The organism is Actinomycetospora chibensis, from assembly GCF_028737215.1.
GTDB classification, from domain to species: Bacteria; Actinomycetota; Actinomycetes; order Mycobacteriales; family Pseudonocardiaceae; genus Actinomycetospora; species Actinomycetospora chibensis.
Genome location: NZ_JAQZAM010000006.1, coordinates 1 through 114,482 on the forward strand (window position 1 = coordinate 1; position 114,482 = coordinate 114,482).

The 114,482-nt window shown below is 73.9% G+C and carries 109 protein-coding genes and 1 tRNA gene (1 of these 110 running past the window's edge); 52 read left to right on the forward strand and 58 right to left on the reverse strand.

Translation table 11 applies throughout. The annotated features are described in order from the left end of the window. The first annotated feature begins 426 nt into the window (after positions 1-426). Positions 427-1,218, forward strand: a complete 792-nt coding sequence (locus PH189_RS10430) for a nuclear transport factor 2 family protein (protein ID WP_274188722.1) — start codon at positions 427-429, stop codon at positions 1,216-1,218. 1,766 nt (positions 1,219-2,984) lie between these two features. Here PH189_RS10430 and PH189_RS30465 read toward each other — a convergent pair. The 4 genes from PH189_RS30465 to PH189_RS10445 all read right to left on the reverse strand — a co-directional run bounded on the left by PH189_RS30465 (position 2,985) and on the right by PH189_RS10445 (position 5,383). Next, on the reverse strand, positions 2,985-3,200 hold the full coding sequence (locus PH189_RS30465) for an Lsr2 dimerization domain-containing protein (RefSeq protein ID WP_420791492.1): 216 nt from the start codon (positions 3,198-3,200) through the stop codon (positions 2,985-2,987). A 490-nt stretch (positions 3,201-3,690) separates the two neighbouring features. After that, positions 3,691-3,885 (reverse strand): hypothetical protein, encoded by a 195-nt coding sequence (locus PH189_RS10435; protein WP_274188723.1) that lies wholly within the window; start codon positions 3,883-3,885, stop codon positions 3,691-3,693. A 441-nt stretch (positions 3,886-4,326) separates the two neighbouring features. After that, positions 4,327-4,611 (reverse strand): ScoMcrA-related endonuclease, encoded by a 285-nt coding sequence (locus tag PH189_RS10440; protein ID WP_274188724.1) that lies wholly within the window; start codon positions 4,609-4,611, stop codon positions 4,327-4,329. Positions 4,612-5,182: 571 nt separating this feature from the next. Beyond that, positions 5,183-5,383: a hypothetical protein gene (locus PH189_RS10445; RefSeq protein WP_274188725.1), complete on the reverse strand. Its 201-nt coding sequence runs from the start codon at positions 5,381-5,383 to the stop codon at positions 5,183-5,185. 500 nt (positions 5,384-5,883) lie between these two features. Here PH189_RS10445 and PH189_RS10450 point away from each other — a divergent pair, with 500 nt between their 5' ends. The 11 genes from PH189_RS10450 (at position 5,884) to PH189_RS10500 (ending at position 14,735) form a co-directional block, all read left to right on the forward strand. Then, positions 5,884-6,504 (forward strand): hypothetical protein, encoded by a 621-nt coding sequence (locus PH189_RS10450; RefSeq protein WP_274188726.1) that lies wholly within the window; start codon positions 5,884-5,886, stop codon positions 6,502-6,504. A 177-nt stretch (positions 6,505-6,681) separates the two neighbouring features. Beyond that, positions 6,682-7,512, forward strand: coding sequence for a hypothetical protein (locus tag PH189_RS10455; RefSeq protein WP_274188727.1), 831 nt, complete (start codon positions 6,682-6,684; stop codon positions 7,510-7,512). A gap of 46 nt (positions 7,513-7,558) precedes the next feature. Then, complete coding sequence (locus PH189_RS10460) at positions 7,559-8,761, forward strand: helix-turn-helix domain-containing protein (RefSeq protein WP_274188728.1); 1,203 nt, start codon at positions 7,559-7,561, stop codon at positions 8,759-8,761. Positions 8,762-8,765: 4 nt separating this feature from the next. Beyond that, positions 8,766-9,323: a flavoprotein gene (locus PH189_RS10465; protein WP_274188729.1), complete on the forward strand. Its 558-nt coding sequence runs from the start codon at positions 8,766-8,768 to the stop codon at positions 9,321-9,323. Between the two features lie 134 nt (positions 9,324-9,457). Next, positions 9,458-9,793: a hypothetical protein gene (locus tag PH189_RS10470; RefSeq protein ID WP_274188730.1), complete on the forward strand. Its 336-nt coding sequence runs from the start codon at positions 9,458-9,460 to the stop codon at positions 9,791-9,793. After that, on the forward strand, positions 9,790-10,041 hold the full coding sequence (locus tag PH189_RS10475) for a hypothetical protein (protein WP_274188731.1): 252 nt from the start codon (positions 9,790-9,792) through the stop codon (positions 10,039-10,041). The genes PH189_RS10470 and PH189_RS10475 overlap by 4 nt, the downstream gene beginning before the upstream one ends. A gap of 236 nt (positions 10,042-10,277) precedes the next feature. Further along, on the forward strand, positions 10,278-10,982 hold the full coding sequence (locus PH189_RS10480) for a hypothetical protein (protein WP_274188732.1): 705 nt from the start codon (positions 10,278-10,280) through the stop codon (positions 10,980-10,982). Further along, the gene (locus PH189_RS10485) at positions 10,975-11,856 is read left to right on the forward strand and encodes an FtsK/SpoIIIE domain-containing protein (protein ID WP_274188733.1); all 882 of its coding nucleotides are present in this window, start codon (positions 10,975-10,977) and stop codon (positions 11,854-11,856) included. The genes PH189_RS10480 and PH189_RS10485 overlap by 8 nt, the downstream gene beginning before the upstream one ends. After that, positions 11,853-13,358 (forward strand): replication initiator, encoded by a 1,506-nt coding sequence (locus PH189_RS10490; protein ID WP_274188734.1) that lies wholly within the window; start codon positions 11,853-11,855, stop codon positions 13,356-13,358. Before PH189_RS10485 ends, PH189_RS10490 begins: the two co-directional genes overlap by 4 nt. Before the next feature lie 16 nt (positions 13,359-13,374). Next, on the forward strand, positions 13,375-13,563 hold the full coding sequence (locus PH189_RS10495; protein WP_133828470.1) for a helix-turn-helix transcriptional regulator: 189 nt from the start codon (positions 13,375-13,377) through the stop codon (positions 13,561-13,563). Between the two features lie 2 nt (positions 13,564-13,565). Next, positions 13,566-14,735 carry a tyrosine-type recombinase/integrase gene (locus PH189_RS10500; protein ID WP_274188735.1) on the forward strand — a complete coding sequence of 390 codons (1,170 nt, stop codon included), beginning with the start codon at positions 13,566-13,568 and terminating at the stop codon, positions 14,733-14,735. Between the two features lie 56 nt (positions 14,736-14,791). Here PH189_RS10500 and PH189_RS10505 read toward each other — a convergent pair. Beyond that, positions 14,792-14,864: transfer RNA gene (locus tag PH189_RS10505), tRNA-Lys, on the reverse strand. 543 nt (positions 14,865-15,407) lie between these two features. Between PH189_RS10505 and PH189_RS10510 the strand changes: the two genes are divergently transcribed. Together PH189_RS10510 and PH189_RS10515 are read left to right on the forward strand one after the other, a co-directional pair. Further along, on the forward strand, positions 15,408-15,938 hold the full coding sequence (locus PH189_RS10510) for a hypothetical protein (protein ID WP_274188736.1): 531 nt from the start codon (positions 15,408-15,410) through the stop codon (positions 15,936-15,938). A gap of 379 nt (positions 15,939-16,317) precedes the next feature. Continuing rightward, entirely contained in the window at positions 16,318-17,118 is an 801-nt protein-coding gene (locus PH189_RS10515; RefSeq protein WP_274188737.1) for an ArsR/SmtB family transcription factor, read from the forward strand. Positions 17,119-17,166: 48 nt separating this feature from the next. On the opposite strand, the gene PH189_RS10520 is transcribed toward PH189_RS10515, so the two are convergent. Continuing rightward, positions 17,167-18,201 (reverse strand): PHP domain-containing protein, encoded by a 1,035-nt coding sequence (locus PH189_RS10520; protein WP_274188738.1) that lies wholly within the window; start codon positions 18,199-18,201, stop codon positions 17,167-17,169. Between the two features lie 88 nt (positions 18,202-18,289). Here PH189_RS10520 and PH189_RS10525 point away from each other — a divergent pair, with 88 nt between their 5' ends. The 5 genes from PH189_RS10525 (at position 18,290) to phoU (ending at position 25,491) form a co-directional block, all read left to right on the forward strand. Further along, entirely contained in the window at positions 18,290-19,888 is a 1,599-nt protein-coding gene (locus PH189_RS10525; RefSeq protein ID WP_274188739.1) for a Rieske 2Fe-2S domain-containing protein, read from the forward strand. Between the two features lie 4 nt (positions 19,889-19,892). Continuing rightward, positions 19,893-21,011 (forward strand): tRNA dihydrouridine synthase DusB, encoded by a 1,119-nt coding sequence (gene dusB / locus PH189_RS10530; RefSeq protein WP_274188740.1) that lies wholly within the window; start codon positions 19,893-19,895, stop codon positions 21,009-21,011. Between the two features lie 284 nt (positions 21,012-21,295). Next, a complete protein-coding gene (locus tag PH189_RS10535) occupies positions 21,296-22,234 on the forward strand; it encodes a GGDEF domain-containing protein (protein WP_274188741.1) in 939 nt (312 codons plus the stop codon). 261 nt (positions 22,235-22,495) lie between these two features. Next, on the forward strand, positions 22,496-24,763 hold the full coding sequence (locus PH189_RS10540) for an LCP family protein (protein WP_274188742.1): 2,268 nt from the start codon (positions 22,496-22,498) through the stop codon (positions 24,761-24,763). A gap of 71 nt (positions 24,764-24,834) precedes the next feature. After that, the gene (gene phoU / locus PH189_RS10545) at positions 24,835-25,491 is read left to right on the forward strand and encodes a phosphate signaling complex protein PhoU (protein ID WP_274188743.1); all 657 of its coding nucleotides are present in this window, start codon (positions 24,835-24,837) and stop codon (positions 25,489-25,491) included. Between the two features lie 86 nt (positions 25,492-25,577). Here phoU and pstB read toward each other — a convergent pair whose 3' ends face one another. The 6 genes from pstB to PH189_RS10575 form a co-directional block, all read right to left on the reverse strand. Next, positions 25,578-26,354, reverse strand: a complete 777-nt coding sequence (gene pstB, locus PH189_RS10550; protein WP_274188744.1) for a phosphate ABC transporter ATP-binding protein PstB — start codon at positions 26,352-26,354, stop codon at positions 25,578-25,580. Positions 26,355-26,363: 9 nt separating this feature from the next. Beyond that, positions 26,364-27,278 carry a phosphate ABC transporter permease PstA gene (gene pstA, locus PH189_RS10555; RefSeq protein WP_274188745.1) on the reverse strand — a complete coding sequence of 305 codons (915 nt, stop codon included), beginning with the start codon at positions 27,276-27,278 and terminating at the stop codon, positions 26,364-26,366. Next, positions 27,278-28,243 carry a phosphate ABC transporter permease subunit PstC gene (gene pstC / locus PH189_RS10560; RefSeq protein ID WP_274188746.1) on the reverse strand — a complete coding sequence of 322 codons (966 nt, stop codon included), beginning with the start codon at positions 28,241-28,243 and terminating at the stop codon, positions 27,278-27,280. Before pstC ends, pstA begins: the two co-directional genes overlap by 1 nt. Positions 28,244-28,380: 137 nt before the next feature. Further along, positions 28,381-29,490, reverse strand: coding sequence for a phosphate ABC transporter substrate-binding protein PstS (pstS, locus tag PH189_RS10565; RefSeq protein WP_274188747.1), 1,110 nt, complete (start codon positions 29,488-29,490; stop codon positions 28,381-28,383). Between the two features lie 188 nt (positions 29,491-29,678). Beyond that, positions 29,679-30,599, reverse strand: a complete 921-nt coding sequence (mshD, locus tag PH189_RS10570) for a mycothiol synthase (protein ID WP_274188748.1) — start codon at positions 30,597-30,599, stop codon at positions 29,679-29,681. Between the two features lie 25 nt (positions 30,600-30,624). Then, positions 30,625-31,467 carry a winged helix-turn-helix transcriptional regulator gene (locus tag PH189_RS10575; RefSeq protein WP_378014898.1) on the reverse strand — a complete coding sequence of 281 codons (843 nt, stop codon included), beginning with the start codon at positions 31,465-31,467 and terminating at the stop codon, positions 30,625-30,627. Between the two features lie 171 nt (positions 31,468-31,638). Between PH189_RS10575 and PH189_RS10580 the strand changes: the two genes are divergently transcribed. The 6 genes from PH189_RS10580 to PH189_RS10605 all read left to right on the forward strand — a co-directional run bounded on the left by PH189_RS10580 (position 31,639) and on the right by PH189_RS10605 (position 36,114). Beyond that, positions 31,639-32,202 carry a TlpA family protein disulfide reductase gene (locus PH189_RS10580; RefSeq protein ID WP_274188749.1) on the forward strand — a complete coding sequence of 188 codons (564 nt, stop codon included), beginning with the start codon at positions 31,639-31,641 and terminating at the stop codon, positions 32,200-32,202. 278 nt (positions 32,203-32,480) lie between these two features. Further along, the gene (locus PH189_RS10585) at positions 32,481-33,335 is read left to right on the forward strand and encodes a sulfurtransferase (RefSeq protein ID WP_274188750.1); all 855 of its coding nucleotides are present in this window, start codon (positions 32,481-32,483) and stop codon (positions 33,333-33,335) included. Further along, the gene (locus tag PH189_RS10590; RefSeq protein ID WP_274188751.1) at positions 33,335-33,637 is read left to right on the forward strand and encodes a DUF1416 domain-containing protein; all 303 of its coding nucleotides are present in this window, start codon (positions 33,335-33,337) and stop codon (positions 33,635-33,637) included. Before PH189_RS10585 ends, PH189_RS10590 begins: the two co-directional genes overlap by 1 nt. 265 nt (positions 33,638-33,902) lie before the next feature. Next, positions 33,903-34,562, forward strand: coding sequence for a heme-binding beta-barrel domain-containing protein (locus PH189_RS10595; protein ID WP_274188752.1), 660 nt, complete (start codon positions 33,903-33,905; stop codon positions 34,560-34,562). Between the two features lie 14 nt (positions 34,563-34,576). Beyond that, positions 34,577-35,218 (forward strand): 5-oxoprolinase subunit B family protein, encoded by a 642-nt coding sequence (locus tag PH189_RS10600; protein ID WP_274188753.1) that lies wholly within the window; start codon positions 34,577-34,579, stop codon positions 35,216-35,218. Next, positions 35,215-36,114 carry a 5-oxoprolinase subunit C family protein gene (locus tag PH189_RS10605; RefSeq protein WP_274188754.1) on the forward strand — a complete coding sequence of 300 codons (900 nt, stop codon included), beginning with the start codon at positions 35,215-35,217 and terminating at the stop codon, positions 36,112-36,114. The genes PH189_RS10600 and PH189_RS10605 overlap by 4 nt, the downstream gene beginning before the upstream one ends. Here PH189_RS10605 and PH189_RS10610 read toward each other — a convergent pair. Further along, positions 36,018-36,803: a hypothetical protein gene (locus tag PH189_RS10610; protein WP_274188755.1), complete on the reverse strand. Its 786-nt coding sequence runs from the start codon at positions 36,801-36,803 to the stop codon at positions 36,018-36,020. The genes PH189_RS10605 and PH189_RS10610 overlap by 97 nt on opposite strands. A gap of 78 nt (positions 36,804-36,881) precedes the next feature. After that, positions 36,882-37,784, reverse strand: a complete 903-nt coding sequence (locus PH189_RS10615; RefSeq protein WP_274188756.1) for a hypothetical protein — start codon at positions 37,782-37,784, stop codon at positions 36,882-36,884. Between the two features lie 150 nt (positions 37,785-37,934). Between PH189_RS10615 and PH189_RS10620 the strand changes: the two genes are divergently transcribed. The 4 genes from PH189_RS10620 (at position 37,935) to PH189_RS10635 (ending at position 41,238) form a co-directional block, all read left to right on the forward strand. Continuing rightward, positions 37,935-38,375, forward strand: a complete 441-nt coding sequence (locus PH189_RS10620; RefSeq protein ID WP_274188757.1) for a Fur family transcriptional regulator — start codon at positions 37,935-37,937, stop codon at positions 38,373-38,375. A 65-nt stretch (positions 38,376-38,440) separates the two neighbouring features. Continuing rightward, complete coding sequence (gene ygfZ, locus PH189_RS10625) at positions 38,441-39,568, forward strand: CAF17-like 4Fe-4S cluster assembly/insertion protein YgfZ (RefSeq protein WP_274189036.1); 1,128 nt, start codon at positions 38,441-38,443, stop codon at positions 39,566-39,568. Beyond that, positions 39,565-40,575, forward strand: a complete 1,011-nt coding sequence (locus PH189_RS10630; protein ID WP_274188758.1) for a threonine ammonia-lyase — start codon at positions 39,565-39,567, stop codon at positions 40,573-40,575. Before ygfZ ends, PH189_RS10630 begins: the two co-directional genes overlap by 4 nt. 96 nt (positions 40,576-40,671) lie before the next feature. After that, the gene (locus PH189_RS10635) at positions 40,672-41,238 is read left to right on the forward strand and encodes an RsiG family protein (RefSeq protein WP_274188759.1); all 567 of its coding nucleotides are present in this window, start codon (positions 40,672-40,674) and stop codon (positions 41,236-41,238) included. On the opposite strand, the gene PH189_RS10640 is transcribed toward PH189_RS10635, so the two are convergent. Further along, on the reverse strand, positions 41,239-42,141 hold the full coding sequence (locus PH189_RS10640; RefSeq protein ID WP_274188760.1) for a DUF8083 family protein: 903 nt from the start codon (positions 42,139-42,141) through the stop codon (positions 41,239-41,241). A gap of 137 nt (positions 42,142-42,278) precedes the next feature. Between PH189_RS10640 and PH189_RS10645 the strand changes: the two genes are divergently transcribed. Next, a complete protein-coding gene (locus PH189_RS10645; protein ID WP_274188761.1) occupies positions 42,279-42,470 on the forward strand; it encodes a DUF3073 domain-containing protein in 192 nt (63 codons plus the stop codon). A 152-nt stretch (positions 42,471-42,622) separates the two neighbouring features. Then, the gene (locus PH189_RS10650; protein WP_274188762.1) at positions 42,623-42,844 is read left to right on the forward strand and encodes a hypervirulence associated TUDOR domain-containing protein; all 222 of its coding nucleotides are present in this window, start codon (positions 42,623-42,625) and stop codon (positions 42,842-42,844) included. A 3-nt stretch (positions 42,845-42,847) separates the two neighbouring features. Here PH189_RS10650 and purM read toward each other — a convergent pair whose 3' ends face one another. From purM to PH189_RS10675, 5 genes are all read right to left on the reverse strand, one after another. Further along, positions 42,848-43,963 carry a phosphoribosylformylglycinamidine cyclo-ligase gene (gene purM / locus PH189_RS10655; RefSeq protein WP_274188763.1) on the reverse strand — a complete coding sequence of 372 codons (1,116 nt, stop codon included), beginning with the start codon at positions 43,961-43,963 and terminating at the stop codon, positions 42,848-42,850. Positions 43,964-44,008: 45 nt separating this feature from the next. Next, the gene (gene purF, locus PH189_RS10660) at positions 44,009-45,661 is read right to left on the reverse strand and encodes an amidophosphoribosyltransferase (RefSeq protein ID WP_274188764.1); all 1,653 of its coding nucleotides are present in this window, start codon (positions 45,659-45,661) and stop codon (positions 44,009-44,011) included. Between the two features lie 51 nt (positions 45,662-45,712). After that, positions 45,713-47,953 (reverse strand): putative bifunctional diguanylate cyclase/phosphodiesterase, encoded by a 2,241-nt coding sequence (locus PH189_RS10665; RefSeq protein WP_274188765.1) that lies wholly within the window; start codon positions 47,951-47,953, stop codon positions 45,713-45,715. Beyond that, on the reverse strand, positions 47,946-48,752 hold the full coding sequence (locus PH189_RS10670) for an SAM-dependent methyltransferase (protein WP_274188766.1): 807 nt from the start codon (positions 48,750-48,752) through the stop codon (positions 47,946-47,948). Before PH189_RS10670 ends, PH189_RS10665 begins: the two co-directional genes overlap by 8 nt. An 82-nt stretch (positions 48,753-48,834) precedes the next feature. Next, positions 48,835-49,236: a sterol carrier family protein gene (locus PH189_RS10675; RefSeq protein ID WP_274188767.1), complete on the reverse strand. Its 402-nt coding sequence runs from the start codon at positions 49,234-49,236 to the stop codon at positions 48,835-48,837. 142 nt (positions 49,237-49,378) lie between these two features. Here PH189_RS10675 and PH189_RS10680 point away from each other — a divergent pair, with 142 nt between their 5' ends. Continuing rightward, entirely contained in the window at positions 49,379-50,104 is a 726-nt protein-coding gene (locus tag PH189_RS10680; protein WP_274188768.1) for an SGNH/GDSL hydrolase family protein, read from the forward strand. 31 nt (positions 50,105-50,135) lie between these two features. On the opposite strand, the gene purL is transcribed toward PH189_RS10680, so the two are convergent. Then, complete coding sequence (gene purL / locus PH189_RS10685; RefSeq protein WP_274189037.1) at positions 50,136-52,442, reverse strand: phosphoribosylformylglycinamidine synthase subunit PurL; 2,307 nt, start codon at positions 52,440-52,442, stop codon at positions 50,136-50,138. A 351-nt stretch (positions 52,443-52,793) separates the two neighbouring features. Here purL and PH189_RS10690 point away from each other — a divergent pair, with 351 nt between their 5' ends. Continuing rightward, entirely contained in the window at positions 52,794-53,288 is a 495-nt protein-coding gene (locus PH189_RS10690) for a hypothetical protein (protein WP_274188769.1), read from the forward strand. On the opposite strand, the gene purQ is transcribed toward PH189_RS10690, so the two are convergent. Both purQ and purS read right to left on the reverse strand, forming a co-directional pair. Then, the gene (gene purQ, locus PH189_RS10695; protein ID WP_274188770.1) at positions 53,272-53,946 is read right to left on the reverse strand and encodes a phosphoribosylformylglycinamidine synthase subunit PurQ; all 675 of its coding nucleotides are present in this window, start codon (positions 53,944-53,946) and stop codon (positions 53,272-53,274) included. The genes PH189_RS10690 and purQ overlap by 17 nt on opposite strands. Beyond that, on the reverse strand, positions 53,943-54,179 hold the full coding sequence (purS, locus tag PH189_RS10700; protein WP_274188771.1) for a phosphoribosylformylglycinamidine synthase subunit PurS: 237 nt from the start codon (positions 54,177-54,179) through the stop codon (positions 53,943-53,945). Before purS ends, purQ begins: the two co-directional genes overlap by 4 nt. 43 nt (positions 54,180-54,222) lie before the next feature. Here purS and PH189_RS10705 point away from each other — a divergent pair, with 43 nt between their 5' ends. Further along, the gene (locus PH189_RS10705) at positions 54,223-54,858 is read left to right on the forward strand and encodes an MBL fold metallo-hydrolase (RefSeq protein ID WP_274188772.1); all 636 of its coding nucleotides are present in this window, start codon (positions 54,223-54,225) and stop codon (positions 54,856-54,858) included. Positions 54,859-54,910: 52 nt separating this feature from the next. Here PH189_RS10705 and PH189_RS10710 read toward each other — a convergent pair whose 3' ends face one another. The 3 genes from PH189_RS10710 to purB all read right to left on the reverse strand — a co-directional run bounded on the left by PH189_RS10710 (position 54,911) and on the right by purB (position 58,013). Beyond that, positions 54,911-55,582: a polysaccharide deacetylase family protein gene (locus PH189_RS10710; protein ID WP_274188773.1), complete on the reverse strand. Its 672-nt coding sequence runs from the start codon at positions 55,580-55,582 to the stop codon at positions 54,911-54,913. A 101-nt stretch (positions 55,583-55,683) separates the two neighbouring features. Further along, positions 55,684-56,583 carry a phosphoribosylaminoimidazolesuccinocarboxamide synthase gene (locus PH189_RS10715; protein WP_274188774.1) on the reverse strand — a complete coding sequence of 300 codons (900 nt, stop codon included), beginning with the start codon at positions 56,581-56,583 and terminating at the stop codon, positions 55,684-55,686. Positions 56,584-56,594: 11 nt separating this feature from the next. Further along, positions 56,595-58,013, reverse strand: coding sequence for an adenylosuccinate lyase (gene purB, locus PH189_RS10720; RefSeq protein ID WP_274189038.1), 1,419 nt, complete (start codon positions 58,011-58,013; stop codon positions 56,595-56,597). A 118-nt stretch (positions 58,014-58,131) separates the two neighbouring features. Here purB and PH189_RS10725 point away from each other — a divergent pair, with 118 nt between their 5' ends. Genes PH189_RS10725 through PH189_RS10740 form a run of 4 tightly spaced genes read left to right on the forward strand, consistent with a single transcriptional unit; the run spans position 58,132 to position 62,421 of the window. Beyond that, positions 58,132-59,319 carry a PP2C family protein-serine/threonine phosphatase gene (locus PH189_RS10725; RefSeq protein ID WP_274188775.1) on the forward strand — a complete coding sequence of 396 codons (1,188 nt, stop codon included), beginning with the start codon at positions 58,132-58,134 and terminating at the stop codon, positions 59,317-59,319. Next, positions 59,316-60,980 (forward strand): sensor histidine kinase, encoded by a 1,665-nt coding sequence (locus PH189_RS10730; RefSeq protein WP_274188776.1) that lies wholly within the window; start codon positions 59,316-59,318, stop codon positions 60,978-60,980. Before PH189_RS10725 ends, PH189_RS10730 begins: the two co-directional genes overlap by 4 nt. Then, the gene (locus PH189_RS10735) at positions 60,977-61,414 is read left to right on the forward strand and encodes a response regulator (protein WP_274188777.1); all 438 of its coding nucleotides are present in this window, start codon (positions 60,977-60,979) and stop codon (positions 61,412-61,414) included. Before PH189_RS10730 ends, PH189_RS10735 begins: the two co-directional genes overlap by 4 nt. Further along, positions 61,411-62,421 (forward strand): threonine aldolase family protein, encoded by a 1,011-nt coding sequence (locus PH189_RS10740; protein WP_274188778.1) that lies wholly within the window; start codon positions 61,411-61,413, stop codon positions 62,419-62,421. The genes PH189_RS10735 and PH189_RS10740 overlap by 4 nt, the downstream gene beginning before the upstream one ends. Positions 62,422-62,425: 4 nt before the next feature. On the opposite strand, the gene PH189_RS10745 is transcribed toward PH189_RS10740, so the two are convergent. From PH189_RS10745 to purD, 7 genes are all read right to left on the reverse strand, one after another. Further along, a complete protein-coding gene (locus PH189_RS10745; protein WP_274188779.1) occupies positions 62,426-63,196 on the reverse strand; it encodes a potassium channel family protein in 771 nt (256 codons plus the stop codon). Between the two features lie 43 nt (positions 63,197-63,239). Continuing rightward, positions 63,240-64,361 carry an aminotransferase class I/II-fold pyridoxal phosphate-dependent enzyme gene (locus PH189_RS10750; RefSeq protein ID WP_378014900.1) on the reverse strand — a complete coding sequence of 374 codons (1,122 nt, stop codon included), beginning with the start codon at positions 64,359-64,361 and terminating at the stop codon, positions 63,240-63,242. An 82-nt stretch (positions 64,362-64,443) separates the two neighbouring features. Beyond that, positions 64,444-65,433, reverse strand: coding sequence for a transglycosylase SLT domain-containing protein (locus tag PH189_RS10755; RefSeq protein ID WP_274188781.1), 990 nt, complete (start codon positions 65,431-65,433; stop codon positions 64,444-64,446). A 3-nt stretch (positions 65,434-65,436) separates the two neighbouring features. Next, positions 65,437-65,742, reverse strand: coding sequence for a hypothetical protein (locus PH189_RS10760; protein WP_274188782.1), 306 nt, complete (start codon positions 65,740-65,742; stop codon positions 65,437-65,439). Positions 65,743-65,802: 60 nt separating this feature from the next. Next, a complete protein-coding gene (locus PH189_RS10765) occupies positions 65,803-67,458 on the reverse strand; it encodes a transglycosylase SLT domain-containing protein (RefSeq protein WP_274189039.1) in 1,656 nt (551 codons plus the stop codon). Positions 67,459-67,465: 7 nt separating this feature from the next. Continuing rightward, positions 67,466-67,762 carry a hypothetical protein gene (locus PH189_RS10770; protein ID WP_274188783.1) on the reverse strand — a complete coding sequence of 99 codons (297 nt, stop codon included), beginning with the start codon at positions 67,760-67,762 and terminating at the stop codon, positions 67,466-67,468. A gap of 55 nt (positions 67,763-67,817) precedes the next feature. Next, the gene (gene purD / locus PH189_RS10775) at positions 67,818-69,086 is read right to left on the reverse strand and encodes a phosphoribosylamine--glycine ligase (protein ID WP_274188784.1); all 1,269 of its coding nucleotides are present in this window, start codon (positions 69,084-69,086) and stop codon (positions 67,818-67,820) included. Positions 69,087-69,405: 319 nt separating this feature from the next. On the opposite strand from purD, the gene PH189_RS10780 reads away from it, so the two are divergent. After that, positions 69,406-70,446 (forward strand): glycerophosphodiester phosphodiesterase, encoded by a 1,041-nt coding sequence (locus PH189_RS10780; protein WP_274189040.1) that lies wholly within the window; start codon positions 69,406-69,408, stop codon positions 70,444-70,446. Here PH189_RS10780 and PH189_RS10785 read toward each other — a convergent pair. Both PH189_RS10785 and PH189_RS10790 read right to left on the reverse strand, forming a co-directional pair. Further along, entirely contained in the window at positions 70,443-70,742 is a 300-nt protein-coding gene (locus tag PH189_RS10785; protein WP_274188785.1) for a UBP-type zinc finger domain-containing protein, read from the reverse strand. The genes PH189_RS10780 and PH189_RS10785 overlap by 4 nt on opposite strands. Before the next feature lie 10 nt (positions 70,743-70,752). Continuing rightward, positions 70,753-72,039, reverse strand: a complete 1,287-nt coding sequence (locus PH189_RS10790) for an adenylosuccinate synthase (protein ID WP_274188786.1) — start codon at positions 72,037-72,039, stop codon at positions 70,753-70,755. A gap of 79 nt (positions 72,040-72,118) precedes the next feature. Here PH189_RS10790 and PH189_RS10795 point away from each other — a divergent pair, with 79 nt between their 5' ends. Then, positions 72,119-72,844, forward strand: a complete 726-nt coding sequence (locus PH189_RS10795) for a hypothetical protein (RefSeq protein ID WP_274188787.1) — start codon at positions 72,119-72,121, stop codon at positions 72,842-72,844. Here the strand turns inward: PH189_RS10795 and PH189_RS10800 are convergent. Further along, on the reverse strand, positions 72,813-73,052 hold the full coding sequence (locus tag PH189_RS10800) for a hypothetical protein (protein WP_274188788.1): 240 nt from the start codon (positions 73,050-73,052) through the stop codon (positions 72,813-72,815). The genes PH189_RS10795 and PH189_RS10800 overlap by 32 nt on opposite strands. A 195-nt stretch (positions 73,053-73,247) precedes the next feature. Here PH189_RS10800 and PH189_RS10805 point away from each other — a divergent pair, with 195 nt between their 5' ends. Then, entirely contained in the window at positions 73,248-73,490 is a 243-nt protein-coding gene (locus PH189_RS10805; protein ID WP_274188789.1) for a hypothetical protein, read from the forward strand. 23 nt (positions 73,491-73,513) lie between these two features. On the opposite strand, the gene PH189_RS10810 is transcribed toward PH189_RS10805, so the two are convergent. Genes PH189_RS10810 through fbaA form a run of 3 tightly spaced genes read right to left on the reverse strand, consistent with a single transcriptional unit; the run spans position 73,514 to position 76,146 of the window. Then, entirely contained in the window at positions 73,514-74,617 is a 1,104-nt protein-coding gene (locus PH189_RS10810; RefSeq protein WP_274188790.1) for an FUSC family protein, read from the reverse strand. 20 nt (positions 74,618-74,637) lie between these two features. Beyond that, positions 74,638-75,081 (reverse strand): DUF3151 domain-containing protein, encoded by a 444-nt coding sequence (locus PH189_RS10815; protein WP_274188791.1) that lies wholly within the window; start codon positions 75,079-75,081, stop codon positions 74,638-74,640. A 30-nt stretch (positions 75,082-75,111) separates the two neighbouring features. Further along, positions 75,112-76,146 carry a class II fructose-bisphosphate aldolase gene (gene fbaA / locus PH189_RS10820; RefSeq protein WP_274188792.1) on the reverse strand — a complete coding sequence of 345 codons (1,035 nt, stop codon included), beginning with the start codon at positions 76,144-76,146 and terminating at the stop codon, positions 75,112-75,114. Between the two features lie 247 nt (positions 76,147-76,393). On the opposite strand from fbaA, the gene PH189_RS10825 reads away from it, so the two are divergent. The 3 genes from PH189_RS10825 (at position 76,394) to PH189_RS10835 (ending at position 78,564) form a co-directional block, all read left to right on the forward strand. After that, positions 76,394-77,056 carry a SigE family RNA polymerase sigma factor gene (locus PH189_RS10825; protein ID WP_274188793.1) on the forward strand — a complete coding sequence of 221 codons (663 nt, stop codon included), beginning with the start codon at positions 76,394-76,396 and terminating at the stop codon, positions 77,054-77,056. Positions 77,057-77,131: 75 nt separating this feature from the next. Next, positions 77,132-77,743: a hypothetical protein gene (locus PH189_RS10830; RefSeq protein WP_274188794.1), complete on the forward strand. Its 612-nt coding sequence runs from the start codon at positions 77,132-77,134 to the stop codon at positions 77,741-77,743. Positions 77,744-77,817: 74 nt separating this feature from the next. Next, positions 77,818-78,564 (forward strand): DedA family protein, encoded by a 747-nt coding sequence (locus tag PH189_RS10835; RefSeq protein ID WP_274188795.1) that lies wholly within the window; start codon positions 77,818-77,820, stop codon positions 78,562-78,564. On the opposite strand, the gene PH189_RS10840 is transcribed toward PH189_RS10835, so the two are convergent. The 4 genes from PH189_RS10840 to PH189_RS10860 are packed head-to-tail and all read right to left on the reverse strand — an operon-like array spanning position 78,561 to position 82,247. Then, positions 78,561-79,217 (reverse strand): TrmH family RNA methyltransferase, encoded by a 657-nt coding sequence (locus tag PH189_RS10840; protein ID WP_274188796.1) that lies wholly within the window; start codon positions 79,215-79,217, stop codon positions 78,561-78,563. The genes PH189_RS10835 and PH189_RS10840 overlap by 4 nt on opposite strands. Then, complete coding sequence (gene pyrE, locus PH189_RS10845; RefSeq protein WP_274188797.1) at positions 79,214-79,765, reverse strand: orotate phosphoribosyltransferase; 552 nt, start codon at positions 79,763-79,765, stop codon at positions 79,214-79,216. Before pyrE ends, PH189_RS10840 begins: the two co-directional genes overlap by 4 nt. Continuing rightward, positions 79,762-81,360 carry an SDR family NAD(P)-dependent oxidoreductase gene (locus PH189_RS30305; RefSeq protein ID WP_337994147.1) on the reverse strand — a complete coding sequence of 533 codons (1,599 nt, stop codon included), beginning with the start codon at positions 81,358-81,360 and terminating at the stop codon, positions 79,762-79,764. Before PH189_RS30305 ends, pyrE begins: the two co-directional genes overlap by 4 nt. Further along, a complete protein-coding gene (locus tag PH189_RS10860; RefSeq protein ID WP_274188798.1) occupies positions 81,357-82,247 on the reverse strand; it encodes a type III secretion system chaperone family protein in 891 nt (296 codons plus the stop codon). The genes PH189_RS30305 and PH189_RS10860 overlap by 4 nt, the downstream gene beginning before the upstream one ends. Before the next feature lie 152 nt (positions 82,248-82,399). Here PH189_RS10860 and abc-f point away from each other — a divergent pair, with 152 nt between their 5' ends. Genes abc-f through PH189_RS10880 form a run of 4 tightly spaced genes read left to right on the forward strand, consistent with a single transcriptional unit; the run spans position 82,400 to position 86,478 of the window. Then, complete coding sequence (abc-f, locus tag PH189_RS10865; protein ID WP_274188799.1) at positions 82,400-84,058, forward strand: ribosomal protection-like ABC-F family protein; 1,659 nt, start codon at positions 82,400-82,402, stop codon at positions 84,056-84,058. Positions 84,059-84,114: 56 nt separating this feature from the next. Then, positions 84,115-84,354 carry a hypothetical protein gene (locus PH189_RS10870; RefSeq protein WP_274188800.1) on the forward strand — a complete coding sequence of 80 codons (240 nt, stop codon included), beginning with the start codon at positions 84,115-84,117 and terminating at the stop codon, positions 84,352-84,354. Next, positions 84,317-85,825 (forward strand): sensor histidine kinase, encoded by a 1,509-nt coding sequence (locus PH189_RS10875; protein ID WP_274188801.1) that lies wholly within the window; start codon positions 84,317-84,319, stop codon positions 85,823-85,825. Before PH189_RS10870 ends, PH189_RS10875 begins: the two co-directional genes overlap by 38 nt. Next, positions 85,822-86,478, forward strand: coding sequence for a response regulator transcription factor (locus tag PH189_RS10880; RefSeq protein ID WP_274188802.1), 657 nt, complete (start codon positions 85,822-85,824; stop codon positions 86,476-86,478). The genes PH189_RS10875 and PH189_RS10880 overlap by 4 nt, the downstream gene beginning before the upstream one ends. Positions 86,479-86,563: 85 nt before the next feature. Here PH189_RS10880 and PH189_RS10885 read toward each other — a convergent pair whose 3' ends face one another. Then, positions 86,564-86,818, reverse strand: a complete 255-nt coding sequence (locus tag PH189_RS10885) for a hypothetical protein (RefSeq protein ID WP_274188803.1) — start codon at positions 86,816-86,818, stop codon at positions 86,564-86,566. A 194-nt stretch (positions 86,819-87,012) separates the two neighbouring features. Between PH189_RS10885 and PH189_RS10890 the strand changes: the two genes are divergently transcribed. Beyond that, complete coding sequence (locus PH189_RS10890; RefSeq protein WP_274188804.1) at positions 87,013-87,474, forward strand: MarR family winged helix-turn-helix transcriptional regulator; 462 nt, start codon at positions 87,013-87,015, stop codon at positions 87,472-87,474. Next, positions 87,471-90,098 (forward strand): PEP/pyruvate-binding domain-containing protein, encoded by a 2,628-nt coding sequence (locus PH189_RS10895; protein WP_274188805.1) that lies wholly within the window; start codon positions 87,471-87,473, stop codon positions 90,096-90,098. Before PH189_RS10890 ends, PH189_RS10895 begins: the two co-directional genes overlap by 4 nt. Here PH189_RS10895 and PH189_RS10900 read toward each other — a convergent pair. The 4 genes from PH189_RS10900 to PH189_RS10915 are packed head-to-tail and all read right to left on the reverse strand — an operon-like array spanning position 90,080 to position 96,122. After that, on the reverse strand, positions 90,080-91,171 hold the full coding sequence (locus PH189_RS10900; protein WP_274188806.1) for a class I SAM-dependent methyltransferase: 1,092 nt from the start codon (positions 91,169-91,171) through the stop codon (positions 90,080-90,082). The genes PH189_RS10895 and PH189_RS10900 overlap by 19 nt on opposite strands. A 60-nt stretch (positions 91,172-91,231) precedes the next feature. Then, positions 91,232-92,419, reverse strand: coding sequence for an MFS transporter (locus PH189_RS10905; RefSeq protein ID WP_274188807.1), 1,188 nt, complete (start codon positions 92,417-92,419; stop codon positions 91,232-91,234). A 23-nt stretch (positions 92,420-92,442) separates the two neighbouring features. Continuing rightward, a complete protein-coding gene (locus PH189_RS10910; RefSeq protein ID WP_274188808.1) occupies positions 92,443-93,225 on the reverse strand; it encodes a PIG-L deacetylase family protein in 783 nt (260 codons plus the stop codon). Between the two features lie 56 nt (positions 93,226-93,281). Then, the gene (locus PH189_RS10915; protein WP_274188809.1) at positions 93,282-96,122 is read right to left on the reverse strand and encodes an AfsR/SARP family transcriptional regulator; all 2,841 of its coding nucleotides are present in this window, start codon (positions 96,120-96,122) and stop codon (positions 93,282-93,284) included. 215 nt (positions 96,123-96,337) lie between these two features. Here PH189_RS10915 and PH189_RS10920 point away from each other — a divergent pair, with 215 nt between their 5' ends. Next, the gene (locus PH189_RS10920; RefSeq protein WP_274188810.1) at positions 96,338-97,729 is read left to right on the forward strand and encodes an FAD-binding oxidoreductase; all 1,392 of its coding nucleotides are present in this window, start codon (positions 96,338-96,340) and stop codon (positions 97,727-97,729) included. A gap of 81 nt (positions 97,730-97,810) precedes the next feature. On the opposite strand, the gene PH189_RS10925 is transcribed toward PH189_RS10920, so the two are convergent. The 3 genes from PH189_RS10925 to clpB all read right to left on the reverse strand — a co-directional run bounded on the left by PH189_RS10925 (position 97,811) and on the right by clpB (position 105,145). After that, complete coding sequence (locus PH189_RS10925; protein WP_274188811.1) at positions 97,811-99,241, reverse strand: FAD-binding oxidoreductase; 1,431 nt, start codon at positions 99,239-99,241, stop codon at positions 97,811-97,813. Between the two features lie 85 nt (positions 99,242-99,326). Then, a complete protein-coding gene (locus PH189_RS10930) occupies positions 99,327-102,170 on the reverse strand; it encodes an ATP-binding protein (RefSeq protein ID WP_274188812.1) in 2,844 nt (947 codons plus the stop codon). Between the two features lie 383 nt (positions 102,171-102,553). Next, the gene (gene clpB / locus PH189_RS10935) at positions 102,554-105,145 is read right to left on the reverse strand and encodes an ATP-dependent chaperone ClpB (protein ID WP_274188813.1); all 2,592 of its coding nucleotides are present in this window, start codon (positions 105,143-105,145) and stop codon (positions 102,554-102,556) included. Positions 105,146-105,486: 341 nt separating this feature from the next. Here clpB and PH189_RS10940 point away from each other — a divergent pair, with 341 nt between their 5' ends. Then, positions 105,487-106,860, forward strand: a complete 1,374-nt coding sequence (locus PH189_RS10940; protein ID WP_274188814.1) for an FAD-binding oxidoreductase — start codon at positions 105,487-105,489, stop codon at positions 106,858-106,860. 28 nt (positions 106,861-106,888) lie between these two features. On the opposite strand, the gene PH189_RS10945 is transcribed toward PH189_RS10940, so the two are convergent. The 7 genes from PH189_RS10945 to PH189_RS10975 form a co-directional block, all read right to left on the reverse strand. Continuing rightward, positions 106,889-107,305, reverse strand: coding sequence for a heat shock protein transcriptional repressor HspR (locus PH189_RS10945; protein WP_274189042.1), 417 nt, complete (start codon positions 107,303-107,305; stop codon positions 106,889-106,891). A gap of 62 nt (positions 107,306-107,367) precedes the next feature. Then, entirely contained in the window at positions 107,368-108,630 is a 1,263-nt protein-coding gene (locus PH189_RS10950) for a DnaJ C-terminal domain-containing protein (protein WP_274188815.1), read from the reverse strand. Positions 108,631-108,675: 45 nt separating this feature from the next. Beyond that, positions 108,676-109,413 (reverse strand): nucleotide exchange factor GrpE, encoded by a 738-nt coding sequence (gene grpE / locus PH189_RS10955; RefSeq protein WP_274188816.1) that lies wholly within the window; start codon positions 109,411-109,413, stop codon positions 108,676-108,678. Between the two features lie 112 nt (positions 109,414-109,525). Beyond that, entirely contained in the window at positions 109,526-111,376 is a 1,851-nt protein-coding gene (gene dnaK, locus PH189_RS10960) for a molecular chaperone DnaK (RefSeq protein ID WP_274188817.1), read from the reverse strand. Positions 111,377-111,553: 177 nt separating this feature from the next. After that, complete coding sequence (locus PH189_RS10965) at positions 111,554-112,525, reverse strand: C40 family peptidase (RefSeq protein WP_417281528.1); 972 nt, start codon at positions 112,523-112,525, stop codon at positions 111,554-111,556. A 99-nt stretch (positions 112,526-112,624) separates the two neighbouring features. Further along, positions 112,625-113,203, reverse strand: a complete 579-nt coding sequence (locus PH189_RS10970) for a hypothetical protein (RefSeq protein ID WP_274188818.1) — start codon at positions 113,201-113,203, stop codon at positions 112,625-112,627. Next, positions 113,187-114,482 carry the 3' portion of a hypothetical protein gene (locus PH189_RS10975; protein ID WP_274188819.1) on the reverse strand. It continues 711 nt past the right edge of the window, so the window shows 1,296 of its 2,007 coding nt (coding positions 712-2,007); its start codon lies beyond the right edge, outside the window; it ends in the stop codon at positions 113,187-113,189. The genes PH189_RS10970 and PH189_RS10975 overlap by 17 nt, the downstream gene beginning before the upstream one ends.

Consider the following 114,482-nt stretch of genomic DNA (forward strand, 5'->3'; position numbering starts at 1 on the left):
ACCCATCCACGGATCGTGGACCGGCCCAGCTCACAGACTTGGGAGACACGCCCTAATCCATCACCAGCACTCTCGGCCCGCTGGCCTCGCGCACCTGCCAGGGGAGGCGAGCCACCGTTGCTGATCCGTCCTCGCTTCGCCGTCGCGATGGGAACGGCAGCGTCCCGGGTCCCAGGCGACGCCGACCAGCACAGATGCGATCCCGCGAGTAACGCGTTGAGCGAACCCGGCGACGAGCAAGGCATTCATTCAGGGGGACCATTGAAACAACATCAAGGGGCTCGCGGGCTTGGCGCCGGCGACCCGCACACGGAGCCGCTGCTCCGGCCACCCGGGATGGGCGCGGCGGGAGTTCCGCCGGCTGGTGGCGCACCGGGCACGACACCGCGCCGATCAGCGCGGGCAAGGTTGATCGGGATACTGGTGGTGGCGGCACTGCTGGTCGCCCTCGGCGCGGTGTGGTGGCTGACCGCCGCGTCGATGTCCAGGCCGGCTCCGGTCGCCTCCTCGACTGGGGCTTCCGCCGGGCCGACAGCGCCGCCGCAGCAAGTCGGTCCGGCGACCGTCGACAGCGAAGGGCGCCTGTTGCCGCCGGCCGCGAGCGACGGAGCGCGGCGCCTGTACTCGGCCCTCGAAGCCAACGACATGTCTGCCGTGCGAGCGGTGTACACCCCCGATGACACCGCTGCCTCGTGGTCGACGTTGCGGACACGCCTCTCACCCGAGGCGGTTCGCGACGGGTTGCTCGAGGCCTTGCGTCACCCACCCCAGCCGCGACCCGAGGTCGACTATCTCTACGCGTCCGGCGACTATGGCGTCGGCCTCACCGGTACCGGCCGCGTCGCGTTCGTCGGCACGGGCCAACGGGCGGCGACCACCGCAACACCCACCGAGCGCTCTCCCTCCCCGGGCTCGCGCGCCGTGCCCTTCGAATGCGAGGACTCCTTCGTCGGCGATGGGCTCCAAACCCCAGAGTGCGACGGGCAGGACAACGACGCGAGGACCAGCCACTGCTCGGCTGACCTCGAGACCTGCCCCACCGGCTACCGGGAAGGCGTCACCAGCAGCGCCAACCCCTTCGGATGCAACTTCGACGCCATCTCCGCCGAGAACCCGTGTCAGTGGCGCTACGAGGATCAGGGCGACCGCCCCAACCCCGTCACCGTCGCCCAGCGATGGGCTGTCTGCCACCTCTCGGGCCACCGAGAATTCTGTTAGCTACGCAGCAACACCGACGCCGCGGACTCCAGCAGCCGTCGGATCATTCGCGCCGATGCATCTCGCTCGTATCACGAGAACGCCCAATCTAGGCGAATTAGCTTGGTAGCCGGGATCGAAGGGCGCATGCAGGCATAGCCGAGCATTGTGGGACGGTTTCTATGAGCAGCTCCTACCGCCACCGTAGTCGCATCGATGTCACGGTCCAGGTGACGAGAGAAGATCCCGAGGCTACGCGCCTTACCGAGCGGCACGTGATCTACTGCGAAACCTCGCCAAGCGCGGCGAGAAGGTGCCTTCCAGGTCCGGAACCGGCACATACAGATGACCCTGAAAGAACTCGGACTCATCGAGTTCGTCTACCTAACTGACCACCATGGGAAGAGGATGCCTTACCCCAGAGCGATGAGCTTGACCGGCGTCGGCCGCGCGGCGCTGACCTGACCCATGTCACTCGCAGTAGCTGGACCTCGTCCCTTCAAGAGGGCGACGACCGCTCCTCAACCGCGTATCACGACATCCACTCGCGAAAGGCCCCAACTCGCAGTCGCGGACGTAATGCGGATCGAACAGTCCTGGGGGTTATCGGCTCACCCGCCCTGCAGCCGCGCGGGCTGCTCGGTGTGACGAGGAGGCGTGCGGGGCATCGTCAGGGCCTCCTGCCCGCCGGCCAGTTCAACCGCTGACGCGTTCCGGAGCCTCGGTCAGCGCGGCGGCCGTGGATGAGCTTCCTCGTGCCCGATACAGCCGTCCCCGACTTCAGGAGGCCTTCGATGCTCGCCATCGCCGCGGCAGTCTTGTTCCTCATCGCCCTGATCTTCGAGCTCACGGGCCTCCCGATCGCTGTGATCGCCCCGACTGTGTTGCTCACGCTCGGCGCCATCTGAATCGCACTGCACCTCGCCGGGATCGGCCACCAGCGCCCAGCACGTCGATGAGAACAGGTCCCGGCGAGACGGCGATGCTCGGCTCCGGTTGCCCCCTCCTGGGAGTCGGTCGCCCTTGTCGTTGCCGGAACGCAGGTGCGAGTGCGAGTCTCGGTGTCGCCCTCAATGACATCTCGCCGCATGGCCTCGGTGCTCGGTTGGCTGCGGTGGCCGAAGGCGTCGCGGGTCTCTGCGCGGAGGGCACTGAAGCCAAGCCGGAGGGACCGCGAGCTCGATGTCCGCGATCAGGGGCGCCGCTCGTGCCGTCCTGTCGTCGGGACGGTCGTGAGTTCTCGGTGGGGCAGCTGGACCCGTACGCGTTGGGGCGGCCGTCGGCGGCAGCCGTGCCGTCGGCCCAGGAAGTAGAGCGTCGCACCCAAGATCATGTGCGAGAGGGTCCCCGCGGCTACCAGTAGCACGTCGGTCACCGTCCGTCCCCGGTCGTCGGTGCTCGTTCGCGCCGGTGTCGGTGTCACCGAGGCGGCCGTTACCTGTTGCCGCGAAGAGGGTCCGGCTGGGCGATGGGCATCCGGCCGACCGGGCGAGGGCGGGGCGAACGGCCCCCTCACCCTCTCCGAGCACAGCGGGATCGAGCCACGAACTTCGTGACCGAGGTCAACACCGTCCCCCGGAAGTACTTCCTCGACACCGAGCGCCGGACGCTCATTGCAGCTCTAGCGTTTCGTCCGGCTTACCCCACCGACTCTCTTCTCGGGCTCTCGGTTGGTGGGGCAGCCGACGGGGGGCGTCCCATCAGGCACAGGGGGCGCCCCTCGTCGCGTCTCCTTCTCGGTGGTCCGCTCCGGAGATGAGGACCCCTGGGCCGTGTCGTAGCACCGATTACCGGACCAGTGCTCGCCAACCGACGATCGCCGCGTGGTCGCTGGTGAGGTCGATCTCGTAGGTCACACCGTCGAGGGCGTACTCCACGTTCTCGTCGGCCTCTCGCTCGACGGATATCAGAGCGGAGAAGAACCGCGAACATCGAATCGGCTGAGTCCGGTCCGCGCCACGTACGTAGTTCTCCCCATGCCGAAGCGCCTCGACCCGGTGCAATCTGGAACGCCTGTCATCTTAGGGCCAGCGCCAGGGAGAAGGAGAGAGGCAATGCTCCGTCGAGCACTCTGGATTAGCCTGTTCAGCAGCTTGATGGTTGCTCTCTCGGTCGGTCCTGCCATGGCGGCACCAAATCCTCCAGGCGGAGAGCCCTTCGAGTATCTGACGGCGTCAGCCGGGGAAGTTTGCCCCTTCCCGCTGCGCATCGATATCACGGCAGCCCAGGCAGTCCGGACGACTCTTCCCAGCGGGCTCCTCCTTATCACGGGCCCGGCCACGGCTACCGTGACTAACACGGAATCTGAGGAGTCTCGGACCTATAACATCTCAGGGCCGGGAACCTTTGATCCGGTTACCAAACGGTACACCCTTTTCGGGCAGTCCCTGATCGTTCAGCCGTCTTCCGTTGGGACGCCGTTCCTCATCACGACGAGCGGCCGAGTTAGCTTCATTGAGAACCAACCGATCGATGAGCCTCTGCGCGGCCACATCAGCCACGATGTTTGCGCCGAGCTGGGCTGATCCCGAGCAGGAGCCACGCTGTCCCCAGCCAGCCGGGCGCCGGCAACGCGACCGGCGCCGAGGCCAGCAGCGCCGCCGGCGAAACGAGACGACGGCGGGCCTCACCGCACCTTGAGCACCGCTCAATGTGGCGGTTGACGCGCTTGCGCAGCAGGAAGGTCATGGTGCCGTCCCAGTCTCCGAGCAGGTCGCCGAGCTCGGCACACGCCTCCCGCTCGTGGCGCGCGACCAGCAGCGCGCCCAGGCAGCGTTCAACTGTCAGGCGCAGCCGAGAGACCAGAGTGTTGGCGTTGGTGGCGCTAACCCCGAGTGCCCGAGGATCACCATGACCTGGAGACGCTGCATCGCGCCACCGATCAGCCCTGCCTCTCGGCATTAAACCTGGGCCACGCGATCGGGGCGGCATCCGCGCTGATGCGGCCACATGCAGCTGTCCGAGCCAGTCGACGCAAGTCCCAGTCACGGCCTCAACCGCGAAGGGCTCTGCCGCCTCCTGGAAGGTCGGCTGGGGTACCCGGGCGGCGGTAGCGCGATCGTCCTCGCACACCAGCCATTGGAAGCGGCTCTAGAACCTGGCCGACGTGTCGAAATCGCTCGTCGAGCATCACGGGTTGCGGTGGACGCGGACCTCGAATTCCAGCTTCTCGAGCAGCGGTTTCACGGTAGCTGCTCCTCCACTGAACTCGCTGGCTGCGAGGACCTCGCCGTGGCGCAGGCGATGGGCGGCCCCGACGATGGCCTTCGAGTCGTACTCGCGACCGTCTCGGACCAGGAAGTACGAGCGCGCCTCGCGGAAGCCGTACTCGGCGAGGAAACGGTCGCGGCCGAGCTCATCGAACTTGTCGAGAGCGACCTGGATGTCGTGCGAGGTGACCTCGGGCCGGGCCATGATCTCGAGAGTAGAGGTAGGCAACGATGCTCAAGCCGTCGGTCGAAGGCCGCGGGCGAGGCGACGCTCCCGGGCCGCTTGCCGTCGACTGTCTCGACAAGATCGAGGCATGACGTTGACGACGCACCCTGGAGCATCGGGCAGTACGAGACCTTGTGGACCACGCGCACCGGTGGGCGACTGACCGGGCCGACGAGGTCGAGCCCGAGCTTGCGAAGCATCGGGCTCTCGCCGCGGGCGAGCTCGGCAAGCGTCTGTTCGCTGTTCGCGCTGGTCATCGGCGTGCGACGTGCAGGACCCGCACCACGACGACGATTCTCGAGCCACCCTTCGAGGTTCTCGGTCATCGGGGGGCCTGCAACGCTCCTGGTCAGCGACTTGTGGGCCCCGTGGGACTCGAACCCACAACCAACGGAGTCGTAGTCCGGACTTGGTGACGTTGGTGGAAGATGGTGAGCACCCGCACTGAGCTGCACCGACGCTCCCGCGCGGTTCCGACCGTCTCGCGGCGCTGATGGTCGTTGGCGGCCGGTAGAGGGCAGTAAGCGGTGCCGGTGATCTTGCCCCGTGCTCAGGCCGAGATGAGCGGCTTGTAGCCGAGAACGGACGCCGCGCCGTCGAGGTAGGCACGCCGGTGCGCCCTCGGGACCCACTCCTCAACCGGTCGCACCGTGAGCATCCCGCCGCCGGCGATCCGCCAGTAGTCCTCCTCGACGAGCGCGATCGAGGCGTCCTGCTCGCCCTGGGCCTGGGCCTGCTCCTGCTCGGTCATGTCCGGCACGGTGCCCGAGCTCGTCGACGTCGTCCAGACGCAACGGCCGGTGTGTGGTCTCCCCGTCGGCCAGGTCTTCCCGGAGCGCGCCAGGGCCAGGGGGCCAGGTGGAGCACCCGACGTGCTGAACGACCTGGCCCCCTGGCCCTGGGGTGCTACGCCCTCGCGGTGGCCGGCGGGGAGACCTGCCCTTCCCCCTCCCCGGAGGTCGCCTGGGGTGCGGGGGCGGCGAGCGCCCCGCCTTCGTTCTCGAAGCGCTGTGCCCTCGACGTCCTGAGGTAACAGACTTGCCAACTCGTGCGACGCCGTGTGTGTAGGTCCGGCATGAGGAGAAGGCACTGGACATCAACGCAACGATCTCGCTGGCAGCAGTCGTTGTTGCCGGACTAACACTTATCGTCTCAACCATTATCAGTACATGCTCAGTTGTGATAGCGCAGAAAGCTGCCAGGGCGGCCGAGGAATCTGCCCGAGCTGCGAAAGTCTCCGCGGAGGCAGCCTTGGACGGCGTCGAACAATCTCGCCGTTCCGCCAAGGCCGCTGAAGTGGCCGCCGCAACAGCCGTGAGCGCTCTTGAAGTAGCAATAGAACAGACTCGTATTGCGGAGAGAACCGCTGACTCTAGTGAGAAGTCGGCGTCAGCGAGCGAACAAGCTGCATTAGCAGCCGCACGTTCGACCGCGCTAGCTCAGGAACAGAACGCCATTGCCCGCGCCGCCCACGAGATGAGCGAGCAACCGGAGTTCCATGTGTACAAGAGGAACGTAAGCATTGACACCGGCGCAGCCACGATTGAGGCGTTCTACGAGCGCGGCCCATCAGGTATTCGCATAAGGACGGAGTGCCGTGCCGAGTACGTTGTGATGCCAGACTTCGAGTACATCAATTTTCGCGACGGCGTCCAAGAGTTCGAAGACGTATCGCCAGGGAAATACTTCGAGTTTCGGGTCGGACATGCTCTCAACCGTGGATTAGCCTCTGCCGTCGTGGACGTTGTATTTCGATGCACGGAAACGGACGAGGCCGGAGGACCGATCAGGGCCTGGCCCCCTGTCATCCAGAAGATCGAATGGACCGATGCCGAGATCGTTCAAATGGAGGAGCGCAAGCGCAGTGGATGACGACTGCCCGTCGCTCCTGGGCCTCTCTGGCCGGGCGCGCCCGCGCCGGCCGCCGGGCCGAAGGTAGAGGCGTGTCGGCTGCGGAGCCGCCCGGTCCGGCCCGTCAGGGCCGGCTTGAAGACGTATAGAAAGTCCTCACCAACGAGGCTGCTCATGTGACCCGATACAGTCCTGGTCGTGGACCCACTGCTGACGGGAGCGAAGGTCTTGGCGAGCGAGGAATCGAAGAATCTCTTAGGAAGAATCTTTGGCCCGGCTGCTGACGTTGTAGGTGAGCACTTGGCGACCCTTCTCAAGGCCCGGGTGGACAACTCACACAAGATTGCCCAGGCCGCTAGCCGAAGGCTTCGTGACGATGTCGACCTCCAACCAGTCCCTATGCGTGTAGCACTTAGAGCACTCGACGAAGGGTCGTACTCGGACGACGAGGTTGTTACGGAGTACGTGGGTGGCATTATCGCTTCGTCGCGCATGGCGGCGAACGATAGCGACATTGCCAATACCTACGTGTCCATGGTAAGCAGACTCTCGGTACGACACCTAATGATTCACTACCACGTTTATCACGCCATCAAGTCGGCGGCGGGGTCGGAGTGGATCAATGTTTTCGACGGCGAAGAGGTCGAGCAGAGTCTGACAATCCACATAAGCGCAGGCGAGCTTGAGAGAGTCTCGCTCGCCGTTATGACTGACGACGACGCCGATGAGGATACTAGCTTCTTTAGCGCCCTTAAGTACTTGGTGCGAGAAGGACTCATGGAGGTTCGAAGCGGTGGAACGCTGAATCATCTGCGAAAGACATACCTGACTGCCCCGTCGGCCGGAATCGTTGTATTGCCAACAGCCACCGGGATTGAGCTCTTCATGTGGGGCTTGGGTCGCGGCGATCTCGGCGTCGCAGAGTACTTCGCGAGCCCCGCCGAATCTCTGATCATAACGGGAATCGACGCTCCCGCCCGCGGTACATCAATCAGTCCCGCTATCGGATTGGAAGAAGTCGGCCGGTAGGAACGAAGCACTCGACTTCGACGATTCCGCATGAGATACTTTGCGCGTGGCCGACTCCATTGGCAAGCGAATCGCTACATTTCGGCGACGTCGCGGAATTAGTCAGGCTGCCCTGGCAGGACTCTTAGGCCGGTCCGAGTCCTGGCTATCGCAGGTCGAGCGCGGCGTCCGATCGGTCGACCGCATGTCGGTACTTCTCGACCTGTCACGACTGCTGGATGTCGAGGTTCAGGCGCTTACTGGCACATCGTGGCAACTCGCGCCGAACGGTGGTCCCCGCGCCGAAGGGCTCGGCGAGATTCGCTCGGTGCTCATTCGATACGCGAATCTTGTGGAGGACGACATCCCGGCGCCGACGGCGACGTCGCTTCGCGCCGTGGCCTCGGACCTGCATCAGGCGTATCAGGCGGCCAGGTACGCGAGCGTCATCCGCGAGCTGCCAATGCTGATCGGGCAGGCTGACTCGGCACTCCTAGGCGCGGCCGGCGACGACCGAGAGGCAGCGTTGTCGTACGTCGAGGCGTACGTCGTCGCGTCCAAGCTGCTGACGAAGCTCGGTGTCGGCGACCTCGGCGCTGTGACCGCGGATCGCGCCGCGATGGCTGCCGGTCGGACTGACTCGAACGTCGCGCAGGGCATGGCGATCTATCAGGTCGTCACGGCGCTCCTGCGGTCCGATCAGGTCGACCAGGCCGAGCAGCTCGCGACGCGGATGGCTGAGCAGCTCGTGCCGCGCGTGCGCTCGGACGATCCGGCGCTGGTTTCGGTGGCCGGCGCACTCTGGCTGATATCCAGCGTGATCGCCGCCCGTCGCGCTGAGAAGTGGGAGGCGGAGCGCCGGCTCGATCGCGCTCAGATGCTCGCCGACATGCTCGGACACGACGCGAACTACGCCTGGACCGCGTTCGGCCCGACGAACGTCGCGATCCACCGGGTCTCGGTCGCGGCCGAACTCGGCGACCCGGCGGCAGCGCTCGACGCGGCGGCCGCGGTCGACCTCGACCGACTGCCCGAGGGACTTGCCAGCCGTCGCGCTCAGGTCAACCTCGACCTCGCCTGGGCCCAGGCACAGCGCAAGCGCGACGCCGAGGCCACGCTGAACCTCCTCGAGGCGGAGAGCGCCGCATCCGAAGCGGTCGCCCACAACGTCATGGCCCGGGAGGTCATGCGCGAGATGCTCGCGCGGTCCAAGCGTGGCCACGGCTCGGCGCTGCAAGCTCTCGCGACCCGCGCGGGTGTGCTGCACTGACGTCATGTCGTCGCCCCTCAGCCTGGTGGTCTGCGGTGCTCCGCTGGCATCCCGCGCCGACGAGGTTGCGCGCGCCCTGGTCGGGGCCGGCTGGTCGGTCTCGGCCGGCGTGACGGAGTCCGGGACCGGATGGATCGACGCCGACACGTTGTCCGAGGCTTCGGAAGCACCTGCGTCCACACGCCGCCGCCAGCCCGACGAGCAACGACGAGAGAGCCGCCCCGAGCACGTCGTGGCGTTCCCGCTGACCTTCAACACGGCCAACAAGATCGCCCGCGGCGTGATGGACAACCACGTGACCGGGACTCTGTGCGATGCGCTCGGCACCGGAGCGACCATCGTGTCGGTGCTGTTCGTCAATGACCGGCTGTGGGCTCACCCGGCATGGGCGTCGACCCTTGACACGCTGACCTCGGCTGGTGTGGTGTTCCTCGACCCACGCTCCGGCCGTCCGGGACCGCCTGTTCCCGTTCGTTCCGGTACAGGTGGAGATGTCGTCGCCGGCTTCGATCCGGAATGGGTCGTCCGCGCGTTGCAATCGCGCCGAGCAGCGACGGCCTGATCGCACTTCACACGACCCGCACATCTGTGCGGGTCGCACTTTTGTGCGGGTCGAGTCGCTGACCTGCGGTTTTCCTGGTGTTGCGCCCCGAACGGATCGGGAATCGCGCGACGAGTCCCTGGAGGACGGCAGGCATGGCAGCGATCAAGGTGGACATCTCGGCGTCCCGCTACAGCGTGGGCGTGGTCCCGAAGCCGAAGAACGACATGGAGGGTCGCCAGCGCACGGACCGCATCACCGGTACCCCGCTGTTCGTCACGCAGCTGATCAAGCTCGACGACGACGGCGCGGAGATCATCCCCGTGACCACTCCGGGGGCACCTGACGTCGGGCAGGGCGCAGAGGTCCGGCCAGTGAACCTCGTAGCGATCCCCTGGCAGCAGGCGCAGCGCTCCGGGGTCGCGTTCAGGGCGGACGCCATCGAGCACACGCCCGCGTCGGCGCCCACGCCGAAGGGCTCGGGCTCGTGACCGCCGCAGCCCGCAGCGAGGCGCTGTGGCAGGGACTCAACTCCACTCAGGCCGACGGCACGGAGTGCGTCATGTGCGAACGCTCCTTCACCTGGCCCGAGCTGCCCGACGCCTATCGGCCCACTCCGGTGCCCGGCACCCGTTCTGGCCCCGCCGGTATCCCCGCCGTCCCGGTCGGGCGCTCCGAGACCGGGTCGCAGGTCTTCGCGTGTGCGGGCATCTGCGCGGCCCTGGCCTGGCCCGACTGATCGACCGTCCGCTCCGCGGGGGTCGGGGCTGACGTCCCCGCAGCCCCGACCTCCCCTCCCTCGTCCCATCTTCCGGCCGGCGCGGTCCGGCCTCGGCTCACCACGGAGTGATCGTCATGGCCCGTTCCGCCTCGTCTTCCGCCCGTTCCCGCCCGTTCCTGCGGGCCTCCCGTACGGACGGATTCGAAATCATCACCGCACCGACCACGCACCCGGCCGCCCGTGTCGCAGGCCTGGTGATCCGGATCCGCGCCGAGATCATGGCGGTCCTCGCCGTTGTCGCCGGCTGGCTGCTGCTCACGACCTGGATGCCCTGGGCCGCTGCGCTCGCTCTCGTCGCCGTCGTGATCGCCGTCCTGGCGGCGGTTCCCGACCTGCGCAGGTTCGTGACCCGACGAGCCATGGCGACGATGACCCGCCACCGGCTACGTCAGGTCCTCGTCGAGCGTCGCTGCCTGAACTTCTCCCGCGCCGCTCCGCTGTTCCTGTGGTCTCACCCGACCGAGGTCGGCGAGACCGTGTGGCTGCTCCTCCGGGCCGGGATCAGCCCGTCGGACATCGAGGGCGAGGTCGAGTGGATCGCCTCCGGATGCTTCGCCCGCGACGCCCGCGTCACGCCCACCCGTCGCATGACCGCCCTGGTCAAGGTCGACGTGATCCGCCGCGACCCGCTGGCCCGCGAGCTGATCGCTTCCGAGCTGGACGACTGGACCGCCACCACCGGCGAGGCACCCCCGCGCGGCACCGTGATCGTTCCGGCGACGCCGGCCAACCAGCACTGGTCCGGCACCGGGCACCGAGCCGGTACGTCGGTCCCTGCCCCGCGCACGACGCTCGACGAGCGCGACGACGTCCCGCTGGTCGTCGACCACGCCGAGCGGGCGAAGGACGACCGGACCTCGGTGCCCGACCGTGGCGGGGACTGGTCGGACTATGTCTGAGCCGACCCGCCTCCGCGCCCTCCTCCGCGACTGGGTCACCGCCGTTCGCACCCCGGCCGCCTGCAACGAGGCGCCCGCGCCGTCCGTCCTGTCGATCTGGGACCCGATCCACCTCGGGGTCGACGAGTACGGCCGTGCGGTCCGCGTGACCCTCGCCTACCGCAACGCTCTGCTCGCCGGGGAGCCCGGCGCCGGCAAGTCGGTCGGGCTGAACTGCATCGTCGGCCACGCCGCCCTGTCCACCGACTGCGGACTGTGGCTCTTCGACGGCAAGCTCGTCGAACTCGGCCTCTGGCGCACCTGCGCCGAACGATTCGTCGGCCCGGACCTCGACGACGCCATCGACGCCCTCGACGCGCTCCAGACCGAGATGGACCGCCGCTACGACCTGCTCGACACCGAACGTCGTCGCAAGGTCACACCCGACGACGCCACCCACGGCATCGAGCCCGTGGTCGTGGTGCTCGACGAGGTCGCCTACTACTCGGCCACCGTCGGCACCAAGACCCAGCGCGAAGCCTTCTCCGTGGCCGTGCGCGACCTCGTCGCCCGTGGCCGCGCCGCCGGGATCATCGTCGTCGCCGCCACGCAGCGGCCGTCCTCGGACATCATCCCGACCTCGCTGCGGGACCTGTTCGGCTACCGGTGGGCGTTCCGGTGCACCACCAACAGCAGCTCGGACATCGTGCTCGGCGCCGGCTGGGCCACCCGCGGGCACACCGCCGCCGACATCGCCCCCGAAGACAAGGGCGTCGGACTGCTCCTGGCCGAGGGCGGCGAGCCCTGCCGGATCAAGTCCGCGTACCTGTCCGACGAGCAGGTCTACGCCCTCGCCGACCACGCCGCCGCTCTGCGCGCCCGGGACGCCGCATGAGTACCTCCGAGCTGCGGGCGACCGTCGAGTCCCTCGGAGCGCGGCGACGAGCTCGCGACGCCAAGACTGCCTCGCTCGCCGAGCTCGCGACCGCCGTGCGCGCCGACCATGACCGGTGGATGAGCCATGTGGCCGGGGCCGCCGGCTGCGCGCACCCGATCCGCCTGGTCGGCACCGTGACCCATGTCGAGGCCGCCACTGGGCGCATCACCCGCGACACCCACACCACCGAGATGCCGGACGGCGTGCTCTACACGCCCTGCGGCAACCGCCGCGCCAGCGTGTGCGCCGGCTGCGCGGAGACCTACCGCGCCGACACCTACCAGCTCGTCACCGCTGGCCTCGTCGGCGGCAAAGGCGTCCCCGCCAGCGTGGCCGAGCACCCGTGCGTGTTCCTGACCGTGACCGCGCCGTCCTTCGGGCCCGTGCACGCCCACCGCACCGACCGCGCCGGACGCACCATCGCCTGCCGCCCCCGGCGCCAGCTCGAGCATTGCCCGCATGGTGTCCCGCTGGCCTGCTTCGACCGCCACAACGACGACGCGCCCGAGCTGGGGCGCCCGCTGTGCCTGGACTGCTACGACCACCCCGCGCAGGCGGTGTGGAACCTGCACGCCGGGGAGCTGTGGCGCCGCACCATGATCGCCGCCCGACGTGGCATCACAGCGCTGGAGAAGCGCCACCACATCAAGCTGCGCCTGAGCTACACCAAGGTCGCCGAGTTCCAGGCGCGCGGCGCGGTGCACCTGCACGCCCTGGTCCGCCTCGACGGCCGCGACCCCACCGACGCCGACGCCGTCCTCGTCCCAGACGCCCGGGTCGGCGCCCACCACCTCGCCACCGTGCTCCGTCGAGCCGTGGAGGACACCCGGTTCACCACCGCCCCGCACCCCGCCCGCGAGGCCGGCTGGCCGATCATGTGGGGCGAGCAGGTCGACCCGCGCCCCGTGCGGCTCTCGCGGCTCGATCTCGACGACACCGGCGAGATCACCACCGGCGCCGTCGCCGGCTACCTGGCGAAGTACGCCACCAAGGCCACCGAACTCGCCGGTCACGCCTCCAAGCGGCTGCGCCCCGACATCGTGCGCGAGTACGCCCGCCTCGACACCCACCCCGGCCGCCAGATCGACACCTGCTGGCACCTCGGCACCCGACCCGAGCAGGCCGACAGCCAGGAGTGGGCCGCCGGCTGGGGCCGGCTCCAGCGCTGGGCGCACATGCTCGGGTTCGGCGGCCATTTCTCGACCCGGTCCCGGCGCTACTCGACCACCCTCGGCGCCCTGCGTCAGGCCCGACGTGACTGGCGCCGCGAGCACGCCCGACACCCCGACGAGGACGACGAACTCGCCGACGAGGACACCACCGAGGTCATCGTCAACTCGCTCGCCTTCGCCGGCATCGGCTGGCACACCAGCGCGGACGCGCTGCTCGCCAACACCTCGGCCGCCAACGCCAGGGCCAGGAGGCGAGCCGCGAAGGAGGAGACCGACACCGCAGCCTGACCAGGAGACCAACCCGATGTATCCGCGAGAGCGACTCTGGTCCGTCCAGGACCTCGCCGAGTTCCTTGGCGTCCCGATCATGACCATCTACCACTGGCGCCGCACCGGCTACGGCCCGCGAGGCACCCGCGTCGGCCGGTATGTGAGGTACCGCGAGGCCGAGATCGAGCGGTGGCTCGACGAGCAGGTCGAGAAGGTGGGGTAGCCGTGCCACGCCCGCCGCTGCCGCTCGGCACCCACGGCAACATCCACGCACAGCAGCTCGCGAACGGCTCGTTCCGAGCCTTCACGCGCTTCCGGGATCACGACGGCGTGACTCGCAAGGTGGAGCGCAACGGTCCTACCAGGGCGGCGGCGATGAACCGTCTCCGCGAGGACCTCCGCGACAGGGCCCGGCAGGACACCGCGTCGGCCCTGCGCGGCGACTCTCGCTTCAAGATCGCCACTGAGCAATGGATGGAGGCGGTCACGCTCCTGGTGGACCAGGGCCTGCGCTCACCCAGCACGGCGCAGATCTACCGGTCCACCCTCGATGTGCACGTCCTGCCGGCACTCGGGGAGCTGCGGTTGCGGGAGGTGACCGTGCCTCGGCTCGATCACTTCGTGCAGACGGTGAACCTGCACAAGGGACCGGCCACGGCCAAGCTCGTGCGGTCGGTCGTCTCCGGAGCGCTCGGTCTCGCGGTTCGGCACGGCGCGATCGCGTCGAACCCCACCCGGGAGATCGCGGAGGTCAGCGGACGACGGCGCCGGGCCGCTCGGGCACTGTCTGCCGACGAGCGCCGAGCCTGGATCGCACGGCTGGCCGGTGACGAGGACGCGCGACGCAAGGACCTCCCGGACCTGTGCGCCTTCATGCTCGCCACCGGCGTGCGGATCGGCGAAGCGCTCGCCGTGAGCTGGGAGGAGATCGAACTCGACGCCGGCACCGTCGCGATCGACTGGACCGTCATCCGGATCAAGGCTGTCGGTCTCGTGCGGAAGCGGACGAAGACGCAGTCAGGCGAGCGGAAGTTGCACCTGCCCGACTTCGCATGTTCGATCCTGCGCCGCCGGTACCTGGCCGCCGGCGGACGCGGCCCGCTCTTCCCCGACTCGCTCGGTGGGTGGCGGGACCCCTCGAACACGTTGAAGGCGCTTCGCGCGGCGCGCGGCTCGGAGGAGTTCGCCTGGGTCACGTCGCACGTGTTCCGGAAGACAGCAGCGACCGAGCTGGACGACCAGGGGCTCAGCGCACGACTGATCGCCGACCAGCTGGGCCACGCGCAGGTGTCGATGACGCAGAACACCTATCTCGGCCGGCGCGCAGTCTCGTCGGCCGCCGCCGAAGCCCTGGACCGTGCCTACCGCGACGACGAGGGGCGTAGCGGCGGGTAAGCGGTGGGCTGATCTTGGACAACTCCACAGCGGAACGCGCTGACCAGCGGGTTGGGTGGGCCCCGTGGGACTCGAACCCACAACCAACGGATTAAAAGTCCGTAGCTCTGCCCATTGAGCTAGAGGCCCGGGCCGGGGTGCGGCCGCGGGAGAAGCGTAACCGTGGCGGTGCCCCGACCCGGGGTCGACGGCCGCAGCCACGGCATCGCTGGGCCGTTCAGCGCAATTGTTGCTCCACTCGGCGACACCTCGTCGTCCATGGAGCTGTGGCGGGAACCACTCGACCGGGCCGCACACGGGCGCCCCGACGGACCTGGACGAGTGAGGGTCGGTGACCGCTCCCGGGTGCGAGACGACGTTTGTCCTGGTCAACGAGCCGCGAGCCACCGAGGACCGTCCGGGCTCCCTGACACGCCGGAGCGACGCGCCGGTCACTCGTATGACGTTGCGTAGCAGGGCGTCACCGTCCGGTGACCATCGTGGCGCGACGAGGGAAGGGGTACCAAACACTCGCAGCACCGGAGTACCTACTCCCGGTGTGCACGACCGGTGCGGTGGGACCGAGCGCTCCCTGATCCACGGCTCGATCCCGCCGCGTGCCGCACGGTTCCCCGTGGGCCCCGACGGGACGCCACCCCAGGCTTCCCGACCGCACGGAGAGGAGGCCACGACATGTCGATGGCCGTGGTCATGTCCGAGATGCCCGACCTCTGGCGCAAGGTGCTCGCCGAGCACGTGCCCGACGCCCGGGGGAACTGTCGCGAGTGCTTCCACGCCGGAGGGCGCGCCAGCTGGCCGTGCCAGACCTACCGCATCGCCGAGGAGGCGAAGTGGGTCGCTGAGGGCGGTCTGCCTGGCACGGGGCCGCACGGCCCCGGCCCGAGCCGCACCCGGCTCAGCCCCCCGGAGCCCCAGGCCGAGCGCCGGGAGGACCCGCTCGGCAGCGTCGACGCCCCGAGCTCGACCCCGTTCCCCGCGACCGGCGGCTGGCGCTCGCCGTCGACCGGCTCCTCGTCGCTGCCCTGGCTGACCGGTGAGAGCACCCCGGACGACCACCGTCCGTTCGCGGGCGACCCGCTGGCCTCCGGGTCGATGCCCGCCGCTCGCGACGACGCCACCGGGGAGCGCCCCTACGGCTCGACGTTCGACGCGCCCTACGGCGCCTCGTTCGGCATCGACGACCGGCCCCGCGCCGCGCACTAGACAACGCGTCGCCGGCCCCGAACACAGGAAGGCCCCCGGAGCGCTCCCTCCCGCCCCGGCGATGCCGGGCGTTCGGGCCCCGACTGGACGAGGGTCGGGAAACTCCGGGGGCTGGTGTCCTGCCTGGATTCGCTGGCCGCCCTGCCGCAGGATCGCTGCCTGCGGACCGGCCACTCCACGGCCTTCGAGCAGCTAGCTGACGGACACCTCACGAGTCCTGTCGTTCTTCAACGCTGGACCACCTCCTCTCCCGTGTACCGACCACGCTAGGCGCGCGCCGATCACCTCGCAAACGGCTTCCGGCACGTCCCTTGACGAGCAACCAAATGGTTGCCTATCGTCGGACAGGCAACCACTGAGTTGCGTGATCGGAGGCGTGATGGACGAGGTGTTCCGCGCTCTCGCCGACCCCAGCCGGCGGGCCCTGCTCGACGCACTGCACGCCCGCGGCGGCCAGTCGCTGCGGGAGCTCGGCGAGGGACTGGACATGTCCCGTCAGGCCGTCGCCAAGCACCTCGGGGTGCTCGAGGCCGCGGGTCTCGTCGTCACCTCGTGGCAGGGGCGGGAGAAGCACCACCACCTCAACGCCGCGCCGATCAACGACGTCGCCGACCGGTGGATCCGTCGGTACGACCGGGCGCGGGCGCAGACCCTCGCCGACCTCAAGCAGGCACTGCAGGAGAACTCCGAGGAGACCGAGATGTCCGACGACTTCGTCTACGTCACCTACATCCGCACGACGCCCGAGAAGCTCTGGCAGGCGCTCACCGACCCCGCGTTCATCGCGAAGTACTACGACGGCGGCGGGCCGACGTCCGACTGGGCGGTGGGCTCGAAGGTCCTCTGGTCGATGGGCGGCGAGGACCCGCACGACTGGGACCAGCACGTCCTCGAGGCCGACCCGCCGCGGCGGCTGTCCTTCACCTGGCACAACTACCAGCCGGAGATGCAGGAGATGTTCGGCTGGAGCGACGAGCGCCTGGCCGAGCTGCAGCAGGAGAAGCGCTCGAAGGTCACCTTCGACATCGAGCCGGCGGGGAAGGCCGTGAAGCTCACGGTCACCCACGACGACTTCGTGCCCGACAGCGAGATGCTCAAGGGCGTCTCGGGCGGTTGGCCGGCGATCCTGTCGAACCTCAAGTCGGTGCTGGAGACCGGCGAGGCGGTCGTGACCGACTGATCGTGGGGGATTTCCTCACGTTGAACGTCAGCATGGGCCCCAGGCTGACTAACCCCGAGAACGCCAGGCGGCCAGGTCGTCGGCGGAGCGGGTGTTGACGATCCGCTCCACCGGCACCTCGCACTCCTCCGCGCGCTCGCAGCCGAAGGGCTGCCAGTCGAGCTGGCCGGGGGCGTGGGCGTCGGTGTCGACGACGAACTCGCAGCCCGCAGCGAGGGCCTGGCGCAGCAGCGGGCGCGGCGGGTCGAGACGCTCGGGCCGCGAGTTGATCTCGACGGCGACGCCGTTCTCCACGCAGGCGTCGAACACCGCCTCGGCGTCGAACGTCGAGGGCGGGCGGGTGCCGCGGCCTCCGGTGACCAGGCGCCCGGTGCAGTGGCCGAGGACGTCGACCAGCGGGTGCGACACCCCGGCCACCATGCGGGCGGTCATCACGTCGCTCGGCGCCCGCAGCTTCGAGTGCACGCTGGCGACGACGAGATCGAGCTCGGAGAGCAGGTCGTCGGGGGCGTCGATGTCGCCGTCCTCGAGGATGTCCACCTCGATGCCGCGCAGCAGGCGGAACGGCGCGAGCTCCTCGTTGACCTGGGCGATCACGTCGAACTGACGGCGCCGGCGCTCGGGCGTCAGGCCGTTGGCGACGGTGAGGTTCTCGGAGTGGTCGGTGAGCACCATCCACTCGTGGCCCAGGTCGCGGGCGGTACGGGCCATCTCGAGGATGTCGCTGCCGCCGTCGGACCAGGTCGAGTGCGTGTGACAGTCGCCGCGCAGCGCGGCGCGGATGCCCGTCCCGCCCGCGACGGGTGCGGCGTGCCGGCTCTCCAGGTCGGACAGGGTCGTCGACGTCCCGCCGTCGAGGACCTCGGTCACCACCGCCGCCGTCTTCTTCCCGACCCCCTTGAGATCGGTCAGCGTGCCGGCCCGGGCGCGGGCCGCCACGTCCTCGGGGTCCAGCTCGGCGAGGCGTTCCGCCGCGGAGCGGTAGGCCTTCACCCGGTAGGTCTCGGCCCGCTCGCGCTCGAGGTAGAAGGCCACGGCGCGCAGTGCGGCGATCGGGTCACCGTCGACGGGAAGGGCGGTCACGTGCTCAGGGATACCCCACCCGAGGCGGTCGTGGGCCGCGCCACCACGCACAATCGGTGGTGAGCACTGTGATGGAGGTGGTCTGCTCGTGCGGGTGACCGGAGTCGGGCACGCGGGAATGCGCTTCGAGACCACGGGCGGCAGCGTGCTGTGCGACCCGTGGGTGAACCCGACGTTCTTCGCGTCGTGGGTGCCGTTCCCGGACAACACCCAGCTGGACTGGGACGCCCTGGGAGACGTCGACTACCTCTACGTCTCGCACCTGCACCGCGACCATTTCGACGCGGTCAACCTGCGCGACCACGTCTCGAAGGACGCCCGCGTCCTGCTGCCGGACTACCCCACCGACGAGCTCGAGAACGAGCTGCGCGAGCTGGGCTTCCGGCACTTCGTGCGCACCGAGAGCGGTGTTCCGCAGGAGCTCGACGGCGGTCTGCGGTTCATGATCACGTCGTTGAAGGGGCCGGGTGACGGCCCGATCGGCGACTCCGCGCTCTCCCTCGACGACGGCACGGCGCGGATCGTCGACCAGAACGACGCGCACCCGCTGGACATCCCGAAGCTGCTGGAGTTCGGCGCCTACGACGCGCACTTCACGCAGTTCTCCGGGGCCATCTGGTGGCCGATGGTCTACGACCTGCCCAAGGCCGCGAAGCGCGAGTTCGCCCGCCGCAAGCGCATCGGCCAGGAGGACCGGGCGATGCGCTACATCCGCGAGGTCGGCGCCCCGCACATCTTCCCCACGGCGGGCCCGCCCTGCTTCCTCGACGACGAGCTCTTCCGGTGGAACGGCCTGGGCTACGAGGGCGTCGAGGACGAGTCGATCTTCACCGACCAGTGGGAGTTCCTGGGTCGGATGCGCGAGCTCGGCCAGGAGTCCGGGTCCTCGCAGCAGGGCCACCTGCTCCTGCCCGGCACGACCGCCGAGATCGGCCACGGCACCGTGGACGACCTCACGCACCCCGTGTCGGACGCCGAGATCGAGACGATCTTCCTCGACAAGGAGCGCTACCTGCGCGACTTCGCCGAGCGCGCCCGGCCCGCGATCGAGGCGCAGAAGGCGCAGTGGGCGGCGCCGCAGCCGGACATCCTGCGCCAGCTCAAGGAGTGGATCGAGCCGCTGATGAAGCGCGCCGACCACATGTGCGACGGCATCGGCGGCCCGGTCCGGATCGACCTGCACGGCATGCCCGACGACACCCCCGGGGTCGACGAGGACGGCACGCTGTCGCTGGCGTTCGACTTCACCGCCCGCGAGATCCGCATCTACAACGGGGAGCAGGCCCGGTACCGCTGGGGCATGCCCGCGACGCTCGTGCAGACCAACATCGCCACCGGCGAGGTCGACTGGTCGAACTCGCTGTTCCTGTCGGTGCGCTTCACCGCGACGCGCGTCGGCCAGTACAACGAGTACCTCTACACGTTCTTCAAGTGTCTGTCCGAAGAGCGGATGGACTACGTCGAGAACTGGTACGACGCGCAGAACGACGACGGACGCGACATCGAGCTCGACGGCTGGGCGGTGCAGGCGCGCTGCCCGCACCTGTCCGCGGACCTCTCGAAGTTCGGCGCCGTCGACGGTGAGGTGCTCACCTGCACGCTGCACAACTGGAAGTTCAACCTCCGGACCGGTCGGTGCCTGACGTCCGCGGGCCACGAGATCCGGGCGCAGAAGCTGGGAGACTGAGGTCGTGCTCCGCATCGGCCCCCTCGCGCTGCCGACGCCCGTCGTGCTCGCGCCGATGGCCGGCATCACCAACGTGGCGTTCCGCCGCCTGTGCCGCGAGCAGGGCGCGGGGCTCTACGTCTGCGAGATGATCACCGCGCGGGCGCTGGTGGAGAAGCACCCCGGCACCGCCGAGATGATCGCGTTCGACCCGGACGAGACGCCGCGCTCGATGCAGCTCTACGGCGTCGACCCCGTGACGATCGGCCGCGCGATCGACCGGATCGTCGACGAGGACCTCGCCGACCACGTCGACCTCAACTTCGGCTGCCCGGTGCCCAAGGTGACGCGACGCGGCGGCGGGGCGGCGCTGCCCTACAAGCGGCGGCTGTTCGAGTCCATCGTGGGCACGGCCGTCGCCTCGGCGGCCCGGGGCGGGCTGCCGCTGACGGTGAAGATGCGCGTCGGCATCGACGACGAGCACGTGACGTTCCTGGACGCCGGGCGCATCGCCGCCGCGGAGGGCGCCGCCGCCGTCGCCCTGCACGCGCGCACCGCGGCGCAGCGCTACTCGGGCCACGCCGACTGGGACCGCATCGCCGCGCTGCGCGAGGCGGTGCCCGCGGACGTGCCGGTGCTCGGCAACGGCGACATCTTCGCCGCGACCGACGCCGTGGCCATGATGGAGAAGACCGGCTGCGACGGCGTCGTCGTCGGGCGCGGCTGCCTCGGGCGCCCGTGGCTCTTCGGAGAGCTCGAGGCCGCGCTGGCCGGCCGCCCGATCCCCACGCCCCCGCGCCTCGGCGAGGTCGCGGCGGTGATGCGACGCCACGTCGAACTGCTCATCGCCCACCACGGCGAGCGCAAGGGCGTGCGTGACTCCCGCAAGCACATGTCCTGGTACCTGCACGGCTTCGCCGTCGGCTCCGAACTGCGCCGCGAGCTCGGGATGATCGACGGGCTGGACCGTCTCGACGAGCTGCTCGCGCAGCTCGACCCCGACCTGCCGTTCCCGCCCGACGCCGACGGCCCGCGGGGCCGGCAGGGCTCGCCCGGGCACGTGACCCTCCCCGAGGGATGGCTCGACGACCCCGAGGACGACACCGTCCCGGTGGGTGCCGACGTCATGCACTCCGGCGGCTGACCCCTCACCGGGCGCTACTCCTCGTATCGACGCACGGCATCACGTCGACCACACGTCACGGCCGGCATGCGGGTGCCCGCCACGACCACCGTCGCGGGCGACTCAAGGTGGGCCGAACGTGTCGGTACGGGATCCGTCTACGCAGCGTCACGTGCGCCGGACGAGCGAAGTTGGCGGCGACGCGGCGAAGGACCGTTACAGGTTCATGATCGAGGGCGACACTAGAGGCAGGAACGGAGGTGATGTGTGTGCGCTTGGCCGGGCTGCTGCCGGGACGCGGGACCGTGGCGACGACAACCGCGGAGCCGATGCTCGACTCGGGGGTCGTGACGCCCACCGCCCACCCCATCCCCGACCAGGGCTCCGTCACCTGCGGTTTCCCCACCTCGCCGATCGTCGGGCTCGACGCGGTGCCCTCCGACACCCAGCCCGGGGCATCGACCCTCGCCGGCCGGTCCGACCAGGCACGGGCCCACGAGGCCGCCGCCGAGGTCCTCGCCGACCGCGGCGACTGGCGCCGGGCCTACCAGCACCTCAAAGCCGCGGTCTCGCTCGTGCGGGACGAGCGGACGACGCCGGACGAAGTGCCCGATCAGTTACGCCTCGAGGTCGATCGTCTCCGGCGCGAGCGCGCCGAGGCCCGCGAGCAGAGCCGTCGGGACAGCCTCACCGCCACCTGGAACCGGCGCTATCTCGACGAGCGTTTGAGCACGCTGCGTGGTGATGGCGTCGACTCCCCCGCCTGCGTCGCGCTGGCCGACGTCGATCACTTCAAGAGCGTGAACGACACGCACGGGCACGCCGTGGGCGACCGGGTGCTGCGCCGCCTCGTCGACCTCGTGAACGAGGAGCTCCCCGCCGAGGGCTTCTGCGCGCGCTACGGCGGCGAGGAGTTCGCGCTCGTCCTGCCCGGGCTCGCGCCGGCCGAGGCGGTCCGCGTCTGCGAGGAGGCCCGCGCGCGGGTCGACGCATACCCGTGGCACGAGCTCGCCGACGACCTGCGCGTCACGGTCAGCGTCGGCGTCGCGTGCCTGGACGCCGGCGCGCACCCCGGCGCGCCCGGCCTCGACGCCGCCGACGCCCTGCTCTACGTCGCCAAGCGCGCCGGCCGCAACGCCGTGGCCTACCGCGACGCCGACGACGGCACCGTGCGGCTGGCCGGAGCGGCTGCCGCCCGTCGCGGGATCGCCGCCGCTGCCCGCGGCGCGTTCCCGACCCCCTGACCGCTCCGACCGCTCACCGGGCGCCTCGCCGCCCGGAGCGCGACCGGATCGCCCGACCGCTGCGGCGCTGAGCCGGAACCGAGCACGGCGATGCCCGAACGGGTGTGCCGCTTCCCCCGGTCGTGTGGCGCCCGTTGTGCTCCGGTCACCGCGTGGCGTACCGGCCCCGAGACCGTCGGGGACCGGCCCGGCCGTAGTATCCCGCTGCTGACCAGCACATGTTCCGGCTGCCCGCCCGAGATCATCAGCCCTAGGAGATGCGTGACCGACGACCGCGCCGGCGACCCGGCCCGGGGCTCCCGCCCCGGGGTTCCCGGGTCCGACGTGGTCCGCCCTCCCGCGGCGCGCACGGGCCCCGCGTCGGCGCCGTTCCGCATCCCGGTCGCGACGCCGACAGCCCAGGCCGGGCGGCGGCCGACGATGGTGCCGCTGACCCGCAAGCGCGGGCCGCGACTCGGTCTCCGCCCGCCCGGTGCCGGGCTCGTGACCGCGCCGTCCGGCACCCCGTCGCCCGGCACCCCGTCGGCGGGCATCCCGTCGCCGGCCGCGGCCAAGGCGCCGTCCACACGGGGTCCGGTCGACGCGGTGACGCTGCCCGCGGGACGCCTCCCGGCGGGCACGACACCGCCCGCGCCGCCCGGGTCCCCGCCCGGCCCAGCGGTGCCGGTGAGCCCCCCGGCCGCGCCGGTGGCCCCTGCGCCCCGGCGCCCGTCCACCCCCGCCGGCCCCGGCCCTGCCGTCGTCCCGCCCACCGTGGCGCCCGCCTCCCCGGCGGCCCCGGCCCGGCCCGACGCCGTGCGACCGGCCGAGCCGCCTGCGCCCGAGGAGCCCACGGAGCCGGAGGCGGACGAGCCCCGGGCCCCGGAGCCCGAGGCCGCCGCGGCGGAGTCGCCCGCGGTCCGTCACGTCCGTGCCGCGGCGGCGACGAGCGAGGCCGCGCCGCGCCGCCCGGCGGCCACCGAGGCCCGCGCGGGCGAGACCGAGTGGGCCGCGACGTCGGCGGTGCTGGCGTCGGTGGGCTCCCGCTTCACCACGTGGCGCCGGCGGTGGACCTGGCGCCGGACGGCACGGCTGCTCACCGCGACCTGCGCGGTCCTCGTCGTCGTCGTGTGCGGGCTCGGGTGGGGCGCGGCGTCGTGGGTCGAGGCCGCGGTGCGCCAGATCGGGGCGCTGGACCCGAACTCGTCGGCGATCCAGAACGCCGCCGCGCAGGCCGGCGACCAGAACTTCCTCGTCGTCGGCTCGGACAGCCGCGCGGGGGCGCCCCCGTCGGAGGACGCCGGCGACACCGCCGGCGTGCCCGGGGCCCGCACCGACACGATCATGGTCGTGCACGTCCCGGAGGACCGGTCGACGGTCACGGTGGTGTCGTTCCCCCGCGACCTCGAGATCACCCGGCCGGCGTGCGAGCGCTGGGACCCCGTCTCCGGCGCCTACTCGCCCCAGATGCTGCCGCCGACACCGCGCGTGAAGCTCAACTCGGCCTACGCCGCGGGCGGGCCGCGCTGCGTGACCCGCGCGATCCAGGAGCTCTCGGGCCTGGCGATCAACCGCTTCCTCGGCATCGACTTCCAGGGCTTCCAGGGCATGGTCGACGCCGTGCGCGGCGTGCCGATCTGCGTGGAGCGCCCGGTGCGCGACTCCGTGCTCGGCACCGTCATCCCCCAGGCCGGGCCCACCGTCCTGAGCGGGCAGCAGGCGCTCGACTACGTCCGCGCCCGCCACGTCGAGGGCGACCCGTCGAGCGACTACGGCCGCATCCAGCGCCAGCAGCGGTTCCTCGGCGCGCTGCTGCGCTCGGTGCTGTCGGCGGGCACGCTGCTCGACCCCAGCCGTCTCGAGGGGCTCGTCGAGGCCGTCTCGCGCTCCACGTTCGGCGAGAACATCGGCTCGGACCAGCTGCTCGCGCTCTCCCAGTCGCTCGGGAGCCTGGACCCGCGCACGGTCAGCTTCGTCACCGTGCCGACGACGGGGCTCGCCAACGACCGCGGCAACGAGGTGCTCCGCCGCGGCGAGGAGCGAGCCATGTTCGACGCGATCATCGGCAATGACCCGCTACCCGGCAGCGGGGCCCCGGCGCCCGGCGTGCCGGCCACGCCCGTGCCCGCCCCGGCACCCGCCGACATCCGGCTCGTGGACGCCCGCTCACCCGCCGAGGACCGCGGTGACGACGGGGGCGAGGACGGCGGCGACGAGGGTTCCGCCTCGGACGGACCGTCGGCCGAGCGTGTGGCGGACCGGCTGCGCTCCGCCGGCTTCGTCGTGACCAGCGACGACGGGGGCTCGTCGTCGGGCGGGAGCGGGACGACGATCCGCTACTCGCCCGACCAGGCCGCCGCCGCGTCGGCGCTGGGCGCCGCCGTGCCGGGCGCCCGGCTCGAGCCCGGTGGCTCGGGGCGCAGCTCGCTGACCCTGACCCTCGGCGACGACTTCGACGGCGAGGTCCGCTCGGACACGGCCGGGGACGGAGCGACGCCGTCCGCGCCGGTCAACCCGACGATCACGGCCGCCGACGCCTCCTGCGCCTGACCTGGCGGCGTTCATCCCTGGTTCATGCCGTCGTCGGACGGACGACCGGCCGTCCGCGTACGTTGCGCGACATGCGCACGGCCTACAACGAGAAGCTCGCCGCCCTCTCCGAAGAGCTCGCCGAGATGTCCCAGATGGCCGGCGAGGCCATGAAGAAGGCGACGACCGCCCTGCTCGAGGGCGACCTCGACCTGGCCGAGGAGGTCATCTCCTCCGACACGAAGATCGACGCCCTGCGCAGCCAGGCCGAGGAGCAGGCGTTCGGCCTGCTCGCTCTCCAGGCCCCGGTGGCCGGCGACCTGCGCTCGGTCATCGCCGCGATCCACTCGGCGGGCGACCTCGAGCGGATGGGCGACCTCGCCCTGCACGTCGCCAAGGCGGCGCGCCGTCGCCATCCGGCCAAGGTGCTGCCCGAGGACGTCGCCCCCTACTTCGCCGAGATGGGCCGCGTGGCGCTCGACCTGGCCCAGGACGCCCGCCAGGTCATCCTCACCCGCGACGTCGAGCTCGCCTTCACCATGGAGTCCGACGACGACGCCATGGACGACCTGCACCGCCACCTGTTCACCCTGCTGCTGAGCAAGGACTGGCCGAGCGGTGTCGCGCCCGCCATCGACGTGACCCTCCTGGGCCGCTTCTACGAGCGCTTCGCCGACCACGCCGTGGCGGTCGCCCGCCGCGTGGTCTTCATGGTCACGGGCAAGATGCCCAACACGCCCGAGGCCTGACCGCCCGGCCGCACACACACGAGAGCCCCTCCCGCACGGTAGGGGAGGGGCTCTGTGCGTGAGGGGCTCCGTGCGCGGTGGGACCGTCAGCCGAAGCGGCCGGAGATGTAGTCCTCGGTGGCCTGCTCGCGCGGGTTCGAGAAGATCTTCTCGGTATCGTCGATCTCCACCAGCTTGCCGGGCTTGCCGGTGGCCTCGAGGTTGAAGAAGGCCGTCTGGTCGCTCACCCGCGCCGCCTGCTGCATGTTGTGGGTGACGATGACGATCGTGTACTCCTTCTTGAGGTCCCCGATGAGGTCCTCGATCGCCAGCGTCGAGATCGGGTCGAGCGCGGAGCACGGCTCGTCCATCAGCAGCACGTCGGGCTGGACGGCGATCGCGCGGGCGATGCACAGACGCTGCTGCTGACCGCCGGAGAGGCCGCCGCCCGGCTTGTCGAGCCGGTCCTTGACCTCCTTCCAGAGGTTCGCCCCGCGCAGCGAGGCCTCGGCGACCTCGTCGAGCTTCTTCTTGTCGCGCACGCCCTGGAGCTTCAGGCCGGCCACGACGTTGTCGCGGATCGACATCGTCGGGAACGGGTTGGGGCGCTGGAAGACCATGCCGATGGTGCGCCGAACGGCCACCGCGTCGGCGTTGCGGGCGTAGATGTCCTCGCCGTCGAGCAGCACCTCGCCGTCGACGCGGGCGCCGGGGATCTCCTCGTGCATCCGGTTCAGCGTCCGGAGCACGGTCGACTTGCCACAGCCCGACGGGCCGATGAACGAGGTGACGCTGCGCGGCGACACCGAGAGGTTGACGTCCTGCACGGCGTGGAAGTCGCCGTAGAAGATGTCGACGGCCTTCAGGTCCAGTCGCTTGGCCACGGTGTTCCTCTACTTCGAGATGGCGGAGAAGCGCGACACGACGCTCGCCCCGAGCTGCAAGATCATGATGATTCCGATGAGCGTCAGCGCGGCGCCCCAGATGCGGAACTGGCCGGACGGCTCCGGGTTGGAGAGCTCCGAGAACATCAACAGCGGCAGCGAGGCCATGTTCCCGGAGAACGGGTCGAAGTTGATGGACTGCGAGTAGCCGACGAGCACCAGCACGGGTGCGGTCTCGCCCATGACGCGGGCGAGCGCCAGCATCACGCCGGTCACGGTGCCCGACAGCGCGGTGGGCAGGACGATCCGCAGGATCGTCTTCCATTTCGGGATGCCGAGGGCGTAGGCCGCCTCGCGGAGCTCGTCGGGCACCAGCCGCAGCATCTCCTCGGTGTTGCGGATGACCACCGGGAGCATGAGCAGCACCAGCGCCAGCGAGACCATGAAGGCGCTCTGCTCGGCGCCGAGGATCGAGATGAATGCCGCGAAGACGAACAGTGCGGCGACGATCGAGGGCACCCCGGCGAGGATGTCGACCATGAAGCTGGTGGTCCTCGCCAGTCGCCCGCGCCCGTACTCGACGAGGTAGATCGCGGCCAGGATGCCGATCGGGACGGCGATGACGGCCGCCAGCGCCGCCTGGATCAGCGTGCCGTAGATCGCGTGGTAGACCCCGCCGGCGTACGACTCCGGCAGCACGCCCGACAGCGACTTGCCCCACCAGTCGGACGACAGGATCGCGCCGATGCCGCGCACGACGACCGTCGCGAGCACCCACACCAGGGGGATCAGGGCGATGACGAACGCGAGCCCGACGAGGAACGTCGCGACGTTGTTCTTGATCTTCCGGCCCGTGCTCGGGGCCTGGAAGGTCGGCGTGGTGGCGGGACGTTCCGGGGAGTTGAGGCCGGTCGCGGTGCTCATCAGCCGTTCACCTTCCCGCCGGCGACCACGCGGGCGATCGCGTTGACCACGAAGGTCAGGACGAACAGGACCAGGCCGGCCGCGATGTAGGCGCCGGTGGGTAGCGGCTGGCTGAACTCCGAGGCGGCCGACGCGATGAGCGAGGCGAACGTGTAGCCGCCGTCGAACAGGCTGAAGCCCGAGGGCGTGGTGGCCGCGCGGATGACGATGAGGACCGCGATCGTCTCGCCGAGCGCGCGGCCGAGGCCGAGCATCGAGCCGGCGATGTAGCCGCTGCGTCCGTAGGGCAGGACGGCCATGCGGATGACCTCCCAGCGGGTGGCGCCCAGTGCCTGCGCCGCCTCGATGTGGAAGCGCGGGGCCTGGGAGAACACCTCGCGGGTGACCGCGGTGATGATCGGCAGGATCATCACGGCGAGCACGACGCCGCCGGTGAAGATCGTGCCGGTGAGCACGGGCAGGTTGCCGGGGGCGAAGAGGAAGAACCAGCCGAGGTTCGTACTCAGCCACGTCGCGAGCGGCAGCAGGGCCGGCGCGAGGACCGCGATGCCCCAGAGGCCGTAGATGATCGACGGCACGGCGGCCAGCAGGTCGATCACGTAGGCGAACGGGCGCGCGACCCTCTTGGGCGCGTACTGGGTGAGGAACAGCGCGATGCCCAGGGCGATCGGCATCGCGAGGACCAGGGCGAACAGCGACGACAGCAGCGTGACCACGAGCAGGTCACGGATACCGAAGTTGAGGTTCGCCGCGTCGCGGGTGTCGAACACCGGCGAGGTCAGGAAGTTGGCGTTGTTGGCCAACAGGGAGGGCACCGCCTGCACGAGCAGGAAGAGCCCGATCGCGGCGATGGCCGCGACGACGAGGAGGCCGGAGCCCGAGGTCAGCCCCCGGAAGACGCGTTCGCCGCGTCCCGGGGTGGCCCCTCGGCCCGTCCCTCCCCTACCGGGGTCGGTGTCGGTCACGGTGTCCAGGGTGGCCGACCCGGCCGCGGAACCCTCGTCCTGAGGGTCCCGCGGTCGAGCCGCCGTGGTGCGTTCGGTCACAGCCTTCGGTTCCGTCCGCCTCGTCGTCGCCGGTCGATCGGTATCGCCGGGTCGCGCTACTGAATCGCGTTGACCGCGGTCGTCACGCGCTGCTTGAACTGGTCGGGCAGCGGGACGTAGCCCGCGTCCGGCAGCGCCTGCTGCGCGCCCGGGGAGAGGGCGGTCTGCAGGAACGCCCGGACCGCCTGCCCGGTCGGGTCGTCCGCGTAGTTCGAGCAGACGATCTCGTAGGTCGCGAGCGCGATCGGGTACGCGCCCGGTGCCGAGGTCTGGTAGAGGCTGTTCAGGTTCAGGGTCAGGTTGTTGCCCTGGCCGGAGATCTGGACGTTGTTGATGGCCGTGGCCACCGACTCCGTGGTCAGCGGCACGGGCTGGCCCCCACCGGAGTTGATGATCTGCGCCATGCCGAGCCCGCCGCGCTGGGCGAACGAGGACTCGACGTAGGTCACCGAGTTCGGGGTGTTCTTGGTGGCATCGGCGACGCCCTGGCTGCCGCGGGCGCCGGCGCCGACACCGCCGTTGAACGTCTGGGCGGCCTCCTTGCCGTAGGCACCGTTGGAGGCGGCGACCAGGTACTTCTGGAAGTTCTCGGTGGTGCCGGACTCGTCGGAACGGAAGTTGACGACGATCGGGGCGGCCGGCAGCTGCTTGCCCGGGTTGAGAGCGGCGATCGCCGGGTCGTTCCAGGTGGTGATCTGGCCGTTGAACACGCGGGCCGCGGTCGGGCCGTCGAGCACCAGGTCGGTGACACCGGGGACGTTGTAGGCGATCGCGACGGGCCCGAAGACGAGCGGCAGGTTCCAGGCCGGCGAGGCGCAGCGCGCCTGGGCGCGGGTGGTCTCGTCGCCGTCCTTGAGCGCGGAGTCCGAACCGGCGAAGTCGGTCTGCCCGCCGAGGAACTCGTTGCGCCCCGCGCCCGAGCCGCTCGGCGTGTAGTTCAGGGTCTGGCCCTGGCAGGTCTGCTGGTAGGTCGCGACGAAGCGCGTCATGGCGTTGTTCTGCGCCGACGACCCGCTGGAGCGCAGGTCGGGCTTGCCGCCACAGGTGACGCCGGGTGCCGCGGAGACCCCGCCGCCACCGGCGTTCTCGTCACTGCCGCACGCGCTGAGCACGAGTGCCGATGCGGCGATCAGACCGATCGCCGCGACGCGCCGCTGATACCTCACAGAAGAATCCTCCGTGTCCGTCCTGCCCACCTCTGCGTGGGCACGTCGCAGCGCGGGGTCGCACCACGCTTCGGAGGCTAAGCAGACAGAGTGGACGCTCGGAGCTGGCCGGATGAACGAGGGATGAACGGCTGCCGGGATCGCCGCCCGGCCGGGTGAGCGGCTGCGACGTCGGTCACTCCGGGCGATCAGCGCTGGTAGGAGACGTCCACCGCGTCGCGTTCGAAGCCCAGGCGGCGGTAGGTGGCGATCGCCGGGGCGTTGTCGCCCTCCACGTACAGGATGGTCGTGCGCAGACCGCGATCGCCGAGGTGGTGGAGCCCCGCGAGGGTGAGGGCCCGGCCCAGACCGCGCCCCTGCGCGGCGGGGTCGACGCCCACGACGTACACCTCGCCCAGCGGCTCGGGCACCGTCTCGGAGACGGCGTGCACCTTCGTGAAGTGGAAACCGAGCAGGTCGTCGGTCGCGGTGTCCCACGCCAGCAGCACCCCGTCGGCGTCGAACCAGGACTCCGCCTCGATCGCGGCGACGTCGCCGGTCGTCCAGCCGCTCTGCTCGGGGTGCCAGGAGAACGCGCGGTTGTTCACCGCCACCACGGCGTCCTCGTCCTGCCCGACCCGAAGCGGGCGGATCGCGACGCCGTCGGGGACGACCAGCGCCGGCAGCGGCGGGGCCTCGTGCCCGGGCGCGGGCCGGCGCATGCGCCACAGCTCCCGGGCGCGACGGCGGCCGGCCCGCTCGGCCAGGCGCGCGGCGCCCGGGTGGTCGCCGTGGGCCCAGAACCGGGCCTGGGGCGACTCCTCGAGCACCGCGTCGACCAGCGCCCCGCCGACCCCGTGGCGACGGTGGGCGGGGTGCACGGAGAGCTCCGCGACCGCGTCGTCGGGGTTCTCGCCGTCGAGCAGCGCGTGCCCGACGAGGTCACCGCCGTCGCGCACGAGCAGGTGCCGCGTCGTGGGACGTCCGCCGTCGACGATGGCATCGAGATCGCGACGCGCGGGCTCGGCGTAGGCGTCCACCCCGTCGGCCGCCGCGACCGCGGCGACCAGCGCGTGGACGTCCTGCGCCTCCTGCGGCGTCACCGTCGACACCCACCGGCTCCCGAGCACGGCGGTGACCGTAGCGTTCTCCGCCTCAGACGCCTCGGGCCCAGGCGGCGGGACGCACCACGCGGGCGTCGTCCCAGGACCCGGTCGACCGCGGGACCGGTGTGGCCGGGGTGCTCCTGGGTTGGGTGCTCCCCGCCTGGGCGTCCTCCTCGGCGTCGTCGGCCTGGTCGACCGACGAGCCGTGCGCCGTGCCGAGGACACCGCGCATCGGGCGGACGAACTTGTAGCCGACGTTGCGCACGGTGCCGATGAGCTGCTCGTGCTCCGGGCCGAGCTTCGCCCGCAGTCGCCGCACGTGGACGTCGACGGTGCGGGTGCCGCCGAAGAAGTCGTAGCCCCAGACCTCCTGGAGAAGCTGCGCACGGGTGAAGACCCGGCCGGCGTGCTGGGCGAGGTACTTGAGGAGCTCGAACTCCTTGTACGTGAGGTCGAGCGGCCGCCCGCGCAGGCGGGCGGTGTAGGTCGCCTCGTCGATCACGAGCTCACCGAGCACCAGCGCGCCCTCGGCTCCGGCGCCGTCGGAGGCACGCCGGGCCCGCAGCAGGCGCAGCCGGGCGTCCACCTCGGCCGGGCCCGCACCGGGCAGCAGCACCTCGTCGACGCCCCACTCGAGGGACACCGCGACGAGGCCGCCCTCCGTGAGGATGGCGATCACCGGGACGTCCAGGCCGGTGGAACCCAGCAGACGACAGAGGCTGCGGGCGGCGGCGAGGTCGTGCCGGGCGTCGACCAGCACGGCGTCGTGCGGGCCGGCATCGAGCAGGGCCGCCACCTCGGGGGCTGCGGTCCGGAGTCCATGGGGTAGCAGGGCCAGCGACGGCAACACTGACGTCGGCTCGGGGTCGGCGGTGAGCAGCAGCAGCTCCACGCGAATCTCCCTCCGCGATCGTGGGGTGGACCTTAGACCAGTTCACCGCGCCGTCACCCTCCCGAGCGTTCCATGTCACGTCGGGTCCGCGCGCCCCTCCGGACCGAGAAAGTGCCGGTCAGGGGGCCACGTCCCCGCCGATCCGGTGAGTCGGACCGCGGGCTACGCTGCGTGAGCAGGACGTTCGTGCGGGGTGGGGGAGGGTTCCGGGTGTCGGGCTGGGTGCTGGTGGCCGCCGCCGCGGCCCTGGCGGTGGTGCTCGTCGCGGGGCTCGTCCTCGCGGTCGTCCGGCTCCGGCGCTCCCGCAGCGCGCCGACCGAGGCCGACGGGCCCACTCCCCTCCCCTCGGCCCCCGACCCGGGGCCCGAGGGGACACGCCGCGACCTCCGTCCGGTCGGCCCGCAGCGACCGGGCGACGCCGTGAGCGGGGTCCTCCCGCGCGACCTCGCCGGCCCACCCGGCGGTCTCGCGCTGCTGCAGCTGTCGTCGCAGTTCTGTGCCGACTGCCGCGCCTCCCGCGCCGTGCTCACCGACGTCGCCGGCGAGCACCCCGGGCTGACGGTGCGCGAGGTCGACGTCGCGATGCGCCCCGAACTGGTGCGGCTGCTGGGGATCCGCCGCACCCCGACGACGCTGGTCGTCGATCCCGCGGGGGTCGAGCTGGCGCGCCACGTGGGGGTGCCCCGACGGGCCGATCTGCTGGGCTCGCTCGCCCCGTGGCGTCGCACGGGGTGAGCGCGCTCCACGAGCGTGTGACGTCACCCTCGGTCGCCGCCCGAATCTTCGGTAGCGTGGCGCGCGTGGACGGCAGGCTCACCCAGCGACGCGTGGTGGACCTGTGCCGTGTGGACTCCAGCCTCTGTTGCTGACCCGGCCCCCGGACGACTCCGCCCGGACCGCCCCACCTGACGTCCTTCGCAGTGTGATCGCGGGTCCCCGGCTGTACGGGTCGCCGGCGGGGATCCCGTCGTGAGAACCACCAGAAATCCGCAAGCACCCGAGGAGCAACACACATGAGCCGCCAGGACGCCCTGGTCAGTGCCGACTGGGCCGAGGAGAACCTCGACGCCCCCAATACGGTCTTCGTGGAGGTCGACGAGGACACCACCGCCTACGACGGCGGGCACATCCCCGGCGCCGTCAAGCTCGACTGGAAGACGGAGCTGCAGGACCAGGTCCGCCGCGACTTCGTCGACAAGGCCGGCTTCGAGAAGCTGCTGTCCGCCAAGGGCATCGGCAACGACGACACCGTCATCCTCTACGGCGGCAACAACAACTGGTTCGCGGCCTACGCCTACTGGTACTTCAAGCTCTACGGCCACCAGGCCGTCAAGCTGCTCGACGGCGGCCGCAAGAAGTGGGAGCTCGACGGGCGCAAGCTCGACACCGAGGTCCCGCAGCGTTCGCAGACCTCCTACACCGCGAAGGAGCAGGACACCTCGATCCGCGCCTTCCGCGACGAGGTCGTCAACGCGATCGGCACCAAGAACCTCGTCGACGTGCGCTCGCCCGATGAGTTCTCCGGCAAGCTCCTCGCCCCGGCGCACCTCCCGCAGGAGCAGGCGCAGCGCGGCGGCCACATCCCCTCGGCGCTCAACGTGCCGTGGTCGAAGGCCGCCAACGAGGACGGCACCTTCAAGTCGGACGACGAGCTGCGCAAGCTCTACTCCGAGCAGGGTCTCGACTCCTCGCGCTCGACCATCGCCTACTGCCGCATCGGCGAGCGCAGCTCGCACACGTGGTTCGCGCTGCACGAGCTCCTCGGCGAGTCCGACGTGAAGAATTACGACGGCAGCTGGACCGAGTACGGCTCGCTGATCGGCGTGCCGATCGAGACGGGGCCCGGACAGAGTGGGAGTGGTTCCTGATGTGCGGAGCGCCCGAGCAGACCGCCGAGCTGCCCGCCGGCACCGACCTGAGCAAGGAGTCGGTGCTGGTCGGCAAGGTGACCAACGGCGGCTCGCCCGTCGGCGGCGCCTACGTCCGGCTCCTCGACGGCACCGGTGAGTTCACGGCGGAGGTCGTGTCCTCGGCCTCCGGCGACTACCGGTTCTTCGCGGCCCCGGGCACCTGGACCGTCCGCGCACTCTCGCGCGCCGGCAACGGCCAGACCGAGGTCACCGTCGGTGGCCCGGGCCTGTTCACCACCGAGGTCTCCGTCGCGGCCTGAGTGTCAGCGGCGTGCCCCTATCGGCGTGCTCCGTCTGATCTGACGTCCCGTGTCCGTATCGGTACGTCGATCACTCGAGTAGGACCCTCCGCCCGCTCGTCCCGCCCACCGCGGCGGGGCGGGCGGGCGGTGGTCGTTAGGGTGGTCCGGTGGCGTGGTTCTACACCGTCCTGCTCGCTGCGTGCAGCGCCGGAATCCTCGGCGCCGGCGTCGTGCTGACGCGGCGGCTCTTCCGCGACGAGGCCCTCACCGGCGAGGAGGAGCGATGAGTTCGTCCATCAACCCCGACGAGGCCGACCTGCCCGAGGGCAGCAGCGGCAACGAGGCGATCCGGGCGGCCGCGGAGCGCGCCGAGCGCACCCGGGACGCCAACATCCCCGGGTGGGACGACCTCCCGGTCCTGAACGACACCGCGAACCTGCGGCTCGGCCCGGAACTGAACGACGCCCTCCTGGGCCTGCTGCCGCTGGTGGGCGTGTGGCGCGGCGAGGGCGAGGTCGTCTACCCGACCATCGACGGCCCGTTCCACTTCGGGCAGCAGATCACCGTCGCGCACGACGGCCGGCCGTTCCTGTCCTGGGAGGCCCGCTCCTGGATCCTCGACGGGCCCGGCGGGGCCGTGGTCCGGCCCGCCGCCCGGGAGGTCGGCTGGTGGCGTGCGCAGGAGGACGGCACGCTCGAGCTCCTGCTCGCGCACCACACCGGGATCATCGAGCTCTACTACGGCGAGAGCCGCACACAGACCTCCTGGGAGCTGCAGACCGACGCGATCGCCCGGACCTCCACCGCGAAGGAGGTCAACGGCGCGACACGGCTGTACGGCATCGTCGACGACGGCGACCTCGCCTACGTCGAGGAGCGCGCCATGGAGGGCCAGCCGATGCAGCCGCACACGTCCGCGCGGCTGCGGCGCGTCGTCGGCTGAGCTCCGCCCCGCCCGTGGACGTCCGGCCCGTCGGCCCCGAGGCGCTGCTCGTCGACCTCGACGGGCTCGCGGAGGTGGACGCGGTCGGCGCGGCCCTGCGCGAGGCCCTGACGCGCGGCGAGCTCCCCGGCGTCGTCGACGTCGTCCCCGCGGCCCGGACGGTGCTGGTGACGGCCCCGGGCGCCCGTGAGGCGTTGGCTGCGGTCCGGGCGCTGCTCGAGGCGATCGACACCACGGCCCCGCGGGGGGACCGCGACGCGGGCAGCGTCGAGCTGCCGGTGCACTACGACGGCGAGGACCTCGAGCTCGTCGCCCGGGACGCCCGCTGCTCGGTGGACGAGGTGGTCGACCTGCACACCGGCGCCACGCTCACCGTGGCCTTCGGCGGCTTCGCGCCCGGCTTCGCCTACCTCGCCGGGCTCCCCGAGCCCCTGCAGCAGCCGCGTCTGGACACTCCGCGCCCGCGCATCCCGTCCGGTTCGGTCGGGGTGGCCGGCGAGTTCGGCGGCGTCTACCCCCGCACCTCGCCCGGCGGCTGGCGGCTGCTGGGGCGGCTCACCGACGACGCGCCGACCCTGTTCGATCCCGACCGCGACCCGCCCGCGCTGCTGGTGCCGGGGACGACGGTGCGCTTCCGGGACGCGGGGCAGCCGTGAGTCGGGGGCCGGTCCACCGGGAGCTCGTCGTCACCGAGGTCGGTCCCCGCGCCCTCGTCGTGGACCACGGACGGCCCGGGTGGGCCCACATCGGTGTCCCACCGGCCGGTGCCCTGGACGGACCCGCGCACGCGCTGGCGCAGCGGCTCGTCGGCAACCCGCCGGACGTGGCCGGGTTGGAGATCCTGCTCGGCGGGCTCGCGCTGCAGGTCACGGACGCGACGACGGTCGCGCTCACCGGTCCGCCCGGAGGGCTCGTCGTGCGGACCGGGGGCCGCGAGCGCGTGGTGGCGTCGCACCAGCCCGTCCACGTGCACGCCGGCGACGTCCTCGTCGTGCCCGCGCCGACCAGCGGCCTGCGCGGCTACCTCGCCGTGGGTGGCGGGGTGGCGGTCGAGCCCGTCCTCGGGAGCCGCAGCGCGGACACGCTCTCCGGACTCGGGCCGGCGCCGCTGGAGGTCGGCACGCGGCTGCCGCTCGGCCCGGCCGTGCCCACCCCGCCCGTCGGCACCGGGGCCGTCGGTGTGTCCGCGGCGCCGGACGCCGTCGTGATCCGGCTGCACCTGGGGCCGCGCGCGGAGTGGGTCGACGACGCGGCGGGCCGGCTGCGGGCGGGCACGTGGACGGTGGGCTCGACGAGCGACCGGGTCGGGGTGCGCCTCGGGGGTCCCGAGCTCGAGCGGGCCGAGGCGTTCCGGGGTGTGGAGCTGCGCAGCGAGGGCCTCGTGGGCGGCGCGGTGCAGGTGCCGCCCGACGGGCAGCCGGTGGTCTTCCTCGCCGACCACCCGACGACCGGAGGCTATCCCGTGGTCGGCGTCGTGGAGCCGGCCGAGCTGCCGGCGTTCGCCCAGCTCCGGCCGGGCTCGTCGGTGCGGTTCGTGCCGCTCCGGGCCTGATCGTCGGGGAACAGCCCCAGGCGCCGGGCCACGAGCGCCGCGAGCCGGGACTCGTCCACCCCGACCAGGCGGGCGACCTGGCTCGGGCTCAGCCCGGCCCGCAGCAGGGCCGTGACGTCGGCGTCGGAGGCCGTCGTGCCGGCGTCGGTGTCGACGGCGGTGTCCACGGCGGCGAGCGCCGCCACCGCGGCCCGGGGATCGCCGAGGAGCACCGCGAGCAGCCGGTCCTTGGCCGACTCGGTGTCGGGGCCGGGGTCGCCGTCGGCTGTCGCCGCGTGCCGGGGCCGGTGCGGTGCCTGGGGCGGGGTGTCCTCGGCCGCGGAGTCAGCGGTGGACTCGGCGGGGGACTCGGCGGGGGGCTCGGCGAGACCCGCACGCACCGCGTCGACGTCGAGGGGGTCGGTCGGCGGGTCCGAGTACGTCGCGGTGGCCGTCGCGTCGGGCACGTCGTCGAGGTTCGAGACCGGTGACCCCGCCGATGGCCGCCGGCGCGCCGTGGCCGGGTCGCTCCACGCCGCTGCGGGGTCCGGACGACCCGACTCGAGCGCCGGGGGCGGCCATGCCGCAGCGGCGGCCGCACGACGGACCCGACGCCGCCGGGCCGACGACACGACGATGAGCACGATCGCCACGACCAGCAGGACGGCCGCGACCACGGTCCACGTGATCGAAGACTCGAGCACGCGCATGGCTGGCCACGGTACGCCGTCCGGCCGCGGGGCGCGGCGCCATCCGGTCACCGACGGTCGAGCGAGACCGAAGGTCTGTCACCCGTCTGCCGCACGCTCCGGCGAGGACGGCGCCGGGCGGGAAGCGCTCGCGGCAGGCTGGGTGCCCTCCGTGACATCGACCTGGGACTCGGAGGTCTCCGGCGTCCCGGACTCCTGGGCGCCGTCCGACTCGGCCGCGGCGTCGACCGACACGGTGTCCGCCGCGGTCGCGTCGGCGTCGACCGGGTGGGCGACGGGGTGCATGGTCGGCTGGTCCACCGACCCGGGCGCGAACGCGGGAGGTCCGCCGTACGGCCCGGGCGGCCGGTGCCCCGGATGCGGCGGACCGGGCGGCCGGGCGGGACCGCGCCACGGTCCCGCGGGCCCGGGACGGGGTGGTGCGGGCGGTGCCGCGGAGGGTCGCGTCGGGCCGGAGACGATGTCGTCGAGCCGCCCGCGCAGGCGGACGAGCTCGTCGACCACGGCGTCACGCTGCGCCCGCAGCTCCGCGAGGGCGGCGCGCGACTCGGCGTGCTCGGCGAGCAACGATTCGGCGGCCTTGCTGCGCACGAGCTGCGCCTCCTGCTCGGCGGCCTGCAGGATGCCGCGCAGCCGGTCGTTGAAGGCGCCGACCATGTCGGGGCTGCCGGGCGCCGCGTCACCGGTCTCGTGGTGGTCCGCGCGACGCGCCTCGGGGATGGTGTCCGAGACCCGTCCCTCCAGCCCCGAGGAGACCGACGTCTCGGGGGCGGCGCTGCGCCGCCGCTCGCGCACGGCGAGCTGGGCGCGGAGCTGGGCGTTCATCCGGCGGAGGCCGGCCACGTGCTCGTCGACCTGGCGCCGGTCGTATCCCCGCAGCACGACGTCGAAGTGCGGGCCGGGACTGTCCTCCTCGATGCCGGACAAGTCCAGATAGTGCTCGGCGTCGGGCGGTGTGCGTCCCTGCTCACCGGTCGTCATCGTCACCTGCCTGCAGCCGGGGTCCACGGAGCGCGCCGGGTGTCGGGCGCAGAACCCTCCTGATCGTAGGGACCGCCGCCCGCCGACGCACGGAGCCGCCCCCTGCCCGCCCGGGGGTTCCCGGCGCGTCCGAGGCCTACCATCGACCGGGTGGACACCGAACTGCGGCAGACGCTGCACCGCCGTGGCCTGCGCATGACCCCGCAGCGCCAGCTGGTGCTCGACGCGGTCGTCGAGCTCGGCCACGCGACGCCGGAAGCCGTCTGCACGCGGGTGCAGGAGACGGCGCCCGCGGTGAACATCACCACGGTGTACCGGACGCTGGACCTGCTGGAGCAGCTCGGCGTCGTGAAGCACACCCATCTCGGGCACGGCGCGCCGACGTACGCGACGTCCGAGCACGAGCACGTCCACCTGGTCTGTCATCACTGCGGCGCGGTCGACGAGATCGACGTCGACGCGCTGGAGGCCCTCGCGGAGTCGTTGCGCGCGTCGCACGGCTTCCGCCTGGACGCCACCCACGTCGCGCTCTCCGGCACCTGCCGGGCCTGCGCCGACCGCGCCGACGCCGAGCTCGCGAAGGACGCGTAGTGACCTCTCCCCTGACCCCGTCCCCGACGTTCGACGAGCCGGGCGCGGTGGGCCCCCAGCCCCCGATGGGTCCCGACGGCGACGAGGGCCCCGATGCCGACCACGACGCCGGCCCCGACGCCGCGGTCCCCGCCCACTACGGCGACCCGTTCGGCGAGCAGCGCGCGCTGATCCGCCGCGCCGGCGTCGTCGACCGCTCCCACCGCGGCGTCGTGCGCGTCTCCGGTCCCGAGCGGCTGAGCTGGCTGCACCTCCTGCTGACCCAGCAGGTCGCCGACCTCGGCGAGGGCGCCGGGACCGAGGCGCTGGTCCTCGACGCACAGGGCCGCGTCGAGCACCACGCGGTGCTCGCCCACGTCGACGACACGGTGTGGTTCGACGTCGAACCCGGCCGCGCCGCCCCGCTGGCGGAGTACCTGGACCGGATGCGCTTCTGGTCGCAGGTCACGGTGGCCGACGAGTCGGCCGACTGGGCGGTCCTGTCGCTGGTCGGCCCCGAGATCGACGAGGTCCTCACGGCCGCCGGCGTCGTGGCCCCGCACGGCGACCACGCGTCCGCGGCGCTGCCCGACGGCGGCGTCGTGCGGCGCATGCCGTGGCCCGGCCCGGGCCCCGAGGCGGCCGTCGACCTGATCGTCCCGCGCGCCGAGCTCGGCTCCTGGTGGTCGCGGCTCCGCGGCGCGGGCGCCCGCCCCGCCGGGCACGACGCCTTCGAGGCGCTGCGGGTCGGCGCCGTCCGCCCGCGCCTCGGCGTCGACACCGACGAGCGCGCCATCCCCCACGAGATGGGGTGGATCGGTGGCGCGGTCCACCTGCACAAGGGCTGCTACCGGGGCCAGGAGACGGTCTCGCGCGTCGCGAACCTGGGCCGCCCGCCCCGCCAGCTGGTGCTGCTGCACCTGCAGGCCGGGGACGACCCGCTGCCCCCGCCCGGCACGCCCGTGCTCGCCGCCGAGGGCGGCCGGTCGGTCGGGCGCATCGGCAGCGCCGTGCGTCACCACGAGCTCGGCACGGTCGCGCTGGCCCTGCTCAAGCGCTCGGCGGTCGCGGCCGCGTCGGCGGACACGCCGCTGTGGGTCGCGGCCGAGGGCGACCAGCAGGTGCCCGGCCCCGCCGCTGTCGACCCGGACTCGATCCCGCCCGACACCGGCGAGCCGCCCGGCCGCGCGGCGATGCGTCGCCTGCAGGGGTGACCGGGAGACGGGGCATCAAGAGGAGCACGCCGATAGGGGAGCTCGACCCGGCAGCGCTGCTCGGTCCGTCCGACGTCGCCGCGGCCGCCGCGGTGCTCGAGGGCGTCGCGGCGCGGACGCCGGTCCAGGAGCTCGCGCCCGGCTTCGCGGTGAAGCGCGAGGACCTCCAGCCGATCGGCGCATTCAAGCTGCGCGGCGCCTTCCACGCCGCGAGCCGCCTCGCGCCCGAGCGCCGTGCGGCCGGCCTGGTCACCCACTCCTCGGGCAACCACGGGCGCGCGTTGGCCTGGGTCGCGCAGCGCCTCGGCGTCCCGTGCAGCGTGGTCGTGCCGGACGACGCGGTCGAAGCCAAGGTCGAGGCCATGGCTGCGCTGGGCGCCCGGCTGGTGCGCGTCCCGGCCGACGAGCGCGAGTCGGCCGCTGCCGCCGCGGTCGCCGAGACCGGCGGGACGCTGATCCCGCCCTACGACCACCCCGACGTCATCGCCGGCCAGGGCACCGTGGGCGCCGAGGTCCTCGCCGATCGCGCGGGCGTGGAGCAGGTCGTGGTGCCGATCGGCGGGGGCGGGCTGATCAGCGGGATCGCCGCCGCGCTCCGGGGCTCCGGGGTGCGTGTGATCGGTGCCGAGCCGTCCCTCGCGGGCGACGCCGCGGCGAGCTGGCACGCCGGCGAGCGGCAGCGCTGGCCGCGCGAGCAGGTGGCCCGCACGGCCGCCGACGGCCTGCGCTCCACCGCGCTGGGCGAGCTGACCTGGCCGCACGTGCGCGACCTGGTCGCCGACGTCGTCACCGTCGAGGAGGACGCCATCGCCGACGCCACCCGCCGGCTGCACGCCGTCGGCGTGCCCTGCGAGGCGAGCGGCGCCGTCGCGACCGCGGGGTGGCTCGCCCTGCCTGCCGGCGACCGCGCCCGGAGCACGGTCGCGATCGTCAGCGGCGGCAACGTGGACCCCGCCTGGCTGGCCGGAGTCCTCGCCGACCGGGCGCCGGTGCCGACGTTCGGGTGAGGCACGCGACCGGCGCACGCGCCGCACGCACCTCTCGACGCGCCGACCCTCCTGCCGCGTGACAGCGCACCCCCTGGTCGCGCACGATGTGAAGCCATGATCGAGTTCCGGCAGGGCGGTCGCCGACGCCTCGACCGCGTGCTCGACCCCGCCTTCCTCGCCGACCTGGCGACGTGCCCGATGGACGACGCCCGGGCCAAGCGCGACGACGCGGCCCAGGAGGAGACGGACCTGTCCTACCTGCGCCGACTCCTGCACGCGCGCATGGACATCGTCCGGTTCGAGCAGCGACGCCGGGTGGCCGCCGCCGAGGGCGAGGAGGGTCCGTCGCTCGTCGACGAGCTCCCGCGGATCCTCGCCGACAACGCCCTCGGCCCGGCCGCGGGCCGGGGGCGTCACCACACGGTGCAGCCCTCGCGGGCCGAGTCGCACCGCCGGCACGTCGAGGCGCTGCTCGCCGACACCGGGCTGTCCGACGTCGCGACCCTCTCCGAGGACGACCTGACGGCCGCCGCCACCGCGTACGCGGAGGAGGAGCGCTCGGTCTCCGAGCACCGCAGCATGGTCCAGCAGGTCATGGACGCCTGCAACGACGAGCTCGGCCGGCGCTACCGCGACGGCTCGGCGTCGGTGGACGACCTGCTGAGAAAGGAAATGCAGTAGCTAGTTGGCGCGCTGGTGGGCCGCACGGCCCGCCCAGAAGTCCCGCAGGCGCCGGTAGCTCGCCATCGCGCGCTCGGCGTCGCCGCCCCGCAGGGCCTCGAGGGCCTCGGCGACGTCCTCGGCCGACGTGTCCGCGGCGAGGGTCTGGTCGTCCATGAGCGTCACGAGGCCGCCGTAGTCGAGCTCGACCAGCGAGCCCGGGTCGAAATGCCGCAGCCACCGCGCGGTGTCGCGCAGCACCTCGGCGGGGCCGTCGTCGCCGAGCGTCTCGGTGAGCAGGTCGGCGGTCGCGTCCGCCCGCGTGAGGGCGTCCCCGACCGGCACCCGCCAGTAGCAGCGACGGGCCGGCGCCTCGGCCGCGGTGACGGCGTCGTCGGAGGGCAGGACGAGGATCCGCTCGGCGGGGTCCACCAGCGCGAACCACGGCAGTGGGACCGTCCAGTTGGCCGACACGATGTGCGTCGCCGACTCCCCCAGCTCCGCGACGGCGGCCTCGGCGCGCGAGCGCACCGCCGACTCCTCGGTGGCGAGCGCGGCCGAGCGCAGGATCGGCGCCTCGCTGGTGAGGAACCCGACGAGCGCCGCCGCGGCCCGCGGGCGCGTCTCGAGCGGGCAGACCAGCGTCTTCGGGCCGACCGGCTCGCCACCCGTGCCGCCCGGTCCCTCCGCGAGCAGCACGTCGGCCGGACCGTCGAGCGGGGTGCCGTCGACACGCTCGCCCGGCAGCAGCCGGGACGGCACGGCCAACTGTGCGCGGAGACACACTTCGCGGTCGCGACGGCCCGCGTCGATCACCGGGACCGCCCCGCGGGCCAGTCCGGCCCGCACCCGCGCGGCCAACGGGGCCTTCAACGCCCCCAACGGCTCGTAGACGCGCAGGTAGCAGACGAAGGGGGCGGGCACGGCCGCCGATCGTGCCATGTCACGTCGCGACCCCGATCGGACACACGGTATTGTCGTGAGCACGAGAGTCACCTCAGATTTCAGGGGGCCGTCGGAGATGCTCCGGCCGCCCCCGCCCTGTGCGAGGGGGTCCAGACATGGGACGCGGACGAGCCAAGGCCAAGCAGACGAAGGTGGCCCGAGAGCTCAAGTACAGCTCCCCGAACACGGACTTCGACGCGCTGCAGCAGGAACTGGGCAGCGGCGACGACCGGTTCGCCGCCCGACGCTCCGACGACGACGAGCAGGTCGACGCACGCTGGGGCGAGTACAGCTACGACGAGCGTTGACGGTCCTGTAGGACCGTCGATCGTCGTCGGCCGGACACACGGCCACACCACGGTTCGACCCGCTCCGGACGGCAGGCTTCATCGCCGCCCGGGCGGGTAACCGCGCGCATCGACCGCTCGATCAGCAGCGGCCCGGCGTGCGAGGAGCGAGCGTGACGAAGGCGTTCAGCAAGGGCGACGACGTCAAGTGGAACTGGGGTCAGGGCCAGGCCGAGGCCACGGTCTCGGAGGTCCACACCGAGCGCGTCGAGCGCACCATCGACGGCAAGAAGAAGACCCGCAACGGCACCGACGACAACCCGGCCTACGTGCTGGAGCAGTCGAACGGCCAGACGGTGCTCAAGCTCCACTCCGAACTCATGCCTGACGACTGAGGGCTAGAAGCGGGGGTGGTCGCCGCGCAGGAGGGCGTGACCGCTGTCCGGGGCCGGGTCGTCGGCCTCGGTGGTGGCCCGCACCTCGCCGATCACCCACGACGGCACGTGCTTGGCCGTGAGGACGGCCATCGCGCGGTCGACGTCGTCGGGCGGCAGCACGGCGATCATGCCGACGCCCATGTTGAATGTGCGCTCCATCTCGTCGCGGGTGACGCGGCCACGCGAGGCGATGAGCTTGAACACCGGGGCCGGGGTCCAGCTCGAGCGGTCGAGTTCGGCGGTCAGGCCGGCCGGCATCACGCGGGCCAGGTTCGCACTGAGGCCGCCGCCCGTGACGTGGGCGAACGTGCGCACGTCGGTCTCGGCGGCGACGGCGAGGCAGTCGCGCGCGTAGATGCGGGTGGGCTCGAGCAGCTCGTCGCCGAGCGTGCGGCCGAACTCCTCGACGTGCCCGTCGAGCGACATCCGGCCGATCTCCAGCAGCACCTGACGGGCCAGCGAGTAGCCGTTGGAGTGCAAGCCGGACGAGCCCATGGCCACCACGGTGTCGCCAGGGCGCACGCGGTCGGGTCCGAGCATCCCGTCCGCCTCGACGATCCCGACGCCCGTGGCCGAGAGGTCGTAGTGGTGGGGCTCCATGACGCCGGGGTGCTCGGCCGTCTCGCCACCGAGCAGGGCGCAGCCGGCGAGCCGGCACCCCTCGGCGATGCCCGAGACGATCTTCTCGACCTTCTCCGGGACGAGCTTCCCGATGGCGAGGTAGTCCTGCAGGAACAATGGCTCGGCGCCGCAGACGACGAGGTCGTCGACGACCATGGCCACGAGGTCGCGACCCACGGTGTCGTGACGGTCGGCAGCCTGGGCGACAGCGAGCTTGGTGCCCACGCCGTCGGTCGACGCCGCGAGCACGGGCTCGCGGTACTTGCCGGTGCGCAGCGCGAACAGGCCGGCGAAGCCACCGATGCCGCCGAGGACCTCGGGACGCGAGGTCGACTTCGCGAGCGGCTTGAGACGGTCGACGGCGCGCTCACCCGCCTCGACGTCGACCCCGGCGGCCGCGTAACTGGCCTGCTGGCCCGCGAGCTCGCCGGCCGTGTCGTCGGGGGCGTGGGTCATCGGTGGAGTTCCTCGCAGAGCGGGAGTAGGCGGGGGTGAGGGCCGTCAGGGACGGCTGAGCGCGTCCTCGGCACCGTATCCCGGCGTCCCGAGCGGCATCCCGGTGCCGTTCGCACGCCCGTGCTCGAACACGACCGGACCGCCCGAGCCGCCGTCACCGCAGCTCGCGCCGGTGACGTCCTCGAGCAGGTGCTTGCCGACCATCGCCTCGTCGGGCAGCGGGATCGGGTACTCGCCGGAGAAGCACGCCGTGCACAGCCGCGAGCGCGGCTGGTCGGTGGCCGCGACGAGGCCGTCCTGCGAGATGTAGCCGAGGCTGTCGGCGCCGACGGAACGGCGCACGCCCTCGTCGTCGAGGCCGTTGGCGATGAGCTCCGCCCGCGACGCGAAGTCGATGCCGTAGAAGCAGGGCCAGCGCACGGGCGGGCTCGCGATGCGGACGTGCACCTCGAGGGCGCCGGCCTCGCGCAGCATCCGCACGAGCGAGCGCTGGGTGTTGCCGCGGACGATCGAGTCGTCGACGACGACGAGGCGCTTGCCCCGGATGACCTCGCGCAGCGGATTGAGCTTGAGCCGGATGCCCAGCTGGCGGATGGTCTGCGAGGGCTGGATGAACGTGCGGCCCACGTAGGCGTTCTTGACCAGGCCCATGCCGTACGGGATGCCCGAGGCCTCGGCGTAACCGACGGCGGCCGGCGTCCCGGACTCGGGCACGGGGATCACGAGGTCCGCCTCGGCCGGGTGCTCGGCGGCGAGACGGCGCCCGATCTCGACGCGCGCCGAGTGCACGCCACGGCCGGAGATCGAGGTGTCCGGGCGGGCGAGGTAGACGTACTCGAAGATGCAGCCCTTGGGCTCCGGTGCGGCGAACCGCGAGCTGCGCAGGCCCTCGGCGTCGATGGCGATGAGCTCGCCGGGCTCGACCTCGCGCACGAACGAGGCCCCGACGATGTCGAGGGCGGCGGTCTCGGAGGCGACGACCCAGCCGCGGTCGAGACGCCCCAGCACGAGCGGGCGCACGCCGTGGCGGTCGCGGGCGGCGTAGAGCGTGGTCTCGTCGCAGAAGGCGATGCTGAAGGCGCCCTGGAGGTCGGGCAGCAGCCGCACCGCCGCCTCCTCGACCCCGAGGTCGGCGGCCGAGTCGGCGAGCAGGCCCGTCACGACGTCGGAGTCGGTGGTGGCGCCGACGAGGGCCGACGAGCGCCGGTTCCCGCCGCCGTGGCCGTGGCGCGCGCCGCCGTTCACCGCGAGGGCGGCGTCGCGGCGCCGCACCAGCTCGGCGGTGTTGACGAGGTTGCCGTTGTGTCCCAGCGCGAGGCCGGTGCCCGCCGCGGTGGTGCGGAACGTCGGCTGGGCGTTCTCCCAGGTGGGGGAGCCCGTCGTCGAGTACCGGGTGTGGCCCACGGCGAGGTGGCCGCGCAGGGACGAGAGCGTCTGCTCGTCGAAGACCTGGCTGACCAGCCCGAGGTCCTTGAAGACGACGATCTGGCGACCGTCGCTGACGGCCATGCCCGCGGCCTCCTGGCCGCGGTGCTGGAGGGCGAAGAGCCCGAAGTAGGTGAGCTTCGAGACCTCCTCGCCGGGCGCCCAGACGCCGAAGACGCCGCACTCCTCCTTGGGCCCCTCGTCGTACGCGGGGGCCTCGGGGGGTGTCGAGGTGGATGACGTGGGCCGTGAATCAGGTCCGGCTGGGTCCACCGGGACGGCTCCTTGTCGACGGTGATGCCACGAGTCGTGCCGGTGCCAACCCTACGCGCCCCGACCGTCCCGGCGGGGCCCCGCGCGCCGTCGGGGACGCGATCCCGCTCTCAGCCCGGCCGGCCTCGACGGTGAGGCGGCGGTCAGTTCGCCCAGTGGCTCCCCGCGCCGCAGCATCGTGGCGACATCACCCGCGGGCAGCGCGGGCGCGAACAGCCAGCCCTGGCCCTCGTCGCACCCGAGCTCGCGGAGCCGCGCGGCCTGCGCCGCGGTCTCGACGCCCTCGGCGGTCACCGTCAGCTCCAGCGCGTGACCGAGGTCGACCAGCGTCCCCACGATCCGCTCGTCGACCTCGTCGTAGAGCTCCTCCTCCCGCAGCCCCTCGCCGAACGAGCCGTCGAGCTTGATCACGTCGACGGGCAGTTTGCGCAGGTAGGAGAGGTTCGAATAGCCGGTGCCGAAATCGTCGACGGCGATCCGGACGCCCATCGCGCGCAGCCCGTCGAGGGCCTTGAGCGGGGCGCCCTCGTCCGTGGTGAGCGCGCGCTCGGTGAGCTCCACCTGCAGGCGGTCGGGGGGCAGGCCGGTGCGGTCGAGCAGGGCGGCGACCTCGGCGACCAGGCCCGGCTCGTGGAGCTGGCGCGGGGCGACGTTGACGCTGACGAACGGGGCCGCCGACCCGAACTCGGCGTGCCAGTCGCGGGCGTCGCGGCACGCGGTCTCGAGCACCGAGCGCCCCAGCGGCACGATGACGCCGGTCTCCTCGGCGGGCCCGATGAACAGTGCGGGCGAGAGCACGCCGAGACGGGGGTGCTGCCAGCGGACGAGCGCCTCGACGCCGCGGACGCGGTGGTCGGACAGCGAGACCAGCGGCTGGTAGAGCACGAAGAACTCGTCGTGCGCGACCGCCATGGGCAGGGCGGCCGACAGCGTGAACCGCGCGGTCTCGGCCTCGTCGCGACTGGGGTCGTGCACCGCCCAGCGGCCACGCCCCTCCGCCTTGGCCGTGTAGAGCGTGATGTCCGCCGCGCGCATGAGCTCGCTGGCGGTGGTGTCGGTGACGGCCTGCTCGACGACGCCGATGCTCGCGCCGACGGCGAGCTCCTGGCCGGCGAGGCGCAGGGGCGGGGCGAGGGCCGCGAGCACGCGGTCGGCGAGGCCGACCAGGCGGTCGACGCCCTGGGAGTCCTCGACCAGCACGACGAACTCGTCGCCCCCCGTGCGGGCGACGAGCTCACCCTCGCCCGCGCAGGCGCCGAGCCGGCGGGCCACCTCCTGGAGCATGAGGTCGCCGACGTGGTGACCGAGGCTGTCGTTGATGGTCTTGAAGCCGTCGAGGTCGAGGTAGCAGACCCCCACCCGCCGCGTCGAGTGCGGCCCGGCGTCGGCGAAGACCTTCTCGAGGCGCTCGGTGAAGCGCGCGCGGTTGGCCAGCGTGGTCAGCGGGTCGTGATAGGCCTGGTAGGTCAGGTGCTGCTGCAGGCGATGCCGCTCGGAGACGTCCTCGAGCATCGCCAGCTGGTAGGACGGCCTGCCCTCCTCGTCGCGCACCAGCGACAGCGTCAGGTGCCCGACGATCACCTCGCCGTCGCGCCGGAAGAAGCGCTTCTCGACGCGGAAGTTGTCCAGCTCGCCGCGCAGCAGGCGCTCGTAGAGCCGCCACACGGCCGGGGCGTCGTCGGGGTGGGCCAGCTCGCCGACGGTGAGCGCACTGAACTCGTCGGCGGTGTGCCCGAACATCCGTGTCATGGCCGGGTTGACCTCGAGGATCCGCCCTTCCATGTCGCCGAGGCCGATCCCGATCGCGGCCTCGTGGAACATCGCGCGGAACCGGGCCTCGCTGGCGTGCAGGGCCTGCTCGGTGTGCTGGCGTGCGACGAGCACGGCCCGCCGGATCGCCTCCTGCTCGTCGAGGGTGCGGTCGCGCAGGGTGGCGGCGTAGCCGGCGGCGAGCGCCCCGGTGAGCGCGTGCACGGCCGGGATCACCTCGGGGCCGTAGAGCGCGGGCAGCCGGTCCGCGAGCAGCACCACCGTGCGCTCCAGCGTCGAGGGGCCCGTGAAGTGCGCCGCGACGAGGCGCCGGCCGACCTCGGCACCCACCTCCGGGCGGGGCGGCTCGGCGCGGACGGCCTCGACGACCAGGCCGGCGAGCTCGAGGAGGTGCTCCTGCAGCTCGTCGGCGGCCATCGGCACATAGCTCGTGCCCTCGACCTCCTCGGCCCAGTGGGCGGCGAGCGCGTCGAGCGTGTCGCGGTCGGGGGCCGCGGGCGCCGCCGCCGGGGGCTCAGTCACGACGACCCACGACGGCGTGGCCGGTGAACCGTTCCGGGTTCTCCAGCGGCGCGGACGGGTCGTCGGGACGCCACTGCGGGAGGTACACGATGCCCGGCTCGACCAGGGTGAACCCCGCGACGAGCCCGGCGACCTCGTCGCGGGAGCGCATGGTCATCGGGGTGGCGGTGCGGCGGTAGAGCGCCCGGTGCTCGTCCGCGTGCTCCGGGGCACCGTCGGCGCTGGCGTGGCTCAGGACGAGGTGGCTGCCCGGCGCCATCGCCTCGCGGTAGCGGGCCAGCACCTCGCCCGGACGCCGGTCGTCGCCCACGAAGTGCAGCAGCGCGACGACGAGCACCCCGACCGGACGGGAGAAGTCGATCAGCGAGCGCGTCACCGGGTCGTCGAGCACGGACGAGGGGTCGGTGAAGTCGGCCTCCACGACCCCCGTGGTGGGGTCGTCGGCGAGCAGGGCCCGGGCGTGCGCGACGGCGACCGGGTCGATGTCGACGTAGACGACGCGGGCCTCGCCCAGCGCGGCCTGGGCGATCTCGTGGACGTTGCCGACCGTGGGGATGCCGGACCCGATGTCGAGGAACTGGTCGATGCCCTGCGCGGCGAGGTGGCGCACGGCCCGCCGCAGGAACGCCCGGTTGGCCTGCATGATGCGCGGCAGCTCCGGCCAGTCGGCGACGGCGCGGGCCGCCATGTCGCGGTCGGCCGAGAAGTTGTGCAGGCCGCCGAGGTAGTAGTCGTACACCCTGGCCGCACTCGGCCGGTCGACGTCGATCTCCTCGGGAGCCCAGCTCGGCCGCTGCACACGGTCCCCTCTCCGTCGACCGCCACCGGCCTCGTCGGTCACGTTCCGGTCATCGGGATGATACGGCCACTACCGAGTCGGCTCAGCTCTTCTCACACGTTCGATGTCCGTCCACCACCGGGAGCCATCGGGCGATGTCCGCCGCCCGGTGCCCCGACGCCGTCACCCGGTCCGCCGCGGCGTCCCACGTCGTCAGCCCGAGCGCGAGGGCGAGCCACGTCGCCGGGTCGGTCTCGACGACGTTGGGCGGCGTGCCCCGGGTGTGGCGCGGGCCCTCGACGCACTGCACGGCGCCGAACGGCGGCACGCGCACCTCGACCGAGTGCCCGGGGGCCTGGTGCTCCAGCGTGCGCAGCGAGGAGCGCACCGCCGCCGCGAGCGCGGGACGCGGCGGGCGCTCGACGCCGTCGGGGTCGCGGACCCACTCGGCGACGGCGAGCAGCTCGGCCCGCACCTGCGCGGGGTCGGGGGCTCGTCGGGGCACGGTCGTCCAGGGTAGCGACGGCAGGGGCACCGGAGCGGAGGCTGCGTGGTCACCGAGCCCGGGTGGTCGATGTCGATCTCCGAGGTGACCGTGTGGGCTCGCCGACCACGGGACGGTGTCCGCGCGGCTACGGTGCCGATCCGTGCCGCGCGTCCGCTCCCTCGTCCTCGCCGGGTTCCTCGGTCTCGCCGCCGTGCAGGCCCGCCGTCTGTGGCTCGCCACGACCATGGAGCCCGACCACGCCGCCTACTGGCGCCGGCGTGGACGCAGCCCCGGGGACGTCCTGCTCGTGGCGCTCGGCGACTCGCTGGCCCAGGGGCTCGGCGCCGTGCACCCCGAGCGGTCCTGGGCGGGCCGGCTGGCCGACCAGATCGAGGCGCGCGACGGAGTGCGGGTCCGCGTCGTGAACCTGGGCGTCGTCGGGGCGACGGCGGCCGACGTCCTGGCCGACCAGCTCCCGGTCGTGCCCCCCGAGGCGTTCACCGACCCCACGGCGATCGTCGCCCTCGCCGTCGGGACCAACGACGCCGCCCAGGACGTCCCGGTGCAGGAGTACCGGCGCGACCTCGACGCCCTCTGCGCCGCGCTGCCTGCCGGCGCGCTCGTCGCCGACGTCCCGGACCTGCAGCGGGGCGTCGTGCGCGAACGCGGGATGCGCCTGTCGGCCGTCGCCCGCGAGGTCGTCGCCGCCCACCCGGGGCTGCGACCGGTGGCACTCGAGGCCGCGACCCACCGGATCCGGGTCTGGGAGGCCGGGCCCGACCTCGCCCACCCCAACGGCCGCGGCTACCGGCGCTACGGCCGCGCGTTCGTCGAGGCGCGGGAGCAGGGCGCCGCGATGTCAGCGAAGTGCCGTCGCAGACGTTGAGTGTCCGTATCGGTACTTCGATCAGCGGCGCTCAGTCGAGGGCGGCCGGGAGAGTGGCCTCGGAGAGCGCGCGGAGCTCGGCGAGCGGGAGCGGGTCGACGCCCTCGATCGCGAGGACCGCGTCCACCGAGCCGCCGACCTCGCCGAGACGCGCGGCCGGCTGGCCCGCGTCGGCACAGCGCCGGGCGAGCTCGGCCTCGTCGCCGGGCGCGACGGTGACGAGCATCCGCGCCCCGGTCTCGGAGAACAGGACCGCGGCGGGGTCCAGGCCCGGCGCCGGGGGCAGGGTGACCCGTGCGCCGCGCCCGGTGGCCAGCGACGCCTCGACGAGGGCCTGCGCCAGCCCGCCGTCGGAGAGGTCGTGGGCGCCCGAGAGCAGGCCGTCGGCACCCGCCGACGCCATGAGCGCCGCGAGACGGGACTCGGCGGCGAGGTCGACCTGCGGGGGCCGCCCGCCGAGGTGGTCGTGCACGACGCCGGCCCACGCCGACCCGTCGAGCTCGTCGCGGGTCCGGCCGAGCAGCCAGACCGCGTGGCCCTCCGGGCCGAGGCCGTGGCGCACCGCCCGCGCGACGTCGGTGAGGATGCCGAGCACGCCGACCACCGGTGTCGGCAGGATCGCCGCGCTCCCGGTCTGGTTGTAGAAGCTGACGTTCCCGCCGGTGACGGGCAGGCCCAGCGCCGCGCAGGCGTCGGCGAGTCCCCCGACGGCCTCGGCGAACTGCCACATGACGGCCGGGTCCTCGGGCGAGCCGAAGTTCAGGCAGTCGGTGACCGCGACCGGGACCGCGCCCGAGGACGCGACGTTGCGCATCGACTCCGCGAGGGCGAGCTGGGCGCCGGCGCGCGGGTCGAGCTGGCAGAAGCGGGCGTTGGCGTCGATCGACACCGCGACCCCGCGCCCGCTGGCCTCGTCCACACGGACCACGCCGGCGTCCGCGGGCGTCGCGGAGGTCGTGTTGCCGCGGACGTAGCGGTCGTACTGCTCGGTGACCCACGTTCGCGCGGCGAGCGCCGGCGACGCCACGAGGTCACGGACCTGGGCGGCCAGCTCGGCGGGCGCCGACGGCCGTGCGCGCCCCCCGACGCCGTCCGCCTGCAGCGCGTCCTGCCAGTCGGGGCGGGCGTAGGGCCGCTCGTAGACCGGGCCGTCGTGGGCGACGGTGCGCGGCGGGACGTCGACCACCGTCTCGCCACGGTGGGTGATCCGCAGGCGGTCGCCGTCGGTGACCTCGCCGATCACCGTCGCCGTGACGTCCCAGCGCCGGCAGACGGCCATGAAGGCGTCCACGTTCTCCGGGGTGACCACCGCGCACATCCGCTCCTGCGACTCGCTGGAGAGGATCTCGGCGGCGGTCATGTTCTCGGCGCGCAGCGGGACGGTGTCGAGGTCGACGTGCATGCCGCCGTCGCCGGCGCTGGCGAGCTCGCTCGTCGCGCAGGACAGCCCGGCGCCGCCGAGGTCCTGGATGCCGACGACCAGCCCGCCGCCGAAGAGCTCGAGGCAGCACTCGATGAGGACCTTCTCGGCGAACGGGTCGCCCACCTGCACGCTGGGCAGCTTCTTGCGTCCGGTGCCCTCGACGAAGGTCTCCGAGGCGAGCACCGAGACCCCGCCGATGCCGTCGAGGCCCGTGCGGGCCCCGAAGAGCACGATCTTGTTGCCGGCGCCGGAGGCGAACGCCAGGTGCAGGTCCTCGTGGCGCAGCACGCCGACGCACAGGGCGTTGACCAGCGGGTTGCCCGAGTAGCTCGGGTCGAAGACGACCTCGCCGCCGATGTTGGGCAGGCCGAGACAGTTGCCGTAGAAGCCGACGCCGGAGACGACGCCGGGCAGCACCCGAGCGGTGTCGGGGGCGTCGAGCGGGCCGACGCGCAGCCCGTCCATGACGGCCACCGGGCGCGCGCCCATGGCCATGATGTCGCGCACGATGCCGCCGACCCCGGTGGCCGCGCCCTGGTGGGGCTCGACGTACGACGGGTGGTTGTGCGACTCGATCTTGAAGGTGACCGCCCAGCCGTCGCCGACGTCGACCACGCCCGCGTTCTCGCCGATGCCCGCGAGCAGGCGGGCGCGCATCGCCTCGGTGGTCGTCTCGCCGAAGCGGCGCAGGTGGACCTTCGAGGACTTGTAGGAGCAGTGCTCCGACCACATCACCGAGTACATGGCGAGCTCGGCCTCGGTGGGCCGGCGACCGAGGATCTCCCGGATGCGGGCGTACTCCTCGTCGCGCAGGCCGAGGGCGGCGTGCGGCTGGGGCTCGTCCGGGGTCGCCGCGGCGTGTGCGACCTCATCGACGGGCGGGAGCGCCGGAGGCGCCTCGGGGACGGGGTTCACAGGGGCCGGACCGGCGGGGACGGGCACCCTTCCGAGCGTAGGCGCCCCTCGCGACCGGTTCACGGGCCCGTGCGCAGGGCCTCACCCACGGTGCGCGAGGACCTCACCCGCGGTGAGCGCGGCGTTACCCACGACGTGCGGTCGACAAACGGTGATCCGCCGATGTCACCGACTCCACACAGCGCTGTCCACCACACGCCCACCGTGCGCACCGCCACTAGGTGGAGTTGGCTGGACCGTTAGCTCGATCGGATGGCCGTTCATGGGCCAACACGGTCGTTTCGCCGCGACACGGTGCGGGCGTGTCGTGCAATGCCCGGGGGTGTCGGACCCTCGATACATCATGGAGCCATGACCACCGCCTCCGTCTCCCCGGCCGCCGGTGCGACGTCGGACGACGCGCCCACGTCGGCCGCCGATCCGCTCGCCCGGCTCGGCCTGGTGCTCGACCGCGAGCTGGTCGGGGTCCGCCGTCACGACCTCGAGCTCGCCGGGCGCGTCCCCGAGAGCGTCCGCCCGCACGTCGACGCCACCGCCGGCATGCTCGAGTTCCTCGTCGACGACGGCACCGGGGGTGTCGTCGTGCTCGCCCTGGCCCCGGGTGCCCGGGGCGACACGGTGGTGCCGCTGCTCCCCGCGGTGCAGCCCACCGAGCCGGGGGGTCACGACGTCAGCGCGGCGGCCCCGTTCGACGAGGTGGTCGGCGAGGCCGTCGAGGACGTGTCGCGCCTGCTCACCCACGTCGAGCGGCCCGACGAGATGCGCGGGCTCGTGCTGCACCTCGGCGGCCAGATGCTGATGATCTACGCCGACCTCTGGGAGCTCAGGGTCACGCTGCTGCCGTGAACCTCGAGAGGACGGAGGTGAAGAGGCCCAGGCCGTCCGTGCCGGGGCCGGTGAGCGCGTCGATGGCGTGCTCGGGGTGCGGCATGAGGCCGACCACGCGGCCGTCGGCCGAGCTGATGCCCGCGATGTCGCGCAGCGCGCCGTTGGGCGCGGGCTCGGTGTAGCGGAACACCACGCGGCCCTCGCCCTCGAGGGCGTCGAGGGTGGCCTCGTCGGCGACGTAGCGCCCCTCGCCCGACTTCAGCGGGACGCGGATGTGCTGGCCGACGGTGAACGACGACGTCCACGCGGTGTCGGCCTCCACGCGCAGCCCGACCTCGCGGCACACGAACCGCAGGCCGTGGTTGCGCACGAGCGCGCCCGGCAGCAGGCCCGCCTCGCAGAGGATCTGGAACCCGTTGCAGATGCCGAGCACCGGCATCCCGGCCCGGCCCGCCTCGACGACGGGGCCCATCACCGGCGAGCGGGCGGCGATGGCGCCGGCGCGCAGGTAGTCGCCGTAGGAGAAGCCGCCGGGCACGACCACGGCGTCGACACCCCGGAGGTCGGCGTCGTCGTGCCAGAGGCCGACGGGCTCGCCGCCCGCGTAGCGCACGGCCCGGGCGGCGTCGACGTCGTCGAGCGTCCCGGGGAACGTGATGACCCCGATCCGGCTCACTGGACCCTCCGCACGACCCACTCCTCGATCACCGGGTTGGCCAGCAGCGAGCCGGCGATGCGCTCGAGCGCGGCGTCGTCGACGGTGTCGTCGACCTCCAGCTCGAAGTGCTTGCCCTGGCGGACGTCGGCGACGCCGTCGACCCCCAGACGACCCATCGCCCGGGCCACCGCCTGACCCTGGGGGTCGAGGATCTCGGCCTTCGGAAGGACGTCGACGATCACGCGAGCCACACCGACCAGGTTACCGGTGCGCCGGGAGGGGAACGGCGATGGCGTGGAACTCGTGCACCTCGGCCACGCCTGCGTCGTGGCCGACACCGGCTCGGCCCGGATCCTGCTCGATCCGGGCGCCTTCTCGTCGGGCTACGAGACCCTCGAGGGTCTCGACGCCATCCTGATCACCCACCAGCACTTCGACCACCTCGACCTGGAGAAGCTCCCGGCGCTCCTCGCCCAGAACCCGAGCGCGGAGCTGGTCGTCGACACCGGCACCGCCGAGCAGCTGCGCCAACGCGAGATTGCCCACACCGTCCGCGAGCCCGGTGAGACGTTCACCGTCGGCGGCGCGACGGTCGAGGTCGTCGGCGGCGGCGAGCACGCGGTGATCCACCCCGACATCCCGACCATCGCCAACAACGGCTACCTGATCGACGGCAGCGTGCTGCACCCCGGCGACGTGTTCACCGTCCCGGAGCGCACCCCGGACGTCCTCCTGCTGCCCACCGCCGCGCCGTGGCTCAAGGCCTCCGAGGCCGTCGACTACCTGCGCGCCGTGGCCCCGCCGCTCGCCGTGCCGATCCACGAGGCCGTGCTGGCGAACCCGGACCTGCACTACAACCTCTTCTCGAACCTCGGGCCGCAGGGCACCGAGGTCCGGATCGCTCCACGCGGGGTGGCTTTCGCCACGTGAGCGATCTGGGTCGCTCCGGCGATCCGGATCGCTCAGGTGCGCCGGAGGCGCGTCACGCCGTGATCGACCAGTCCTCCGGGTCGCCGGTGGCGCCGGTGCGACGCGGGGCACGCCGCCCCACGAGCTCACCCGCGCCCAGCGGCGTCGCGCCGGTGGCGAGGGCCTCGTCGACCAGCGCGGCAGCGGTCGCCGCGGGCGTGCCGGCGTGCAGGGCCAGGTGGATCAGGCCCGGCTCGGAGCGCCGACGGGAGCGCCGGGGTTCCGCCGCCACGACCGGCCCGCGCCACGAGGTCGCGACGGCCCCGCCGGCCGCCAGCCGGTGCACCCCGGTGTCGTCGAGCAGCACGCCCACGCCGGCCGCGGCCAGAGCGGTCCGGGTGCCGTCCGAGGTCGACCACCCCGGGGCGGCGAACCCGTCGACGGCCAGGCCGAGGACGTCGCGGCTGCGCAGTGCGCCGGCGAGGCGCAGGCCGGCCTCGTGCGCGGGGAGGCGACGGTAGGGACGCCCGGCAGCGGGGTCGGTCCGCGTGCCGTGCAGCAGCACCGCGTCGCCCACCCGCCGCCGGGCGGTGGCCCAGGCGACGACCTCGGGGTGGGGCTGCGGGCCGATCAGCCAGGTCGCCGGCGCGCGCCGGGCGTCGAGGGCGTCGGCGAGCGCGACGGCGGCCGTGAGCGGCGCACCGGGCCCGAGGCCGGACACGGAGACGATCAGGCGGGGAGTCACGCCCCCCATGAGGCCAGTCGGAGGTGCCGTCCGTGCGTCGGGGGGGTGAACACCCCGGCTCGGTCCGACGACGGGCTCGCGCCGCATCGATGCAGGTCAGCTCACATCGCGGGGGGCCACTCCCGCCCCGTCAACCGCGTGTAGGCCTCGACGTAGCGCGCCCTGGTGGCGTCGATCACGTCGTCCGGCAGGGGCGGCGGGGCCTCGCCGGAGTGGCGGTCCCAGCCCGAGGCGGGTGAGGTCAGCCACTCGCGGACGTACTGCTTGTCGAAGCTCGGCTGCACCGACCCCGGCGCGTAGCCCTCGGCGGGCCAGAAGCGCGACGAGTCGGGGGTGAGCACCTCGTCGCCGAGGACCAGCGCGCCGTCGGGCGAGAGGCCGAACTCGAGCTTCGTGTCGGCGAGGATCAGGCCGCGCGAGGCGGCGTAGGCCGCGCCGCGCGCGTAGATCGCCAGGGTCTGGTCGCGCAGCGCGCCCGCGAGGTCCGCCCCGACCTGCGCGGCGACGGTCTCGAAGCTGACGTTCTCGTCGTGCTCGCCCTGCGCGGCCTTCGTCGCCGGCGTGAAGATCGGCGACGGCAGCATGCTCGCCTCGTCCAGCCCCGGGGGCAGCGCGACACCGCAGACGGCGCCGTCGCGGCGGTAGTCGGCCGTGCCCGAGCCCGCCAGGTAGCCGCGGGCGACGCATTCGACCGGGATCATCTCCAGCCGGCGCACGAGCAGCGCGCGGCCGCGGACCTCGTCGGGGATGCGCTCGTCGCGGGCGGCGACGAGGTGGTGGCCCACCGGCGGCGCGGCGACGTCCGGGCCGCTGAGCAGCTCGAACCAGAACACGCTCATCGCCGTCAGGACCCGCCCCTTGTCGGGGATGGGTGTCGACAGGACGTGGTCGAACGCCGAGATCCGGTCCGACGCGACGAGCAGCAGCGTCTCGTCGTCGACCTCGTAGAGGTCACGGACCTTGCCGGAGGCGACGTGCCGATAGTCGGCGAGGGAGACCACGGGCCGGGAGGCTAGAGGATCGGTGACGGCGTGTAGGCCGCCGCGTCGGGATGCTGCGCCACGAGCGCGTCCACCCGTCGGGTGATCTCCGCGACCTGCGCGCCCGCGGCCCCGACGAAGGCCTGCGGGTCGCCGACGGCGGCGTCGAGGTCGGCGGCGGAGAGGCCGAGGCGGGCGTCGCCGGAGAGCCGGGCGAGCAGGTCGTTGCCGTCGGCACCCTTCTCGCGCATGTCCAGCGCCACCGCGCGGGCGTGCTCGGAAATGATCTCGTGGCCGGTCTCGCGGCCCACCCCGGCGCGCACGGCGCCCATCAGCACGGCCGTGGTCGCGAGGAACGGCAGGAACCGGTCGAGCTCGCGGGCGATCACCGCGGGATAGGCGCCGAACTCGTCGAGGACGGTCAGGATCGTCTCGAGCAGGCCGTCGATCGCGAAGAACGCGTCGGGCAGTGCGACGCGGCGCACCACGGAGTCGGAGACGTCGCCCTCGTTCCACTGGCCGCCGGCCAGCTCGGAGACCATCGCCGCGTTGCCGCGCAGCACCACGGCCAGGCCGTTGACGCGCTCGCACGAGCGGGTGTTCATCTTGTGCGGCATGGCGCTCGAGCCGACCTGGCCCGCCTGGAACCCCTCGGTGACGAGCTCCTGCCCGGCCATCAGGCGGATCGTGGTGGCGAGCGACGACGGGCCGGCCGCGAGCTGGACGAGAGCAGTGAGCACGTCCTGGTCCAGCGAGCGCGGGTAGATCTGGCCCACGCTGGTGAGGACCTCGGTGAAGCCCAGGTGCTCGGCGACCCGGCGCTCGAGCTCGGCGAGCTTGCCGGCGTCCCCGCCGAGCAGCCCGAGCATGTCCTGGGCCGTGCCGACCGGTCCCTTGATCCCGCGCAGCGGGTAGCGGGCGATCAGCTCGGTGACCCGGCGGTGTGCCACGAGCGTCTCGTCGGCGGCCGAGGCGAAGCGCTTGCCGAGCGTCGTGGCCTGCGCGGCGACGTTGTGGCTGCGCCCGGCCATGACCAGCTCGGAGTACTCGCCGGCCCGGCGTGCGAGGCGCGCGAGGACCGCGACGGTCTTCTCCGCCACGAGGCGCAGCGAGTCCCGGACCTGCAGCTGCTCGACGTTCTCGGTGAGGTCGCGGCTGGTCATGCCCTTGTGGGCGTGCTGGTGCCCGGCGAGCGCGTCGAACTCCTCGATGCGCGCCTTCACGTCGTGGCGGGTGACCCGCTCACGGGTGGCGATCGAGGCGAGGTCGACGTGGTCGACCACGGCGCGGTAGTCGTCGAGAACACCGACGGGGACGTCGACCCCGAGCTCGGCCTGCGCGGCGAGCACCGCGATCCACAGCTCGCGCTCGAGGGTGACCTTGCGCTCGGGCGACCACAGCGCCGTCAGCGCGGGAGAGGCGTACCGCCCGGCGAGCACGTTCGGGACCATCGGTGCACTCACCTGGCCGAGCCTACGGCCCCGGTCGGCGCACGGGCTGCGCCCGCGGTCGGCCCGGTGTCACCAACGGCTACCGTTCCGCTGAGCTGTGACCGGGGAGGAGGGGCTCATGGAGCCGGTGGAGCCGGACGCGTCCGCCCCGCTGCGGGTGCTCCTCGTCGAGGACGACGACGCCGACGCCGTCCTGGTCACCGAGCACTTCACCGACGCCGACCTCGCCGTCGACCTCCAGCGCGCCGAGTCCCTCGCCGACGCCGAGGCCGCGCTGCACGACCCGGAGGCCGTCGACTGCGTGCTGCTCGACCTGGCGCTGCCCGACGCCCACGGCTTCGAGGGCCTGCGCCGTCTGCTCTACACCGACGGCCCGGCCGTGCTCGTGCTCACGGGCCTGCGCGACGAACAGCTCGGCGCCGACGCGGTGGGGGTCGGTGCGCAGGACTACCTGGTCAAGGACCTCGTCGACGGCCCCTCGCTGGCCCGGGCCGTGCGCTACGCCGTCGAGCGCCGCCGCTCCGACCGGGTGCGCCGGGCGCTGCGCGACGCCCGGCTGCGCGCCGACGAGAACGCCCGCCTGGAGCGCGGTCTGCTCCCCACCCCGCTGATCGAGGACCCGGAGATGCGGGTCCTCGCCCGCTACGAGCCCGGTACCGAGCAGACGCTGCTGGGCGGGGACTTCTACGACGTCGTCGAGGGCAGCGACGGCACGCTGCACGCGGTCATCGGGGACGTCTGCGGTCACGGGCCCGACGAGGCCGCCCTCGGGGTGAGCCTGCGGATCGCGTGGCGGACGCTGGTGCTCAGCGGGATCGACCCCGACCGGGTGCTGCCGACGATGCACGAGCTGCTGGTGCACGAGCGCAACCAGCCCACGCTGTTCACCACGCTCGCCACTGCGACCGTCGAGCCGGGGCGGGAGCGGATGACGCTGCGGCTCGCCGGGCACCCGCCGCCCGCGCTCGTCGGCGAGGGGCAGGACACCTCGATGCTCTCGACCGAGCGTCTCGGCCTGCCGCTGGGCGTGGGCGAAGGCGTGTCCTGGACGCCGCTCGAGGTCGAGCTGCCCAAGAAGTGGGCGCTGCTGCTCTACACCGACGGGCTCATCGAGGGCCGGCAGGTCTCCGGCGACGTGCTGTGGACCGACGGCCTCCTGGACCTCCTGCGCGAGGTCACCGCAGGCCCGGCGCCGTGGCGGGACGACCCGGGGACGATGCTGGACGCCGTGATGGAACGGGTGCGGTCGCTGTCGACGGCGCGACCCGACGACGTGGCCGCCGTACTGCTGGTGTCCGACAAGTGAGCGCGCCCACCGCCGAGGACGCCACCGACGCCACGCCGGACGTCGACGACGCGCCCCCGGCGGCCGCGCCGGTCCCCCGCCCGCGACGGCGCCGCCGCGACGGCCTGAGCCGCTGGCCGCTGCAGCGCATCCTCCTGGTCACCGGCGCCGCGCTCGGGGTCCTGCTCCTGGTCGCGCTCCTCGTCGGCATCGCCGGGCTGACGGCCCTGGCCCGGCAGCGCAGCGAGCTCGTGGACCGCCTCGACCCCGCCCTGCTCACCGCCCAGCAGCTCGACGCCGCCACCGTCGACCAGGAGACCGGGGTCCGCGGCTACGTCCTCCTGCCGCGGGCCGAGCTCCTCGACCCCTACACCCGGGGACGCGCCGAGGAGGCCGAGCTGGTCGGCGGGCTCCGTGCGCTCGTCGCGGGGCGGCCCGAGGCGCTCGCCCAGCTCGACGCGGTCGAGGACGCCACCGCGACCTGGCGCACGACGTACGCCGAGCCCTCGATCGCCGCCGCCGGGCAGGGCGTCCCCGGCCCGTCGGTCGAGGTCGGGAAGGCGGCCTTCGACCGGGTCCGGGCCGCGCTCGACGCCCAGCGGGCGCGGCTGCTCGATCTGCGCAACGACGCCCGCGACGGGCTCGACGGCGCGGCGGACATGCTCGCAGTCAGCGGCGCCGTGACCCTCGTGGTGATCGCACTCGGCGTCCTGGCGCTGCTGGAGTGGCTGCGCCGGGTCGTGGTCGCGCCGACGCACCGGCTCGCCCGGGAGGTCCGGCAGGTGGCGGACGGCGACCTCGACCACCAGGTGCTCGCCGCCGGCCCCCGCGAGATCACCGAGCTCGGCGAGGACGTCGAGGCGATGCGCGTGCTCATCGTCCGCGAGCTGGCCGACACCGAACGGGCCCGCCAGGAGCTCGACAGCCGCAGCCGCGAGCTCGCGCGCTCGAACTCCGACCTCGAGCAGTTCGCCTACGTCGCCTCGCACGACCTGCAGGAGCCGCTGCGCAAGGTGGCGAGCTTCTGCCAGCTGCTGCAGCGCCGCTACGCCGGTCAGCTCGACGAGCGCGCCGACCAGTACATCGAGTTCGCCAGCGACGGCGCCAAGCGGATGCAGGTGCTCATCAACGACCTGCTCGCCTTCTCGCGGGTGGGACGTCAGGGCGACGCGATGGAGACGGTGGACCTGAACCGGCTCGTCGACCGGGCCGCCGAGAACGTCGCCGGTGCGCTCGAGGAGTCCGGCGGCGCCGTCGAGCACGGCGACCTGCCCCGGGTGCACGGCGCACCGGCCCTGCTCACCACGGTGTTCCAGAACCTGCTCGGCAACTCGCTGAAGTTCCGGGGCGAGGACCCGCCGCGCGTGCGCGTCGACGCCGAGCGCGACGGCGACCGCTGGCTCCTGCGCTTCCGTGACAACGGCATCGGGATCGACCCGGAGTACGCCGAGCGAATCTTCGTGATCTTCCAGCGTCTGCACGCCCGGAACACCTACCCCGGCACCGGGATCGGGCTGGCCATGTGCCGGAAGATCCTCGAACATCACGACGGCTCGATGTGGCTCGACACGGACGCCACGCCCGGCACCACCTTCGTCGTGGCCCTGCCCGTCCTGACCGATCCCGACCCCGATTCCGAGCCCGAGCCCGAGCCCGGGCCCGACCAGGAGGCCGCTCCGTGACCGACCCCGCCGACGAGATCCACGTCCTGCTGGTCGAGGACGACCCGGGCGACGTCCTGATGACCCAGGAGGCGTTCGAGCACCACAAGCTGCGCAACCAGCTGCACGTCGTCTCCGACGGCGTCGAGGCACTCGCGTTCCTGCGGCGCGAGGGCGAGTTCGCCGACGCGCCCCGCCCCGGCCTGGTGCTGCTCGACCTCAACCTCCCGCGCAAGGACGGCCGCGAGGTCCTGGAGGAGGTCAAGAACGACCCCACGCTGCGCAGCATCCCGATCGTGGTCCTGACGACCTCCCAGGCCGAGGAGGACATCCTGCGCAGCTACGACCTCTACGCGAACGCGTACGTGGCCAAGCCGGTGGACTTCGAGCGCTTCATCGAGGTCATCCGCCAGATCGACGACTTCTTCGTCTCCGTGGTCAAGCTGCCTGGATGATCGACCTGCGTTCGGACACGGTCACCCGCCCGTCGATCGCCATGCGCGAGGCGATGGCGGGGGCCGACGTCGGCGACGACGTCCTCGACGGCGACCCGACCCTGGCCGCGCTCCAGGCCCGGGTCGCCGACCTGCTCGGCGTCGAGGCCGCGCTCTGGACACCGACCGGCTGCATGGCGAACACGGTCGCGCTCATGCACCACCTGACACGAGGTGACAGGTTCCTCGCGCCGGCGGGGGCGCACGTGCTCGAGGCCGAGCTCGGGACCGCGGCGTGGCTCGCGGGCGGGCTCCCGATGCCGCTCGAGCACGACGGCGGCCCCGGCCGCCCGACACCGGCCGCGGTGGCACGCGCCGCGGGCGCCGCCGGGCCCTACTTCGGCCTGCGCACCTCGCTGCTCTGCCTCGAGAACACCCACAACGGCGCCGGCGGTGCCGTCACCGGCGTCGACGAGCACCGCGCGCTGGTGGCCGCAGCGCGCGACGCCGGGCTGGCCGTACACCTCGACGGCGCAAGGATCTGGCACGCCGCCGCCGCGCTCGAGGTGGCGCCGCACGAGCTGACGGCGGGCGTCGACACCGTGAGCGTGTGCCTGTCGAAGGGCCTCGGCGCGCCGATGGGGTCGGTGGTCGCAGGCTCGGCCGCGTTCGTCGACCGGGCCTGGCGGCTGCGCAAGATGCTCGGCGGCGGCATCCGCCAGGGTGGCGTCATGGGCGCCGCCGGGCTCGTCGCGCTCGGCCAGGCCCGCGACCTCCCCGCCGACCACGCCCGCGCCGCCCGGCTCGCCGCGGGCCTGCGCGCCCTCGGCTGGCCGGCGACGACGCCCGACACCAACATCGTCCTCGTCCCCACCGCCGACCCGGCCGCCCTCGTCGCGGGGCTGGGCGCCGCGGGCGTGCGCGCCGTGCCGTTCGGCCCCGGCGTGCGCTTCGTGACCCACCGGGACGTCGACGACGACGACATCACCCACGTCCTCGACCGCGTCGCGGGGATCGCGGCGCCCTGAGGCGCTATCGGGGCGCCTGCTCCCGGTCCTCGAGCACGTCCAGCCGCGCCCGCAGCGCCCGGATCTCCGCGAGCAGCTCGCCGTGGCGGGCCTCGGCGGGATCGCGCTGCGCCGCGGGGGCGATCGCCTCGGACGCGTCGCGGGCCCCGACCTGCTCGAGGAACCACGTCGCGATCGCCGCGGTCACGGTGCCGAGGATCGCGATGCCCGCGAGCATCAGGCCGCCCGCGACCAGGCGGCCCTCGACGGTCACCGGGTAGAGGTCGCCGTAGCCGACGGTGGTGATCGTCGTGAGCACCCACCACAGGGCGTCGCCGAACGTCGTGATCGAGGCCTCGGGAGCGTCGCGCTCGGCCTCGAACACCCCGAGCGCGGCCACGAAGCTGAGCAGCGACACCGAGACGATGAGGTAGCTGCCGACGCGGCCCCGGAAGTCGTCGCGCAGGACCCGCCCGAGCGTCGAGATCGCGGCGACGAGGCGCAGCAGGCGCAGGAACCGGAAGAACGGCGCGGCCACGATCAGCAGGTCCAGCGGGTGGCGGACGACGAACCGCAGCCGGCGGTTCGCCAGCACGATCCGGACCCCGTAGTCGACGACGAACAGCGCCCACACGCCCCACAGGGCGACGTCGAGCCACCACCACGCGGCCTGGTCGGGGCGCGTGGCGAGGACCTGGACGGCGTAGATCGCGAGGTAGAGCACCGCGAGTCCGGTCAGCGGGTAGTCGGTGCGACGCTCCCAGGCCTCCAGCCGAGGCTCGCCGTCGTCGTCCATGGCCACGGACAGTAGTGCGCACCGCTGCCGGGCGGGAGCGGGCTCAGAGCGTCGGCAGCCAGCGACCGAGCCGGGCGAGGGCCTCGTGCACGTCGGCCGTGGCGCCGGCGAACGACAGCCGGATCCAGGTGTGGCCGGCGACGGGGTCGAAGTCGATCCCCGGGGCCACCGCGACGCCGGTCTCGGCGAGCATCCGCTGTCCGAAGGCGAGCGTGTCGTCGGTGAGGTGGGCGACGTCGGCGTAGACGTAGAACGCGCCGTCGGCGGGCGCGAGCCGCGTGATCCCGAGACGCGGGAGGCCGTCGAGCAGCAGGCGGCGGTTGATCGCGTAGTGCTCGACGTGTGCGTCGGCCTCGGCGGTCGAGGCGTCGGTGAACGCCGCGAGCGCCGCGTACTGCGCCGGAGCCGGCGGGCAGACGGTGAAGTTGCCGGCGATGACGTCCACCGCGCGCCGGAGCCGCTCGGGCACCAGCAGCCAGCCGAGCCGCCAGCCGGTCATCGACCAGTACTTCGAGAACGACGTGACGACGAGCGCCTCGTGCGAGGTGCTCCAGGCGCTCGCGGTCGGCGGAGCGTCCCCGTACTCGATGCCGTGGTAGATCTCGTCGCTGATCAGCTGGATGCCGCGCTCCTCGCAGTACGTCGCGAGGGCGGCCAGCTCGTCGGGCTCGATGACGCTGCCGGTGGGGTTCGCCGGGCTGGCGACCACGAGGCCCTTCGGCGTCGTGTCGAGGGCCTCGAGCATCGCGACGGTCGGCTGGAACCGCGTCTCCTCGCCGCAGGGCAGCTCGACGACGTCGCAGCCGAGCGCGGCGAGGATGTTGCGGTAGCAGGGGTAGCCGGGGCGCGCGAGCACCACGGTGTCGCCCACGTCGAAGGCGGCGAGGAACGCGAGCAGGAAGCCGCCGGAGCCGCCCGTGGTCGCGATGACGTCCTCGGCGCGCACGGTGTCGTCGCCGTAGCGACGGCGGTGGTGGGCGGCGATCGCCTCGCGCAGCTCCGGGGTCCCGAGCGAGCTCGTGTAGCCGAGGATCTGCTCGTCGAGCGCCCTCGCGGCGGCGGCGCGGACGTCGGCGGGCGCGGGGGTCGAGGGCTGGCCGGCCGAGAGGTTCACCAGGTCGCCGTGGGTGCGGGCCCGTTCGCCGGCGGCGGCCCAGACGTCCATCACGTGGAACGGGGGGACCGTCGCCCGCACGGCCGGGCCGAGGCGCGCCAGACTCGTCACCGCCCCACCCTAGGTGCGCCGCTCAGTAGCCGACGTACGCATCTCCGCGCGCGAGGGCCTCGACGCCCGGGACCGCGGACACCGAGCCGTAGCGGTCCACCGCGTAGCGGACCCCGGCGATGATGTTGTCGACCGGATCGGTGATCTCGTCGTGGCCGGGCAGCTTGTACGCCTCGAACGTCGGCCCGATCGTCTGCATCAGACCCTGCGACGGCGTGCCCCTCGCGGCGTTCGCGTCCCAGGTGTTGACCGCGCCCGGATCGCCGCCGGACTCGCGCTCGATGATCGTGGCGATCGCGGACGGGTCCATCTTCTCGGGCGGGATCCCTGCGGCGGTGAGGATCGCGAGGGCCTGGCGGATCCAGTCACCGACCCGACCCGCAGGGGCCTGACGTGCGGCGCTCCGGACCACCGTCGACGCCGCGCCGGACGGCGGGGCCTCCAGACCGTCGAGTGCCGCGAACGACGTGAGCCCGTCGGCCAGATCGCGGATGCGGGCCGCCGACGCCGTCAGCTCGGCCTCGGCGCGCCGGACGGCGGTGCGCGCCGCCTCGGTGGGGCCGCGCACCGCGTCGACCGCGAGCCGGTCGGCGAGGTCCGGCGGTGCGTCGGGCACGGTCGCCGCCTGCGCGCGGGCGCTACCGGCCAGGGCGACGGCCCGCGCGACCTGCTGGTCGATCTCGCGGCGCAGGTCCTCGAGCACCACCCCGACCTGGTCGAGCACCGGCCCGGCCTCGACGATCGCCGTCCGGTCGCGCGCGCCGGCCCCCGCGAACGCGCGGGCCCAGTCGCCGAACGCCGTCGCCCCCGTGCCCCGCCAGCGGCCCTCGACCGCCGCCGCGCCGCGTCCCACCGCGCGCATCGACCCGTCGACGGCGTCACCGACCGCCACGATCTGCGCCGCCGACGCCCGCAGCGCGCCCGGATCGACCGTCCGGACCCGTCCCGCGATCGCCGCGAGCTCGGCGGCCGCGGGTTCGCCGGCGAGGGCGGCCTCGAGATCCCCGGGCACGGCTCAGCCCCCGACCGGCGCGAGCAGCTCGGTGTTCGCGCCCTCGGTCCCGCGGACGAGGCGCACCGTCGCGTCGAGGGCCCGCGCGGCCTCGCGGAGCCGGGCCCCGGCAGCGTCGAGGTCGGCGACGAGCGCGCGCGTCAGGGCGGCCAGGGCGTCGATCAACGCGCGCGCGGCGTCCAGCCCGCCGAGGTCCGGCGGCGGCGTCGCGGCCCATCGGTCGGCCAGCGCCGGCATCCGGTCCGCCTCGCCCGCCACGACCGTGCTCGCACCCTCGAGGGTGTCGGTGTCGTAGGCGATGTCGTCCACACCGACGACGGTAGGTCGCCGCGCGGACATCCGGGTGCGGTTCGGGAGAACTGGCCGACGTCAGTAGCCGACGTACGCGTCGCCGCGGGCCACGGCCTCGACACCCGGCACCTGCGACACCGATCCGTACCGGTCGATGGCGTAGCGGACCCCGGCGATGATGTTGTCGATCGGATCGGTGATCTCGCCGTGCCCGGGGAGCTTGTGTGCGTCGAACGTCGGCCCGATGGTCTGCATCAGGCCCTGCGACGGCGTGCCCTTGTCGGCGTTCGAGTCCCAGTTGTTGGTGGCCTCGGGGTCGCCCCCCGACTCGTGCTCGATGATCGTGGCGATGTCGTCGGGATCCATCTTGTCGAGGGAGACGCCCTCGGCCTGCAGCACGGCCAACGCCTCGCGGATCCAGTCCCCGACCTGACCCTGCGGCCCGCCCGTCGGCGCCGACCCGGCATCGCTGGCGCTGCTGTCCCCCGAGGTGCCGGTCACGGCTCCGTCCTCGGCGTCGGCGTCCTCGGCGTCGGCACTGTTGTCGCCGTCGCCGTCGTCCTCCTCGGCTGCCTCCGAGCCCGACCCGTCGTCGCTCTTGTCGTCGCTCTTGTCGTCGCCCTTGTCGCCTTCGCCCTCGGACGCTGAGTCGTCGGACCCGGCATCGTCCGACCCGGCGTCGTCGGACGCGGGGGCATCGGCGTCCGGGGTGTCCTCGAGGAAGTCATCACCGAGGTCACTCGAGTCGCCCACACCTCCGGAACCCGACTCCTCCGACCCGGACGCTTCGGAAACCGAAGCATCCTCAGCGGCGTCCGCGCTCGACGCCCCGGAATCCGCACCCCCCTCCAGGGAATCGTCCCCCAGGTCACCCGAGTCACCCACACCCCCGGAACCCGACTCCTCCGACCCGGACGCTTCGGAAACCGAAGCATCGGATTCCGAGCACTCGGACTCCGCGCCGGAAGAACCGGACGCGTCGTCGGCCGGGGACGAATCGCTCACGGACGAGACGTCCGACGAGGCGCTTCCGCCGTCGAGATCGATGTCCTGCGTGCCGCCGTCACTGTCGACGGAGGCGGGGACGGTGGCGAGCGACTCGCCGGCAGGGATCGCCGACCAGCCGATCGGCCCCCCGCTCGCGGGCGGGGCGATGGGGCGCGCGTCGGGGGCGGGCAGGCGGGAGAAGCCCACGACGTCGGCCGTCATCTCGCGGAGGGCCCGCGCGGCGTCGCCGAGGGCGGTCTCGGCGCGCTCGACGGCGGTGCGCGCGGCAGCGGTGGGCTCGGCCATGGCCTGGGCGGCGAGCTGGTCGGCCATCGGGGCCCGGGCCGGGTCGGCGAGCGCCTCGGTGCGCACCCCGCGGGCGGCGTCGAGGGCGCGGGAGACCTGGGCGTCGACCTCGCCGCGCAGCGCGGCGAGCTCCCGGCCGACGTCGTCGATCCGCACGCGGATCCGTCCGGCCGCGTCGAGCGTCCGTGTGCCCGCGCGACCGAAGTCGTCGAGGTATCCGGTCAGGGCCTCGGCGCCCCGCCCCTGCCAGGCACCCTGCACGTCGTCGCCGTGGCGCCGCACCGCGCGCAGCGACCCGTCGACTCCCTCGACCATCGACCCGAGTCGGCGGCCCATCCCGTGCAGCACCTCGGGGTCGACCTGCTGCACCCGGGCGACGAGCGCGCTGAGCTCCTGCCCCCCGGGATGCGCGGCGAGCTCGCCGACGGCGTCGAAGACCATCACGGACTCACGCGGCGGAGAGCGACGCGGCGGCGTCGCGGTCGTCGGCCTGGATCGCGGTGAGCGCCGCGTCGAGGGCGCGGTCGAGTCCGTCGAGCCGCGACCCGGCGGCGGCCAGCTCGCCGTCCAGGACGCGCACGACCTCGCCCAGCGCGCCGACCATCGCCCCGGCGGAGGCGAGGTCGCCGAGCCCGGCACGCGGGACGACGACCTGGTCGACCATCGCCCCCACCCGGCGCGCCTCGGCGGCCACGGCGGTGCGCGCCTGCTCGAGGGCCGCCGGGCCGAGGACGAGATCGGGCATGGCGGGAGGGTAGGTCGGCGCGCCGCCCGGCTGGGGCCGTTTCGGAGAACCCGTGTCAGGCGCGGACGGGCATCGCGATGTGTCCGGCCGCCGCCTCGCGGGCGATGTCGGTGCGGTGGTGGCCGCCGGGCAGGTGCACCGCCGCGAGACGGTCGTAGGCGTCGCGGCGGGCGGCGTCGAGGTCCTCGCCCGTCCCGACCACCGACAGCACCCGGCCGCCGCTCGAGACCACGGCCCCGTCGTCGCGTCGCCGGGTCCCGGCGTGCAGCACGCCCGGGCCGTCGGCGCCCTGCAGGACGTCGCCGGTGCGCACCGAGCCCGGGTAGCCCTCGGCAGCGACGACGACCGTCACGGCCGCGCCGTCGGCCCAGGTCGGAGGCGGTTCGTCGGCCAGCCGACCGGTGGCGGCAGCCGAGAGGAGCCGTGCCGTGGAGCTGCGCAGGAGGGCGAGGACGACCTGGGTCTCGGGGTCGCCGAAGCGGCAGTTGAACTCGATCACCTGCGGGCCCGACGAGGTCAGCGCGAGCCCGGCGTAGAGCAGGCCGGAGAACGGGGTGCCGCGGGCCGCGAGCTCGGTGACGACGGGGGTGACGAGGCGCTCGACGATGTCGTCGACCAAGTCCACGGGCGCCCAGGGCAGCGGGGCGTAGGCGCCCATGCCGCCCGTGTTGGGGCCGGCGTCGTCGTCGCCGAGGCGCTTGAAGTCCTGCGCGGGCAGCAGCGGGACCACCGTCGTGCCGTCGACGACGCAGAACAGCGAGGCCTCGGGCCCGTCGAGGAACGACTCGAGGAGCACGGGGTGCCCGCCCTCGAGGACGGAGGCGGCGTGGCGGCGGGCGGCGTCGAGGTCCTCGGTGACGAGGACGCCCTTGCCGGCGGCGAGCCCGTCGTCCTTGACCACGTACGGCGGGTCGAAGCGGGCGAGCGCGGCGTCGAGGTCGCCGGGGTTGTCGACCGCCTCGCTGCGCGCGGTGGGCACGCCGGCGGCGGTCATGACGTCCTTGGCGAACGCCTTCGAGCCCTCGATGCGCGCCGCGGCGGCGCTCGGCCCGAAGCAGGGGATCCCGGCATCGCGCAGCGCGTCCCCGACGCCGGCGACGAGCGGGGCCTCGGGGCCGATGACGACGAGGTCGGCACGCCACTCCCGGGCCAGGGCGACGACCTGCTCGCCGGAGGTGGGGTCGGCGAGGCCCGGGTGCTCGGCGAGCGCGGCCGTGCCGGCGTTGCCGGGGGCGGCGGCGAGGGCCGTCACCTCGGGGTCGCCGGCGAGGGCGAGGAGGAGGGCATGCTCGCGGGCTCCGGAGCCGATGACCAGGACGCGCACGGGCGCCACGCTACGGGTGCCCGGCGCGGAGCGAGATGGGGGCTTTTCTGATGTTGAACGTCAGCATGGCCGCCAGGCTGATACGGACACCCGCAGTTCACCGGCCCGTCGAGGGTGCGAGGTGGCGGCGAGGGCGTGGGGCGGGCGAGGATGCGCAGCGATGTACACGCCGGGGTGGGTGCCGTCCGCGTTGTCCCGCCGGAGCGCGCTGCGGGGAGGCCTGGCCGCGGCCGGGGCGCTCGCCGCCGGGTGCTCGAACACCCCCGTCACCGGCCCCGCGCCGCCGCCGACCGCGACGCCCTCCCCGTCACCGACGCCGATGCCCGCCCCGCCCGTGCCCGCGCCGGCAGTCCCGCAACGGGTCATGGTCGTCGGGCACCGCGGTGCCTCCGGGTACCGGCCCGAGCACACGCTCGCCGCGTACGAGCTCGCGATCCGGATGGGCGCCGACGCCGTCGACGTCGACCTCGTCCCCACCCGCGACGGGGCGCTCGTCGCCCGCCACGAGCCCGAGATCGGCGGGACCACCGACGTCGCCGAGCGCCCCGAGTTCGCCTCGCGCCGCACCACCAAGGAGATCGACGGCACCGCCTACACCGGCTGGTTCACCACCGACTTCACGCTCGCCGAGGTGCGCACGCTCCGCGCGAAGGAGCGCATCCCGCAGACGCGCCCGCACAACACGCTCTACGACGGGCGGTTCCCGCTGGTGACGTTCGACGAGGTCCTCGACCTGCTCGACCGCCTCGCCGCCGAGCTGCGCCGTCCCGTCGGCGTGCTGCCCGAGGTCAAGCACTCCACCTACTTCGCGAGCCTCGGACTGCCGGTGGAGCCGGGGCTGGTCGAGACCCTGCGGCGGCGGGGCCGGGACGGCGCGGACTCCGGGGTGATCATCCAGTCGTTCGAGACCGCCAACCTCCGCGCGCTGAAGACCCAGGTCGCCTGCCCGCTCCTGCAGCTCGTCGACGCCGCTGGGACCCGGCCCGCCGACCTCGTGGCCGCGGGCGACCCGCGCACCTCGGAGGCCCTGGTGAGCCCGCAGGGCCTGCGGGAGGTCGCCGGCTACGCGACCTGGCTCGGCCCCACCAAGGAACTGATCATCCCGCTCGGGCCGGACGACGCCGCGGGGGCGCCGACGACCCTGGTCCGTGACGCGCACGCGGCGAACCTGCGGGTCATGCCCTACACGTTCCGCAACGAGAACGAGTTCCTGCCCGCCGGCCTACGGCGGGGCGGACCAGCCGCGCCCGCGGACACCTACGGCGACGCGTTCGGCGAGTACCGGCAGTACGTGGCCCTGGGCGTCGACGCCGTGTTCAGCGACGACCCCGACACCGCGCTGGCCGCGGTGACGACCTAGGGAGCCAACCTCCGGTCGATGTAGCACCAGCGCCACGTCTCGTTCGGCTCGTGCGAGCGCATGACGGCGTGGCCGGTGTCCTCGTGGTGCTTCGAGGCGTGCCGGTACGGGCTCGAGTCGCAGCAGGCGACGTGCCCGCAGTCGAGGCACTTCCGCAGGTGCGCCCACGCCGTGTAGCCGGCCTCGGTGCAGTCCGGGCAGATCAGCGTCTCGCCGTCGCGTGCGACGGCACTGGGAGCAGGATCCGCGGCGATGCCTCCGGTCCCGACGGTCAACAGGTGTTCGCAGGCGCCCACCCGGTCGAGTCTACTGACCGACGTCCCTCGTGACGGTCTCGTCGCGCCCCGGACCGACGCCGATCGCCGAGACCGGCGCCCCGGAGAGCTGCTCGATCCGCTCGACGTAGTCGCGCGCCTTGGCCGGCAGGTCGGCGAACGAGCGGCAGGACGAGATGTCCTCGAACCAGCCCGGCATCGTCTCGTACACCGGCACCGCGCTCGTGACGTCGGCCTGGGTCATCGGCATCTCGTCGACCCGCTGCCCGTGGACCTCGTAGCCCACGCAGATCGGCACGTTCTCCAGGCCCGAGAGCACGTCGAGCTTGGTGAGGAACAGGTCGGTGATCCCGTTGACGCGCACCGCGTACCGGGCGATCACGGCGTCGAACCAGCCACAGCGCCGGCTGCGCCCGGTGGTCACGCCGAACTCCCCGCCGGTCTTGCGCAGGTACTCGCCGTCGGCGTCGAAGAGCTCGGTCGGGAACGGGCCGGAGCCGACCCGGGTCGTGTAGGCCTTGAGGATCCCGATCACGCGGCCGATGCGCGTCGGCCCGATCCCGGAGCCCGCCGCGGCGCCGCCCGCCGTCGGGCTCGACGACGTCACGAACGGATAGGTCCCGTGGTCGACGTCGAGCAGCGTGCCCTGCGAGCCCTCGAGGAGCACGGTCTCGCCGCGCTCGAGGGCCTGGTGCAGCGCGAGCCGGGTGTCGGCGATGCGGTGGGCGAAGCCCTCGGCGTGCCCGAGCACGGTGTCGGCGACCTCGTCGACGTCCAGCGCGCGCCGGTTGTAGATCTTGACGAGGATCTGGTTCTTGAGCTCGAGCGCCGCCTCGACCTTCTCGCGCAGCAGCTTCTCGTCGAGCAGGTCCTGCATCCGCACGCCGACGCGCGCGACCTTGTCCTGGTAGGCCGGACCGATGCCGCGTCCCGTGGTGCCGATCCGGGACTTGCCCAGGAAGCGTTCGGTGACCTTATCGATGGCCACGTGGTACGGCATGATCACGTGCGCGTCGGCGGAGATCAGCAGCTTGCCGGTGTCGACGCCCTTGCCCTCGAGCTCCGCGAGCTCCTCGAGCAGCACGCCCGGGTCGACCACGACGCCGTTGCCGATCACGTTGGTGACACCCGGCGTCAGGATCCCCGAGGGGATGAGGTGCAGCGCGAAGTTCTTGCCGTCGGGGAGGACGACGGTGTGCCCCGCGTTGTTGCCCCCCTGGTAGCGCACGACCCACTGGACCTGCTCACCGAGGATGTCGGTGGCCTTGCCCTTGCCCTCGTCACCCCACTGGGCGCCGATGAGGACGATGGCCGGCATGTCACACTCCCTGGCGTCGACTCCGTTGGTCGCACGGGAGTGCGCGCCGCCCCGTGCAGCGAAAGGGTAGTCCACGCGTGTGCCGCGGCTCGTCCTCACGGGGTCCCTGGTGCGCGTGATGACCTGCGGGGACGTCGCCCGGGCCCGCTGGGCGCCCTGGCTGGCCGAGCACGACACCCCGCGACACGACCTCCCCGAGCTCCCGGCGCGCGCCGACGTCGACCCGGTGCTCGCCGACGTCCCGGCCGGCGGACGCCTCGCGGTGGTGGGTGACGACGCGGCCCTCGCCGCCGTCCTCGTGCGCCTGCTGCGTCGGGAGCGCCTGGACGTCGCCCTCGCCCTGCTCCCCGCGCCCGACTCGGCCGCGGCCGGCGTCTGGGGCGTCCCGACCGACCCCGCCGCCGCGGTGGCCCTGGCTCGCGACGGCGTCGCCCGCCCGTCGCCGCTGATCCGCGACGACCACGGCGGCCTCGTCGCCGGACGCCACACGACCGGACCGTTCCACGGGGAGGTCTACTGCGACGAGCACCTCGTCGCGCGCGGCGACACCGAGAGCCTGGTCGTCGTCCCGGACCCCGCGGGCGGCGTGACCGCGACCGTCACCGGCCCGCGTCGGCTCGCCGGGCTGCGCGCGGGGCACGTCACGGCACTCTCGGGCCGCGCCGTACAGCTCGGCTGCCGCCCGCCCGTGCCCGTGATCCGCGACGGCGTCCCCGGCGACCGGCCCGTGGCCCGGCGCAGCTGGTACCGCCACACGCAGGACTGGCTGCTGGTCAGTCCTCGGGGGGCGTCAGCGGGACGGTGACGACGAGGACCTCGTCGAGCCCCTCGGAGGCGTGCTCGACCCGCCGCCGCTCGGCGTCCACCGCCGCGGCCTCGCGGTCGAACGGGCCGAACGCGTCGGTCTCGCCGGTGACCGGGTCGGCCACCAGCACGACCCAGGCCACGGGGCTCTGTTCCGCGTACCCGGGCTCGGCCGGTCCCGGGCCGCCGCTGCGCGACACGTCGACCACGCCGCGAAACTACCCCCGGGCGCGCCGGAGCCTGCGGGGGACACGGCGCAGCGGGTGACCGGCGCGGACCCCCGACCCGGGGGTAGCCCACCGATCGATCGACCGGCCGGCTTCTCTGCGCGACCGGTCGACGACCGTCCGTGCACACTCATGCCGATCACGCATGGCTCCGGGGGGTCCGGGTACACAGCCTCCATGCTGGCGGTGGTCATCCTCGTACCGATTGCGATCATGGTTCTGGCCTGTGTGCTGGAGCGTTTCGAGGCCCGCGCCGTACCCACCGCCCGAGCCACCCGCACCTCGCGCACCGGCCTCCGCAGCCCGGCCGCCGCCCCCGCGGCGCCCCTGCAGCTGGTGCCCGGCACGGCCGGCGCCGAGCAGGACGTGCTGCCCGAGCCTCCGGCGACACCGGCGGCGCCCCTGCGCCAGGCTTCCTGACCCCTCCCGTTCAGATCACCCGTTCAGCCCTCGGGGGCACCCGGACGCATCCGCGCCACCGCCGCCACGGCGTCGTCGCGATCCATGCCGGTGGCCCCCAGCAGGTCCACGAGCATCGAGCGGAGCTGCGCCAGCACCACCTCCGCCGAGTAGCCCCCACCCTGCTCCGGCACGAGTGCGGCGGTGTCGAGAAGATCGCTGCGGGCGCCGTCGGTCGACTCGCCCGTGGTCAGCTCCTCGCGCAGCACCGCCACGGCCTCGGCGAGCCGTCGCATCACCAGCACGAGATCGGGATCGGGCTCCTCGCCGTCGAGCACCGAGGCGTGCCCTCGGCGCGCGAGCACCCGGGCGTTGCGCAGCGCCAGGTCCACCGGCCGGATCGCGGTGCGCAGGCGCGCCAGCTCCCCGCGGTGCCGGCGACGCAGCGGGGCGATGGCCGTGATCTCGAAGCCGGCGTCGACGGCGTCGACCAGCGTGTCGACGCGCTTCTGGGTGGCCCGCGCCCGCTCGAGGACGGCCGCGGCGGCGTCGCCGTCACCCGCGTCGAGGGCGTCGGCGGTGCCGGCGAGCACCGCCTCGAGCTCCTCGAGCAGCTCGGTCAGGCCGCGCCTCGCGCGCGTCAGGGGGTGTGACGGCAGTGTCGCCGCCATCGCGAGCCCGATGGCGGCGCCGACGAGCGTGTCGATCCAGCGGGAGAACGCCGCGGTGGTGCCGGGCGGCTGCAGCGTCGCCACCAGCACGGCCGACACCGCGGCCTGGTTGAGCAGCAGGGCACCGACGTCGAAGAGCAGGGCCGCCAGCAGCGCGAGCCCCACCACGACGCTGATCTGCCACCAGCCGGGGCCGATGAGCGCGACGATGAGGTCGCCGACGGCCACGCCGAGGCTGACCCCGACGGCGAGCTCCACCGAGCGCCGCAGCCGGTTGGTGACCCCGACCCCCAGGACGAGGACGCAGGCGATGGGCGCGAAGAACGGCACCGGGTGGCCGAACAGGTCCCGCGCGACGAGATAGGCGAGCCCGGCCGCGAGCGCGCACTGCAGCACCGGCAGCCCGGAGTCCCGCAGCCGCCGCACCCGCGTGCCGGCGACCCGGCGCAGACGGTCGACGGCGGATACGGCAGCCACGGCGCGACTCCGGGGGACCGTCAGGCCGCGAGGCCGAGCAGCTCGACCGCCGAGGGGTCGCAGTCGGCGACGAGCTGCACGCAGCGCTCGACCTCGTCGGTCTCGCCGATCGCCTTCGCGGCACGCGCCAGCGCGGCGACGGCGCGGAGGAAGCCCTGGTTGGGCTCGTGGTCCCACGGCACGGGTCCGAAGCCCTTCCAGCCGTTGCGGCGGAGCTGGTCGAGGCCGCGGTGGTAGCCGGTGCGGGCGAAGGCGTAGGCGGTGACGGGCTCGCCGGCCGCCTCGGCGCGCTCGGCGAGCGCCGCCCAGCCCGCGCTGTAGGTCGGGTGGTCGGCGACGACGGCCGCAGGGTCCTCGCCCGCCGCGAGGCGCGAGGCGGGTTCCGGGGACTCGGGGAGGTAGGTGGGTTGGGGTCCGAGCAGGTTGTGCCCGTGTGCCGCGCCGGGCCCGGTCGGGATGGTCATGGACCCATCATCCGCCCGGGCCCACCGCGGTCAGCGGCCCAGGGTCTGCCCGGTGGAGCGCAGGTTCTCGCAGGCGGTGACGACGCGCGCGCCCATGCCCTTCTCGGCTTCCTTGAGGTAGCTGCGCGGGTCGTAGACCTTCTTGTTGCCGACCTCGCCGTCGATCTTCAGGACGCCGTCGTAGTTCGAGAACATGTGCCCCGCGATCGGGCGGGTGAACGCGTACTGGGCATCGGTGTCGACGTTCATCTTGATGACGCCGTAGTCGAGCGCCTCGTGGATCTCCTCGAGCAGCGAGCCGGAGCCGCCGTGGAAGACCAGGTCGAACGGCTTCGAGCCCTCGGGGAGCCCGAGCTTGCGCGCCGCCACCTCCTGGCCCTCCTTGAGCACCGAGGGCTTGAGCTTCACGTTGCCGGGCTTGTAGACGCCGTGCACGTTGCCGAAGGTGGCCGCGAGCAGGTAGCGGCCCTTCTCGCCGCCACCGAGGGCGTCGACGGTGTGCTCGTAGTCGCCCGCGGCGGTGTAGAGCTTGTCGTTGATGTCGTTGGCGACGCCGTCCTCCTCGCCGCCGACGACGCCGATCTCCACCTCGAGAATGATCTTGGCCTTGGCCGCCTCGGCCAGCAGCTCCTGGGCGATCTCGAGGTTCTCGTGCAGCTCCACCGCCGAGCCGTCCCACATGTGGGACTGGAACAGGGGGTTCTGCCCGGCGTTCACGCGGTCCTGGCTGATCGCGATCAGCGGGCGGACGAAGCCGTCGAGCTTGTCCTTCGGGCAGTGGTCGGTGTGCAGCGCGACGTTGATCGAGTACTTCTCGGCAACGACGTGAGCGAACTCGGCCAGGGCGCTGGCGCCGGTGACCATGTCCTTCACCGACTGGCCGGAGCCGAACTCCGCGCCGCCCGTCGAGAACTGGATGATCCCGTCGCTCTCGGCCTCGGCGAAGCCGCGCAGCGCCGCGTTGATCGTCTCCGAGGACGTGCAGTTGATGGCCGGGAAGGCGAAGGCGTTCGCCTTCGCGCGGTCCAGCATCTCGTTGTAGACCTCGGGGGTCGCGATGGGCATCGTCGTGCCTCCCAGGAGCTTCTCGACGCGGTCGGTGCAGGGCGACCGACCGGCGGACTGGCGCGCAGTATGACGCAGTCCACCGCCCCGGCGCTGGGTCGCCGGGGTGTGACGCGGTCGTCGTCGGTGAGTGGGCCGGTGCGCGCCGGTAGGCGTCCTGGGCCAGGCGGGTGACGCGACGGCGGGTGATCCCCCGGACCTCGTCCCCACCGGAGGCACGGGTGGTGAAGGGCTATCGTCTCGAGACGTGGGCCACCCCGGGGAGAGTGCCGTCGAGCGCACGCTGGGCAGCCTGAGGGCGATCGACGCGGTCGCCCCGTCGGACGCCTCGGTGCCCCATCCGTCGGCACCACCCACGGCGCCGTACCGACCGGGCCCCCCGGCGCCGCACCCCGCAGGCGGGCCCGTCGCGACCCAGAACGAGCAGGCCCCGCGCACGCTCGAGGATCTGTACCGCGAGCACCGCATGCGGTTCGTCCGCCTGGCCGTGCTGCTCGTCGACGACCCCGCGACCGCCGAGGACGTGGTCCAGGAGGCGTTCACCGGCCTGCACCGGCACTGGAGCAGGCTGCGCGACGAGCACGCGGCGCTGGGGTACCTGCGCACGGCCGTCGTGAACGGCTCGCGCTCGGTGCTGCGCCGCCGGCGCACGGCCCGCGAGTACACCCCGCCCCACACGGCGGACGCGCGGTCGGCGGAATCCCTGGCGATGCTCTCCACGGAGCACCAGGCCGTCGTGTCCGCCCTGGGCAAGCTGCCGCGCCGCCAGCGCGAGGTGCTGGTGCTGCGCTACTACGGGGGCCTGTCCGAGGCCGAGATCGCCGAGGCCACCGGCATCAGCAAGGGCACCGTGAAGTCGACGGCGAGCCGCGGCCTGGAGGCCATCGGCAAGCTCGTGGGAGACGGCTAGCCCGACGGTGAGACCGATCGGGGCCTCTCGGGCGGGCCTGGGTCGCATCGGGGGGCGCGACTACCATCGGAGGGGATGGACGACGAGCGGCTGCTGTCGGAGGCCCTGCGCGCGCACGCCGCGGGCGGGGTCTCGTCCCCGGGCAGTGGCCCGGCCGCCCCGAACCCGGGTGCCCCCGCCCCGTCGGACACCGCGTCCGGCTCCTCCCGCCTGCGTGACCGTTTCCGCCCGCTCGGCCGCCGTCGCGGCGCCCCCGATGCCCCCGTTGCCCCCGACGCCGAGGACGTGACCGCTCTGTCCGCCCGCCCCTCCGCGACTCCCCCGTTCCCGGCCGCCACGCGGGGCGCACCCCCGCCCGGAGCCCGGCCCGGGCCTCCTGCGCCGACCGGGCCGGCCCCGACCGGGCCCGCGCGTCCCTGGCCGCAGACCGGACCCCGCCCGAACTCACGCCCGCCGGTCCCGCCCACCGGTCCGATGGGCCGTCCCGGCGTCCCTCAGCAGCGCCCTGCCCCGATCACGGGAGCCACGACCGTCACCCCGACCGGCGCCGGGCGCCCGGTCGCGGACCAGGGCGGCGCGACGGAGTGGACGCCCGCGCGGATCGCGTGGTGGTCGGCCGTCGCGCTGCTCGGCGGCGCCATCGCGGGCGCGCTCACGGCCGTCGGCACGCTCGCCCTGCCCGGCTGAGAGCCGACCCCTCCGACACGCCTCCGGGAGACCCCGAGACCCGCGACGAGGCGCGCCGCGTACCGTTTTGACACGTGTCGACCACTCTCGCCGCCGCGACGACCTCGGTGCAGGCCCTCGGACCGGAGTGGCTGGATCCGCAGTTCATCATCGAATGGCTGGGCCCCTGGGCCCTCGCGGGCGTGTGCCTGATCATCTTCGCCGAGTGCGGGCTGCTGGTCGGGTTCTTCCTCCCGGGCGACTCGTTGCTGTTCATCACCGGGCTCGCGGTGGTCACCGGCCTCATCGACACCCCGCTGTGGCTCGTCTGCGTCCTGCTCGTCGTCGCCGCGTTCCTCGGCAACGTCTGCGGCTACTACATCGGGCGCAAGGCCGGGCCGGCGATCTTCGACAAGCCGAACTCGCGGCTGTTCAAGCGGGAGAACGTCGACCGCACCCAGGCGTTCTTCGACAAGTACGGCAACCGCGCGATCGTGCTGGGCCGTTTCGTGCCCATCGTGCGCACGTTCATCACGGTCATGGCCGGCGTCGGACGGATGGACGCCAAGCGGTTCTTCACGTTCTCCGCGATCGGCGGCGTCGCGTGGGCGGCCGGGGTGACCCTGCTCGGGGCGGCGCTCGGCCAGATCCAGTTCGTGCGGGACAACATCGAGCTGATGCTGATCCTGGTCGTGCTCATCTCGGTGCTGCCGATCGCCTTCGAGGTGATCAAGGCCCGCCGGGAGAAGAAGCTCGGTGCCCAGGGCCTCGCCGAGGACGTCCTCGACGGCGCGAGCGAGGAGCCGACGCAGGTCATCGACACCCGGCGTGCCGACGGCTAGAGCTCCGCATGCGCGCGGATCCACGCGTGCATGGCGATCCCCGCCGCGACGCCGGCGTTGATCGAGCGCGTCGAGCCGAACTGGGCGATGGCCAGCACCTGGTCGGCGCCCGCCGCCGCCTCCGCGGTCAGGCCCACGCCCTCCTGACCGAACAGCAGCACGCAGCGCCGCGGCAGCACCGCGGTCTCCAACGGCGTCGCCCCCGGCCCGTTGTCGACGGCGACCACCGTGAGGTCGTCGGCCCGCGCCCAGGCGAGCAGCGCCGTGACGTCGGCGTGGTGGTGGACGTGCTGGTAGCGATCGGTGACCATCGCGCCGCGCCGGTTCCAGCGCCGCCGCCCGACGATGTGCACCGCGGCCGCGGCGAACGCGTTGGCCGTGCGCACGATCGTGCCGATGTTCGCGTCGTGGTGGAGGTTCTCGATCGCGACGTGGAACGGGTGACGGCGCCGGTCGAGGTCGGCGACCACGGCCTCGCGGCGCCAGTAGCGGTAGCGGTCGACGACGTTGCGCCGATCGCCCTCGGCGAGCAGCGCCGGGTCGTAGCGGGGGTCGTCGGGCCACGCGGCGGGCCCGCCCGGCCACGGTCCCACCCCCACCGGCTCGGGGCCCGTCCGCCACTCGGTGGGGCCGGGCTCGTCGGGAGTGGTCACAGCCCCAGGTCGGCCAGCCCGAGCAGCGATCGGCAGGCCAGGCCGCGGGCCTCGACGGCCTCGGTGGCGCCGGTGCCCCGGTCGACGACGGTGACGACCCCGACCACCTCGGCACCGGTCTCCACCAGCGCGTCGACGGCGGTGAGCACGCTGCCGCCGGTGGTCGAGGTGTCCTCGACGGCGAGCACGCGGCGGCCGGCGACGTCGGGCCCCTCGATGCGCCGCTGCATCCCGTGGGTCTTCGCCGCCGAGCGCACGACGCAGGCGTCCACGGGCGCACCCGGGGCGTGCATCACGGCGAGGGCGACCGGGTCGGCGCCCAGCGTGAGTCCCCCGGCGGCGTCGTAGGTCCAGTCGGCGGTCAGCTCGCGCACGAGGCGCCCGATCAGCGGGCCCGCCTCGTGGTGCAGCGTGGCCCGGCGGAGGTCGACGTAGTAGTCGGCCTCGCGGCCCGAGGACAGCGTGACCCGCCCGTGCACGACGGCGAGCTCGGTGACCAGCGCGGCGAGCCGCGCGCGGGCGTCGGGGTCGACCGCGGGGCTGGTCATCCGCGACCCGATGCCGATCGGGCGGCCAGGGCCCGCAGCAGCGCGCGCGGCATCACCCGCGTCACGCCGACGATCGTCTTGTACACCGCGCCCGGCACCGACACCGCCTTCCCGGCCTCGAGGTCCGCCATGCCCTCGGCGACGACCTCGTCCGCATCCATCCACAGCCACTCCGGGCCGGAGCGCTCCTGGCCCAGCCGGGCGTGGAACTCGGTGCGGGTGTAACCGGGGCACAGGGCCATCACCCGCACGCCGGTGTCGACCAGCGTCAGCGCGAGCGTGCGCGAGAGCGCCGTGACGTAGGACTTGCCGGCGCTGTACACCGAGCCGCGCCCGGGCAGGAACCCGGCGACGCTGGAGATGTTGACGATGTCCCCGCGCCCGCGGGCGACCATGCCGGGCAGGGCCGCGGCGGTCAGCTCGAGCACGGCGGCCATGTTGACCTCGTAGTTCGCCCGCAGTGCGGCCGGGTCGGTGTCGACGAACTCGCCGGCGGTGGCGAACCCCGCGTTGTTCACCAGCAGGTCGATCGGGCGCTCCGGGGCTGCCACGCGCTCGGCGACCCGGGCGCGGCCGGCGGCCGTCGCGAGGTCGGCGACGAGCACGTCGACCCGCACGGCCTGCGCGCGCAGCCGGTCGGCGACGTCCTCGAGACGGATGGCGTCGCGGGCGACGAGCACGAGGTCGTGGCCCGCCGACGCGAGGTGCTCGGCGTACGTGGCCCCGATGCCGGAGCTGCCCCCGGTGACCAGCGCCGTGCCGGCGGGCCGCGCGCCCCGGGGCCCGCGGCGGCCCCGCAGCGCCTGGGGCAGGGATCCGCGCCGCAGCCCGGCGGCCACCCGCACCGCAGGGAACGGCACGAGCCGGGAGACGCCCACCAGGGCCCGCGGGCCGACACCGGGCACGCAGAGCGCACGGCCGGCAGCGTGGTCGGCGAGCGCGGCGGCGGCCACCGCGTCCGCGTCGGGCGGGGCGACGTGCAGCGGCATCGCGCCGGCGAGCCGCCACCGCTCCTTCTCGACGTGCGGCGGGGTCGGGCACACCGTGGTCAGGGCGAGCCCGTCGCGCGAGAACGTGTGCGCCAGCGCCTCGGTCAGCATCCCGATGTAGGCCTGGGCGGCGCCGTCGAGCCCCGCGGGGCCGGGCACCGGCAGGTAGCCCGCCGGGCCGGTGACGGTGATCGCCCCACCGGGACCGGGGTGGCGGCGGGAGATCATCCCGGGCAGCGCGGCCCGCAGGAGCGCCAGCACGGCGCCGGCGCTGCGGTCGAGCGCGGCCCGGACCTCGGCGACGCCGGCCTCGGGCAGCGCGCGGGTGCTCGGCGGGGCGGGGCCGACGACGAGCAGATCGATCGGGCGGGTGCCGGTGAGGAGCCGGCGCACCACGAGGTCGAGGTCGAGCTCGTCGGCGAGGTCACCGGGCAGGACCTCGGGGCGCGGTCCGGACAGCTCGTCGGCGAGCGCCTCGAGGGCGGCGCGCTCCCCGCCCGCGAGCACGAGCTCGTCGCCCGCGGCGTGCAGGCGGCGGACGAAGGCGCGGCCCAGGTCCGTGTCCGCACCCGTCACGAGGGTGCGGCGCGGGGTCGCTCCGCTCACCGCCCCGAGGACGAGCTGCTGCGGGCGCCGGGCCCGAACTCGTCGTCCTCGATGTCGTAGGGGATGTCCGCCGGACGGTCGCGGTGGGTCGGGCGGGGCTGGGCCTCGGGACGGGGCTCGGGCTCGGCGTCCCCGGGGTCGGCGTCCACGGGGTCGGCGTCCCCGGGGTCGGCGTCGACGGGCCGGTCCTCACCCGACGCGTCGTAGGCCCCGAAGCCGCCCTCGGACCAGCCGTCGCCCCGGTCGGGATCCGCGCCGCCCGCCGCGTCCTCGAGCGCCACGGACACCTCGACGAGGGCCTGCAGCAGGTTCTGGACGCGGTCGGGGTCGGCGCCGGGCTCGATGGTGGCGAGCACCCAGGTGTCCTCGGCCCACAGCAACGGGACGTCCTCGCCGACGAGGTCGGCCGCGCGGGCGACGTCCGGCGTCACCAGCGGTCGCGCCTGCGCCACCGAGGTGACGAAGGCGTAGCGCTCGCCGACCTGGCCCAGCGAGTCGAGCCCCGCGTCGTCGGGCAGCGGCGCCGACGGGAGCCGCAGCTCGATCGCGACGGGCAGCGTCGCCACGCCGCGGACGGCCGCGACGATGCCGGTGACCTGACCGGCCTGCTCGTGGTCGAAGACGTGTGCGAGGCGGCGGCCGCCCGGCCCGGGCACCGCGCCGGTGGCGAGGTCGAGCGCGCGGCCGGGACCGCCCTGGTGCACGGCGCCGTAGCGCCAGCGACTCGGCAGGACGGGGTCGACGTCGACGAACTCCCAGCTCTTCGCCTCCGCCCACCGACGCCGGTCGCGTCGGTGCCCGCCGGTGCGGGAGCGGTCGGAGAGCAAGAGCAGCGCCCCGCCGCCCGCGGCCAACGCCGCGATGACGAACCAGACCCAGGCAGGCACGGCCTGAGCCTACGACGCCCCCGTCCCCCCATCGTGCAGCACGTCACCGGCGCGCCGGAGGAGATGTGAGCGATGTTCGGTCCTATAGCCCCGAACATCGCTCACGAGGCAGCCCCGAAACGGGTGGCGACGGATGGCTAGGGTCGATCGTCGTGAGTGCCACCCTGGTCGCGCGGGACCTCGCCGCCGCGCACGGCGCCCGGGTGCTGTTCACCGGCCTCGACCTCGTCGTCGCTCCCGGGGACGTGATCGGTCTCGTGGGCGTCAACGGCGCCGGGAAGTCGACCCTGCTGCGCCTGCTGGCCGGTCTGGCGGCGCCCGACCAGGGCTCGGTCGCCGTCTCGCCGGCGACGGCCAGCATCGGGCACCTGCCGCAGGAGACCGCCCGCGTGCCCGGCGAGACCGTGCGCGGGTTCGTCGGGCGTCGCACCGGGGTCACGGCCGCGACGGCCTCCCTGGAGTCCGCGACGACCGCGCTCTCCGAGGGCGTCCCGGGTGCCGACGAGGCCTACGCCGTGGCCCTCGAGCGCTGGCTCGACCTCGGCGGCGCCGACCTCGAGGAGCGCACCGAGGAGGTGGCCGACGACCTGGGCCTCGCCACCGAGCTGCTCGACGCGGAGATGACGTCCCTCTCGGGAGGCCAGGCCGCGCGGGCCAACCTCGCCTCGCTGCTGCTCGCACGCTTCGACGTCTTCCTGCTCGACGAGCCCACCAACGACCTCGACCTCGCGGGCCTCGACCGTCTCGAGCGCTGGGTGCGCGAGCTGCGGGCGGGCACCGTGCTCGTCAGCCACGACCGCGAGTTCCTCGCCCGCACCGTGACCTCGGTGCTGGAGCTCGACCTCGCCCAGCAGGAGGTCACGCTCTACGGCGGCGGCTACGAGGCGTACCTGACCGAGCGGGAGACGGCCCGGCGGCACGCGCGGGAGGCCTACGAGGAGTACGCGGAGAAGCGCGGCGCCCTGACCGCGCGGATGCAGACCCAGAAGCAGTGGGTGGAGAAGGGCGTGCGCAACGCCCGGAAGAAGGCCTCCGACCCGGACAAGCACGTCAAGCACTTCCGGGGCCAGACCTCGGAGAAGCAGGCCGCGAAGATCTCGCAGACGGAGCGGCGGATCGAGCGCATGGAGGTGGTCGAGGAGCCCCGCAAGGAGTGGGAGCTGCGGATGTCGATCGCGACGGCCCCGCGGTCGGGCACGGTCGTCGCCACCCTCGACGGGGCCGTCGTCCGTCGCGGGGAGTTCACCCTCGGCCCCGTCTCCCTCCAGCTCGACTACGCCGACCGCGTTGCGATCACCGGGGCCAACGGGTCCGGCAAGTCGACGCTGCTCGCCGTGCTGCTCGGGCGCCTCGCCCCGGACGAGGGCCGCGCCGCGCTCGGATCGGGGGTCGTCGTCGGCGAGGTCGACCAGGCGCGCGGCCTGCTCTCGGGCGGCACGTCGCTGCTCGACGTGTTCTCCCGCGAGCCCGAGCTCGACCGCTGGCCCACCGCGGAGATCCGCACTCTGCTCGCGAAGTTCGGCCTCGGCTCCGAGCACGTGCACCGCGGCGGGGACACGCTCTCGCCCGGCGAGCGCACCCGGGCCGCCCTCGCGCTCCTGCAGGCCCGCGGCGTGAACCTGCTCGTGCTCGACGAGCCGACCAACCACCTCGACCTCACCGCGATCGAACAGCTCGAGACCGCGCTCGCGTCCTTCGAGGGCACGCTGCTGCTGGTCTCGCACGACCGGCGCCTGCTCGCGGGCGTCGCCACCACCCGGGGCTGGCACCTCGACGCCGGGCGCGTCGTCGAGGTCGACCGGCGTGGATGAGAGCACTCTCATCCGGGCGTCACCCACGGCTCACCGACGCCCAGGAGGGTGGCCGCATGGCTCGATCGACGCTCGCTGCCACCCTGCTGCTCGCGGGCCTCGCCGCGGGCGCGACCGCCTGCGACACCGCGGGGGAGGTCCCGCCGCCCGCGCCCGTCTCGGTGCCGTCCGTCCCCGGCGGCGCGCCCGTGCCGGCGCCCGACCAGGACGACGACGGCTACGTGGCCCCGCCGCCCGCCGGGGGGCAGGAGGACGGGGATGACGGACCGGACGACGGGCCCGACGACGACGGCTGATCGTCAGCTCGCCCGGTTCCTGCGCGCCCGGGGCGCTCGCGTCCGGATCGTGGCCTGGGTGCTCCTGCTGGTGCTGGGGAGCCTCGCCCTCGTCATCGCCGTGACCTGGCGGCTGCAGATCGGCACGACCGACGCCCGCATGGACACCGCCCTGCGCACCGAGATCGAGGAGTTCACCGCGCTCACCGCCTCCGGACGCAGCCCGACGGACGGGGCTCCGTTCGCCTCCGTCGACCAGGTGCTCCAGACCGCGATCACCTACAACCTCGCGCGCCCGAACGAGAAGTTCCTCGGCTACCTCGACGGGGCCTTCCGCTACCAGAGCCGTCAGCAGAGCCCGGTGCTGCTCGCGAACGACCCGGAGTTCGCGCGTCTCGCCGGCACCGTGTCCGTGCCGGTGGAGGCCCGCTACGCCGGAGCCGCCGGCGAGGTCCGCTACATCGCCGTGCCGGTGACGCTCGCGGGCGACCCGGCGCGCGGGGTCATCGTCGTCGCCTACTTCGCCGACCAGGAGCGCTCGGCGACGAACGAGGCCGCCGCGCTCATGGTCGTCGTCGGCGCGGTGACGGCGCTGCTCGCCGCCGGCGCGGCGTGGCTGGTGGCGGGCCGGATCCTGCGCCCGGTGCGCGATGTCGCCGACACCGCGCGGGCGATCACCGAGACCGACCTCTCCGCCCGCATCACGACCGGAGCCGAGGGCCGCGACGAGCTCGGCGCCCTGGTGCGGGCGGTCAACGCGATGCTCGACCGCGTCGAGGACGGCGCGCGCGCCCAGCGCCGCTTCGTCGACGACGCCGGCCACGAGCTGCGCACCCCGATCACGATCGTGCGCGGGCACCTCGAGGTGCTCGACGTCGACGACCCCGCCGACGTCCGCGAGGCGGTCGCCCTGGTCGACGACGAGCTGGAGCGGATGAACCGCATCGTCACCGACCTGCTCGTGCTCGCGAAGGCCGAGCAGCCCGAGTTCGTCTCGCCGGCGCCGACCGACGTCACGGCCCTGCTCGAGGAGACGCTCCGCAAGGCGTCGGGGCTCGCCGACCGCGAGTGGGCCGCCCTGCGTCCCGCCGGACCGCTCGTCGTCGACCTCGACGCCCAGCGGGTGACGCAGGCGCTGCTCGTCCTGGCCGACAACGCCGCCCACCACACCGCGCCGGGCGACCGGATCGTGCTCGGCGCGGACGCGGACCGGTCGTCGCTGCGCCTGCGGGTCGCCGACACCGGCGCCGGGGTCGCCGCCGACGACCGCGAACGGATCTTCGCACGGTTCGCCCGCGGCAGCGTGGCGACGCGGCGCTCGGACGGCGCCGGCCTCGGTCTCGCCATCGCGGGCGCGATCGCCGCCGCGCACGGCGGCCGCGTCGAGCTCTCCGACGGCGTCGGCACGGGCCTGCCGGGCCAGACCGGCCCCGGCGCCACGTTCACCCTGGTCCTGCCCCTGCACCCCGGGACGGAGGTGCCGCCCCGATGAGCAGCATCCTCATCGCCGAGGACGAGCCGCGCATCGCCTCGTTCGTCGAGAAGGGCCTGCGCTCGGCCGGGTTCGTGACGGCCGTGGTCGCGGACGGGATCGCCGCCCGCGACCAGGCCCTCGGTGGGCACCACGACCTGCTCGTCCTCGACATCGGGCTGCCCGGCCTCGACGGCTTCGCGGTGCTCGCGGAGCTGCGGGCGTCGGGTTCGCGGATGCCGGTGATCGTGCTGACCGCGCGCGACAGCGTCGCCGACACCGTCGCCGGGCTCGAGGGCGGCGCCGACGACTACATGGCCAAGCCGTTCCGCTTCGAGGAGCTGCTGGCCCGCGTGCGCCGCCGGCTCGCCGACGCCGGCCCCGGCGAGGTGACGGTCCTGCGCCACGGGTCGCTGTCGCTCGACCTGCGCACGCGGCAGGCGACGGTGGACGGCGCGACCGTCGACCTGTCGGCCCGCGAGTTCGTCCTCGCCGAGACGTTCCTGCGCCATCCCGGCCAGGTCCTGTCCCGCGAGCAGCTGCTCTCGCGCGTCTGGGGCTACGACTTCGACCCGGGCTCCAACGTCGTCGACGTCTACGTGCGCTACCTGCGCCGCAAGCTGGGGACCGAGCGCATCACGACCGTGCGCGGGATGGGCTACCGGCTCGCCTGAGGCGGTTGCGGCGGGGCCCGGGGCCCGCAGCGAGGGACGCCCCGGCTGCGTCGCGGGCAGTCAGGGCGTCCCTCGCTCGTAGAGCTCAGTCGTCCGCGTCGTCGTCCGCGTCGTCGTCCCGGTCGTCGTCCCGGTCGTCGAGGTCGCGGATGCCGTCGTCATCGTCGTCGTCGTCGACGAGCGCGGGCTGGGGTGCCGGGACCGGGTCGCTTGCGGGCACGGCCGGCACCGACACCGACGCGGGGACGACCCCCGTGTCGTCGGCGGCGCAGCCGGTGAGCGCGAGCCCGGCGGCCGCGGTGGCGGTGGCGAGGACGAGGGCGAGGCGGGAGCGGGTCACGGGAACCTCCGGGGCGGGTGCTCGCCGGGGCGGATCGCCCGGCGAGGACCAGAGTCGGCGCCGCCCGTGAGGCCCTCGGGAGAGGTTCGTGAGGGCCTTCTCATCGGCACTCACCAGCGCGGACGGTCGATTGACGGCCCGGCCACACAGTGCTTGCATCGCTGCATTCATTGCAAGGGCGCAAGGACATGACGATGGACGAGCGGGACCGGCTCGCGACGAGCTTCGGGGACATGCGGCGCGCGATGATCCCCGCGTTCGCGCTGGACCTCCTCGCCACCGTCGACGACGGGGACGAGCTCTCGATGACCCAGCTCGCCACCCTCTACGTCCTCGACGCCGGCGAGCCGGTATCCCTGGGAGGGCTCGCCGAACGGATCGGGCGATCGGTCTCGGCCACCAGCCGCCTCGTCGACGCCCTGGTGCGCCGCGGTCTCGTCGCACGCCGGGAGCACCCGTCCGACCGTCGCGTCCGGCGGATCGCGCTCACCGACGACGGCGACGCCCTGCTCCGCCGCCTCGAGCGCACCCGCGCCGAGGCCCAGCTCGAGGTCATGAACCGCCTCGACCCCGCGGACCGGGCCCTGGTGGCCCGCGCGATGACCCTGCTCGGCGACTCCGCCCGGCAGGGACGAGAGAAGAGAGACCTGCCATGAGCGACGCACCGCTCGTCCTGCCCCTGGAGGACGTCGACCCGACAGATCCCGACACCCTCGGCCGCGTCGGCGGCAAGGCCGCCAACCTCGGGGCCCTCGTGCGCGCCGGCCTCGCCGTGCCGGCTGGTGTCTGCCTCACCACCGCTGCGTATCGGCGGGCGGTGGGCTCGGCGCTGGACGGCCTGCTCAGTGGGGTCCTCGGGGAGCCCGACGCCGGCGCGCTGGCCGAGAAGGCCCGCGCCGCGGTGCTCGCGGTGCCGATTCCCGACGAGGTCGCGGACGCGGTGCGGGCGACGTGCCCCGACGGACCGGTCGCGGTCCGCTCGTCGGCGACGGCCGAGGACCTGCCGGACGCGAGCTTCGCCGGTCAGCAGGACACATTCCTCAACGTTGTCGGCGACGACGCGGTGCTCGACGCGGTCCGGCGCTGCTGGGCCTCGCTCTGGACGGACCGGGCCGTCGCCTACCGCGGCGCCCACGACATCGACCACGCCGCGGTCGCGCTCGCCGTGGTGATCCAGTCGATGGTCGACGCGCGGTGGGCCGGCGTGCTGTTCACCGCGGATCCCGTGACGGGACGCCGCGGGCAGGCCGTGATCGACGCCGCGCCGGGGCTCGGCGAGTCGGTGGTCTCCGGCTCGGTCGATCCCGAGCACCTCGTCGTCGACCCGGCCGGCGAGATCGTCTCCCGGCGTGCGGGCGCGGGCGGGACCGTCGTGCGTGCCGTGGCCGGTGGGGGCACCGAGGCCGTGGCGCACCCGAGCGGTGCGGCTTCGCTGGACGACGCCGACGCGCGGACCCTCGCCCGCCTCGGCCGCCGGGTCGAGGCGCTGTTCGGCGCGCCGCAGGACATCGAGTGGGCGCTGGACGGCGAGGGCCGCGCGTGGTTGACCCAGTCGCGGCCGATCACGACGCTCTACCCGCTCGTGCCCGGGCGCCCGGGCCTGCGGCTCTTCCTCTCGGCGAACGTGGCTCAGGGCGTGTTCCGCCCGTTCACCCCCGCCGGGCTGTCGGCCGCCCGGCATCTCGCCTCCGGGGTCGCGGGCCTGCTCGGAGCACCGGTCGACGACCCCGAGCAGGGCCCGCCGATCCTGTCCGAGGCCGGCGAGCGCGTGTTCGTCGACCTCACCGACGTCCTGCGCAGCCGGGTCGGCCGCGCCGGGGCCGCCGGGGTGCTCGGGGTCATGGAGGCCCGGTCGGCCGAGGTGATCGCCACCCAGCTCGAGCGCCCGGAGCTCTCGGTCACCCGGCGCTCGCCGCTGCCGGCGCTGCGACGGGTCGCGCGCATCGCCGTCCGGTACCGCATCCCGCCCGCGGTGGTGGCGGCCTGGATCCGTCCCGCCCGGGCCCGGGAACGGGCGTTCGCCCTGGTCCGCACGGCCGGCGACGCCCTGCCCGGGCGGCCGGAGGCGGGCCGGGTGGAACGCGTCGAGCGGGCGCGCTGGATGCTCGCCGACCGCTTCGTCCGGGTGCCCCCGCGGACCGCCGCGGCCCCGGTGGCCGGCTTCCTCGCCCTCGGGCTGGCCGCCCGCCTGCTCCGTGGTCGCGCCCGCCCCGGCGAGCTCGGCACCGTGCTGCGCGGGCTGCCGCACAACGTCACCACGGAGATGGACCTCGCGCTCTGGGACCTCGCCGTCCGCCTACGCGACGACCCCGCCACCGTCGCCGCCCTCACCGCGACCCCGCCCGCCGAGCTCGCCGGGCAGCGCAGCACCTGGCCGCCGGCGCTCGCCACAAGTCTGGTCGCCTTCCTCGCCGCGCACGGCCGCCGCGCCGTCGCCGAGATCGACCTCGGCCTGCCGCGCTGGTCCGACGACCCCACCCACCTGCTCGGGGTGCTCGCCAACTACGTGCGCCTCGACGACGAGGGGCGTGCGCCGGACGTCGTGTTCGCCCGCAGCGCCGCGGAGGCCGAGGCGATGATCGAGGCGTTGGCCGCGCGCGCCGGCGGCCTGCGCGGACGGATCGTGGCCGCGGCCCTGCACCGGGCCCGCGACCTCGTCGGGCTGCGCGAGCTGCCGAAGTACTGGCTGGTCACGGTGCTCGCGGCCGCCCGGGACGAGCTCGCCGCGGTGGGCGCCGACCTCGCGTCCCGTGGCCGTCTGGAGACGGGGGACGACGTGTTCTTCCTGAGCCTGTCGGAGGCCCGGGAGGACCGGGACCGTCGCGAGCTGGTGCGCGAGCGGCGCGCGACCTACGAGCGCGAACTGCGGCGGCGGCACGTGCCGCGCATCGTGCTCTCGGACGGCACCGAGCCCGAGGCGCTCGGCACCACGGACGCCCCCGCCGACGGTGCGCTCACCGGCGTCCCGGCCTCGGCCGGCACCGTCACGGGCCGGGTCCGGGTGATCACCGATCCGCAGGGCGCCCGTCTCGAGCCCGGCGACGTGCTCGTGTGCCCGTCCACCGACCCCGGCTGGACTCCGCTCTTCCTCACCGCAGGCGGGCTCGTGATGGAGATGGGCGGCTCGAACTCCCACGGCGCGGTCGTCGCCCGGGAGTACGGCCTGCCCGCCGTCGTCGGCGTCCGCGACGCCGTGGCCCGCCTCACGGGCGTGGCGGAGGTGCGCGTCGACGGCACGAGCGGGCGTGTGGAGCCGCTGGCTCAGACCACCAGTCGGTAGAACCGGAAGATGTCGTTCTCCAGGTCGTCGAGCACCTCGACGCCGGAGAACCCGGCGGCGCGGGCGTACTCCTCGAGCGTGCTCCGGCGCATCACCGTGCCGGTGCCCACCGAGTCGTCGGTGGACAGACCGTCGGGCAGGCAGCACATCAGCGAGAAGCCGTAGAACAGGCGCTCGACCTCGTCGCCGTCGGGGGCGAAGGCCTCCGCCACCTTCTCGTCCATGATCAGGACGGTGCCGCCCGGCGCCACCGCCCGGCGCATCGCGGCGAGCACGGACACCGGGTCGGGCATGTCGTGGACGCACTCGAACGCGCACACGAGGTCGTAGACGCCGGCCTCGGCGCTCGCGACCTCCGCGTGGTGGACGCGGACCCGGTCGTCGACGCCCTCCGACTCGACGTGACGCCGCGCGGCGTCGACCGAGGCGGCGTCGACGTCGAAGCCGTCCACCCGGGCCGTCGGGTAGCCGCGAGCGATGCCGATGCTCGACCAGCCCTCACCGCAGCCGACGTCGGCCACCCGCCCGCCGGCCCGCAGCGCGGCGTCGACCTCGCCGAGCCGCGGCAGGTGGTCGCGGGCGAGGGCGTCCCGCAGGAGCGGGCGGTTCTGCTCCGCCTGGCCCTCGCGGGCGTCGTCGCCGAGGACCTCCCAGCTCACGCCGCCGCCCGTCCGGTAGGCCTCGAGGAGGTCGTCGATGTGGCGCAGCGACGCGACGAGGATCCGCGCGAACGGCGTCAGCACGGTCTCGCTGTCGAGGTCGGCGAGCACGGGGACGTGCGCGGCGGGCATCGCGAAGCGGCGATCGTCGGGCGCGGCGGCCGCGTCGTCGACGGTGAGCATCCCGCTCACCGCCTGGTACTCGAGCCACTCGCGGGCGTAGCGGGCGGCGGTCCCGGTGCGCGCGGCGAGCTCGGGCGCCGTGGCCGGGCCGTCCTGGGCGAGCGAGCGGAACCAGCCCAGCCGGTCGCCCACGTAGAGCGCGGTGGTCTGCTCCATGCCGAGGATCCAGCCGAAGACGGTCTCGGCGCACGCCTCGGTGGTGTGGGTGGGGGTGTCCTCTGTCGTGGTCATGGCGTCGACGGTGACGCATGGACCTGTCACGGCGCTGTCTCCGCGCTGGAACCCGTAGCGCTACCGCGCAAGATGTTCCTGCCCGTGGAGGAGCAGGTGACCGGGACGCTGCGCCGCCGACCCCGTCCGGCACCCCCACAGCGCCGTGCACCCGCCGACGCCGAAGACCGCGGCCACCGCGACACCGGCCGCCGGGCTCGCCGACGCCTCCGCCACGAGCCCGGCCGTCCCCGGGCCCACCAGACCGCCGGCGGCAGCCGCGAGGTGCAGCACGCCGAGACGCCGACCGAAGCCGACCACCCCGAACAGCTCGGCCGCCGTCGCCCCGGTGAGCCCGACGAAGGTTCCGTGCGCCCCGCCGAACACCAGCGCGAACCCGGCGAGGGCCGCCACGGAGTGCGCCGGGGCCCACAGGCCGAGGCTCAGGGTCATCGTCACGGCCCCGGCCCGGAAGACGGCGAAGGCGCCCCAGCGGGCGACGGCCGGCACCACCGCCAGCCGGGCGGCCAGGCTCGCCGCGCCCGCGGCCGCGACCAGGGCGGCGCCGGTGGCGAGGTCGATCCCCCGCAGGGCGGCGAATGGGGCGAGGTGCACGAACGGTACGAACATCGCGGCGGACAGCCCGACGGCGCCCAGGCCGAGACGCCGGAACCCGCGGTCGGCGAGGACGGCCCGCAGGCCCGGTTCGGGCGCGGCGGGCGAGCCGCTCCCCGTCCCGCCGGCGGGCGCCGCGGGAAGGCACGCCCCGAGCACGGCGGCGGCCACGGCGGCGAGCACGACGGCAGCGCCCCGCAGCCCGAACAGCGCGACCAGGGCCACCGTCGCCGGCGGAGCGATCACCGTCGCCAGCCCCGCTCCCGCGGTCGCCACCACCAGGGCCGGGCCGCGGTGGCGCTCGAACGCGACCCCGACGGCCGCCTGCAGCGGGACGAACAGGCAGCCCGCCCCGCCGCCGACGCCGAGCACGAAGCCGGCGGCCGCCACCGGGAGGCCGGGCGCCGCGGCGAGGACGAGCAGGCCGCCGGGTACCAGGATCGCGGCGAGCGCGACCAGCGGGCGGGCGCCGTGGCGCTCGGCGAGCGGTCCGGTGACCGCCCCAAGGGCGAGCATCGTGGCCAGCGTCGCGGCGAACACCACCGACGCCGTCCCCGTGCCCACCCCGAACGTGGTGGCGAGGGGCCCGGCGAGCGCACCGGTCCCGGTGGCGAGCCCCAGGCCGACCGCGGTCGCGGCCACGGTCGCCGCCAACAGCCGGCCGGGTGACGCCGGAGTCACCACGATCGCCCCGGCGCGGGCCGGAAGTACTCCCCGGCGATCGAGGCCCGGTAGCGGTCCACGCCCACCGCGGCCTCGAGCCCGGCGGTCTGGGTGGCCTGGGCACGCAGGGCGACGAGCTTGCGGTCCAGGAGCTCTCCGTCGAGTTCCAGGGCGACGGCGAGCTCGGCGTCCGGGCAGGGCGCGAAGGCGTCGCCGGCGTCGTCCATCGGCTCGACGAACTCGGCGAACCTCCGCACCCAGGCCTCGGTGACAGCCGCGTGCAACACCTGCGGCGTCGCCGGCACGCGCTGCAGCGCCCGGTCGGTCCAGGCCGAGACCGCGCGGTGGTCCCGGTGCCCGGTGATCCCGTCGGGCCCGAAGGTCAGGACGGTGTCGGGGGCGACCTCGGCGACGATCGCGGCGAGCTCGTCGACGGCCTCCGCGCCGGGGTCGGCGACGAGCGCGCCGTCGAGGTGGCACCGCCCGCTCGCGTCACCGAGGAACCGGTGCTCGATGCGGCGACGGACGGGGTCGAGCGCGGTGAGGCTCGCCGAGATCTCGCGCGACCGCTCGGCGGCGAGGCGGGCCGGCGACCAGCGGGCCGGGTCGTCGGTGCCGTGCTCGCCGCGGGTGGCGGAGACCACGACGACCCGTCGGCCGGCGGCGACGGCCGCGGCCAGGACGCCGCCGGAGAGGTAGAGCTCGTCATCGGGGTGGGCCCAGATCCCGAGCACGGTGCCGAGGGCGGCGACGTCGTCGGGGGTGCGGACGGGACGGGTGGTGGTCGGGGCGCTCACGGCGGTCTCCGGTCGACGGCGGGGTGGGACGCCGTCGAGACTCGGACCGGTCGCTGTCAGCCGGCGTGCACGGCGCTGTCACGCCCCGCGAGGTGGCGCGCGATCGCCGTGCGGGCCAGCACGAGGGCCTGCTCGCGGTCGGGCGCCCGCTCCGGCGGGACACGGCCCCGCCCGCGTAGGTCGTCGTGGGCGTCGGGGGCACGGTCGGCGGCCGCGTCGAGCAGGTCCGCCGTCCCGGCGTCGCCGAGGTTCCGGAGCAGGTCGGCGAGGTTGCGCAGGGTGACCCACTGGTGGCTCCAGTTGCCGCCCGCGGCCCAGTGGTCGATCACGTCGCGGTACCCGACGAGCGCGGCCCCGATCCGTCCGGACCGCGAGCGCAACGACGCCAGCCCGACCGCCGCGATGGCCTCGAGGAACGTCGACCCCACGCTCCGGGCCCGGGCCATCGCGACGCTGTAGCCCTCCTCCGCGGCGTCGGTGCGGCCCTCGACGCTGTCGATCTCGGCCGTGACGTAGGCGGCGAGCCCGAGCAGCGACGGCACGTCGCCGGTGGGCAGGAGGGCGGCGAGCTCGCGGGCCTTGCGGGGGTCGCCGCCGTAGAGCGCGGCCAGCGCGCCCACGCCCGGCTCGGGGCGGGGGCGCTCGGCGAGGCCCCACGCGGCGACGTCGTGGGTGACCGCGTCGTCCCAGGCGCCCCGGCTCAGTCTCGCCTCGCCGAGGGCGGCCAGGCAGACACGCCGCCCCTCGTCGTCGCGGGCGCGTGCGAGCCCCCGGCGGGCGAGACGCTCGGCCTCGACGGCGTCCCCGCGCAGGTAGGCGTCGTGGGAGGCGTGGCCCCACACGCGCGACTCGAACGGGTGCCCGGCCAGCGCCGGGTCGTCGACGAGCTCGGTGGCCAGGGCGCGGACCTCGCGCAGGTCCTGCCAGTAGGCGATCTCGGCGAGCGAGACCGCCACGGCTGCGGCCGAGTCCAGGTCGCCGCGGGTCCGAGCGAGGCGCCACGCGGCCCGCAGGTTGCCGAGCTCCCGGCGCAGCACCGGCCCGACGACGGCCTCCTGGGCGGTCAGCGCGGTGCGCTCCGCCCACGCCGCGAGCTCCACCGCCCACCGCACCACGTGCCGGTCGGCGGCGTCGACCTCCCCCGCGGCGACCAGCCGGTCGCGGCCGAAGGCGCGCAGGGTCTCGAGCAGCCGGTACCGGGTGCGCCCCGACGGTTCGGTTCCCACCTCCACCATCGAGGCGTCGACGAGACGCGCCAGCAGGTCCCCCGCGTCACCGGCGAGCCCGAGCGCGGTGGCCACCCCCTCCACCGCGATGAGGTCGACGCCGTCGGCGAACGCCGACAGGTGCCGGAACAGGCGCTGCTCCTCGTCGGTGAGCAGGTCGTAGGACCAGGCGACGGTGGCTCGCAGCGTCCGGTGCCGGGCGTGCAGGGCGCGGCTGCCGAGCAGGTCCAGCGCCCGGTCCAGGCGGAGAGCGAGCGCGGCCGGGGCGAAGGTCGACAGCCGCCCGGCCGCCAGCTCCACGGCCAGCGGGAGGCCCTCGAGCCGGCGCACGATCTCGGCCACCTCGCGCAGCTCGTCGGCGGAGAACGAGAGGTCGGGGCGCACGCGGCGGGCGCGGTCGAGGAACACGGCGACGGCAGCGTCGTCGGGCAGCGGGGCGAGGCGCACGACCGCCTCCTCGGCCAGCCCCAGCGGCTCGCGGCTCGTGGTGAGCAGGGTGACCCCCGGGCAGCGCTCGAGGAGCTCGACCACCAGGTCGCGGACGGCGTCGAGGAGGTGCTCGCAGTTGTCGAGCACCAGCAGCCGCGGCGACGCGTCCAGCACGTCGAGGCAGGCGGTGAGGACGTCGCCGGTGATGGAGCCGAGGCGCAGCGCTGCGGCCAGCGCGTCCGGGATCCCCGCGGCGTCGGTGATCGCCGCGAGCATCAGGGTCGCCGCGTCGGGGTGGCGACGGGCGAGCTCGCGGGCGATCCGCGTCTTGCCGACCCCGCCGGTGCCCACGACGGTGACCAGCCGCTCGGTGGTGAGCAGGCGGCCCGTCGCGGCGAGCTCCCGATCCCGTCCGTGCAGGTCCGAGGGCACCGAGGGCACCGGCGGCACCGGCGGCGCGGGCACGACGATCTCCGGCACCGCCACCGGCCCGGCCGCGCCGGCCGCCACGTCGCTCTCGAGGGCGGCCAGCGCCGGCGAGGGGTCGAGGCCGGTCTCCTCGGCCAGCCGCGCCCGGAACTCCCGTGCGGTGCGCAGCGCCCGCGGCGCCTGCCCGGTGGCGGCCAGGGCCCGCACGAGCAGCAGGACCGCGGGCTCGCGCAGCGGATCGTCCGCCACGGCCTCGGCGGCCGGGCCCAGCGCCTCACCGGCGGCGCCGGCCGCGATCAGGGCGTCGGTGAGGCGGTCGGTCACGTCGCACCAGAGCTCGTGGGCGGCCTGTGCCACCGCCCGCAGGGGTGGCACCTCCACGAGGTCAACGAGGGCGGTCCCGCGCCAGGACCCCCGCGCCTCGCGCAGCAGCGCGGCCGCCGTGGCGGGGTCCGCCGCAACGAGGTCGCGGGCCCGGTCGCGGAGGTCGCGCACCCGGCGCAGGTCGAGCCCGTCGTCGTCGAGGTGCAGCCGGTAGCCGCCCTCGTCGGTGGTGAGGCGGGGTGCGGCGGCGCGGAGGTCGGCGCGCAGCCGCGACACGTGGCTGTGCACCGTGGCGCGCGCGGACTCCGGCGGATCGTCGGGCCACAGAGCATCGACCACCTGCTCGACGGAGACGGTGCGCCCTTCGGCCAGCGCGAGCAGTGCGAGCACGACGCGGCGCTTGGGCCCGCGCACCTCGACCGACGCGCCGTCGACGCTCAGCCGCAACGGCCCGAGCACATCGACCCGGACGGCCTCAGCAACACCCATCACCACTCCTCGTGGCGAGCATGCCGTGCTGTCAGCGCGGTGCAAGGGGCGTGCCAGCCGATCGGAGCAGCGTTCGCCGCGTCGGACCACCCACCGCAGTCGAGCGCACCACGGCGGCTGCGACGTCGTCACCGACCGCGCGGCTACCGCGGCCGACCGCGACGGCGCGCTCGTCGCGCCTGACCACTCCCTGCCCGGCCCCTTCGGAGGACCCCATGACCACGACCGTCACGACGCACGACCAGACCCTCGTCGCCGACCTGCGCGCGACCCTGACGGGCGACGTCATCGATCCCGCCGACCACCGCTACGACCAGGCCCGCCGGGTGTGGAACGGGCTGATCGACCGCCGTCCCGCGGTGATCGCCCGGTGCGCGTCGCGCGCGGACGTCGTCGCCGCCCTCGCCGCCGCCCGGACCCACCGACCCCCGGTGAGCATCCGGGGCGGCGGGCACCAGATCGCCGGGAGCGCCGTCTGCGACGACGGCCTTGTGATCGACCTGTCGGAGATGACCGCCGTGACCGTCGACCCGTCGAGCCGCACCGCCCGCGTCGAGCCCGGGGCCCGGTGGGCCGACGTCAACATCGCCACCCAGCGCCACGGCCTCGTCGTGCCCGGGGGCGAGGTGTCCGAGACCGGCGTCGCCGGGCTCACCCTCGGCGGCGGCATGGGCCACCTCCAGCGGGCCTACGGCCTGAGCTGCGACGCGCTGCGGTCGGTCGAGATCGTCACCGCCGACGGGACGGTGCGCACCGCCGACCGCGACGAGCACCCCGACCTGTTCTGGGCCGTCCGCGGCGGCGGGCGGGGACTCGGTGTCGTCACCGCGATGGAGTTCGTGCTGCAGCCTCTCGGCCCCGAGGTGGCACAGGCGCTCGTGCTCTACCCGTACGACGACGCGGAGCGTGTGCTGGCGGCGTGGCGGGAGCTCGTACCGCGGATGCCGGAGACGGTGTCGCCGGAGTTCGCGCTCTGGGGCATCCCGCCGGACCCGGGGTTCCCGGCGGAGATGCACGGCGCGCCGGTGGTCATGGTCGCCGGCCTGTACGCAGGTCCCGCACAGGAGGGTCTCGAGGTGCTCGCGCCGCTGGCCCGCCTGGGCACGCCGCTGGTGGATGCCACCGCGATCACCGACTACGTCACCAGCCAGTCCGGCTCCGACCCGCTGTTCCCGGCCGGCGCGCGGTACTTCTTCAAGTCGCACTTCCTCGAGACCTTCGACGACGACGCGGCCGCCGCCGTGCTCGCCGCGGGCGCCGCGCGGCCGACGCCGCAGTCGCTGGTGATCGTCCGGACGATGGGCGGGGCGATCGCCCGTGTCGGCGAGGACGAGAGCGCCTTCGCCCACCGCGCGGCAGGCTTCAACGTCAGCATCGACGCGGGATGGACCGACGCGGCGATGGACGACGCCGCGATCGGCTGGGCGCGGCGGGCGTGGGACAGGCTGACACCGTCGGCGACCGGCGGGGTGTACGTGAACTTCGCCGGCCTCGACGAGGACGCCCACCGGGACGCGGTGTTCGGCGCCCACGCCGCCCGGCTCGACGCGATCCAGCGCACCTATGACCCCGACGGCATCCTCACCGCCGCGGCCGCGCGGCACTGAGCTCGCCCGGACACGGGCGAGGGGCACCTTCGACCGGCTAGATCGATCGAAGGTGCCCCTCGCTCGGAGACAGGGCGGGGTTCAGCCCTGCCGCGGCGGCGGGATGACGTTGCCGGCGGGGACGATGTTCTGGTTGGTCCGGAACAGGTTGTCCGGGTCGTAGCGGCCCTTGATCTCGACGAGGCGGTCGTAGTTGCCGCGGTACGAGGCGCGGATGCGCTCCTCGCCCTCCTCCATCATGAAGTTGATGTAGGCGCCGCCCGCGGAGTACGGGTGCAGCGCCTCCCAGTAGTCGCGGGCCCAGCGCGTGATCGCGTCCGCGTTGGCGGGATCGGGGTCGACGCCCACGATGACCCCGGACCACCCGCCGTCGCGGTACGGGAAGGCCGTCGCGTCCTCGGGCACCTGGGCGGCCGCACCGTCGATCGGGTAGAGGTGCATCGTCGACAGGCCGCTGGGCAGCACCTCGGCGAAGCGTCGGTGCACCTCGATCGCCTCGTCGCTGATCTCGGTGAAGACGTCGCCCTTCCAGTACCACTGCAGCCCGGGCGGGAACAGCGGGTCGAAGGCCGCCTGCAGCGCCGCGTACGGCATCGGCTGCACGCCGACCATCAGCGGGGACCCGAACGTGCGCACCGGCTCGAGCACCTCGTCCGCCCGCTCGCCCGGACCGGTGTAGCACCAGACGATGGCGCACACCGTCCGTCCCCACAGGTCCTCGGGGAACGGCGGGCCCGGCGGAACGGCCACGACCCCGATCCACCCGCTGAGCTCGGTCGGCAGCGAGGGCAGCAGCTCGCGGTACCAGCGCATGACGTCCGCGAGGTCGTCGATCGCGTAGAACACCGGACCGCCGACGATCGTCCCGGCGTCACCGACGGGATGGCAGCGGAAGGTGAACGAGGTGACGACGCCGAAGTTCCCGCCGCCACCGCGCAACGCCCAGAACAGATCGGGGTGGCCGTCCTCGGAGGCCGTGACGAACGAGCCGTCGGCGAGCACGACGTCGGCCGAGAGCAGGTTGTCGACGGTCAACCCGTAGCGACGGGTCAGGTAGCCGGTCCCCCCGCCGAGGGTCAGCCCGGCCACACCCGTGGTGCCGACGATCCCCGACGGCGTCGCCAGCCCGAACGCGCCGGTGGCGTGGTCGACGTCGCCCCACACGCAGCCGCCCTCGACGCGCACGGTCCGCTGCTCGGGATCGACGCGGGTGCCGCGCATGAGCGACAGGTCGAGCACCAGCGCGTCGTCGGTGACGCCGAGCCCCGCGGCGTGGTGCCCGCCGCCGCGTACGGCCAGGGTCAGGCCGTGCTCGCGGGCGAAGTGCACGCCGGCGATGACGTCGGCGACGTCGCGGCACTGGGCGACGGCGGCCGGGCGCTTGTCGATCATCCCGTTGTAGACGGCCCGGACCCTGTCGTAGTCGGGGTCGGCGGGCAGGACGAGCCGGCCACGCAGACCGGCGGAGAGGTCGGTCCAGGGGACGGTGGCGCGTGGGGCGGTGGTGGTCACGTGGGTCTCCTGCGGGTCGGACGGTCGGCGAGGGACCGACGGTCCCCGGGCGGCGTTCGCGCAGCGTTCGCGCCGGACCGTCGCATCACCCGTATGGCCGTGAGGCCCTCGAACGCTCCGTGAGCGCGGTCGGATCGATGTCCCGGAGGTCGGCGTGGCACCGCCGCAGGAGGGCGGTGCTGCCGTGCTCGCGGGCCAGGTCCGCCGCGGCCCGGAGGCGTTCGACGGCACCCGGGGCGTCGTCGAGTGCCGCGCGCCGGCGCAGCACCTCCGGGAGCCACCACACGTCGTGGCGGGACCGGGCGTCGGCGATCGCCGCGTCGAGCACCGCCCGTGCCTCGTCGCGACGTCCCCGCCGCAGCGCGATGTCGGCGACCAACGTGAGCCAGTACGGCATCCGGAAGAACGCCCCCGTCGCCCGCAGCCCGTCGATGCCGCGATGTGCGGACTCGGAGCCCTCCGCACCCCCGCGCGCCCAGCCGGAGAGCACGGGCCCCCACTCCCGGTAGTACGCGAAGCCGTAGCGCTCGCACAGCTCGGTCAGCTCGGCCACCGACGCCTCCAGGGCCGGGCGGTCGTCGCGGAACTGGTGGGTGACCGCGTCGTAGGCCAGCGCGACGGCGACGCTGTAGGGGTGCTCGATGCGGCGTGCCCGCGCGACGGTCTCCGTGGCGGTCCTGCGGGCCCGCTCGTCGTCGCCGAGCAGCCAGTGGGCGTGGGCGGCCCACCCCGCGCCGTGCACGTCGAGGCGGGTACCGACGCTGAGCGACACCGTGTCCGCCGTCTCGGCGACCACCGCGAAGTGGTGCAGCGCCCGCCGGGGCCGCCCGAGGGCGAACGCCGATCCGGCCGCCGCGAAGTGGGCGTGCGCGACGAGGGCAGGGGCGCCGTCGGCCATCGCGACGACCCGCGTCGCGATCGCCTCGGACTCGCCGATGGCGCCCGCGACGAAGCGGGTGATCCAGAGCCCTACCAGCGCGGACAGCTCGGCGTCCTGGTGCCCGATCCGGTGGGCGAGCGCCACCGACGCCTCCAGCGTCTCCCGCACGACCGGTGATGCGTACCCGTGGCGCGCGTTGAGCGGAGCGGCCAGGGCGTCGCGGAGGGCGAGCTCCTCCTCATCGCGGTGCCGGCCCGGCGGCATCGCCCGGACCAGGAGCAGCGCCTCCCGGAGAAGCCGGATCGCCTCGCCGTGGGCGAAGCGCGAGGCGGCGACGTGGGCGGCCCGCCGGTACGCCGACACCGCCTGCTCCGGGCGCCCGCTCCGCGCGTGGTGGCGCGCCAGCCGCACCGACACCGCGTCGAGGTCGTCGGCGTGCAGTTCCTCGAGGGCGTGCGCCAGGCGGCGGTGCAGCAGCCAGCGGGTGGGCGGGCTGGCCAGCGCGTCGGCCGCCTCGCGCAGGAGGTCGTGCGAGAAGTCGAAGCCGCTCGCCGTCTCCCGGACGATCCGGCGGCGCCAGAGCTCGTCGAGCGCCCGGACCACGGCCTCGGCGTCCAGCTCGCTGGCCTCCACGAGCAGGGCGAGGGTGAACTCGCGTCCGACGGCAGCAGCGAGGACGGCGACGTCGCGGGCGGTGGGGCTCACCTCCTCCAGGCGGGCGCGCAGCATCGCGGCGAGGTCCCCCCGCGCCGGGCCCGCCGTGACGCCGGCGCCGCTCACGGCCTCCACGACGTGCAGCGAGAGACCGCCCGTGACCGCGTGCAGGGCCTCGGGGTCGTCGGGGGGCCGTCCGCTGACCGCCGTGGCCAGCCGGGCGGTGGCGGCGGCGTCGAGCGGGTCCAGCGTGAGCTCCGACGCCACACCGGTGGCCCGCATCCGCGGGAACCATCCGTCGACCGCCCCCGGGTCGTCGTGGGCGGTACCGACGACCAGCAGCGACGAGTCGCCGGCCCGCCCGAGGAGGTGGGCGAGGAAGGCGACGGTCTCCTGGTCGCCCCACTGCAGGTTGTCCAGCACCAGGAGCAGGGGCCTCCCGACCTGCAGGAACGCCTGCGCGAGCCCCTCGGAGAACCGGTGGCGCCGCCACGCGTCGGCCATCGCGCGCGCACCGTCGACGAGGCCCGGCTCCGCCCGCCCGGCGCGGGGGACGAGCCGCTCCACCTCGACACGCCAGACGGGATCGAGGGCTTCGGCGGCGGCGTGCACCGCCGGCACCCGGAGCCAGTCCGCGACCGGGGCGAGCGCCAGCCGATCCGAGGTGCCGTAGCAGCCCGACTCCGCCACGACGCCGTCCCGCTCGCGGACGAGGGTGGCGAGCTCGGCGACCAGTCGGGTCTTGCCCACCCCCGCCTCGCCCCGGACGAGGACGAGGCCCGGCTCGCCGGCGACGGCGCGACGCCAGGCCCGGGTCAGCACGGCGAGCTCCGCCTCGCGGCCGACCAGCGCGGGCGTCCCGCGGGCCCGGGCCTCGACCGGGGTCGCCCCGTCGCCGTCGGGGGAGCTGGTCACGGCGGCGAGCGCCCGTCGCGTGTCGGCGTGCGGGGCGACGCCGAGCTCGCGGCCGAGCACCGACGCGCAGCGCTCGTACGTGCTCACCGCGCCGGCGCGGTCACCCTGGGCGAGCTGCAGCTCCATGAGCGCCCGGTGCCCGGCCTCCTCCAGCGGCCTCAGCCGCACCCGGCGGCGCGCGACGTCGACCGCCGCCGTCAGATCGCCGGTGCTCGCCAGCGCGTCGGACAGCAGCCCGCACAGACGCGCGCAGCGGTTCTCGCGGTCCTCACGCACCTCGCGCGCCCACTCGTCGTCGACGCCGGGCAGGAACGCACCGCGGTACTGCGCGAGCGCGGCGGCGGCGTGGCGCACCACCGCGGCGGTGTCGTCCCGCGTCGCCGCGTCGAGGGCGGCCCCGGCCTCACGGTCGAAGACGCGCAGGTCCACGGCCACCTCGGCCACGTCCTGCCAGGCGAGACCGGCGGTGTCGGCCCGCACGACCGGGGCGTGCTCGAGGGTGTGGCGCAGGTGGTGCAGCTCGCGGCGCAGGTTGGTCAGCCCCTGGGCCGCCGGAGTCGGGCCAGAAGAGGGCGGCGAGGCGCGGACGGGGGACGACGGTGCCGGCGTGCGCCACGAGGTGGGCGGCCAGCGCGATCCCCCGTGACGACCGGGCTCGCGGGCCGCCCTCCTCGTCGGCGATCACCTGCTGGCCGAGCAGCGCGACGTGCAGCATCGGAGGCCTCCCCCCAGGGTCACCCAGGGTGGCGACGCCCTCGGTCCCCGACCAGCAACGAGCAACGGCCTCCCACTGTTCGTCACCGGATCGTGACGAACAGCGGGAGGCCGTTGGGCTGTCAGGGTGAGACCGGGGCGGGGTGAGGTCAGGCCGCGCGCGACACCAGCAAGGCGCCGGCGCCACCGTCGCCCTGCTCGTCGAGGTCCACCGACACCGTGTCGCCCTCGCGGACCTCGCCGCTCAGCAGGGCCTTGGCGAGCTGGTCGCCGATGGCCGACTGCACGAGCCGGCGCAGCGGGCGCGCCCCGTAGAGGGGGTCGAAGCCCTGCAGCGCGAGCCACTCGCGGGCGGCGTCGCTGACCTGCAGCGTCAGCCGGCGGGCGGCCAGCCGGGCGCCGAGGCGCTCGAGCTGGATGTCGACGATGTGGGTCAGCTCCTCGGTCGAGAGCGCGTGGAAGACGACCACGTCGTCGAGCCGGTTGAGGAACTCCGGCTTGAACGACCGCTTGACGGTCTCCATCACCTTCTCGCGGCGCCCGTCGTCGTCGAGCGTGGTGTCCATCAGCGCCGCCGACCCCAGGTTCGAGGTCAGCACGAGGATCGTGTTGCGGAAGTCGACCGTGCGGCCCTGGCCGTCGGTCAGACGCCCGTCGTCGAGGACCTGCAGGAGCACGTCGAAGACGTCCGGGTGGGCCTTCTCGACCTCGTCGAGCAGCACCACCGAGTACGGGCGCCGCCGGACGGCCTCGGTGAGCTGGCCGCCCTGGTCGTAGCCGACGTACCCGGGCGGGGCACCGACGAGGCGGGCGACGGAGTGCTTCTCCCCGTACTCGCTCATGTCGATGCGGATCATCGCCCGCTCGTCGTCGAACAGGAACGCGGCCAGCGCCTTGGCCAGCTCGGTCTTGCCGACGCCGGTCGGCCCGAGGAACAGGAACGACCCGGTGGGACGGTCCTCCTCGGAGATCCCGGCCCGCGCGCGGCGCACCGCGTCGGACACGGCGCGCACGGCCTCGGCCTGCCCGACCACCCGGCGGCCGAGCTCGTCCTCCATGCGCAGGAGCTTCGCGGTCTCGCCCTCCAGCAGACGCCCGGCGGGGATGCCCGTCCACGCCGACACCACGTCGGCGACGTCGTCGGGGCCGACCTCCTCCTTGAGCATCACCGGGGCGGCCGACGCGGCGTCGGCGGCGGCGAGCTCCTTCTCCAGGGCCGGGATGCGCCCGTAGCGCAGCTCGGCGGCCCGGCCGAGGTCGCCGTCGCGCTCCGCGCGCTCGGACTCCCCGCGCAGGGTCTCGAGCTGCTCCTTGAGCGCGCGCGTCGAGTCGATGGCGTCCTTCTCGCCCTGCCAGCGGGCGGTCAGCGCGTCGAGCTCCTCGCGCCGCTCGGCGAGCTCGGCGCGCAGCGCGGTGAGGCGCTCGGCGGACGCGGCGTCGGACTCCTTCGCCAGCGCCATCTCCTCGATCTCGAGGCGGCGCACGGCGCGCTCGACCTCGTCGATCTCCACCGGCCGCGAGTCGATCTCCATGCGCAGCCGCGAGCTGGCCTCGTCGACGAGGTCGATGGCCTTGTCGGGCAGGAAGCGCGCGGTGATGTAGCGGTCCGAGAGCGTCGAGGCGGCCACCAGCGCGGCGTCGGTGATGCGCACGCCGTGGTGGACCTCGTAGCGCTCCTTGAGCCCGCGCAGGATGCCGATGGTGTCCTCGACGCTCGGCTCGCCCACGAGGACCTGCTGGAAGCGGCGCTCGAGCGCGGGGTCGTGCTCGATGTGCTTGCGGTACTCGTCGAGCGTGGTCGCGCCGACCATGCGCAGCTCGCCGCGCGCCAGCATCGGCTTGATCATGTTGCCGGCGTCCATGGCGGACTCTCCGGTGGCGCCGGCCCCGACGATCGTGTGCAGCTCGTCGATGAAGGTGATGACCTGGCCCGCGGAGTCGGTGATCTCCTGCAGGACGGCCTTGAGCCGCTCCTCGAACTCTCCGCGGTACTTGGCCCCGGCCACCATCGAGCCCATGTCCAGGGCCACGACGCGCTTGTTGCGCAGCGACTCGGGCACGTCCCCGGCGACGATGCGCTGGGCCAGGCCCTCGACGATCGCGGTCTTGCCGACGCCCGGCTCGCCGATGAGCACGGGGTTGTTCTTGGTGCGCCGGGAGAGGACCTGGACGACACGCCGGATCTCGGCGTCGCGACCCACGACGGGGTCGAGGTCGCCGGACCGGGCTCGTTCGGTGAGGTCCTGGCCGTACTTCTCCAGGGCCTGGAAGGTGCCCTCGGGGTCGGCGGACGTGATCCGTCCCGACCCGCGCACCTTCGCGAACGCCTCCTGGAGCGCCTCGGGCGTCGCACCGTGGCGGGTGAGCACCTCGCCGGTGCGCCCACCGGCCGCGGCGAGCCCGACCAGCAGGTGCTCGGTGGAGACGTACTCGTCGCCCATGTCGGCGGCGAGCGTCTGGGCGTGCTGGAGCACGCGCGCGGTCTCGCGGTCGAACTGCGGCGCCGCGACGCTCGAGCCGCTCGCGCTCGGCAGGCCCGCGAGGACCTTGCCGACGTCGGCCCGCACCGCCGACGGGTCCGCCCCCACCGCGCGCAGCAGCGGTTCGGTGAGGCCGTCGGTCTGGTCGAGCAGCGCGCCGGCGAGATGGGCCGGCGAGACCTGCGGGTGACCGTCGACGGTGGCCGCCCGGACGGCGGCCGACACCGCCTGCTGGGTGCGGGTGGTGGGGGTGAAGTCCATGGCGGGGGTCCTCCTGCGTGACGTACGGATCGGGCAGCCCACCAGCCGCCCAATGAACTTGAGTCTACCTGGCTCAACTTCGCTGACGTGGGGTTTGTTCCCGGCGATTCCTCGCCGTTCGGTCACCCACAGCGACGACGATGAGGAGCCTCGTTCCGGGACGTCGTCGCTGCTCAGCGTGGCCGCGGGCGCCGTCCGACGCCGGTGGGGGTCGGACGACGACACGATGATGGGGACCCTGCGTGACGGCCACGAACGGGCTGTCATAGTTGTCCGGACACGCGAGGCCCGGTCGCAACGACGGGGGCCGCGCTATGGGGGGCTGGGGAGAGGTAGGGGGCATGTCCGCGGAGCCGCTGCCGGGAGACGGTCCGGCCGACCCTGCCCCCGCGCCCTTCCTGCGCCCCTCACCGACCGTCCGGCCCGGACCCCGGCGCCTCGCCCCGGTCCGCCCCGTCCCGGCGCCCCCGACGACGCCGATGGTGCGCCCGGGACGGCACGCCGCGCCGGACCCGGACGACGGCCCGGCACCGAGCGCCGCGCCGGTCGCACCGCCCGCACCCGCACCTCCCGCAGCCCCTCCCGCACCCCCGACCCCCGAGGCGGACGCCGCACGCCGGGTCCGCGAGGCGTGGGAGGAGGTCGGGCCGCAGGTCGACGAGCTCGCCGACTGGTTCGCAGCGCTGCTCTTCAGCCTCGACCCCGGGTCGCGGGCGCTGTTCCCCGCCCGGGTCACCGAGCCGGCACGCCGGCTGCTGCGCTCGCTCGTGCTGGCGATGAGCACCGTCGACCGTCCCGCCGATCTCGCCGCGCTGCTCGAGCCGCTCGTGCGCGAGCACCGCGCGCTGGGCCTGCGCGCCGAGCAGTACGAGGCGCTCGGCGTGGCCCTGATCGGCGCGATGCGGCGCTTCGGCGGCGTCGCCTGGGACGACGCGGCGGAGCACGCCTGGGTGCGGGCGTTCTCCCTGGCCGCGGGCCCGATGGAGGACGCGGCGCGCGCGGCCGGGGACGCGGCGCCCGCCCTCGCCGAGGCCACGGTCGTGGGCCACCGGCGCGTGGGCTGGGACCTCGCGGTGCTGCACGTCGCGCCCGACCGGCCCGTCCCGCACCGCGCCGGGCAGTACCTGACCGTCGAGATCCCGCAGCGCCCGCGGATGTGGCGCGCGCTCAGCCCGGTGACCGCGCCGCGCCCGGACGGCCTGTTGGAGTTCCACGTCCGCGCCGTCGAGGGCGGCTGGGTGAGCCGGGCGATGGTCGCGCACACGGCGACGGGCGATCGCTGGCGCCTCGGTCCGGCGTCCGGGCGGCTCGGGCTCGGCCCGCGCAGCGACCGCGAGGTGCTCATGGTCGCCGGCGGGACCGGCGGCGCGCCGGTGCTGGCCCTGTGCGAGGACATGGCGCGGTGGACACGGCCCCGACCCTGCACGGTGTTCCTGGGCGGGCGGGTGCCCGACGACCTCGTCGTGCTCGACCGCCTGCGGGCCCTCGCCGAGGTGCAGCCCTGGCTCGCGGTCGCCCCCGTGTGCGAGGACGACCCGCTCGACCCCGAGACACTGCCGGGGACGTTGCCCGACGCCGTGGTGCGCTCCGGCGACTGGTCGGGCCACGACGTGCTGCTCTCCGGCTCACCGGGGATGATCCGCGCGACGGCCCAGGCGCTGCTCGTCGACGGCGTGCCGCTCGATCGCATCGCGTACGACCCGTTCGCTCAGTAGTCGCCGCCGGAGAGTGCGGCCGGACTGATCACTCGTGCCGATGACGCGGACCCGGTTGCCAGACGACCACCGACTGGGTCCGCCGGGCCGGCAGCCGGTCGCCGCGTGACGGGGCCTGCTCCGCGGCGGTGCGCCAGCGGGCCAGCTCCTCGGTGACCTCGGCGAGCCGGTCGGTCAGCGCGCCGACCTCGCGCTCGAGCTCGATGATCCGCTTGATGCCGGCGAGGTTGACGCCGTCCTCCTGCGAGAGCCGCTGCACCTCGCGGAGCACGGCGATGTCGCGCACCGAGTAGCGCCGCCCGCCGCCGCTCGCGCGGCCGGGGCTGACGAGACCGATGCGGTCGTAGCTGCGCAGGGTCTGGGCGTGCATCCCGGCGATCTGCGCCGCGACGGAGATGACGAAGACCGGGGTGTCCTCGTCGGCCCACGTCGGGAGGGCGGGCATGGACGGGGCGCCGAGCGGGGCCGGCCACGGCCCACGCTCGTCGGCCCCGCCCTTGCCCCCGCTCATGACGCGGTCTCCCTCCGGGCAGCGGCCTCGGCGCGCCGCGTGAGGTCGGCCCGCGGGTCGTGGTCGGCCGTCGCCTCGACGTACGCGTCGAGGGCCTGGCGCGCCGCGGAGCTCAGCCGGCTCGGCACCGCGAGCTCGAGGGTGACCAGCAGGTCGCCGGTGCGCCCGTCCTTACGGTGCACCCCGCGCCCGCGGACCCGCAACGTCCGGCCACTGTTGCTCCCCGCGGGGACCTTCAGCGAGACCTTGCCGTCCATGGTGGGCACGGTGATCGTCGTGCCGTCGACGAGCTCGGGGAACGTCACCGGCACGGTGAGCGTCAGATCGTCGGCGTTGCGCTCCGAGCGACCGAACAGGTCGTCGGAGTTGACGTGCACGACGACGAACAGGTCGCCGGGCGGGCCGCCGCGACTGCCCGGCTGCCCCTGACCGGCGAGGCGGATGCGCTGGCCGTCGTCGACGCCCGGCGGGATCCGCACGGTGAGGGTGCGCGAGCGGGTGCTCACGCCGTCGCCGCCGCACTCGGGGCACGGCTCGTCGACGATCGACCCGGTGCCCGAGCAGTCGCGGCACGGCTCGCTGAACGCGAACGCGCCCTGGCTGCGCGAGACCACGCCGGCGCCGCCGCAGGTCAGACACGTGCGGGGGCTGGTGCCGGGCTTGGCGCCGTTCCCGCCGCAGGTCGTGCAGCGCGTCGGCGAGGCCAGGCGCAGCGGCAGGGTGGTGCCGCCGACCGCCTCGGCGAAGTCGATGCGCACGTCGGTCTCGACGTCCGCGCCGCGCTGCTCGCGCGGACGGGTGCCGCCCATGCCGGGCGTCGGCCCGGCGGTGGCGCCGGCGCCGCCGCCGAACAGCCCGCCCAGGAGGTCGCCGAGACCGCCCGCACCGGGCTGGCCCGCGCCGCGGGCGCCCCCGCCCCCGAAGAGGTCGCCGACGTCGAAGCCGCCCGAGAACCCGGTGCCGCCGGCGCCCGCGCCGGCCCCGGCGCCGCGACCGCCGCCGAACCCGCCGAAGCGCCCGCCCGAGAACATCGTGCGCGCCTCGTCGTACTGCTGGCGCTTCTCCGGGTCGGAGAGCACGCCGTAGGCCTCGCCCGCCGCCTTGAAGCGGGCCTCGGCCTTCGCGTCGCCGGGCTTCGCGTCGGGGTGGTTCTCCCGCGCGATCTTGCGGTAGGCCTTCTTGACGTCGTCGGCGGAGGCGTCCTTGGTCACACCCAGCTCGCGGTAGTAGTCCTTCTCGACCCAGTCACGGGCGCTCATGTCGGAACTGCTCCTTCCGCGGGGCCGGGGGGACGGGTGTGGTGATCAGGACGTGCCGGCGTCCGCCGGCTCCGACGTGGTGTCGGCGGCGGGCGCGGTGCCGTCGGAGTCGGTGACCGCGACCATCGCCGGGCGCAGCACCCGGTCGCCGAAGCGGTAACCGCGGCGCATCACCGTGGTGACGGTCGGGCCCGAGACGTCCGGGGAGGTGTCGTGGGCGACGGCCTCGTGCACCGACGGGTCGAAGGTGTCGCCCTCCGCACCGAAGGGGGTCAGGCCGGCGCGCTGCAGCGTCTCGGTGAGACGGTCGGCGACGACCTTGAACGGGCCGGTCAGGTCGCCGTGGCTCGCGGCGCGCTCGACGTCGTCGAGCACCGTGAGCAGCTCACCGGCCACGGACGCCTTCGCCGACGCCACGGTCGACTCGCGCTCGCGCTCGGTGCGACGGCGGAAGTTGGTGAACTCGGCGGAGACGCGCTGGAGGTCGGCGGTGCGCTCGGCGAGCTCGCCGCGCACGCGCTCGAGCTCCGGGTCGGCGCTCTCGGCAGCCCCGCCCGAGGTCGCGGTCCCGCCCGCGGCGGCGTCCGAAGCACTGGCGTCCGCGGCGGCCTGGGCCGCCCGCGCCTCACCGGCGAGCCCGTCGAGGGCCCCGGGGGCGGGCGTCGCGGCGTCGTCCGTGGCGCCGTCGCCCTGCGGCGTACCGGCGGACGCGTCCTGACCGGAGGTGGGCACCCCGCCGACACTGGAGTCGGTGGCGTCCTGCCCGACGACCGGATCCTGCACTGTGACCTCCTCGAGAGGGTCCCCGGCGCCGCGGCGCCGGGGTGAGAACGATGGGGGGAGAGCGTGCCGGAGCCGGCGGGGCCGCAGGAAGCCTGCGGCCCCGCCGGTCGGGTCACTTCTTGTCGTCGTCGACGATCTCCGCGTCGACCACGTCGTCGGCCCCGTCGGCCGCACCCGCGTCGCCGGCAGCCCCGGCGGCACCCGTGGCGCCGCCCTCGGACTGCTGCTGGGCGTAGAGGGCCTGCCCGAGCTGCTGGGACTCGGTGGCGACCTTCTCCGAGGCGGCCTTGATCGCCTCGGTGTCCTCACCCTGGAGGGCGGTCTTCAGCTCGCCGACGGCGGCCTGGACCTTCTCCTTGATGTCCGACGGCAGCTTCTCGTCGTTCTCGGAGATGAACTTCTCGGTCTGGTAGACCAGCGTCTCCGCCTGGTTGCGGGTCTCCGCGGCCTCGCGACGCTGACGGTCCTCGTCGGCGTGGGCCTCGGCGTCCTGGACCATCCGGTCGATCTCGTCCTTCGAGAGGGCCGAGCCGCCGGTGATGGTCATCTGCTGGGACTTGCCGGTGCCCTTGTCGACGGCCGAGACGTTGACGATGCCGTTGGCGTCGATGTCGAAGCTGACCTCGATCTGCGGCACGCCCTGCGGGGCGGGCGGCAGATCGGTGAGCTCGAACATGCCGAGCTTCTTGTTGTAGGCCGCGATCTCACGCTCGCCCTGGAAGACCTGGATCTGCACCGACGGCTGGTTGTTCTCGGCCGTCGTGAAGACCTCGGACTTCTTGGTCGGGATCGTCGTGTTCTTCTCGATGAGCTTGGTCATGACGCCTCCCTTGGTCTCGATACCGAGGGACAGCGGCGTGACGTCGAGGAGCAGGACGTCCTTGACGTCACCGCGCAGCACGCCGGCCTGCAGCGTGGCGCCGACGGCGACGACCTCGTCGGGGTTGACGCCCTTGTTGGGCTCCTTGCCCCCGGTGAGCTCCTTCACCAGGTCGTGCACCGCGGGCATGCGGGTCGAGCCCCCGACGAGCACCACGTGGCTGATCTGGCCCACGGAGATGCCCGCGTCCTTGACCACCTGGTTGAACGGCTTGCGGCAGCGCTCGAGGAGGTCCGAGGTGATCCGCTGGAACTCGGCGCGCGAGAGCGTCTCGTCCAGGAAGAGCGGGTTCTTCTCGGCGTCCACCGTGATGTAGGGCAGGTTGATGCTGGCGCTGGAGGAGCTGGAGAGCTCGATCTTCGCCTTCTCCGCGGCCTCGCGGAGACGCTGCATCGCCATCTTGTCCTTGGACAGGTCGATGCCCTGGGAGCTCTTGAAGCGGTCGACCAGCCAGGTCATGATCCGCTCGTCCCAGTCGTCGCCACCGAGGTGGTTCTCACCGTTGGTGGCCTTCACCTCGACGACGCCGTCGCCGATCTCGAGCAGGGACACGTCGAACGTGCCGCCACCCAGGTCGAACACCAGGATGGTCTGCTCGGTCTCGCCCTTCTCCAGGCCGTACGCCAGGGCCGCGGCGGTGGGCTCGTTGACGATGCGCAGGACGTTGAGGCCCGCGATCTGGCCGGCCTCCTTGGTGGCCTGGCGCTGCGCGTCCTCGAAGTAGGCCGGGACGGTGATCACCGCGTCGGTGACCTCCTCGCCCAGGTAGGCCTCCGCGTCGCGCTTGAGCTTCTGCAGCGTGCGGGCGCTGATCTCCTGCGCCGTGTACTTCTTGTCGTCGATCTCGACGGCCCAGTCGGTGCCCATGTGCCGCTTGACCGACCGGATCGTCCGATCGATGTTGGTCACCGCCTGGTTCTTGGCCGACTGGCCCACCAGGACGTCGCCGTTCCGGGCGAACGCAACCACCGACGGGGTGGTGCGGCTTCCCTCGGAGTTCGCGATGACCGTCGGCTCGCCGCCCTCCAGGACGGCGACCACCGAGTTCGTGGTGCCGAGGTCGATGCCGACCGCTCGCGCCATGCTGACGTCTCCTCTCGAGACCGGGGATGTCGTTGAGTGTTCTTCGCTCAAGTATGACCCGGATGCCGTGTCGCGCAAACCGAACCTGAGTCCGTCGCGCTCAAGTGTGTCATCCGGGCCAACGGAGCATCGCACGGACTTGTTCCCGACACGCTCAACTCCGTCGGGAAAGCGTCGTCAGGCCCGGTCGGAGCCGGTGCCCGGGCGGGTCGCGAGGGGCAGGAGCTCGCCCTCGTCCCACGTGACCTGGCGGGTGCCCAGCGGCACGCCGGTCTGCTGGGCCTCCATCATCTGCCCGTTGCCGAGGTACATCGCCACGTGATGGATCGTGTCGGGATCCGACTGGTCGTAGGCCCAGAAGAGCAGGTCGCCCGGCTGGGCCTGCTCGACGGCCACGTGCGCGCCGGCCTTGTACTGGTCCCGGGAGACGCGCGGCAGCACGATCCCGGCGCGCTCGTAGGCCCGCAGCATCAGCCCGGAGCAGTCGTAGCTGCTCGGCCCGGTGGCGCCCCACACGTAGGGCTTGCCGGTCTCGGCCGTGGCGAACTCGATCGCCGTGCGCGCGACACCGGGCGGGAGCGCGGCCGCGGGGCCCGGGCCCGCCTGGGCCGCCGGCACGCACTCCTGGATCGCGCCGGTCACCCCCGCGAGGTCGGCGACCAGGCTGTTCGCCAGCGACTCCCACTTGGCGTAGGCGTTGGGGAACGCCGAGCGCTGCACGATCTGCGCCGCCCGCGTGACGGGCATCGTGTCCCAGCCGGGCACGGTGAGCAGCCGCTCGAGGAACGTCCGGGTCGCGTAGACGGGGTCGCGCACCTGCTCCGGAGACCCCCAGCCCTGGCTGGGCCGCTGCTGGAACACGCCGAGCGAGTCGTGGTCCACCGCGACGTCCATGCCGACGGTGCCCATCTGCGACTCCTGCATCGCCGTGGCGAGGGCGACCACCCAGCCCCGCGGCGGGATCGCCATCCCCTTGGCGACCCCGATGATCGTGGCCGCGGTCTGGCGCTGCACCGCGTCGAGCTCCGCGGAGGTCTGCGGGACGTCCGCCGACGGCGGCGCGCCCGTCCCCGCCTCGCACGTCGTGGCCTCCTCGCCGTCCTCGCCGCCGCCCACGAACTGCCCGACCACGAGCAGCCCCGCGGCCATCACGACGACGAGGAAGCCCGCGAGGGCCGCGACGGGCAGCAGGAGGCGCAGGAACCGCAGGCGGGGCGGGAGCCGGGGCGGGGTGATCACGCGGGCCGCCTAGGACGCCCGGTCGTAGCCGGACACGCGCCAGTCCCCCGGCGCGACCTGCACCATCAGCAGCTCCAGGCGCACCGCGTCGGTGGGCACCTGCACACGGACGGCCTCGGGGCGGACCTCGACGACCTGCGGCGGCCCGGTGACGCGCGTGCCGGGCACGTTCGCGGGGTCGACCTCGGCGAGGGTCGCGAGGTACTCGTCGGTGGTGAACGGGGCGAGGCCGGCGTTCCACTGCGCGGGCGTGGTGCCCGGCGGGTGCGTCGCCCACGCCCGCGTCCACCGCTCCGCGACGGCCAGCGCCACCGGCGGGGCGTCGCTCAGCGGCAGGCTGCGGGGGCGCAGCTCCGTGACCGGTGTCGAGCCGCTGCCGGACGTCGCACCGGGGGCGGTGGTCGACGCCGACCCGAGGGCGCGGCCCGGGGTGCTCGGCCCGCTCACCGCCCCGCCGAGGTAGGAGAACCCGACGACGACGGCCACGAGCACCGCGAGGACCGCGAACAGGCGCGCGGGCGAGTGGAGGGGCCACTCCCAGAGCGCCCGGTAGGCCGCCGCGCGGCCGCGCCTAGTCCGGATCGGCACGCGCGCCTCCCTCGCCGGAGGAGCGCGGGGTGCGCGCGGTCCGCGAGGAGCGGGTGCTGGAGCCCGACCCGACCGGCCGGCTGGGGCGGTAGACCCGGTACACCGGCGCGCCGTCCACGAGCTCGGCCTGCACCGGCCGACGCGGACCCCCCGCGTCGCCGCTGCGGGCGGCCACGCTGCGGTAGAGGCTGCGGTCGGCGTCGCCGACCGCGGCGCGTGCCGCCGGGGTCGCGTCCCGGTCGCCGCGGGGCGCGCCGCCCGACATCCCCGTGGACGTGCCGCCCGGTAGCGCGCGCTGCGCGGCGCGGCGGGCGGCCAGCGCCGCCGCGGGATCGGCGGCGTGGCCCTTGGTGGGGCCGACGCGCTCGCTGTCGACGCGCAACGGACCCGACGCCACGATGTCGGTGCCGGCGGCGGAGGTCGCCGGCTCGGTGCGCGCCGGGGTGCTGCCCTCGGGGCGCCAGCCGTCGCCGCCGGTGCCGCTCGTGCCGCGCCGTTCGGTCCACCAGTCGTCCTGGCGCGACGTCGACCCCGGCAGGAAGCGCGACAGCGCCCCGGTCCCGGCGGGCGGGAGGAAGCCGCTCATCTGGTCGCGGGTCAGCGAGACCATCGCCGCGAGGCGCCGGAACGGTCGCGCGAGGGCCCACATCACGACGGTCACCACCCCGGTGACCAGCAGCGCGAGCCAGGTGTTGACCCCGGCTCCGGGCCGGAACAGCGCGATGACCATCAGCGAGTGCAGGCCCGCCATCGCCCCCACGAGCAGGGTGTTGACCAGCGCCGCCCCGCCGACGCGCAGCGTCGCGGGCAGCACCTCGGGCTTGAGCAGCGCGAGCAGCGCGAGCGCCGGCGCGACCATCACGAGCAGCCTGATGATCAACATCGAGACGAGGATCAGCAGCTTGCTCATCAGCTGGAACAGCCCGATGCACACGGCCTGGATCAGCGCGAGGACGCCGGCGCCGGTGCGCGAGCCCTGCCGGCCCTGGAAGTAGCTGTAGCGGTCGCCCACGCGGTCGGCGACGGCCGTGTACTGCTGCTTCTTCGCGTCCGCCTGGGCCTGCCCGTCCTGGCCGTCGGCGACCTCCTGCTTGGTGAACGTCTGCGCCCGCAGCAGCTCGCGACCCAGGTCACGCGCCTGCGGCACGTCCGCGGACCCGAACTGCCCGCGCAGCCAGTTGTTGTAGACGATCTGGTCGGTGAGCACCGTGGGCAGGGTGTTGGCGTCGCCCACCCCGACCTGGCCCAGGAAGCCCCGCTGCATCGCGGTCACGCCGTC

Bases quoted from the DNA above. Each gene is read 5' to 3' on its own strand.
- pstA (WP_274188745.1), bottom strand. From the start codon at position 27,278: ATGAGCACCGCGACCGGCCTCAACTCCCCGGAACGTCCCGCCACCACG.
- PH189_RS10495 (WP_133828470.1), top strand. From the start codon at position 13,375: ATGTATCCGCGAGAGCGACTCTGGTCCGTCCAGGACCTCGCCGAGTTC.
- PH189_RS10790 (WP_274188786.1), bottom strand. From the start codon at position 72,039: ATGCCGGCCATCGTCCTCATCGGCGCCCAGTGGGGTGACGAGGGCAAG.
- PH189_RS10440 (WP_274188724.1), bottom strand. From the start codon at position 4,611: ATGGCCCGGCCCGAGGTCACCTCGCACGACATCCAGGTCGCTCTCGAC.
- PH189_RS10745 (WP_274188779.1), bottom strand. From the start codon at position 63,196: ATGGACGACGACGGCGAGCCTCGGCTGGAGGCCTGGGAGCGTCGCACC.
- PH189_RS10950 (WP_274188815.1), bottom strand. From the start codon at position 108,630: ATGAGCGCCCGTGACTGGGTCGAGAAGGACTACTACCGCGAGCTGGGT.
- PH189_RS10590 (WP_274188751.1), top strand. From the start codon at position 33,335: ATGTGCGGAGCGCCCGAGCAGACCGCCGAGCTGCCCGCCGGCACCGAC.
- PH189_RS10900 (WP_274188806.1), bottom strand. From the start codon at position 91,171: ATGACCACGACAGAGGACACCCCCACCCACACCACCGAGGCGTGCGCC.
- purM (WP_274188763.1), bottom strand. From the start codon at position 43,963: ATGACCCACGCCCCCGACGACACGGCCGGCGAGCTCGCGGGCCAGCAG.
- PH189_RS10770 (WP_274188783.1), bottom strand. From the start codon at position 67,762: ATGCCCGATCTCGTCCTCGGCCCGGCGGCCCTCGAGCAGGCGCGCACC.
- purB (WP_274189038.1), bottom strand. From the start codon at position 58,013: ATGGTCCCGAACGTGCTCGCCGGGCGGTACGCCTCTCCCGCGCTGACG.
- PH189_RS10895 (WP_274188805.1), top strand. From the start codon at position 87,471: ATGAGCGACGCACCGCTCGTCCTGCCCCTGGAGGACGTCGACCCGACA.
- PH189_RS10805 (WP_274188789.1), top strand. From the start codon at position 73,248: ATGCTGGCGGTGGTCATCCTCGTACCGATTGCGATCATGGTTCTGGCC.
- PH189_RS10920 (WP_274188810.1), top strand. From the start codon at position 96,338: ATGACCACGACCGTCACGACGCACGACCAGACCCTCGTCGCCGACCTG.
- PH189_RS10940 (WP_274188814.1), top strand. From the start codon at position 105,487: ATGTCCGCGGAGCCGCTGCCGGGAGACGGTCCGGCCGACCCTGCCCCC.
- PH189_RS10595 (WP_274188752.1), top strand. From the start codon at position 33,903: ATGAGTTCGTCCATCAACCCCGACGAGGCCGACCTGCCCGAGGGCAGC.
- PH189_RS10445 (WP_274188725.1), bottom strand. From the start codon at position 5,383: ATGACCGAGCAGGAGCAGGCCCAGGCCCAGGGCGAGCAGGACGCCTCG.
- PH189_RS10490 (WP_274188734.1), top strand. From the start codon at position 11,853: ATGAGTACCTCCGAGCTGCGGGCGACCGTCGAGTCCCTCGGAGCGCGG.
- PH189_RS10635 (WP_274188759.1), top strand. From the start codon at position 40,672: ATGATCGAGTTCCGGCAGGGCGGTCGCCGACGCCTCGACCGCGTGCTC.
- clpB (WP_274188813.1), bottom strand. From the start codon at position 105,145: ATGGACTTCACCCCCACCACCCGCACCCAGCAGGCGGTGTCGGCCGCC.
- PH189_RS10765 (WP_274189039.1), bottom strand. From the start codon at position 67,458: ATGGTCTTCGACGCCGTCGGCGAGCTCGCCGCGCATCCCGGGGGGCAG.
- PH189_RS10830 (WP_274188794.1), top strand. From the start codon at position 77,132: ATGGACGACGAGCGGCTGCTGTCGGAGGCCCTGCGCGCGCACGCCGCG.
- PH189_RS10585 (WP_274188750.1), top strand. From the start codon at position 32,481: ATGAGCCGCCAGGACGCCCTGGTCAGTGCCGACTGGGCCGAGGAGAAC.
- PH189_RS10435 (WP_274188723.1), bottom strand. From the start codon at position 3,885: ATGACCTTCCTGCTGCGCAAGCGCGTCAACCGCCACATTGAGCGGTGC.
- PH189_RS10880 (WP_274188802.1), top strand. From the start codon at position 85,822: ATGAGCAGCATCCTCATCGCCGAGGACGAGCCGCGCATCGCCTCGTTC.
- PH189_RS10515 (WP_274188737.1), top strand. From the start codon at position 16,318: ATGGACGAGGTGTTCCGCGCTCTCGCCGACCCCAGCCGGCGGGCCCTG.
- PH189_RS10780 (WP_274189040.1), top strand. From the start codon at position 69,406: ATGCCCGCCCCGCCCGTGCCCGCGCCGGCAGTCCCGCAACGGGTCATG.
- PH189_RS10465 (WP_274188729.1), top strand. From the start codon at position 8,766: ATGTCGTCGCCCCTCAGCCTGGTGGTCTGCGGTGCTCCGCTGGCATCC.
- phoU (WP_274188743.1), top strand. From the start codon at position 24,835: ATGCGCACGGCCTACAACGAGAAGCTCGCCGCCCTCTCCGAAGAGCTC.
- PH189_RS10945 (WP_274189042.1), bottom strand. From the start codon at position 107,305: ATGCCCGCCCTCCCGACGTGGGCCGACGAGGACACCCCGGTCTTCGTC.
- PH189_RS10965 (WP_417281528.1), bottom strand. From the start codon at position 112,525: ATGGCCGCGGGGCTGCTCGTGGTCGGGCAGTTCGTGGGCGGCGGCGAG.
- PH189_RS10485 (WP_274188733.1), top strand. From the start codon at position 10,975: ATGTCTGAGCCGACCCGCCTCCGCGCCCTCCTCCGCGACTGGGTCACC.
- PH189_RS10690 (WP_274188769.1), top strand. From the start codon at position 52,794: ATGACCACCGCCTCCGTCTCCCCGGCCGCCGGTGCGACGTCGGACGAC.
- PH189_RS10750 (WP_378014900.1), bottom strand. From the start codon at position 64,361: ATGGACGTCTGGGCCGCCGCCGGCGAACGGGCCCGCACCCACGGCGAC.
- dnaK (WP_274188817.1), bottom strand. From the start codon at position 111,376: ATGGCGCGAGCGGTCGGCATCGACCTCGGCACCACGAACTCGGTGGTC.
- PH189_RS10915 (WP_274188809.1), bottom strand. From the start codon at position 96,122: ATGGGTGTTGCTGAGGCCGTCCGGGTCGATGTGCTCGGGCCGTTGCGG.
- PH189_RS10815 (WP_274188791.1), bottom strand. From the start codon at position 75,081: ATGACCATCCCGACCGGGCCCGGCGCGGCACACGGGCACAACCTGCTC.
- PH189_RS10610 (WP_274188755.1), bottom strand. From the start codon at position 36,803: ATGCGCGTGCTCGAGTCTTCGATCACGTGGACCGTGGTCGCGGCCGTC.
- PH189_RS10890 (WP_274188804.1), top strand. From the start codon at position 87,013: ATGGACGAGCGGGACCGGCTCGCGACGAGCTTCGGGGACATGCGGCGC.
- PH189_RS10725 (WP_274188775.1), top strand. From the start codon at position 58,132: ATGGAGCCGGTGGAGCCGGACGCGTCCGCCCCGCTGCGGGTGCTCCTC.
- pyrE (WP_274188797.1), bottom strand. From the start codon at position 79,765: ATGACCAGCCCCGCGGTCGACCCCGACGCCCGCGCGCGGCTCGCCGCG.
- PH189_RS10875 (WP_274188801.1), top strand. From the start codon at position 84,317: ATGACGGACCGGACGACGGGCCCGACGACGACGGCTGATCGTCAGCTC.
- fbaA (WP_274188792.1), bottom strand. From the start codon at position 76,146: ATGCCCATCGCGACCCCCGAGGTCTACAACGAGATGCTGGACCGCGCG.
- PH189_RS10870 (WP_274188800.1), top strand. From the start codon at position 84,115: ATGGCTCGATCGACGCTCGCTGCCACCCTGCTGCTCGCGGGCCTCGCC.
- PH189_RS10740 (WP_274188778.1), top strand. From the start codon at position 61,411: ATGATCGACCTGCGTTCGGACACGGTCACCCGCCCGTCGATCGCCATG.
- PH189_RS10645 (WP_274188761.1), top strand. From the start codon at position 42,279: ATGGGACGCGGACGAGCCAAGGCCAAGCAGACGAAGGTGGCCCGAGAG.
- PH189_RS10510 (WP_274188736.1), top strand. From the start codon at position 15,408: ATGTCGATGGCCGTGGTCATGTCCGAGATGCCCGACCTCTGGCGCAAG.
- ygfZ (WP_274189036.1), top strand. From the start codon at position 38,441: ATGGGTCCCGACGGCGACGAGGGCCCCGATGCCGACCACGACGCCGGC.
- PH189_RS10615 (WP_274188756.1), bottom strand. From the start codon at position 37,784: ATGACGACCGGTGAGCAGGGACGCACACCGCCCGACGCCGAGCACTAT.
- PH189_RS10470 (WP_274188730.1), top strand. From the start codon at position 9,458: ATGGCAGCGATCAAGGTGGACATCTCGGCGTCCCGCTACAGCGTGGGC.